Source organism: Lysobacter hankyongensis (genome assembly GCF_039543145.1).
Classification (GTDB): domain Bacteria; phylum Pseudomonadota; class Gammaproteobacteria; order Xanthomonadales; family Xanthomonadaceae; genus Lysobacter_I; species Lysobacter_I hankyongensis.
Genome location: NZ_BAABJE010000014.1, coordinates 230,219 through 345,561, shown reverse-complemented (window position 1 = coordinate 345,561; position 115,343 = coordinate 230,219). Strand labels below are relative to the sequence as shown.

General features: G+C 67.1%; 88 protein-coding genes (2 of these 88 running past the window's edge). 39 read left to right on the top strand and 49 right to left on the bottom strand.

Annotation, left to right across the window (positions count from 1 at the left end; translation table 11 throughout):
* From gyrA to pbpC, 4 genes are all read left to right on the top strand, one after another.
* Positions 1-2,072, top strand: partial view of a DNA gyrase subunit A gene (gyrA, locus tag ABD974_RS13490; RefSeq protein WP_345303855.1) — the 3' portion only. Its footprint begins 661 nt before the window's first position; 2,072 of the gene's 2,733 nt are visible here — the last part of the coding sequence; its start codon lies beyond the left edge, outside the window; it ends in the stop codon at positions 2,070-2,072.
* Between the two features lie 340 nt (positions 2,073-2,412).
* A complete protein-coding gene (locus ABD974_RS13485) occupies positions 2,413-7,320 on the top strand; it encodes an alpha-2-macroglobulin family protein (protein WP_345303854.1) in 4,908 nt (1,635 codons plus the stop codon).
* Between the two features lie 128 nt (positions 7,321-7,448).
* Entirely contained in the window at positions 7,449-7,742 is a 294-nt protein-coding gene (locus ABD974_RS13480) for a hypothetical protein (RefSeq protein ID WP_345303853.1), read from the top strand.
* 68 nt (positions 7,743-7,810) lie between these two features.
* Positions 7,811-10,195 carry a penicillin-binding protein 1C gene (pbpC, locus tag ABD974_RS13475; RefSeq protein WP_345303852.1) on the top strand — a complete coding sequence of 795 codons (2,385 nt, stop codon included), beginning with the start codon at positions 7,811-7,813 and terminating at the stop codon, positions 10,193-10,195.
* 212 nt (positions 10,196-10,407) lie between these two features.
* Here pbpC and ABD974_RS13470 read toward each other — a convergent pair whose 3' ends face one another.
* The gene (locus ABD974_RS13470; RefSeq protein WP_345303851.1) at positions 10,408-10,884 is read right to left on the bottom strand and encodes a peroxiredoxin; all 477 of its coding nucleotides are present in this window, start codon (positions 10,882-10,884) and stop codon (positions 10,408-10,410) included.
* 150 nt (positions 10,885-11,034) lie between these two features.
* Between ABD974_RS13470 and ABD974_RS13465 the strand changes: the two genes are divergently transcribed.
* Positions 11,035-11,511, top strand: coding sequence for an Hsp20/alpha crystallin family protein (locus ABD974_RS13465; RefSeq protein WP_345303850.1), 477 nt, complete (start codon positions 11,035-11,037; stop codon positions 11,509-11,511).
* A 141-nt stretch (positions 11,512-11,652) separates the two neighbouring features.
* The gene (locus ABD974_RS13460) at positions 11,653-12,558 is read left to right on the top strand and encodes a DnaJ C-terminal domain-containing protein (protein WP_345303849.1); all 906 of its coding nucleotides are present in this window, start codon (positions 11,653-11,655) and stop codon (positions 12,556-12,558) included.
* A 127-nt stretch (positions 12,559-12,685) separates the two neighbouring features.
* Here the strand turns inward: ABD974_RS13460 and pilH are convergent, their stop codons facing one another.
* The 9 genes from pilH to ABD974_RS13415 all read right to left on the bottom strand — a co-directional run bounded on the left by pilH (position 12,686) and on the right by ABD974_RS13415 (position 22,638).
* Complete coding sequence (gene pilH, locus ABD974_RS13455; protein WP_345303848.1) at positions 12,686-13,057, bottom strand: twitching motility response regulator PilH; 372 nt, start codon at positions 13,055-13,057, stop codon at positions 12,686-12,688.
* A 112-nt stretch (positions 13,058-13,169) separates the two neighbouring features.
* On the bottom strand, positions 13,170-14,165 hold the full coding sequence (locus ABD974_RS13450) for an oxidoreductase (RefSeq protein WP_345303847.1): 996 nt from the start codon (positions 14,163-14,165) through the stop codon (positions 13,170-13,172).
* A gap of 105 nt (positions 14,166-14,270) precedes the next feature.
* Positions 14,271-14,540 carry a hypothetical protein gene (locus ABD974_RS13445; RefSeq protein ID WP_345303846.1) on the bottom strand — a complete coding sequence of 90 codons (270 nt, stop codon included), beginning with the start codon at positions 14,538-14,540 and terminating at the stop codon, positions 14,271-14,273.
* 67 nt (positions 14,541-14,607) lie between these two features.
* Positions 14,608-15,201 carry an LOG family protein gene (locus tag ABD974_RS13440; RefSeq protein WP_345303845.1) on the bottom strand — a complete coding sequence of 198 codons (594 nt, stop codon included), beginning with the start codon at positions 15,199-15,201 and terminating at the stop codon, positions 14,608-14,610.
* A 22-nt stretch (positions 15,202-15,223) separates the two neighbouring features.
* Entirely contained in the window at positions 15,224-16,084 is an 861-nt protein-coding gene (locus ABD974_RS13435; protein ID WP_345303844.1) for a class I SAM-dependent methyltransferase, read from the bottom strand.
* A 96-nt stretch (positions 16,085-16,180) separates the two neighbouring features.
* Complete coding sequence (lpdA, locus tag ABD974_RS13430) at positions 16,181-17,623, bottom strand: dihydrolipoyl dehydrogenase (RefSeq protein ID WP_345303843.1); 1,443 nt, start codon at positions 17,621-17,623, stop codon at positions 16,181-16,183.
* 111 nt (positions 17,624-17,734) lie between these two features.
* The gene (locus ABD974_RS13425; RefSeq protein WP_345303842.1) at positions 17,735-18,532 is read right to left on the bottom strand and encodes a hypothetical protein; all 798 of its coding nucleotides are present in this window, start codon (positions 18,530-18,532) and stop codon (positions 17,735-17,737) included.
* 5 nt (positions 18,533-18,537) lie between these two features.
* Positions 18,538-19,743, bottom strand: coding sequence for a dihydrolipoyllysine-residue succinyltransferase (gene sucB, locus ABD974_RS13420; protein ID WP_345303841.1), 1,206 nt, complete (start codon positions 19,741-19,743; stop codon positions 18,538-18,540).
* A 66-nt stretch (positions 19,744-19,809) separates the two neighbouring features.
* Positions 19,810-22,638, bottom strand: a complete 2,829-nt coding sequence (locus tag ABD974_RS13415) for a 2-oxoglutarate dehydrogenase E1 component (RefSeq protein WP_345303840.1) — start codon at positions 22,636-22,638, stop codon at positions 19,810-19,812.
* A 353-nt stretch (positions 22,639-22,991) separates the two neighbouring features.
* Between ABD974_RS13415 and ABD974_RS13410 the strand changes: the two genes are divergently transcribed.
* Positions 22,992-24,536 carry a hypothetical protein gene (locus ABD974_RS13410; protein ID WP_345303839.1) on the top strand — a complete coding sequence of 515 codons (1,545 nt, stop codon included), beginning with the start codon at positions 22,992-22,994 and terminating at the stop codon, positions 24,534-24,536.
* A gap of 49 nt (positions 24,537-24,585) precedes the next feature.
* On the opposite strand, the gene ABD974_RS13405 is transcribed toward ABD974_RS13410, so the two are convergent.
* The 3 genes from ABD974_RS13405 to purB are packed head-to-tail and all read right to left on the bottom strand — an operon-like array spanning position 24,586 to position 28,109.
* A complete protein-coding gene (locus ABD974_RS13405) occupies positions 24,586-25,512 on the bottom strand; it encodes a GNAT family N-acetyltransferase (RefSeq protein ID WP_345303838.1) in 927 nt (308 codons plus the stop codon).
* Positions 25,499-26,740, bottom strand: coding sequence for a JmjC domain-containing protein (locus tag ABD974_RS13400; RefSeq protein WP_345303837.1), 1,242 nt, complete (start codon positions 26,738-26,740; stop codon positions 25,499-25,501). Before ABD974_RS13400 ends, ABD974_RS13405 begins: the two co-directional genes overlap by 14 nt.
* A 1-nt stretch (position 26,741) precedes the next feature.
* Positions 26,742-28,109: an adenylosuccinate lyase gene (gene purB, locus ABD974_RS13395; protein ID WP_345303836.1), complete on the bottom strand. Its 1,368-nt coding sequence runs from the start codon at positions 28,107-28,109 to the stop codon at positions 26,742-26,744.
* A gap of 94 nt (positions 28,110-28,203) precedes the next feature.
* Between purB and ABD974_RS13390 the strand changes: the two genes are divergently transcribed.
* A complete protein-coding gene (locus ABD974_RS13390; protein WP_425562693.1) occupies positions 28,204-29,649 on the top strand; it encodes a class II fumarate hydratase in 1,446 nt (481 codons plus the stop codon).
* A gap of 102 nt (positions 29,650-29,751) precedes the next feature.
* On the opposite strand, the gene ABD974_RS13385 is transcribed toward ABD974_RS13390, so the two are convergent.
* The 6 genes from ABD974_RS13385 to ABD974_RS13360 form a co-directional block, all read right to left on the bottom strand.
* A complete protein-coding gene (locus ABD974_RS13385) occupies positions 29,752-30,447 on the bottom strand; it encodes a YggN family protein (RefSeq protein WP_345303835.1) in 696 nt (231 codons plus the stop codon).
* Between the two features lie 59 nt (positions 30,448-30,506).
* Positions 30,507-31,346: a DUF4097 family beta strand repeat-containing protein gene (locus ABD974_RS13380; protein ID WP_345303834.1), complete on the bottom strand. Its 840-nt coding sequence runs from the start codon at positions 31,344-31,346 to the stop codon at positions 30,507-30,509.
* 226 nt (positions 31,347-31,572) lie between these two features.
* Complete coding sequence (locus ABD974_RS13375) at positions 31,573-32,601, bottom strand: ABC transporter permease (RefSeq protein WP_345303833.1); 1,029 nt, start codon at positions 32,599-32,601, stop codon at positions 31,573-31,575.
* Positions 32,598-33,458, bottom strand: a complete 861-nt coding sequence (locus ABD974_RS13370) for an ABC transporter ATP-binding protein (protein ID WP_345303832.1) — start codon at positions 33,456-33,458, stop codon at positions 32,598-32,600. The genes ABD974_RS13375 and ABD974_RS13370 overlap by 4 nt, the downstream gene beginning before the upstream one ends.
* Positions 33,455-33,841, bottom strand: coding sequence for a GntR family transcriptional regulator (locus tag ABD974_RS13365; RefSeq protein WP_345303831.1), 387 nt, complete (start codon positions 33,839-33,841; stop codon positions 33,455-33,457). The genes ABD974_RS13370 and ABD974_RS13365 overlap by 4 nt, the downstream gene beginning before the upstream one ends.
* 5 nt (positions 33,842-33,846) lie before the next feature.
* Positions 33,847-34,116 (bottom strand): hypothetical protein, encoded by a 270-nt coding sequence (locus tag ABD974_RS13360; RefSeq protein WP_345303830.1) that lies wholly within the window; start codon positions 34,114-34,116, stop codon positions 33,847-33,849.
* Positions 34,117-34,250: 134 nt separating this feature from the next.
* On the opposite strand from ABD974_RS13360, the gene ABD974_RS13355 reads away from it, so the two are divergent.
* The 7 genes from ABD974_RS13355 to ABD974_RS13325 all read left to right on the top strand — a co-directional run bounded on the left by ABD974_RS13355 (position 34,251) and on the right by ABD974_RS13325 (position 40,011).
* On the top strand, positions 34,251-34,832 hold the full coding sequence (locus tag ABD974_RS13355) for a glutathione peroxidase (RefSeq protein WP_345303829.1): 582 nt from the start codon (positions 34,251-34,253) through the stop codon (positions 34,830-34,832).
* Positions 34,833-34,944: 112 nt separating this feature from the next.
* A complete protein-coding gene (locus ABD974_RS13350) occupies positions 34,945-35,868 on the top strand; it encodes an FKBP-type peptidyl-prolyl cis-trans isomerase N-terminal domain-containing protein (protein WP_345303828.1) in 924 nt (307 codons plus the stop codon).
* Positions 35,869-35,944: 76 nt separating this feature from the next.
* Positions 35,945-36,652, top strand: a complete 708-nt coding sequence (locus ABD974_RS13345; RefSeq protein WP_345303827.1) for an FKBP-type peptidyl-prolyl cis-trans isomerase — start codon at positions 35,945-35,947, stop codon at positions 36,650-36,652.
* 106 nt (positions 36,653-36,758) lie between these two features.
* Positions 36,759-37,559 (top strand): BamJ family beta-barrel-assembly machinery protein, encoded by an 801-nt coding sequence (bamJ, locus tag ABD974_RS13340; RefSeq protein ID WP_345303826.1) that lies wholly within the window; start codon positions 36,759-36,761, stop codon positions 37,557-37,559.
* A 151-nt stretch (positions 37,560-37,710) separates the two neighbouring features.
* Complete coding sequence (locus ABD974_RS13335) at positions 37,711-39,057, top strand: UDP-glucose dehydrogenase family protein (RefSeq protein ID WP_345303825.1); 1,347 nt, start codon at positions 37,711-37,713, stop codon at positions 39,055-39,057.
* Positions 39,058-39,070: 13 nt separating this feature from the next.
* The gene (locus tag ABD974_RS13330) at positions 39,071-39,298 is read left to right on the top strand and encodes a SlyX family protein (RefSeq protein ID WP_345303824.1); all 228 of its coding nucleotides are present in this window, start codon (positions 39,071-39,073) and stop codon (positions 39,296-39,298) included.
* Between the two features lie 38 nt (positions 39,299-39,336).
* Positions 39,337-40,011: a DUF2058 domain-containing protein gene (locus ABD974_RS13325; RefSeq protein ID WP_345303823.1), complete on the top strand. Its 675-nt coding sequence runs from the start codon at positions 39,337-39,339 to the stop codon at positions 40,009-40,011.
* A gap of 233 nt (positions 40,012-40,244) precedes the next feature.
* Here the strand turns inward: ABD974_RS13325 and ABD974_RS13320 are convergent, their stop codons facing one another.
* The 5 genes from ABD974_RS13320 to ABD974_RS13300 are packed head-to-tail and all read right to left on the bottom strand — an operon-like array spanning position 40,245 to position 46,732.
* Positions 40,245-40,967 carry a hypothetical protein gene (locus ABD974_RS13320; protein WP_345303822.1) on the bottom strand — a complete coding sequence of 241 codons (723 nt, stop codon included), beginning with the start codon at positions 40,965-40,967 and terminating at the stop codon, positions 40,245-40,247.
* Positions 40,964-41,845, bottom strand: coding sequence for an alpha/beta fold hydrolase (locus ABD974_RS13315; protein ID WP_345303821.1), 882 nt, complete (start codon positions 41,843-41,845; stop codon positions 40,964-40,966). The genes ABD974_RS13320 and ABD974_RS13315 overlap by 4 nt, the downstream gene beginning before the upstream one ends.
* 38 nt (positions 41,846-41,883) lie before the next feature.
* Positions 41,884-44,670 (bottom strand): methionine synthase, encoded by a 2,787-nt coding sequence (gene metH, locus ABD974_RS13310; RefSeq protein ID WP_345303820.1) that lies wholly within the window; start codon positions 44,668-44,670, stop codon positions 41,884-41,886.
* Positions 44,667-45,806 carry a homocysteine S-methyltransferase family protein gene (locus tag ABD974_RS13305; protein WP_425562692.1) on the bottom strand — a complete coding sequence of 380 codons (1,140 nt, stop codon included), beginning with the start codon at positions 45,804-45,806 and terminating at the stop codon, positions 44,667-44,669. Before ABD974_RS13305 ends, metH begins: the two co-directional genes overlap by 4 nt.
* Positions 45,803-46,732, bottom strand: coding sequence for an ArsR/SmtB family transcription factor (locus ABD974_RS13300; RefSeq protein ID WP_425562691.1), 930 nt, complete (start codon positions 46,730-46,732; stop codon positions 45,803-45,805). Before ABD974_RS13300 ends, ABD974_RS13305 begins: the two co-directional genes overlap by 4 nt.
* 36 nt (positions 46,733-46,768) lie before the next feature.
* On the opposite strand from ABD974_RS13300, the gene ABD974_RS13295 reads away from it, so the two are divergent.
* Positions 46,769-48,040 (top strand): acyl-CoA dehydrogenase family protein, encoded by a 1,272-nt coding sequence (locus tag ABD974_RS13295; protein ID WP_425562690.1) that lies wholly within the window; start codon positions 46,769-46,771, stop codon positions 48,038-48,040.
* Between the two features lie 24 nt (positions 48,041-48,064).
* Positions 48,065-53,056: an NAD-glutamate dehydrogenase gene (locus ABD974_RS13290; RefSeq protein WP_425562689.1), complete on the top strand. Its 4,992-nt coding sequence runs from the start codon at positions 48,065-48,067 to the stop codon at positions 53,054-53,056.
* A 101-nt stretch (positions 53,057-53,157) separates the two neighbouring features.
* On the opposite strand, the gene ABD974_RS13285 is transcribed toward ABD974_RS13290, so the two are convergent.
* Positions 53,158-54,054 (bottom strand): lysozyme, encoded by an 897-nt coding sequence (locus tag ABD974_RS13285; RefSeq protein WP_345303818.1) that lies wholly within the window; start codon positions 54,052-54,054, stop codon positions 53,158-53,160.
* Between the two features lie 183 nt (positions 54,055-54,237).
* On the opposite strand from ABD974_RS13285, the gene ABD974_RS13280 reads away from it, so the two are divergent.
* The 4 genes from ABD974_RS13280 to ABD974_RS13265 all read left to right on the top strand — a co-directional run bounded on the left by ABD974_RS13280 (position 54,238) and on the right by ABD974_RS13265 (position 72,909).
* Positions 54,238-55,008: an NAD kinase gene (locus tag ABD974_RS13280; RefSeq protein ID WP_345303817.1), complete on the top strand. Its 771-nt coding sequence runs from the start codon at positions 54,238-54,240 to the stop codon at positions 55,006-55,008.
* Between the two features lie 410 nt (positions 55,009-55,418).
* Entirely contained in the window at positions 55,419-70,658 is a 15,240-nt protein-coding gene (locus ABD974_RS13275; protein WP_345303816.1) for a putative Ig domain-containing protein, read from the top strand.
* Positions 70,652-71,296: a GAD-like domain-containing protein gene (locus tag ABD974_RS13270; RefSeq protein WP_345303815.1), complete on the top strand. Its 645-nt coding sequence runs from the start codon at positions 70,652-70,654 to the stop codon at positions 71,294-71,296. The genes ABD974_RS13275 and ABD974_RS13270 overlap by 7 nt, the downstream gene beginning before the upstream one ends.
* Before the next feature lie 77 nt (positions 71,297-71,373).
* Positions 71,374-72,909 (top strand): B12-binding domain-containing radical SAM protein, encoded by a 1,536-nt coding sequence (locus ABD974_RS13265; RefSeq protein WP_345303814.1) that lies wholly within the window; start codon positions 71,374-71,376, stop codon positions 72,907-72,909.
* A gap of 4 nt (positions 72,910-72,913) precedes the next feature.
* On the opposite strand, the gene ABD974_RS13260 is transcribed toward ABD974_RS13265, so the two are convergent.
* Entirely contained in the window at positions 72,914-73,429 is a 516-nt protein-coding gene (locus ABD974_RS13260; RefSeq protein WP_345303813.1) for a hypothetical protein, read from the bottom strand.
* 79 nt (positions 73,430-73,508) lie between these two features.
* On the opposite strand from ABD974_RS13260, the gene ABD974_RS13255 reads away from it, so the two are divergent.
* Positions 73,509-74,459, top strand: coding sequence for a 5'-nucleotidase (locus ABD974_RS13255; RefSeq protein ID WP_345303812.1), 951 nt, complete (start codon positions 73,509-73,511; stop codon positions 74,457-74,459).
* 370 nt (positions 74,460-74,829) lie between these two features.
* On the opposite strand, the gene ABD974_RS13250 is transcribed toward ABD974_RS13255, so the two are convergent.
* From ABD974_RS13250 to ABD974_RS13195, 12 genes are all read right to left on the bottom strand, one after another.
* A complete protein-coding gene (locus ABD974_RS13250; RefSeq protein WP_345303811.1) occupies positions 74,830-75,996 on the bottom strand; it encodes a DUF4785 domain-containing protein in 1,167 nt (388 codons plus the stop codon).
* Between the two features lie 10 nt (positions 75,997-76,006).
* Complete coding sequence (locus ABD974_RS13245; protein ID WP_425562688.1) at positions 76,007-76,864, bottom strand: hypothetical protein; 858 nt, start codon at positions 76,862-76,864, stop codon at positions 76,007-76,009.
* A 255-nt stretch (positions 76,865-77,119) separates the two neighbouring features.
* Positions 77,120-77,806, bottom strand: coding sequence for a DUF2461 domain-containing protein (locus ABD974_RS13240; protein ID WP_345303810.1), 687 nt, complete (start codon positions 77,804-77,806; stop codon positions 77,120-77,122).
* Positions 77,803-79,245 (bottom strand): exodeoxyribonuclease I, encoded by a 1,443-nt coding sequence (gene sbcB / locus ABD974_RS13235; protein WP_345303809.1) that lies wholly within the window; start codon positions 79,243-79,245, stop codon positions 77,803-77,805. Before sbcB ends, ABD974_RS13240 begins: the two co-directional genes overlap by 4 nt.
* Before the next feature lie 3 nt (positions 79,246-79,248).
* The gene (locus ABD974_RS13230) at positions 79,249-80,616 is read right to left on the bottom strand and encodes an FAD-dependent oxidoreductase (protein ID WP_345303808.1); all 1,368 of its coding nucleotides are present in this window, start codon (positions 80,614-80,616) and stop codon (positions 79,249-79,251) included.
* Positions 80,613-81,869, bottom strand: a complete 1,257-nt coding sequence (kynU, locus tag ABD974_RS13225; RefSeq protein ID WP_345303807.1) for a kynureninase — start codon at positions 81,867-81,869, stop codon at positions 80,613-80,615. Before kynU ends, ABD974_RS13230 begins: the two co-directional genes overlap by 4 nt.
* Before the next feature lie 112 nt (positions 81,870-81,981).
* Positions 81,982-82,992, bottom strand: a complete 1,011-nt coding sequence (locus ABD974_RS13220) for an amidohydrolase family protein (RefSeq protein WP_345303806.1) — start codon at positions 82,990-82,992, stop codon at positions 81,982-81,984.
* Positions 82,993-83,009: 17 nt separating this feature from the next.
* Positions 83,010-83,537 (bottom strand): 3-hydroxyanthranilate 3,4-dioxygenase, encoded by a 528-nt coding sequence (locus tag ABD974_RS13215; RefSeq protein ID WP_345303805.1) that lies wholly within the window; start codon positions 83,535-83,537, stop codon positions 83,010-83,012.
* A 16-nt stretch (positions 83,538-83,553) separates the two neighbouring features.
* A complete protein-coding gene (locus ABD974_RS13210; RefSeq protein ID WP_345303804.1) occupies positions 83,554-84,507 on the bottom strand; it encodes a sodium-dependent bicarbonate transport family permease in 954 nt (317 codons plus the stop codon).
* Between the two features lies 1 nt (position 84,508).
* Entirely contained in the window at positions 84,509-84,946 is a 438-nt protein-coding gene (locus ABD974_RS13205; RefSeq protein ID WP_345303803.1) for a RidA family protein, read from the bottom strand.
* Complete coding sequence (can, locus tag ABD974_RS13200; RefSeq protein WP_345303802.1) at positions 84,946-85,611, bottom strand: carbonate dehydratase; 666 nt, start codon at positions 85,609-85,611, stop codon at positions 84,946-84,948. Before can ends, ABD974_RS13205 begins: the two co-directional genes overlap by 1 nt.
* 73 nt (positions 85,612-85,684) lie before the next feature.
* Complete coding sequence (locus ABD974_RS13195; protein ID WP_345303801.1) at positions 85,685-87,109, bottom strand: aldehyde dehydrogenase; 1,425 nt, start codon at positions 87,107-87,109, stop codon at positions 85,685-85,687.
* A 163-nt stretch (positions 87,110-87,272) separates the two neighbouring features.
* On the opposite strand from ABD974_RS13195, the gene ABD974_RS13190 reads away from it, so the two are divergent.
* Positions 87,273-87,716, top strand: coding sequence for a hypothetical protein (locus ABD974_RS13190; RefSeq protein ID WP_345303800.1), 444 nt, complete (start codon positions 87,273-87,275; stop codon positions 87,714-87,716).
* A 12-nt stretch (positions 87,717-87,728) separates the two neighbouring features.
* On the opposite strand, the gene nei is transcribed toward ABD974_RS13190, so the two are convergent.
* The 9 genes from nei to asnS form a co-directional block, all read right to left on the bottom strand.
* A complete protein-coding gene (gene nei / locus ABD974_RS13185) occupies positions 87,729-88,541 on the bottom strand; it encodes an endonuclease VIII (protein ID WP_345303799.1) in 813 nt (270 codons plus the stop codon).
* 16 nt (positions 88,542-88,557) lie between these two features.
* Positions 88,558-88,857, bottom strand: coding sequence for a PilZ domain-containing protein (locus tag ABD974_RS13180; RefSeq protein WP_345303798.1), 300 nt, complete (start codon positions 88,855-88,857; stop codon positions 88,558-88,560).
* 181 nt (positions 88,858-89,038) lie between these two features.
* Positions 89,039-89,320, bottom strand: coding sequence for a PilZ domain-containing protein (locus ABD974_RS13175; protein ID WP_345303797.1), 282 nt, complete (start codon positions 89,318-89,320; stop codon positions 89,039-89,041).
* A gap of 96 nt (positions 89,321-89,416) precedes the next feature.
* Positions 89,417-90,202 carry an SDR family oxidoreductase gene (locus ABD974_RS13170; protein WP_345303796.1) on the bottom strand — a complete coding sequence of 262 codons (786 nt, stop codon included), beginning with the start codon at positions 90,200-90,202 and terminating at the stop codon, positions 89,417-89,419.
* Between the two features lie 9 nt (positions 90,203-90,211).
* On the bottom strand, positions 90,212-90,877 hold the full coding sequence (locus ABD974_RS13165; protein ID WP_345303795.1) for an FMN-binding negative transcriptional regulator: 666 nt from the start codon (positions 90,875-90,877) through the stop codon (positions 90,212-90,214).
* A gap of 6 nt (positions 90,878-90,883) precedes the next feature.
* Positions 90,884-91,189: a hypothetical protein gene (locus ABD974_RS13160; protein ID WP_345303794.1), complete on the bottom strand. Its 306-nt coding sequence runs from the start codon at positions 91,187-91,189 to the stop codon at positions 90,884-90,886.
* Positions 91,186-91,491: a hypothetical protein gene (locus ABD974_RS13155; protein WP_345303793.1), complete on the bottom strand. Its 306-nt coding sequence runs from the start codon at positions 91,489-91,491 to the stop codon at positions 91,186-91,188. The genes ABD974_RS13160 and ABD974_RS13155 overlap by 4 nt, the downstream gene beginning before the upstream one ends.
* Before the next feature lie 64 nt (positions 91,492-91,555).
* A complete protein-coding gene (locus ABD974_RS13150) occupies positions 91,556-92,377 on the bottom strand; it encodes a TIR domain-containing protein (RefSeq protein ID WP_345303792.1) in 822 nt (273 codons plus the stop codon).
* Positions 92,378-92,426: 49 nt separating this feature from the next.
* Positions 92,427-93,836: an asparagine--tRNA ligase gene (gene asnS, locus ABD974_RS13145; protein ID WP_345303791.1), complete on the bottom strand. Its 1,410-nt coding sequence runs from the start codon at positions 93,834-93,836 to the stop codon at positions 92,427-92,429.
* 72 nt (positions 93,837-93,908) lie between these two features.
* On the opposite strand from asnS, the gene ABD974_RS13140 reads away from it, so the two are divergent.
* Positions 93,909-94,250 (top strand): HesB/IscA family protein, encoded by a 342-nt coding sequence (locus ABD974_RS13140; RefSeq protein ID WP_345303790.1) that lies wholly within the window; start codon positions 93,909-93,911, stop codon positions 94,248-94,250.
* Between the two features lie 65 nt (positions 94,251-94,315).
* Here the strand turns inward: ABD974_RS13140 and ABD974_RS13135 are convergent, their stop codons facing one another.
* On the bottom strand, positions 94,316-94,576 hold the full coding sequence (locus ABD974_RS13135) for a hypothetical protein (protein WP_345303789.1): 261 nt from the start codon (positions 94,574-94,576) through the stop codon (positions 94,316-94,318).
* A 225-nt stretch (positions 94,577-94,801) separates the two neighbouring features.
* Between ABD974_RS13135 and ABD974_RS13130 the strand changes: the two genes are divergently transcribed.
* A complete protein-coding gene (locus ABD974_RS13130; protein ID WP_345303788.1) occupies positions 94,802-96,577 on the top strand; it encodes a DUF885 domain-containing protein in 1,776 nt (591 codons plus the stop codon).
* Between the two features lie 76 nt (positions 96,578-96,653).
* On the opposite strand, the gene ABD974_RS13125 is transcribed toward ABD974_RS13130, so the two are convergent.
* On the bottom strand, positions 96,654-98,318 hold the full coding sequence (locus ABD974_RS13125) for a serine hydrolase (RefSeq protein ID WP_345303787.1): 1,665 nt from the start codon (positions 98,316-98,318) through the stop codon (positions 96,654-96,656).
* Between the two features lie 206 nt (positions 98,319-98,524).
* Here ABD974_RS13125 and rpsF point away from each other — a divergent pair, with 206 nt between their 5' ends.
* From rpsF to ABD974_RS13055, 14 genes are all read left to right on the top strand, one after another.
* Positions 98,525-98,947 carry a 30S ribosomal protein S6 gene (gene rpsF / locus ABD974_RS13120; protein WP_345303786.1) on the top strand — a complete coding sequence of 141 codons (423 nt, stop codon included), beginning with the start codon at positions 98,525-98,527 and terminating at the stop codon, positions 98,945-98,947.
* A gap of 11 nt (positions 98,948-98,958) precedes the next feature.
* Positions 98,959-99,189 (top strand): 30S ribosomal protein S18, encoded by a 231-nt coding sequence (gene rpsR, locus ABD974_RS13115; protein WP_055247656.1) that lies wholly within the window; start codon positions 98,959-98,961, stop codon positions 99,187-99,189.
* Between the two features lie 176 nt (positions 99,190-99,365).
* Positions 99,366-99,818: a 50S ribosomal protein L9 gene (gene rplI / locus ABD974_RS13110; RefSeq protein WP_345303785.1), complete on the top strand. Its 453-nt coding sequence runs from the start codon at positions 99,366-99,368 to the stop codon at positions 99,816-99,818.
* A gap of 226 nt (positions 99,819-100,044) precedes the next feature.
* Positions 100,045-101,460 (top strand): replicative DNA helicase, encoded by a 1,416-nt coding sequence (locus ABD974_RS13105; protein ID WP_345303784.1) that lies wholly within the window; start codon positions 100,045-100,047, stop codon positions 101,458-101,460.
* A gap of 712 nt (positions 101,461-102,172) precedes the next feature.
* Positions 102,173-103,120 (top strand): lipase family protein, encoded by a 948-nt coding sequence (locus ABD974_RS13100; RefSeq protein WP_345303783.1) that lies wholly within the window; start codon positions 102,173-102,175, stop codon positions 103,118-103,120.
* Positions 103,121-103,285: 165 nt separating this feature from the next.
* Entirely contained in the window at positions 103,286-104,848 is a 1,563-nt protein-coding gene (locus tag ABD974_RS13095) for an Ig-like domain-containing protein (protein WP_345303782.1), read from the top strand.
* Positions 104,849-104,962: 114 nt separating this feature from the next.
* Positions 104,963-106,171, top strand: coding sequence for an alanine racemase (gene alr / locus ABD974_RS13090; RefSeq protein ID WP_345303781.1), 1,209 nt, complete (start codon positions 104,963-104,965; stop codon positions 106,169-106,171).
* Positions 106,168-107,736 (top strand): cryptochrome/photolyase family protein, encoded by a 1,569-nt coding sequence (locus ABD974_RS13085; RefSeq protein ID WP_345303780.1) that lies wholly within the window; start codon positions 106,168-106,170, stop codon positions 107,734-107,736. The genes alr and ABD974_RS13085 overlap by 4 nt, the downstream gene beginning before the upstream one ends.
* 8 nt (positions 107,737-107,744) lie before the next feature.
* Positions 107,745-108,506, top strand: a complete 762-nt coding sequence (locus ABD974_RS13080; protein ID WP_345303779.1) for an SDR family NAD(P)-dependent oxidoreductase — start codon at positions 107,745-107,747, stop codon at positions 108,504-108,506.
* Complete coding sequence (locus tag ABD974_RS13075) at positions 108,506-109,933, top strand: cryptochrome/photolyase family protein (protein WP_345303778.1); 1,428 nt, start codon at positions 108,506-108,508, stop codon at positions 109,931-109,933. The genes ABD974_RS13080 and ABD974_RS13075 overlap by 1 nt, the downstream gene beginning before the upstream one ends.
* A 68-nt stretch (positions 109,934-110,001) precedes the next feature.
* Positions 110,002-111,465 carry a WS/DGAT/MGAT family O-acyltransferase gene (locus ABD974_RS13070; protein WP_345303777.1) on the top strand — a complete coding sequence of 488 codons (1,464 nt, stop codon included), beginning with the start codon at positions 110,002-110,004 and terminating at the stop codon, positions 111,463-111,465.
* 252 nt (positions 111,466-111,717) lie between these two features.
* Positions 111,718-113,427: a hypothetical protein gene (locus tag ABD974_RS13065; RefSeq protein WP_345303776.1), complete on the top strand. Its 1,710-nt coding sequence runs from the start codon at positions 111,718-111,720 to the stop codon at positions 113,425-113,427.
* A 183-nt stretch (positions 113,428-113,610) separates the two neighbouring features.
* Positions 113,611-114,297 carry a YiaD family glycine zipper/OmpA-like lipoprotein gene (locus tag ABD974_RS13060; protein ID WP_345303775.1) on the top strand — a complete coding sequence of 229 codons (687 nt, stop codon included), beginning with the start codon at positions 113,611-113,613 and terminating at the stop codon, positions 114,295-114,297.
* Positions 114,298-114,610: 313 nt separating this feature from the next.
* Positions 114,611-115,343 carry the 5' portion of a hypothetical protein gene (locus ABD974_RS13055; RefSeq protein WP_345303774.1) on the top strand. 407 nt of this gene lie beyond the right edge of the window, so only the first 733 of its 1,140 coding nucleotides appear in the window; the start codon lies at positions 114,611-114,613; the stop codon falls past the right edge of the window.

The following is a 115,343-nucleotide window of genomic DNA, read 5'->3' as shown; positions in this document are numbered from 1 at the left end:
GCATCATCAACGGCGTCGGCGGCATCCATGTCGCCTACCGCACCGGCCGCGGTCGCGTGCGCATGCGCGCCCGCGCCGAGATCGAAGTGGCGGACAACGGCCGCGAGGCCATCGTCGTCACCGAGATTCCCTACCAGGTCAACAAGGCGCGGCTGATCGAGAAGATCGCCGAGCTGGTGAAGGAAAAGAAGCTCGAAGGCATCAGCGAGCTGCGCGACGAGTCCGACAAGGACGGCATGCGCATCTACATCGAGGTCAAGCGCGGCGAGTCGGCGGAAGTCGTGCTCAACAATCTGTACGCGCAGACGCCGATGGAATCGGTGTTCGGCATCAACATGGTGGCGCTGGTCGACGGCCGCCCGCAGTTGCTGAATCTCAAGCAGATCCTCGAAGCCTTCGTCCGCCATCGCCGCGAGGTGGTCACCCGCCGCACGATCTTCGAACTGCGCAAGGCCCGCGCCCGCGCCCACATCCTGGAAGGCCTGACGGTCGCGCTCGCCAACATCGACGAGATGATCGAGCTGATCAAGACCTCGGCGAATCCGAACGAAGCGCGCGAACGCCTGCTGGCGCGACGCTGGAACGCCGGGCTGGTCGCCAGCCTGCTGGCCGCGGCCGGCAGCGATGCTTCCAAGCCCGAGGATCTGCCGTCGGGCGTCGGCCTGCTCGACGACGGTTATCAACTGACCGAAGTCCAGGCGAAGGAAATCCTGGAAATGCGCCTGCACCGCCTCACCGGGCTGGAGCAGGACAAGCTGACCGACGAATACAAGACGCTGCTCGAAACCATCCGCGGCCTGATCGAGATCCTCGAGAACCCGGACCGTCTGCGCGAAGTCATCCGCGACGAGTTGAAGGACATCAAGGACGAGTACGGCGATGCGCGTCGCAGCGAGATTCGCGCCAGCGAAGAGGATCTCGACATCCTCGATCTGATCGCGCCCGAGGACGTGGTGGTCACGCTGTCGCACGCCGGTTACGTCAAGCGCCAGCCGGTCACCGCCTACCGCGCGCAGAAGCGCGGCGGCCGGGGCCGCAACGCGGCCGCGACCAAGGACGAGGATTTCATCGACCAGCTGTGGCTGGTCAACACCCACGACACGCTGCTGACCTTCACCAGCAGCGGCCGCGTGTTCTGGCTGCCGGTGCATCAGTTGCCCGACGCCGGTCCCAACGCCCGCGGGCGTCCGATCATCAACTGGCTGGCGCTGGAACCGGGCGAGAAGATCCAGGCCGTGGTGCCGGTGCATCAGTACGACGAGCAGCACTTCGTGTTCTTCGCCACCCGCGACGGCACGGTGAAGAAGACGCCGCTGACCGAATTCGCGTACCGCTTGGCCCGCGGCAAGATCGCGATCAATCTGGACGAGGGCGATGCGCTCATCGGCGCCTCGCTGACCGACGGGGCGCGCGACATTCTGCTGTTCGCCTCGAACGGCCGCGTCGCGCGCTTCTCGGAAGCCCACGTGCGACCGATGGGGCGCACCGCGACCGGCGTGCGCGGCATGCGCCTGCAGGACGGCGAGACCGTCGTCAGCCTGATCGTCGCCGAAGCGGCGGGCGAGGTGCCGGACGAGGAGGCGCTGGCCGACGTCGCCAACGGCATCGAGATCGTCGAGGCCGAGACCGACGCGCCCGAGGCCGAGATCGTGGTGGCGCAGGATGACGGCAGCACCTTCTACATCCTCACCGCGACCGAGAACGGTTACGGCAAGCGCACGCCGCTGGCCGACCACCCGCGCAAGGGTCGCGGCACCCAGGGCGTGATCGGCATCCAGACCACCGCCCGCAACGGCCGGCTGGTCGGCGCGGTGCTGCTGCGCAGCGGCGACGAGGTCCTGCTGATTTCCGATGGCGGCACGCTGGTGCGCACCCGCGCCGCGGAAATCTCGCAGGTCGGCCGCAACACCCAGGGCGTCACCCTGATGCGGTTGTCGGAAGGCGAAAGCCTGCAGGCGCTGGAACGCCTGGATGGCTCGCTGGACGAAGACGAGAGCGCCGATCCGGTCACGCCGCCGGTCGTGGTCGCCGACACCCCGACGGCAGTGCCGCCGCCCGACGCGAATGCGTGATGCGCTGCAACATGTTTCACCCTCGACAGGCTGCCTCCGGGCGGCCTGTCGCGTTCTGGGCAGGTCCCGGCTTCGTGCAACGCGCGATGCCCGGGTCTAGCCCGGCGGTCCACGGTCGTTTTGCGGCCATCACAAACCAACAGCGATACGGAATTTCCTGCCCGGAGCGGCAAGGAGTCGCGGGTTGGAGTTGGTCTTCGTTAATGTTAAAAAAAAGTCAAAAAATTGTTCAAATAAAGTGATCCGGCGACCGGAAGTTTCGGTATAGTCGCCCGCAAATCCAGGAGGCCATATGTGTCGCTCGTCGCGGTTCGGGGTGTTGGGTCGGGTTTGCGGTCAGATGCGGAAGTGGGTGGCGGGCGCGGGGGTGGCGCTCGCGCTGGTGGCCCTGACGGGCTGCGGCAACAAGGAAACCGGGCAACTGCCCGAAGTGAGCGGCGAGGCCATCCAGGCCAAGCGCGATGAGGTCAAGGGGTTCGCCCTGGTCCGGGCCTATCCCGACCAGGACGGCGACGCGCTGGCGATCGCGCTGGAGTTCTCCCGGCCGCTGGTCGGCACGCAGGACTTCGATCAACTGATCGCGTTCGATACGCCGCCGAAAGAGAAGAGCGGCTGGAAGCTGGACGACAGCGGCAAGATCCTCCGCTATCCGTTCGTCGCGGCGAATACCGATTACACCCTCAAGATCTCGGCGAAGCTCGCCGCGGCCGACGGCAGCACCCTCGGCCGCGATGTCGAGCAGAAGGTCTACACCGGCGAACTGAAGCCGGCCGCCGGTTTCGCCTCGCAGGGCAGCGTGCTGCCGGCGCGCGAGAGCCGCGGCCTGCCGGTGGTGTCGGTGAACGTGCCCGAGGTCGACGTCGAATTCCTGCGCGTGCGCGAGAAGTCGCTGCCGCAGTTCTTCCACGAATACCAGCGCGGCGGCCGCCGCAGCGGTTGGGAGCTGGACAACGAATACGGCGACAACACGCCGCTGTCCAAGCTCGCCGAACCGGTCTACACCAACCGCTTCGTGCTCGGCGGCAAGCGCAACGAACGCGTCGTCACCTACCTGCCGATCCAGGACATCGAGGAACTGCAGGAGCCCGGCCTGTACTTCGCGGTGATGAAGCGCACCGGCCAGTTCAACGATCAGTTCGAGACCACGTTCTTCACGGTCAGCGACATCGGGCTGCACGTGCGCGCGTACAAGGACAAGCTGTTCGTCCACACCGCATCGCTGGAAGACGGCAGCGCCATCTCCGGGGTCGAACTGCAGGTGCTCGACGGCCCCGGCGAGACCATCCTCAAGGGCCAGACCGACCGCAACGGCAATGCGATGCTGCCCTACAAGCTGCAGGCGGCGCACGTGCTCGTCGCCCGTCGCGGCAAGGACGTCTCGCTGCTGCCGTTCAACCAGCCGGCGCTGGATCTGTCCGAATTCGCGGTGAGCGGCCGCGAACCGGCGTGGTTCGACGTGTTCGCCTGGGCCGGTCGCGATCTGTATCGCCCGGGCGAGGTCGTGCGCATCTCCGCGCTGCTCCGCGACAACGACGGCAAGCCGGTGCCGATGAAGGGCAACAAGGCGCAGCCGCTGTTCGTGCGCCTCAATCAGCCCAACGGCAAACCCTTCGTCGAAAGCCGCATCGAAGCCGGCCCGCAGGGCTACTACAGTTTCGAGAAGCTGATTCCGGCCGAAGCGCCGACCGGCCGCTGGCAGGTCGAATTCCGCACCGATCCGGCCAGCGCCGAAGCGGTGCAGGGCATGACCTTGCGGATCGAGGAATTCCTCCCCGAGCGCATGAAGCTCGACCTCGACACCGCCGACGCCGTGCTCAAGCCGGGCAAACCGATCTCGCTGAAGGCCACCGGTGCCTATCTCTACGGCGCGCCCGCGGCCGGCAACCGTTTCACCGCGAAGCTCGCGGTGGCGATCGAACAGCATCCGGTCGAGAGCATGCCCGGCTATTTCTTCGGCGACCCGACCGTGTCGCTGCCGAAGGAAGCCAATGATGTCATCGACACCACGCTCGGCGACGACGGCACCCTGGTCCAGGACATTCCGCTGCCCGGCGACGTGAAGGCGGTCTCGCCGGTCGCGGCGATCGTGTCCGGCAGCCTGTTCGAGAGCGGCGGACGCAGCGTGAACCGTTCGCTCAAGCGGGTGATGTGGCCGGCCGATGCGCTGGTCGGCGTGCGCCCGCTGTTCGACGACAAGGACGGCGCCGACAGTGATTCCGACGCGCGCTTCCAGCTGTTGCGCGTCGCCGCCGACGGCAAGCCGCGTCCGGCCAAGGGACTCAAGATCACGCTGGTGCGCGAGCATCGCGATTACCACTGGAACTACGACGACGGCGACGGCTGGGATTTCGATTTCACCTCGCGCTTCGAGAACGTCGAAACCCGTACCATCGATGCCGGCGCCACCGCCGTGAGTTTCGCCTTCCCCGTGGAGTGGGGCGCCTATCGCGTCGACGTGCTCGATCCGGCGACCGGTTTGACTACGCGCTATCCGTTCGAGGCCGGCTGGAGCTGGGACGACGAGAACCGCGGCCTCGACGCGCGCCCCGACAAGGTGAAGGTCGCGCTCGACAAGACCGGCTACAGCGCCGGCGACACCCTGAAGGTGACGCTCACGCCCCCGCATCCGGGCAAGGGCCTGCTGATGGTCGAAGCCGACCGCATGCTGTACGTGCAGGAAGTCGACGTGAAGCGCGGCAGCAGCTTCGAGATTCCGGTGACGAAGGACTGGGATCGCCACGATGTCTACGTGACCGCGCTGGTCTTCCGCGGCGGCAGCGCCGCGAACAAGATCACGCCGGCGCGCGCGGTGGGCGTCGCCCATGTGCCGATGAACCGTACGGCGCGGCGGGTCGAGGTGGGTCTGTCGCTGCCGAAACAGATGCGGCCCGAACAGACCCTGACGACCACGGTCGCGGTGCCGGGGCTCGCCGGGAAGGACGCGTTCGTCACCGTCTCGGCGGTGGACGTGGGCATCATCAACATCACGAAATTCCCGGTGCCCGATGCCAACAAACACTTCTTCGCCCAGCGCCGTCTCGGCGTGGACGCCTACGACGTCTACGGTCGCGTGATCGAAAGCCTGGACGGCGAGATCGGCCGCATCCGCTTCGGCGGCGACATGGCGCTGCAGCCTCTGGCGCAGGCGCGCAGGCCGACCTCGAAGGTGCAGACGGTCGATCTGTTCTCCGGCCCGGTGAAACTCGACGCGAAGGGTCAGGCGAAGATCGCGCTGAAGGTGCCGGACTTCAACGGCACGCTGCGCGTGTCCGCGCTGGCGTATTCGGCCGACCGCTACGGCAACGGCGACGCCGAGATCGTGGTGCGCGCGCCGATCGTCGCCGAAGCGAGCTATCCGCGCGTGCTTGCGCCGGGCGACCGCAGCAACGTGACCCTCGATCTCACCAACTTCACCGGCAAGCCCGGCGACTTCAAGGTGCAGGTCGAAGGCATCGGCCCGCTGTCGGTGGCGCAGGGTGCGCGTCAGGCGAAACTCGCCACCGGCGGCAAGACCACGCTGACCTTCCCGCTGTCCGCGGGTGAGGGTTACACCACCGCGAAGATCCGCGTGCGCGTGGACGGCAACGGTTTCAAGGTCGACCGACGCTTCGACGTACCGGTGCGCCCGGCATGGCCGAGCGTGCTCCGCACCCGAACGATCACGCTCAACGAACTCGGCGCCATCGCGATGGACGCCGGCTTCGCCGACGGCCTGATGCCGGGGTCGGTCAATGCGCAGATGACGGTGAGCGCGCTGCCGCCGATTCCCTTCGCCGGTGCGCTGCAGGGCGTGCTCGACTATCCCTACGGCTGCGCCGAGCAGACCACCAGCAAGGGCTACGCTGCGCTGGTGATGGATGCCGAGACCGCGAAGATGCTGGACGCCAAGGGCATCGATGCCGCCACCCGCAAGGCGCGCATGGACGGTGCGTTCGGGCGTCTCGCATCGATGCAGATGTCGAACGGTCACTTCTCGATGTGGGGCGACGACAGCTACGTCAATCCGTCGCTGACGCCTTACATCGTCGAGTTCCTGCTCGATGCGAAGGAAGCCGGGTTCGCGGTGCCTGACGCGATGCTGCAGAAGGCGCTGAAGCGGTTGAACGAGGATCTGCTGGCCGGCGGCAACGAGTTCTACGGCCAGAATCATCGCGATCACCTCAAGTTCGCCTATCAGGCGCATGCGGGCTATGCGCTGGCCCGCGTCAACCGCGCACCGCTGGGCACGCTGCGCGCGCTGTACGACAACGATCGCGCCAAGGCGAAGAACGGTCTGTCGCTGGTCCATCTCGGCCTCGCGCTGTCGCTGCAGGGCGACAAGGCGCGCGGCGGCAAGGCCATCGCCGCCGGTTTCGCCTACAACAAGCCCGGCGACCGTTACGAGTACCTCGGCGATTACAGCAGCCCGCTGCGCGACAGCGCGCTGATGATCGCGCTCACCCACGAGCGCGACCTCGCCAGGCCGGAGTACGACAGCAAGGTGATCGCGCTGGGCAAGGAACTGGACGTGCGCCGCGGCGAGCGCTGGTTCTATCTCAGCACCCAGGAGCAGGTGGCGCTGGCGCGCGTCGGCCGCGCGCTGCTGGCCGATCAGAAGAAGACGGTCTCGGGCGTGTGGAAGCTGGGCGATGTCAGCGATCCGGTGGCGGAGCGTCGCATGCAGGGTCGTCGCGTCGATTACACCGCGCTGACCCGCGGCTTCCGCTTCGAGCCGAAGGGCGCGGTGCCGCTGTACGCCAGCCTGGAAGTCGCCGGCGTGCCGCGCACGGCGCCGGCCGAGGACAAGTCGGTGATCGGGATCGAACGCAAGTGGTACACCACCGACGGCAAACCGTGGAAACCCGGTCCGATCGGCGAAGGCGAGGCGCTGATCGTGGCGCTGAGCATCACCGCCGACCGTTACATGCCCGACGCGATGCTGATCGATCTGCTGCCCGCCGGTCTGGAGATCGAGAACTTCAATCTCGGCGACGGCAAGCAGTGGGCCGACGTGGTGGTGGACGGCATCGAGATCTCCGACCGCGGCAGCGCCGCCGAGGTGATGCACGAGGAATATCGCGACGACCGCTTCGTGGCCGCGCTGAAACTCAACGCCGGCCAGCCCGCGCGGGTGTTCTATCTCGTCCGCGCGGTGACCCCGGGCACCTACACGGTGCCGCCGTCGCTGGTCGAGGACATGTACCGTCCGCAGCTGCGCGGCGTGGGCAAGTCGTTGCCGGCGACGATCACGGTGGTGCAGCCGAAATGAGCGCGGCGATGACATGGAAATGCGGCCGGCGGTTCGCTGCCGGCCTTCGGAGCGTGGCGATCGTGGCGATGGTGTCGCTGCCGGTCGCATCCGCGATCGCGCAGTCGCCGATCGGAAAGATCGACGATGTGGTGGTGCTGGAAGCGGGGCTGGGGCCGGAAAAAGACGGCTGCGCCCCCTTCCTGCCGACGACGCGCGACGTCCGCCGTTTTTTCGAGCGCAGCATCGTGATCAGCGCGCGTCAGCAGCACGATTTCTTCGATCACGGCCCCTGCCGTGCGCGGGGGACCTTGACCACCGCATTCGGCGCATGGACCTGGGAAATGCGCGATCTCGGCACGGGCGAGTTGCGATCGATCACCGATGACGTGTTTCTGGTCGGCGATCCGTCGCGACTGTCGCCGCTCGGCGTGGATGAGTAACGCCATCGTCCGGGCGGGTCTTCCGCGCCGGGTGGTTGTGGACACGATCGCCGCCGACGATACCCCTCATGCGTGAAGACATGCCTGCACGATCCTCGATGACGCGGATCCGCCGCCTGCTGCCCTGGTTGCGCTGGGGCTGCGTCGCGCTGCTGTCGTCGCTGCTGCTGCTCGATCTCGTGTTTCCGCCGCAGTTGCCGAAGGCCCGCGACACCAGCACGCTGGTGGTCGCGCGCGACGGCACGCCGCTGCGCGCGTTCGCCGATGCCGACGGCGTCTGGCGTTATCCGGCGACGCCCGAATCGGTTTCGCCGCTGTATCTCGAAGCGCTGCTGCACTACGAGGATCGCTGGTTCTGGCGGCATCCCGGCGTGAATCCGATCGCGCTGCTGCGTGCGGGCGGACAACTGCTGACCAGCGGCGAAGTGGTGTCCGGCGGTTCGACGCTGACGATGCAGGTCGCGCGCATCCTCGATGCGAAGCGCACGTCGCATACGCGGACGCCCTTCCGCAAGCTCCGGCAGATCCTGCGCGCGCTGCAGTTGGAGGCGCATCTCTCGAAGCGCGAGATCCTGATCCTCTATCTCGAACGCGCGCCGTACGGCGGCACGATCGAAGGCGTCGAGGCCGCGAGCTGGGCGTATCTGGGCAAGCCCGCGTCGCGGCTGTCGATGGCGGAGGCCGCGCTGCTCGCCGTGCTGCCGCAATCGCCGAGCCGGCGTCGCCCCGATCGTCATCCCGAGGCGGCGCAGGCCGCGCGCGACAAGGTGCTGGACCGCATGGCCGCGCTCGGCGTGTGGTCACGCGCCGAGGTGGACGATGCGCGGATCGAGCCGGTGGTGTCGCGCCAGTTGCAGTCGCCGATGACCGCCGCGCTGCTCGCGCAGCGTCTGCGCGCCGCGCATCCGAAGGCCGCGCGCATCGTTTCGACCATCGATCCGAACCTGCAGCGCACGCTGGAAGAGCGCGTCGCCGCGTATTTCTCGACGTTGCCGGAGCGCACCTCCGCGGCGCTGCTGGTGGTGGACAACGCGACGATGGAGGCGCGCGCCTACGTCGGTTCGCTGCGCTTCGGCGACGAAGCGCGGCTCGGCCACGTCGACATGGTCCAGGCCTGGCGTTCGCCCGGTTCCACGCTGAAACCGTTCCTGTACGGCATGGCGATCGACGATGGCCTGATCCACTCCGAAAGCCTGCTGATCGATGCACCGCAGAACTTCGGCGATTACCGCCCGGGCAATTTCGGCGAATCGTTCAATGGCCCGGTCGGCGCCGCGCAGGCGCTGCGGCTGTCGCTCAACGTCCCGGCGGTCGATCTGCTCGATCGCGTCGGCCCGCAGCGCTTCGCCGCGCGCATCGACCACGCCGGGCTCGCGCTCAAGTTTCCCGACGACGCCAAACCCAATCTCGCGCTGATCCTCGGCGGCACCGGCGCGCGGCTGGAAGACCTGGTCGGCGCGCATGCGGCCTTCAACCGCAACGGCATCGCCGGCCGCGTCCGCTACACGCCGCGGGACGCGGCGATCGACCGGCGCGTGCTGTCGCCGGGCGCGGCGTGGATCGTGCGCGAGATCCTCGAATCCAATCCGCGCCCCGGCGAGCTGGAACAGTACGACCGCGGCACGCGTCCGCGGGTGGCGTGGAAGACCGGCACCAGTTACGGATTCCGCGATGCCTGGGCGGTCGGCGGCACGCGGCGCTATACGGTCGGCGTCTGGGTCGGCCGTCCGGACGGCACGCCGCTGCCGGGGCAGTACGGCGCGATCACCGCGCTGCCGCTGCTGTTCGAAGTGGTCGATGCGCTGCCGGGCGGCAACCGCGACGCGGCGCGCGTGCCGCCGCCGGCGAACGTCGCGGAAATCGACATCTGCTGGCCGCTGGGCATCGCCGCCGAAGGCCTGCCTGCGTCGTTGTGCCAACGGCGACGCAAGGCCTGGACGCTCGACGGCGTGGTGCCGCCGACCTTCGCCGAGCGCGGCGCGCGGCTGTGGAATGCGGGGCGCGAACGTTTCGAGATCGATACCGACACTGGGCGACGGGTGTCGGCGGTGTGTTCGCTGCCGCACCGCGTCGAGCCGCGCGAGATCGCGCGCTGGCCGGCGCTGGCATCGCCGTGGCTATCGGCGGAGACGCGGCATGCGTCGATCTTGCCGCCGCTCGCCGACGACTGCATGGCCGACGGCCGCGACGCCGACGAGGAGTTGCGCATCGACGGCATGAACGACGGCGCCACGCTCGCGCGTGCGCCCGGCAGCGTACATGCGGTGCGATTGTCGCTGCGTGCGCTCGGCACCGAGCGCAACGTGCAGTGGCTGCTGGATGGGCGCTGGATCGGCGAGACCGCCGGACGCGCGACCCTGGTGCGGGACTTCGGCGAGCCCGGCGCGCATACGCTGACGGCGCTGGCCGACAGCGGCGCGTGGACGCGCATCGAGTTCCGCGTGCTGGAATGATCTTTGCAGGAGCGCTGGTATGCGCGACTGCGACCACCGATGCGTTCTGTCGCGCCTTGATCAGCCATACGGCCGTTGAAATCGGTGTTTCTGGCAGGTATGGCCAACGGCCGATCCACCGCATTTGCGTAGGAGGGCCTTCAGGCCCGAGCTTTTCTTTTTGTCCGAATCAAAAGCTCGGGCCTGAAGGCCCTCCTACGGAATGCAGGAAATTACAGCAGCGAGAGCATGTGCTCGGCGGACGACACCCGAAATTCGCCCGGCGCTTCCACTTCGAGCTTCTTCACTTCGCCGTTCTCCGCGTACAGCGCGAAACGCTTGCTGCGGATGCCCATGCCGTAGGCGGTCGCATCCATTTCCAGACCGAGCGCTTTCGCGAAGTCGCCGTTGCCGTCGGCGAGGATGATCATGCCGGCCGGCGCATTCTGGCTCGCGGCCCAGGCCTTCATCACGAACGGGTCGTTCACCGACATGCATGCGACATCGATGCCCTTGGCGCTGAAGGCTTCGAAGTGTTCGACGTAACCGGGCAGGTGCTTCTCGGAACAGGTCGGTGTGAACGCGCCGGGGACCGAGAACAGCACCATCTTCTTGCCTTCGAACAGACGGACGGTGTCGATGGTGTCGATGCCGTCGTTGATGCGCTTGATGTTGACTTCGGGAATGCGGTCGCCGATCTGGATGGTCATGCGGAACTCCTGTCTGCGGGTGGGGGAAACGGGAGGCCACAGTGTAGGACGAAACATGAACGATCGCCGGACGGCCCTTGAAAAACCGCGGTCCGCCGCACATCTGTCGTGCATGGCGGCATGGTGCCGCCGCATCCAACGGAGATTCCGATGAGCCTCATGCGCTATCAGCAGGCGTGGCCGGCCCAGGCCCGCATCCACGACGATCTGAAGCAGATCTTCGACCGTTTCCTCAATACCGGCGACAGCCCCGACGAGTCCGCCGTGGTCACCAGCCAGTGGGTGCCGCGCGTCGACATCAAGGAAGAAGCCGAACGTTTCGTCATCCTCGCCGATCTGCCCGGCGTCGATCCGCAGAACGTCGAAGTCCTGATGGACAAGGGCATCCTGAGCATCAAGGGCGAACGCCGCAGCGAAGTCGCGGAACAGTCCGAACGCTTCTCGCGCATCGAGCGACGCTACGGCAGCTTCCATCGCCGATTCGCGCTGCCCGATACCGCGGATGCCGACGGCATCACCGCCAGCGGTCGCAACGGCGTGCTCGAAATCGCGATTCCCAAGCGCGCCGAATCGACCCCGCGCAGGATCCAGGTGGGCATCGCGCAGGCCGCCGACACGCAGGCCTGATCGCCTCGTGCGGCGATGATCGCTCAGCCGCCGGCCCGTTTCGCAGGCGGGCCGGCCCACGCCATGTACGACTTCGCAGCCGCACACGCGGCTGCTTCGTTATAGTGGATCGCATCGACACGACTTTCGCGGAACCGCGCCATGCGTTTCAAGGATTACTACGAGATTCTCGGGGTCGAACCCGGTGCCGGCGAGGCGGAGATCAAGACCGCTTATCGTCGCCTCGCGCGCAAATATCATCCGGACGTGAGCAAGGAGCCGGGCGCCGAGGAGCAGTTCAAGTCCGTCAACGAAGCCTACGAGGCGCTGCGCGATCCGCAGAAGCGCGCCGCCTACGATCAGCTGCGCGCGCGCGGTTACCGTCCCGGCGATGAAGTACAGCCGCCTCCGGGCGGATTCGGCGGCGGTCCGGGCGGCTTCGATTTCGACGAAGTGTTCGCCGGCGGCGGCAACGGCGGTTTCAGCGATTTCTTCCAGGAGCTGTTCGGTCGTCGGCGCGGCGGCTTCGCCGGTGCCGGTCAACCTGGCCCGCGTCCGCGTGGCGATGGCGCCACCCGCGCGAAGTTCGCGGTGCCGCTGGAAGCGATTCATCGCGGCGATCCGGTGCGGGTTGCGGTCGGCGGGCGTTCGCTGGAGGTGCGCGTGCCCAAGGGCATCCGCCCGGGGCAGGCGATCCGGCTTGCGGGCCAGGCGCCCGGTGGCGGCGATCTGCTGCTGGAAGTCGAATACGCCGCGCACCCGCAATTCGAGGTCGACGGCCGCAACATCATCCACGCGTTGGCGGTCGCGCCCTGGGAAGCGGCGCTGGGCGCCACGATCAGCGTGCCGACCCTGGGCGGCGCGGTGGATCTGAAGATTCCCGCGGATTCGGAAGGCGGTCGCAAGCTGCGGTTGCGTGGACGCGGATTGCCCGGAACCGGCGGTGCGCCGGCGGGCGATCAGATCGTGGAACTCGAGATTCTCGCGCCGAAGGCGAATACCGAGGAAGAGCGCGAGGCCTATCGGCGCATGCGCGACGCGTTCGGGGACGACTGGCGTCGGGCGTGAGGCCCGGCGTCTGGAAGTGGTGGCGTTGTCGCCGGCCGCGCAGAACGATGGCTCGGCGATACGGGAAACGGGAGCCGGCAGGCGCCGGCGGCACAAGAAGATGGAGCCGGCAGGCGCCGGCTCGGGGCTATCCGAGGCCGGTGACGTACTTGGTGATGGTGTCCGACAGCTCGGTTTCGCTGAAGGGCTTGGTCAGATAGGCCTTGGCGCCCTGACGCATGCCCCACATGCGATCGGTGTCCTGATCCTTGGTGGTCACCAGCACGATCGGGATGTGCTTGGTCTTGGGCTCGCGGCAGATGGTGCGGGTGGCCTGGAACCCGTTGAGGTTCGGCATCACCACGTCCATCAGGATCAGGTCCGGAATCTCGCGCTTGGCGACTTCCACGCCGGCGGCGCCGTCTTCGGCGGTCAGCGCTTCATGCCCGAGTTTTTCGACGATGCGACGGATACCCATCAACTGCGACGGAGAGTCGTCGACGATCAGAATGCGAGCCATGCGGACCCCCAGATAAGACTGCGTTCAGTGTAGTCTGCCGCGCGCCGGCCCGAAAGCGGGACGGCCCCGAATTTTGATCCAGTGCACACGCATGCGGCGCCCGGACCTCGGCTCAGCCCAGGCGCACGACGGTCCGACCGAACGAGCCCCCCGCCAGCATGCCCGCGAACACCTCCGGCAGACCCTCCAGCCCGACTTCCCGGGTGCAGATCGTGTCGAGGTGCGCAGGTTTCCAGACCGTTGCCAGCCGTTTCCATACCTCATCACGCAAATCCCGGGCGGTTCCGGCCGAGGCCACGCCCAGCAGCGACACGCCGCGGATGATGAACGGCATGACCGTGGTCGGGAGGTCGGCGGTCGCGGCCAATCCGGCGCTGCCGACGTTGCCGTAGGGCCGGGTGCGCGCCAGCAGGCTGGCGAGCATCGGCCCGCCGACGTTGTCGAGGCCACCGCCGAAGCGGGCGGCTTCCAGCGGCCTGGCGTCGGCCAGCACATCGCGACCGAGGACCTGGGTCGCGCCCAGGGATTTCAGGTAATCCGCGTGTTCGGGCTTGCCGCTGATCGCATGCACCTCGTAGCCGGCGCGCGTATAGATGTCGACCGCCAGCGAACCCACACCGCCGGTGGCGCCGGTCACCGCCAGCGGCCCCAGCGCCGGCGTCTGCCGGTTGTCCTCCATCCGCAGCAGGGCCAGCGCGGCGGTGAAGCCCGCGGTGCCCAGGATCATGCTTTCGCGCAGGCTCAGCCCGGCGGGCAGGGGAATCGCCCATTTCGCCTCGATCCGCGCGTACTCGCCGTAGCCGCCATCGCGGGTCTCGCTGAGGCCGCAGCCGGTGACCAACACCGCGTCGCCTTCACTGAATGCCGGATCGGTCGACGACACCACGTGCCCGGCCACGTCGATGCCGCCCACCAGCGGGAAGAAGCGCAGGATCTTGCCCTCGCCGGTGCCGGCAAGCGCGTCCTTGTAGTTCACGGAGGAATACGCCGTCCTGATCACGATCTCGCCCGGGGCGAGATCGTCGATCGACATCTCCTCGATGCCGCTGCGGTAGCCGGCGCTGTCGTTGCGGATGCGGAATGCCCTGAAAGTGTTGGGTGTACTCATCGGAGGCGTTTTTCGGGTTGAAGTGCGGCCATGAGCATAGGGTACTTCAGATGAGGGAATCGCCCGAGTGCACGAGGCTGCCGACCTCGTGCGCTGCGCATGCGCTCATCTGCCCACAAGTGCCATCACCATGATGCCGAGGAAAGCCGTGACTCCAGGTATGGCGACGATCAACCACAACCGGGACACGCGGGATGCACCCGATGCGATGCGCAGTCCCGGCAGACCGGCGATGAACGCGCTTGCGAGGAGCGGCTCGCGAATCCCGCCGATTGCCAGAATCGCAAAACCGGCGGGCAGGCAGATGGCATAGACAAGCCCCCATTGCGAAAGCCAGTTGAGCGCTTTTTCTCCCGATCTCGTTTCGTCGTCCATCTTGGTCCTGAGGCGTTTCGGGGTGGCATGCATGTCATCCGGGAAAAGTCGCCGCCGGAACTGCTGATCAGCGCAGATCCTTTCGCCGCTTCTCGTCCATCCACTTGTCCGCCTGCGCGGGCGTGTAGCCGCGCATCCAGCCGAAGAGGGTGTCGATGTCTTCGCCGTGCCACAGGTCGTGGCGCTGTTCGGGGTGCAGGAAGCGTTCTTCGACCATGCGGTCGATCATGCCGATCAGCGGCGCGTAGAAGCCATCGACATCGAGGAAGGCGCATGGTTTCTGGCCCAGGCCGAGCTGGCGCCAGGTCAGCATCTCGAACATTTCGTCGAGCGTGCCGAAGCCGCCGGGCAGGGCGACGAAGGCGTCGGCGAGGTCGAACATCCGCGCCTTGCGCTCGTGCATGTTCGCGACCACTTCGAGCCGGGTCACGCCCTTGTGCGCGACTTCCCACTGCACCAGCTGCTCGGGAATCACGCCGATCACTTCGCCGCCGTGGTCGAGCACGGCGTCGGCGACGATGCCCATCAGCCCGACATTGCCGCCGCCGTAGACCAGTTGCAGGCCTTCGGCTGCGATGCGGGCGCCGAGCGCGCGGGCGCGGTCGCCGTAGACGGGTTTGTTGCCGGCGTTGGAGCCGCAGTAGACGCAGATCGATTTCATCGTGGAAAAAATGTCCTGTGGTTCAGTGTTCGGAACGCAGCAGCATCATGCCGCTGATGCGCTTCATCTTCGCGCGTCGCTTCGCCGGCGTGAGCGCCATCATGATCCGCCAGAATCCGATCCGCGGCATCGTGCGCTTCAGGCGGATCGATTCGTCCCAGTGCGAGCGGAATTCGAGTTCGCGCCAGCCGAAGGGCGCGAAGAAGCCGGTGTTCTCGCGCGGGCCGAACACGAAGGGCGCGTTGCCTGCGCGCAGCGTCGGCGACCAGGTCTTCTCCAGACGCCGTAGCAGGGCCGGCGAGGCCAGGTCGGCCACCCACCAGCGCGCCTTCGCGACATCGTGCAGATCGCGCGCCAGCGCGGCGACGTCCTCGGCCTGCAGATACAGCAGCAGACCTTCGGTGATGACCAGCACCGGGCCCTCGCGGCCGGCGTCGGCCAGCACTTCGCGACGCCTGTCGGCTTCGCGCAGATCGGCGGCGACGTATTCCAGGCGGCAGCGAGGCGTTTCGCCAGCCATCCGGTCGCGGAAGAAGTCGACCATGTCGGGCATGTCGACGTGGATCCAGCGCAGATCGGCGGGCAGATCCATGCGGTAGGGGCGGGCGTCGAGGCCGGCGGCGAGATTCAGCACCGTGCGCGCGCCTTCGCGCACGCCGCGGGTCACGATCTCGTCGATCACCGCGGTGCGGACTACCAGCGGCCAGCTCATCGTCTCGCCGTCGGGCAGTTCGCGGACGATGGCCTCGCCGCGCGCGCCACCCAGGCGACGCGCGTAGGGATCGCGGAACAGCGCGTCCGGACGTTCGCTTTCCATCGCGCGATAGATCGCGACCCACAGCGCGGTGTCGGAGACGTTGCGGATCGAATTGTGGTCGCTCATCGCTGCTCCCGTTCTCGTTGCAGTCAGTTCTCGTCGCTGCCTCGGCCCCAAATGCGAAACGGCGCACCGGGGTGCGCCGTTTCTGATCCCATCCGGTCAGTTGACCTTGTGGATCGAGCGTTTGTGCACCGCCATCGCCGCGTCGTGCACCGCTTCCGACAGACTCGGATGCGCGTGGCAGATGCGGGCGAGGTCGTCGGCCGAGCCGCTGAATTCCATGGTCAGCACGCCTTCGTGCACCAGCTCGGACACATTGGCGCCGACCAGATGCATGCCCAGCACGCGATCGGTCTCGGCATGCGCCAGCACCTTCACGAAGCCGGCCGGTTCGGCCATGGCCACCGCGCGCGCGACCGCGGCGAACGGGAAGCTGCCGGCCTTGTACGGAATGCCTTCGGCCTTCAGCTGTTCCTCGGTCTTGCCGACCCAGGCGATTTCCGGCTCGGTGTAGATCACCCACGGAATCGTGTCGAGGTTGACGTGGCCCGGCAGGCCGGCGATCAGTTCGGCCACCGCGATGCCTTCCTCGAAGCCCTTGTGCGCCAGCATCGGGCCGCGCACGCAGTCGCCGACCGCCCAGACGCCGTCGACGCCGGTGTGGCAGTGTTCGTCGACCACGATGCGGCCGCGCTCGTCGAGCTGCACGGCGCAGCCTTCGGCCAGCAGACCCTTGCTCGCGGCCTTGCGGCCCACCGCGACCAGCAGTTTGTCGAACACGACGTTCTGCTCGCCCGCGGCGTCGGTGTAGGTGACGTGGACTTCGGTCGTCTTGCCCTTCTTCTTGACCTCGGCCTTCGAAACCTTGGCGCCGAGCTTGATGTCGAGCCCCTGCTTCTTGAATTCGCGCGCCGCGATCTTCGCCGCTTCGCCGTCGGCGGCGGCGAGGAAATCCGGCATCGCTTCGAGCACGGTCACCTGCGCGCCGAGACGGTTCCACACGCTGCCGAGTTCGAGGCCGATCACGCCGGCGCCGATCACGCCGAAACGCTTCGGCACCTCGGTGAAGTCGAGCGCGCCGACGTTGTCGACGATGGCGTCGCCATCGAATTTCGCGAACGGCAGTTCGATCGAATCCGAGCCGGCGGCCAGGATCACGTTCGGCGCCTTCAGTTCGATCTCGCTGCCGTCGTGTTGCTTGACCTTGACGATGTTGCCGGCGTGCAGGGAGCCGAAGCCGTAGAACGCGGTGATCTTGTTGGCCTTGAACAGTTGGGCGATGCCGCCGGTGAACTGCTTCACGATCTTGTCCTTGCGGCCGACCATCGCCGCGACGTCGATCTTCGCGTCCTTGAAGCTGATGCCGTGGTCGCCGAACAGGTGGCCCATGTTCCAGAACTGGCGCGACGAGTCGAGCAGCGCCTTCGACGGCACGCAGCCGACGCGCAGGCAGGTGCCGCCGAGGGCGGGCTTGCCGTCCTTGCCGAGCGCGGCGTCGATGCAGGCGGTCTTCATGCCGAGCTGGGCGGCGCGGATCGCGGCGTGGTAGCCGGCCGGGCCGGCGCCGATGACGATTACGTCGAATTGTTGTTGCTCGCTCATCGTTTGTCTCTGCCAACGCGAATCGCAGTGCATCGCGTGGAATGGGGAGGGGCCAGGCCGGTCTGCGGGTCGGCGGTCAAGGTTGCGGGGCCACGTGCCGGAAGTCGACCGCTATTGAGCGGAAGATCCCTGTTCCAGGAACCGGTACATTTTCGGTGTCGCGCGTCGATGCTCGCCTGAGGCGAGATCGTCGAAGTGCTTGCGGCAGTAGATCTCCTGGCCGTTGTCGATTGCCACCGAAAGGATCTTGCGGGCATTTCGTTCGACCATTTCCATCAAGTGCCGTGCCGAATCCGGATTCTCGCGTTGCATGCGGTCGAAGGTCGATTCGATCCTGGCGATGATGGGGGCTTCGCGCACGCGCCACTCTGCGAGCGCCTCGTCCGCGTGGCCTGCCAGATGGGGATAGCGTGCGACGCACATTTCCCGACCGATTTCCGCGGACCTCATCGTCATGTAGTACATGCCCATGGCTTCGTCGAGGTTGTCGGCATCGTAGTAGCCCTCGCTGCTCGTCGATCCGAAGCTGTCGAACGCCTGCGAGCAGAACAGTTCGCCGGCGGCCTGGCGTCGCGCGGCGCCCAGCATGTCGCTTGCGGTTTGCTCCACCACGAGGACCGTTCGGTCGATCTGGGCTCGATTGTCCGATGGCAGGTCGGCGATGAAGGCATCGGCGGCCGTGTTGGCATCCGCATGTTCCGCGTTCCAGGCGTCCAGCTTGGCCTTCAGGGTCGGGGCGAGTTTTGGATAGGCTTCGCTGCAGTGGCGCACGACACTCGCCAACATCGCGCGCTGCACGATGGCGCTTACCGGCTTGTCCTGATCGGCGGCGGCCAAGGGCGCCGCCAGCAAGGCCGCCATCATCGTGCCGACCAATGCCAGCATGCCGCGTGTCGTGTGGCTGCGCATGCCGATCACATGCCCAACAGCATGCGGTGCGGGTTTTCCAGCTGGTTCTTGATGTCGACCAGGAACAGCACCGCGTCCTTGCCGTCGATGATGCGGTGGTCGTAGCTGAGCGCGATGTACATCATCGGCGCGGCGATCACCTGGCCGTTCTCGACGATCGCGCGTTCCTTGATCGCGTGCATGCCGAGGATCGCGGACTGCGGCGGGTTCACGATCGGCGTGGACATCAGCGAACCGAAGGTGCCGCCGTTGGTGATGGTGAAGGTGCCGCCCTGCAGGTCTTCCAGCTTCAGGCCGCCTTCGCGCGCCGCCTTGGCGTAGCCGGCGATGGCGCCTTCGATGTCGGCGAAGCCCATGCGCTCGACGTTGCGCAGCACCGGCGTGACCAGACCCTTCTCGGTGGCGACCGCGATGCTGATGTCGGCGTAGCCGTGGTAGATCACGTCGTTGCCGTCGACCGAGGCGTTGACGATCGGATGGCGCTGCAGCGCGTTCGCGGCGGCCTTGGCGAAGAAGCTCATGAAGCCGAGCTTGATGCCGTTGGCCTTCTCGAACTGCTCGCCCAGCTCCTTGCGCATCTGCATGACCTTGGCGAGGTTGACCTCGTTGAACGAGGTCAGCATCGCGATCGAGTTCTTCGACTGCATCAGGCGTTCGGCGATGCGGGCGCGCATGCGGGTCATCGGTACGCGTTCTTCAGGACGCGCGCCGCCGCCGACGCCGGCGGTCTTGCCGCTGGCGTAGTTGACGATGTCTTCCTTGGTGACCGCGCCGCGGCGGCCGGTGCCGGCCACGTCGGCGGGGTTCACGCCGCTGCTGGCGGCGGCGAAGCGCGCGCCCGGCGGCAGTTCGGAAGACGCGGCCGCCGGTGCCGGCGTGGTGCTGGCCGGCGCGGCGGCGTTGGCCTTCGCGGCCTCGGCCTTCGGCTGCATTTCCTGGGCGCCGGCCGCCGGGGCCGCGACGGCCGCGACCGCGCCTTCCTCGATCACCGCGATGACCTGCTGGCTGTTGACGGTCGCGCCTTCGGCGAACTTCAACTCCCTGATCACGCCGTCCACGGTCGAGGGCACTTCCAGCACGACCTTGTCGGTCTCGAGGTCGACGATGTTCTCGTCGCGCTTGACCGCGTCGCCGACCTTCTTGTGCCAGGTGGCGATGACGGCGTCGGAGACGGATTCGGGAAGAACGGGAACCTTGATTTCGGTGGCCATGGGCGGCGTCCTGACAGCGGTATTGAAAAGGTCACCGGCGCCCCGGGGCGCCGGCGGCAAACAGCGTCACTCGGCGGCGTGTTCGCCGTTGAGCGGATTGACCAGCGCGTCGGCGATCAGCTTCAGCTGCTCTTCGACGTGATCGTTGAAATGACCGGCGGCGGGCGAGGGCGAGCGGGCGCGACCGGCGTAGTGCAGGTTCTGCTTCTCCTGCAGGCAGAAGCGCAGGTGATGCTGGATCTGGTACCACGCGCCCTGGTTCTGCGGTTCTTCCTGGCACCACACGACCTGGGTCGCCTTCGGATAACGCTTGAGTTCAGCGATCAGGTGAGCGCGCGGGAAGGGATACAGCTGTTCGATCCGGATCAGCGCCACATCCTTCTGCTCGCGCTTCTGCAGGTCTTCCAGCAGGTCGTAGTAGACCTTGCCGCCGCAGACGACGACGCGCTTGACCGACTTCGGGTCGGCGCTCGCGTCCGGGATCAGATGCTGGAATTCGCCGTTCGCCAGTTCGTCGAGCGTGGACACCGCGAGCTTGTGGCGCAGCAGCGACTTCGGCGTCATCACCACCAGCGGCTTGCGCGTCTTCATGCGCATCTGCCGGCGGATCATGTGGAAGGCCTGCGCCGGGGTGGTCGGCGTGCAGACGATCATGTTCTCAAGGGCGCACAGCTGCAGGAAGCGTTCCAGGCGCGCCGAGCTGTGCTCGGGGCCCTGGCCTTCGTAGCCGTGCGGCAGGAACAGGGCGAGGCCGCAGAGCCGGCCCCACTTGGCTTCGCCCGACGACAGGAACTGGTCGATCACGACCTGCGCGCCGTTCGCGAAGTCGCCGAACTGCGCTTCCCAGATGTCGAGGGTCATGGGATCGGCGGTGGAATAACCGTATTCGAACGCCATCACCGCTTCTTCGCTGAGCAGCGAGTCGATGATCGTGGCGTCCTCCGGATTCTTGACCAGCTGCCGCAGCGGCATGTGATCCACGTCGGTCTTCTGGTCGTGGAGGATCGCGTGGCGGTGGAAGAACGTGCCGCGGCCGCAGTCCTGGCCGACCAGGCGCAGGCGGAAGCCGTCGTCGAGCAGCGTGGCGTAGGCGAGGTTCTCGGCAAAGCCCCAGTCGCCCGCGAGTTCGCCTGCCGACATCTTGCGGCGGTCCTCGTAGATCTTGGCCACGCGCGGATGCAGGGTGGCATCGGCCGGCAGGGTGTTGATCAGCGTCGCCAGTTCGTCCAGCCGCTTGCGCGGGACTTTGGTGTCGACGCCGTCGCCGAGCTTTGCCGCGAGCAGCGGGCGCCAGTCGATGGCATAGGCATCGGGATTGGCCGGCGCCAGTTCGGTGGTGACGATGCCGTCATCGAGTTTCTGGCGGTAGCCGTCGACCAGCGCCTGCGCGTCTTCGGCCTTCAGCGTGCCCTTCTCGGCCAGACGTTCCGCGTACAGCTCGCGGGTGGTCTTGCGCTTGCGGATGGTCTGGTACATCAGCGGCTGGGTGGCCGCCGGCTCGTCGGCTTCGTTGTGGCCGTGGCGGCGGTAGCAGACGAGGTCGATGACCACGTCCTTGCCGAACTGCTGGCGGAAATCGAAGGCGAGTTCGGCGCAGAACGCCACCGCTTCGGGATCGTCGCCGTTCACGTGCAGCACCGGCGCGCCGACCATCTTCGCGACATCGGTGCAGTACAGCGTGGAGCGCGCGTCCTGACGTTCGCTGGTGGTGAAGCCGACCTGGTTGTTGATGACGATGTGGATCGTGCCGCCGACCGCGAAACCGCGGGCCTGCGACATCTGCAGCAGTTCCATCACCACGCCCTGACCGGCGAACGCGGCGTCGCCGTGCATCAGGATCGGCACGACCTGGCGGCGGGCCTTGTCGCCGCGACGATGCTGGCGCGAGCGCACGCTGCCGGCGACGACCGGGTCGACGATTTCCAGATGCGAGGGATTGAAGGCGAGGGCGAGATGCACCGGGCCGCCGGGCGTCTGCACGTCGGCGCTGAAGCCCATGTGGTACTTCACGTCGCCGGCATGGGCGCGGTCGTCGTGCTCGAACTTGCCTTCGAATTCGTCGAAGAGTTTGCGCGGCGGCTTGCCGAGCGTATTGACCAGCACGTTGAGGCGGCCGCGATGGGCCATGCCCAGCACCACGTCCTTCACGCCGTCGCTGCCGGCGCGGCGGATCATCACGTCGAGCATCGGGATCAGCGCGTCGCCGCCTTCCAGCGAGAAGCGCTTCTGGCCGACGTACTTGGTGTGCAGGTAGCGTTCCAGGCCTTCGGCGGCGGTGAGGCGTTCGAGGATCCGGCGCTTGTCCTCGTCGCTGCGACGGAAATCGCCGCCGGCGGATTCCAGTCGCTCGTACATCCAGCGGCGCTGGTCGGCGTCGGTGATGTGCATGAACTCGGCGCCGATGCTGCCGGTGTAGGTCGCCTTCAACAGGCTGAGCAGATCGCGCAGCTTCATCCGGGGCTGCCCGGCGACGCCGCCGGTGCTGAATTCGTCGTTGAGGTCGGCGTCGCCCAGGCCGTGGAAGTCCAGGCCCAGGTCGGGCGCGCCGGGTTTCTCCATCATGCCCAGCGGGTCGAGGTCGGCGCCGAGATGGCCGCGCGAGCGATAGGCGGTGATCAGGCGGCCGATCGAGCGTTCGCGCTCGTCGCCGGGGCCGGAACCGCCGGCGACGACCACGCCGCGCGCGGCCTGGCGGCCGGCCTCGGCGATGGCTTCGATCACCGCCGAATGCGGCACATCGCGGGCGTCGCGGCCCTTGATGCCGTCGAAATAGGCTTTCCATTTCGGCCCGACGCTGTCGGGGGAGACCAGGTACTGCTCGTAGAGGTCCTCGATGTACGCGGCATTGGCGCCGAGCTGGGAGGACTGCGCGAACTGCTTCAGGAGACTGTCCACTCGGGGATCACACTCGAATGTCGGAAAGCGCGGAGGAGAAAGGGATAACCGCTTGATCCGCCGGGAAATCCAAGGGCGGGGCGGCGGGTCGGCGAAAGGACCGGAATTATAGCCGCAGGCTTCGCCGCAGCGCACCACTCGGGGCCGCGGCGCGGCCGCGGCGGCGCTTCGACAATGGTCGTAGGCCCGTCGTCGCCGGCCGGCTGCCGAACGCGTCGTCCGTGCATGGGCATCGTCTCCGGGTCGCGTTCCACGCGACTTTCCCGGTCGCCTTCTCGTGTCCGGGCGCGGACTGATAAGGTCCGGCGCGTCGACGGCACGTCGATGGCATTCGATCCGGGGGGAACACGAGCATGCGGGACACGGTACGGCGATACGGCAGGGGCCTGGCGTGGCCAGCGGCGGCGATGGCATTGGCGCTCATCGTGGCGGGGTGCGGGCGTTCGGTGAACGGGGTCGATCAGGCCGGCAAGACCCAACTGGCGCCCGATCTGTATGGGTGTCCCGATCTCAGCGGCACCTACGCCTTTCCCCCGCCGGGCGCGAAGGGCGTCTCGTATCGCGGATCGATGCTGGAGGAATTCCCGATCGAATGGGGCAACCGCGTGCCGGCTTCGCAGATCCGCGGGCTGACCATCCGGCGGGTCGAACCCGGCGCCTACGAATTCCGTTTCATGGTGGAAGACACGCGGGTCGTTCAGCATCTGGCGCTGATCCGCGAGTTCTACAAGCCGCGCTACCGCGAGCTTTACCACCTCCTCCAGGCGCCGCAGCGCGATGCCTTCATCGCCCGCGAGGGCGAAGCCGCCCACGCGAAGCGCGTGGCCGAGCTCGGGCCGCCGGCCGAGATCGTCCGCACCCTGCGCGCCGGCACCGACATGATCTGCCGCGACGGCTGGATCGAATTGCCCCGCGCCTACACGAAACCGATCCGGCTGACCCTGGGTGAGGACCGTTCGATCCTGGGCGAGTCGCGCGAAATCAGCACGGTCGGCATCACGGTCTGGTGCGGCGACGGCTGCAAGGATCTGCCGATCCCCACCGGGACCTACACCGGCACCCTGCGCTGGCCGCGCGACGACGCCCAGCGCCCCTGGCGGGTCCAGGATCTGGCCGCACGCTCGCTGCTGGAGCGGCCGATCGACGAGATCGAGGCCGAAGTCGCGCGGCGCGAGGCGGAGCAGGCGCGTTCGGATGCCGACCGTTTTCTCGCCGCGGACGACATCCGCGGCCGTCTCGAAGGCCTGGCGCCCGCGGGCACGGTGGTGGAGACGGTCGAGGTGCGCGGCGGCGAGGTCCATGTGCGCTACACCGCGCCGACCGCCGACGTCGATACCCTCTTGAACCGGGTGGCCGGTGTCGGAGGAAACGGTGCGGCCACCGGGCCGCAGCGGGTGCAGCGCATCGTCACCTCCGGGCGTTTCCATGTGCGCAGCGTCGAATTCGTGTTGACCGATTCGCCGATGGTCCTGCGCAGCGAGGCCACCGCCTCGATGGGCAATGCGAGCGGCGAAGATCCGGCCTCCGGCATGGCGGTGCTGTCGGCGGCGCCTTCGGCCGCCGTGGCGGGTTCGGCGCCGGCGAACGCGCCCGGGCCCGCGACGACCGCGAATGCGGCGGGCAGCCAGCTTCCGCCCGCGGGGTATGCCGACCCTCTCGCCATCCAGCGCCGTGTCGGCAGGTTGTTCCCGGCCGGTTGCAGGGTCGTCGATGTGCGCTACGGCGGCGAACGCGTGACCCTGACGGGGCAGGCCGAAACCCATCGCTGCGTCTCGGACGGGATGCGCGCGCTGGATGCCGCGCAGAGCCGTCCGGAGCTGCTGTCGATCGTCCGCGAGAGCAACGACAGCCACCGTTTCGAGATCCTGATCGTGCCGTCGGCGCTGACTGCGAAATGATCGCGGGCGCGCGGCGTCGGTTGCCGGAATTGCCCGGACAGCCGACGCCTCAGACTCCGAGGACGCGGTATTCGGTGACGATGCGCGAGCGTTCCCACACCGGCTGGAATGTGTCCGCGAGTTGACGCGCGCGACCGCCGGCGTCCACCGCGCCTTCGCCGTCGAAGCGGTTGCCGAGGGTGCGGAAGTAGTAGCCGCTGCCGTCGTTGACGATGAACGCCGAGGCATAGCCGCGGTCGGCCGGGTCGTTCGCTTCGCGGAAACCGAACACGCTGGGCAGGCGCTGGGCGAGGGCGATCAGCGGTGCGTGCGCGCGCTGCGGCGCGTCCGCGTCCTGCAGGAGGATGCGGACATCCACGCGTTGCCGGCGGGTGCCGAGCCTGCGCAGCGCGTCGAGGACTTCGGGCGCATCGAACAGGCCCGGATCCAGCGCGCGGCTGTAGATCGAGAGTTCGCGGCGGGTGCCGGCGATCACCGCGCAGGCGATGGCCACCGCCGCGTCGCGGGTGTCGATCGCGGTCGGCCCGCCGAGCTGACGGCGCATGGTCTGATGCTCGATGCCGGCTTCCATGAAGCGATCGCCGACCGGCACGAACCCGTGTTTGACGTAGAAGCCGACCGCCGAGACCTGGGCGTGCAGATGCAGCTCCGGCCAATGCCGCCGTTCCGCCTCGGCGATCAGCGCGAGCAGCAGGCCGTCGCCGACGCCGCGGCCGCGCCAGTCGGGCAGGACCGCCATCCGCCCGATCTTGTGCTCCGGCGTGAGCCTGCCCGTGCCGATGGGCGCACCGGCCGCGTCGCGCGCGATCACGTGCACGCACAGCGGGTCGAGTTCGTCCCATTCCAGCGCCAGCGGCACCTGCTGTTCCTGTACGAACACCGGCTCGCGCACTGCGCGCAGGTCGTCGACGCCGGTCGCGTAATCGATCGTTTCGACGCGGAATGGTCGATTTGACGGGCGATCAGTCGCGGTCATCGTCGTCCTCGTCGAAGCTGTCGGATTCGAGGTGGTAATGCCCTTCGCCGAGCAGCGCGATCACCAGCGCCTGCCCATCCGGCGACAGCGACGCGTAGGCATCGGCATCCAGCGCCTGCGCGGCGGCCAGCAGACTCGCGTCGGCCAGCGGCAGGGCGTGGATCTGTCCGGCGATGTAGAGCTTGCCGATGCGCTTGTGCTCGGTGCTGCGGCGCCAGGCCGCGCGCGTCCACGGATGGCGCGCCAGCACCGCGCCCTGCTGCAGGTCGAATTCGATTTCGATCCGCGAACGCGGCGGATCCGGGTCCAGCGGCACGCCGGCGCTGCGGTACAGGCTGATGAAACGGCCGAACCAGTCGCCCAGGCGTTCCGGATCGTTCATGCGCAACTTGTTCAGCGCTTCGACCGCGCGGGCCATCGCGGTCGCGTCGATCTCGCAGAGATCTTCCGGCGGCGCGAGGTCGGGATCGGAGTAACGCACGGATTCGTCGGCGTCGCAGGTCAGGGTATCGACGAAATCGCCCAGCAGTTCGGCGCTGGACGGCGCGCGCAGGCCCACCGAGATGGTCAGGCAGGCGTCCTCGGCGATGCCGTGGTGCGGCACACCCGGCGGCACGTACAGCATGTCGCCCGGCGCCAGCACCCAGTCCTGGTTGGGCCTGAAGTGCTTCAGCAGGCGCAGCGGCACGTCTTCGAGATAGGTCTCGTCGGGATTCGGCGCGGTATCGATCAGCCAGCGGCGATGGCCCTGGCCCTGCAGCAGGAACACGTCGTACTGGTCGATGTGGGCGCCGACCGAACCGCCCGGCGCCGCGAACGAGATCATGATGTCGTCCATGCGCCAGCGCGGCATGAAATCGAACGCGTCGAGCAGCGCGCGCACGTCGGGGTCCCACTTGTCCACGTCCTGCACCAGCAGGGTCCAGTCCTGGTGTGGCATGCCCGGAAATTCCTCTTCCGCGAACGGCCCGCTGCGGATGCTCCAGGCGTCGGCGGCGCGATCGTAGCGGGCGATGCGCGACAGCGCGGTGTCTTCGCAGGCCAGACCGGCGAGGTCTTCCGGCGTGAGCGGCGATTCGAAGTCCGGAAACGCGTTGCGGATCAGCAGCGGGCGCTTCTGCCAGTAATCGCGCAGGAAATCCGCCGGCGGCATGCCCAGCGGGCCGTTGCCGGCGGCGTCGATTTCGTAGGGCAGCGAAGCGTTGCGTGGGGGTGTGCGCTTGGCCATGTCAGATCTCCTTCGCCAGACGCGCCGCGAGGCCGGTGTAGCTGCCCGGGGTCATGTCGAGCAGGCGCTGTTTCGCATCGGCCGGCAGGTCGAGGCCTTCGATGAAGGCGCGCATCGAAGTCGCGTCGATGCCGTGGCCGCGGGTCAGCGCCTTCAGCTGTTCGTAGGGGTTCGGCAGGCCGTGACGGCGCATCACCGTCTGCACGGCTTCGGCCAGCACTTCCCAGGCGGCGTCGAGATCGGCGGCCAGGCGCTCGGGATTCGCGCTGAGTTTGTTCAGGCCGCGCAGCAGGGCGTCGTAGCCGATCAGCGCGTGGCCGAAGGCGGTGCCCAGCGCGCGCAGCACGGTGGAATCGGTGAGGTCGCGCTGCCAGCGGCTGATCGGCAGTTTCGCGGCGAAGTGTTCGAACAGCGCGTTGGCGATGCCGAAGTTGCCTTCGGCGTTCTCGAAATCGATGGGGTTGACCTTGTGCGGCATGGTCGAACTGCCGACTTCGCCGTCCTTCACCGCCTGTTTGAAGTAGCCCAGCGAGATGTAGCCCCAGATGTCGCGGCACAGGTCGACGCAGATGGTGTCGATGCGCTTCTGCGCGTCGCACAGCTCGGCGATGCCGTCGTGCGGCTCGATCTGGGTGGTGTAGGGCTGCCAGTCCAGCCCCAGCGATTCGACGAAGCGCTGCGAGAACGCGGGCCAGTCCACGTCCGGATAGGCGGCGACGTGGGCGTTGTAGTTGCCGACCGCACCGTTGATCTTGCCCGGCATCTGCGCGCCGGCCAGCAGTTCGCCCTGGCGCTGCAGGCGGGCGACGACGTTGGCGAGTTCCTTGCCGACCGTGCTCGGCGACGCGGTCTGGCCGTGGGTGCGCGACAGCATCGGCAGGGCGGCGTGCGCATGCGCCATGGCGCGCAGCGTCTGGATCAGATCGTCCAGCCGCGGCAGCAGCACCGTCTGCCGGGCCTCGCTCAGCATCAGCGCATAGCTGAGATTGTTGATGTCCTCGCTGGTGCAGGCGAAGTGGACGAATTCGAGCGCCGGGGCCAGTTCGGCATCGTCCTTCAGGCGCTCCTTGATGAGATATTCGACCGCCTTCACGTCGTGATTGGTGGTGCGCTCGATCGCCTTGACCCGCGCGGCGTCGCTCACGTCGAGGCCGTCGGCGAGGGTGCGCAGCCGGGCGACGGCGGCCTCGGAAAATGGCTTCAACTCGACGATGCCCGGCTCCGCGGCCAGCGCCAGCAGCCATTCGACCTCGACCTTCACCCGGGCCTTGATCAGGCCGTATTCCGAGAAGATCGGGCGCAGCGCATCGACCTTGCCGGCGTAGCGGCCATCGAGCGGAGAGAGGGCGAGAAGCTGGGCGTCGGACATGGCGTGGTCGCGGGTGGGGGCGGCGGCGGGAGCGCAATTGTAAACGCCCGGGGCGTATGCTCCCCGGCAGACTTCACCCGTGCAGGAGTGTCCCATGGCCCGACGCAGCGCCATCCCCGGCAACTCGCACGGGCGCGTGCCCGATCCCTACCGCACCGAACGCGACAGCATGGGCGAGCTGCGGGTGCCGGCCGACGCCCTGTGGGGCGCGCAGACCCAGCGCGCGGTGCACAACTTCCGCATTTCCGGCCGCCCGATGCCGCGCGGCTTCATCCGCGCCCTCGGCCTGATCAAGGCCGCCGCCGCCCAGACCAACGCCAATCTCGGCCTGCTGCCCAAGACCCGCGCCGCGGCCATCCGCAAGGCCGCGCTGGAAGTCGCCGAGGGCGCGCACGACGCGCATTTCCCGGTCGACATCTTCCAGACCGGCTCCGGCACCTCCAGCAACATGAACGCCAACGAGGTGATCGCCGCGCTGGTGATGCGCGCCGGCCGCGGCCGGGTGCATCCCAACGATGACGTGAACCTCGGCCAGAGCTCCAACGATGTCGTCCCCGCCGCGATCCGGGTGTCGGCGACGCTGGCCGCGACCGAAGATCTGCTGCCGGCGCTGAAGCATCTGCGCACCACCATCGACCGCCGCGCCCGCGAGGCGCGGAAGCTGGTGAAGACCGGCCGCACCCATCTGATGGACGCGATGCCGCTGACCTTCGCCCAGGAACTCGGCGCCTGGTCCTCGCAGCTGGATTCGGCGCGGATGCGGATCGACGACAGCCTCAAGCGCCTGCGCCGGCTGCCGATCGGCGGCACCGCGGTCGGTACCGGCATCAATACCGATCCCGGGTTCGGCAAGCGCGTCGCGCAGACGCTCTCGGTCCTCTCCGGCGTGCGTTTCGTCGGCGCCGACGACTGCTTCGAGGGCATCGCCGCGCAGGACGATGCGGTGGAACTGTCCGGCCAGCTGAGCACGCTGGCGGTGGCGCTGATGAAGATTGCCAACGATCTGCGCTGGATGAATTCCGGGCCGCTGGCCGGGCTGGGCGAGATCGAGCTGCCGGCGCTGCAGCCGGGGTCGTCGATCATGCCCGGCAAGGTCAATCCGGTGATTCCCGAAGCCGTGTGCATGGTCTGCGCGCAGGTCATGGGCCATCACGCGACCGTCACCATCGCCGGGCAGAGCGGCAATTTCCAGCTCAATGTGATGTTGCCGCTGATCGCCGCGGACCTGCTGGACGCCATTGGCCTGCTGGCGAACGCCATGCGCGCCCTGGCCGATGATGCCATCGCCGGCATGGTGTTCCGTGCCGACCGCATCGCCAATGCATTGGCGCGGAATCCCATTCTGGTGACCGCGCTCAATCCGGTGATCGGATACGAAAACGCCGCCGCGATCGCCAAGCAGGCGTATCGCGAACGGCGTCCGGTGTTCGATGTGGCGCTGGAAAAGAGCGGACTGGGCGCGGCGGAACTCAGGCGGCTGCTGGATCCTGCCGCACTGACCGAAGGCGGTCTGCACGCGGGCGCCGCAGGCGGCGGTTGAATCCGCCGCCCCGACTCGGAGGGGGTGTCCGGAGGGGTTGTCCGGATCGTGTTGTCAGGATCGTGTTGTCAGGATCAGACGGTCCGGATCAATCGCGTGCGGTCATTTCGCGTCGGTCGAGGCCGCTTCCGCTTCCGCCGCCGCGTTGCCGGCGTCCGCATCGCCAGCGATGTCGGCGTTGATCGTGGTGCCGGGAATGTCGACGTTGAAGTTGCCGTCCTTGCCGCATTCGTCGACATCGGTCTGGTCCATCTTCGCGTAGGGCTGGAAGGCGGGCAGGGCGGCGGCCAGGCGGTTCTGCGCGTCGAGCAGGGCCGGCAACCGCTCGCACAGTTTCGTCGCCGCCTGTTCGATGCCCTTGGCTTCGGCCTCGATCTTCTGTTCGATCTGATCGGTGTTGCCGGTGAACACGCCCTTCAGCGCCTCGCCGACGGCCTTGCCGGCCAGATCCGCGCCCTCGATGCCGATCCCGATGCCGGCTTCGGCGATGTTGACGATCTTGCCGCGGTATTCCAGCAGCAGCTTGCGCTGGGTCTCGTCGATCGGGACGGCCTTGCCGCCGACCAGGAGGTCGCCCTGCGGCGTGATCTCGGCATCGACCGACGATCCGTTGCGCGAGAGCGTGATGTTGCCGTTGGCGAGTTCCTGGCGGGCTTCGTCGGTCGCCTGCTTCACCGCCTTGCCGATCATCGTCTCGGGCGCATCGGCGACGTCGGCGGGGGTGGGGCTGTTGTCGGAGCAGGCCAACAGGGGCAGGCAGGTCAACAATGCGATGGCGGTGGTGCGGATGGCGTTCATGTCGAGCTCCGTTGCGCAGGGTTGTGAGGACTTCGATGAGGAAACGGGGCGGCCGTACGTCAGTCGTCGGACGGGACGCGGACCTGGCCGGCGACGCCATGATGGCCGACCGAGCCGCTGCCGACACTGTGCACGATGAGATCGCCGCGGACGTCGTTCACTGCCAGGCTGCCGGATCCGATGCTGTCCACCGACACGCTGCCGGCGACGCCCGAAAGTTCCGCATCGCCCGAACCGATCGATGCGATCCGCACGCGGCCGCCGGCATTATCGATGCGCAGATCGCCGGAATGGACGCTGCCGACGGTGGCGTCGCCGCGGACGACGCGCGCGTTCAGATCGCCGGAGCCCACCGACACCACGTGCAGCGCCCCGACATCGTGGACGACGATGTCGCCGGAGCCGACATCGGCGAAGACGGTGCCGCGGATGTGGTCCGCTTCGAGATCGCCGGAACCGACATCCGCCGCCAGCGATGCGACGCCGTCGACGCTGGCGTCGCCGGAGCCGAGCTTGACCTGCACGGCGATGGTCTCCGGAAGCGTCGCATCCAGCGCGAGGTAACCGTATTTCGCCCCCGACCAGGACACCGAGTGCATCGCGCCCTTGCGCTCGGCGACGACGATCAGTTTGTCGCCCTCGCGGCGCTGGCTCAGCACGAGATCGTCGAGCCGCTTCGCGTCGGACGCGCAGGCCTTGCCGCGGATGGCCGCGGTCCGGGCCTTGCCGCCGGCGACCGACAGTTCGTGCGGGCCGATGTCGAACACCAGCGTCTTCACGCCGGCCAGATCCAGGTCCAGATCGCGCGCGGCGGAATGCTCGCAGAGATCGGCGGCCCGGGACGACAACGGCAGCGTCGCCAGCAGGCAGAAGGAGGACAGGAGCGTCGCGATGCGCATGGGATTCTCTCCGGGAGTGTTCGTGTCGTGGGGCGGTAGCGGGGGAAGCGGAAGGGCGATCTGGCGTGTAGGCCGCGCGGCGGTGCCTCGCGTGGTGCCATGTTCGAACTGTCACCGTGCCGTCCGTGGCGATGCAGCGTGGGCTCCGGAGAACCCCGCCCGGCCATCCATGGCCGGGCCTTCAGCAGGCCGCGCGGCGGTGCCGCGCAGGCGGCCTGCTTCAGCCTCAGCCTTCGTCCCGCCAGCGGCGGAGGCGGATGGCGGCGGCGATCATGGCCACGCCGACCGCGATGCCGATCCACATGTCGAGCGAGCCGAACGCCGACCAACTGCTCAGCACGTCCAGTTCCGGCGAGATGCCATCGCCGCTGGTCACCGCCAGATCGCCGTCGACCGCCTTCACGAACCAAAGGCCGGGGATCAGGCTGCACAGTCCGCGCAGGGCGACCACGTACCACAGGTGTTCGTGCGGGAACTCGGCGCCGGTGACCCAGGCGAAGATCTGCCCGGTCATGCTCACCATCGCGCAGCCCAGCAGCGGAATCAGCACGGCCCACAGGAACGGGAAGCGGCGCGACCAGGCGGAGCAGAGCATCAGCCAGCCGATCGTGGGCACCGACCAGGCGATGTAGACCGGCATGACCCCGAAGATCTGGCCCAGCACATGCAGCGGACGCGCGCCGGTGATCAGGGTGCCGACGCCGGGAATGCCGTTCACCACCAGGGCGAGCGCCACGATCAGCCACATCACGATGCCGATCGCCACGCCGACGAGCAGGCCGACCACCGGACCGAGCACCAGCGCCCAGGCGACTTTCGACAGCACGACCTGCAGATCGGAGACCGGCAGCGATTTCCAGAACAGCACGCTGCGGTCGCGGCGCTCGTCGTACAGCGAGCCCAGGGCGTAGAAGAACACGACGAAGATGGTCACCAGCATCGCCAGCATGATGCCGTTGGCGAGGATGCCGTCGCTGAGGATGCCGAGGCCTCGTCCGGCGAGGTCTTCGCCGTCGATCTTGAAATGATCGCCGAAGTCGCCTTCGCGCTTGGCCTTCTGCACGAAGATCGTGACCCCGATCATGGCGATGACGGCGAAGACCGAGGCGATGATGCCGGTGATCGCGGGCGCCCACAGGAAACTGCGGTTTTCCCAGTATTCGCGCTTGATCAGCAGTTTCAGCTTGTGCGCGAAGCCGAAGGCGGAGCCGCTGTGCGGGCGGGCGGCGGCCGCGGGGGCGATGGAGGTGTTCATGCGTAGGTCCCCTTCATGGTGGCGACGAACAGGTCGGCGAGCCCCGGAATGCGGGTTTCGCCGAACGCGGCCAACTGGTTCAGCGGTACGCCGTCGAACATCATCACGGTCTTGCCGAACGGCAGCGCGCGTTCGTCGATCGGTTTCATCGCGCGGGCCTCGTCGACGCGATCCGCGTTGAGCATCACTTCGATATAGCGTTCGCCGAGGCTTTCCATCGTCGCGTCGAGCACGATCTTGCCGTCGCGGATGAACATCACGTCGGTCAGGATGTGTTCGATCTCCTCGACCTGGTGGGTGGTGATCACGATCGTCTTCTGCTCGTCGAAATAATCTTCCAGCAGGCGCTGGTAGAACTGTTTGCGGTACAGGATGTCGAGGCCGAGCGTCGGTTCGTCCAGCACCAGCAGTTTGGCGTCGATCGCCATGACCAGCGCCAGATGCAACTGCACGATCATGCCCTTGGACATTTCGCGCACGCGCAGATTGGGCTTGAGCTGGGTGTTGGCGAGGAAACGCTCGCATTTGGCGCGGTCGAAGCGCGGATGCACGCCAGCGACGAATTCGATCGCCTCGCTCACCCGGATCCAGCGCGGCAGCACCGCCACGTCGGCGATGAAGCAGACATCGTTCATCAGTTCGTCGCGCTCGGTGCGCGGGTCGCGGCCCAGCACCTTGAGCTCGCCGTCGAACGGGATCAGGCCGAGCACCGCCTTCAGCGCGGTGGTCTTGCCGGCGCCGTTGGGACCGATCAGGCCGATGATCTTGCCGGGGCCGATGTCGAAATCGGTGCTGTCGAGCGCGACCTTGTTCTTGTAGGCCTTGCGCAGGCCGCGGGCGGAGACGATGGCGTTCATGCGTCACCTCTGCGCGGGCCGGCCTTGTCGGCCATCGGCTGCATCAGTTCCTGCATGCTGAGGCCCAGGCGCTGGATGCGCTCCAGCACCAGCGGCCATTCTTCGCGCAGGAAACGGTCGCGCTCGCTGGAGAGCAGTTTCTTGGAGGCTTCTTCGGTGACGTACATGCCAAGTCCTCTGCGTTTCTCGACGAGTGCCTCGTCCGCCAGTTCCTGGTAGGCGCGCGAGACGGTGATGGGGTTCAGTTGGTATTCGGCGGCCACCTGGCGCACCGAGGGGAGGGGGTCGCCGGGCTTCAGCAGACCGTCGAGCATCATCGCGATGACCCGGTCCTTCAGCTGGCGATAGATCGGAGCGCCGTCGCTCCACTGGATGGCAGTCATGTGGGTCAGCTCCCGTTGCCGCTGCGCAGTCCCTGCGCGAAGGAGAAGAAGGGCAGCGCCATCGCTTCGCGGGCCTGGGCCCGGCGATTGCGCTTGTAGGCCTTGGCCGGAGATTGCGTCGTGCCGACGCGGGCCTCGGAGGGAAGGGGCGCGACGCCCTGTTCGGCGAAGGCGCCGGACGGAGGCGGAACGGGGGCGCTGGCGATGAGGCCAACGGTGAGGAGGCTCAGCGCGATGCCGAGGGCGCGTACGGAGTGCATGAGCTTGCGGGGCATGGTCAACTCCTGTTCGTGTTGACTGGTGTTGTATGCAACTATAACACCAAGACACGCCCGGTCAAGCCCCCGGGAAACCTTTCCGACCCAACTGAAGTCATACTCCGGCCTTTCCCTTGCCCGGAGACCTACCCATGCCCCGATTTCTGACGAAATCCCTGATCCTGCTGGGCTTGTGCGCCTTGTCTGCCTTGGCGTTGGCCGCGGGCGGGCTGCTGGACCACAGCTACCGGCCCCTCGCCGGCAAAACCCCCGTGAATCTCGGCAAGACCTACTCGGGACAGGTGCTGCTGGTGGTCAATACCGCCAGCAAATGCGGTTTCACGCCCCAGTTCGAGGCTCTCGAAGGCCTGCACGCACGCTACAAGGCCCGCGGTTTCTCCGTCCTGGGCTTCCCCTCGGGCGACTTCATGTCCCAGGAATACACCGACGAGAAGAAGATCCAGGAGTTCTGCACGCTCACCTACGGCGTGAAATTCCCGATGTTCCAGAAGGTGCACGTCACCGGCGACCAGACCACGCCGTTCTACAAGGCCTTGGCCGCGGCCACCGGCGAAAGCCCGAAGTGGAATTTCCACAAGTACCTCATCGGTCGCGACGGCAAGGTGGTGGCGACGTTCGGCAGCCGGACCAAGCCGGACGCACCGGAAGTGATCCAGGCCATCGAGGCTGCCCTGAAGGCGAAGCCGCAGCCGGCCGCAGCCCCGGGTCGCTGATGTCCGCGGCGACGATTGCCCGCATCCGCGCCGGCCGCGACAATAGGCGACCGGCATCGTGCGCACCGGGTTGGAGGCGCGCGATGGCGAAACCCGTTTTCTGGAGAGTTCGATGAGTGTCCGTGTGCGCGGCCTGGCCGCTTGGATGGCGGTGGCGGCGCTGTCGTGGTCGATGTGGGCGCAGGCGGAAGACAAGACCGCGCTGACCACCGACCGCGACAAGGTGAGCTACATGATCGGCGCCGATGTCGGGCGTTCGGTCGCCAGCGCAGGCCCCGATCTGGACATGGCCGCCTTCGAACGCGCGATCCGCAACGCATTCGCCGGCGGCGAGCCGCTGCTCTCCGACGAGGAATCCAAGGCCGTGGGCACGGCGCTGATGCAGCGCGTCGCCGAGCGCGGCGGCCGCCCGGTGCCGGGTCTGCCGCCGGGCATGCAGCCGCCCGCGGTGGCGAAGGACAAGGTCGGTTTCATGATCGGCGCCGATGTCGGGCGCTCGCTCGCGTCGATCCAGGACGAGATCGACATGCCGGTGTTCCTGCAGGCCGTGCGCACGATGATGTCGTCGTCGAAGCCGCTGCTGACGGATGCCGAGCTGGGCCAGATCCGCGACGCCTTCGCCAAGACCCGCGCATCGCAGGAGGCGCGCAGGAATGCGCAGGCCGGCGCCGCGTTCCTCGCGAAGAACCGCACCGAGCCGGGCGTCATCACCACCTCGTCCGGCCTGCAGTATCGCGTGCTCCGTCAGGGCAACGGACGCCGGCCGCGGATCAGCGAACGCGTCCGCGTGAATTACGAGGGCGCGTTGCTGTCGGGCAAGGTCTTCGACAGCAGCTATCAGCGCGGCCAGCCCGCGGTGTTCGCGTTGAACGAGCTCATCGCCGGCTGGACCGAAGGTCTGATGCTGATGCCCGTCGGCGCGAAGTATCGCCTCTGGATCCCGGGTCCGATCGCCTACGGCGAGCGCGGCAGCCCACCGCAGATCGGCCCCAACGAAACCCTGGTCTTCGACGTCGAACTGCTCGGCATGCCCTGACCGCCAAACGCCATCCTTCCCCCGCGGTCCGCCATGCCGGCGTTCCGTACGACCGCATTCCCATGGAGCTTCAACGATGAGATTCGCCCGTTCCCCGCTCGCCGCCGCAGTCATCGCCGCGTCCGCGTTCTTCCTCTCCGCGCAGGCCGCGGCCCAGAATGCCGCCCTGCCGACCGAGAAGGATCGCGTCAGCTACATGATCGGCGTCGATATCGGCAAATCGCTCAAGCCGCTGGCGGGCGAGATCGATGCCGCCGCGCTCAAGCGCGCGATCGACGATGTCCTCGGCGGCAAGACGCTGCTGCTCGACGAACAGGAACTCGCCGCGGTGGGGCAGGCGTTCTCGCAGAAGATCCAGGCCAAGCAGCAGGCCGATCAGAAGGCCGCGCTCGACCGCAACCTCGCCGCGGGCGCCGCTTTCCTCGCGCAGAACGGCAAGAAGCCCGGCGTGATCACCACCGCGTCGGGCCTGCAGTATCAGGTCGTCGCCGCCGGCAAGGGCGCGAAGCCCACCGCAGAGAACACCGTGAAGGTGCATTACACCGGCACGCTGCTGGACGGCACCAAATTCGACAGCTCCTTTGATCGCAACGAACCCGCCCAGTTCCTGCTCGGCGCGGTGATTCCGGGCTGGACCGAAGGCCTGCAACTGATGCCGCTCAACGCCAAATACCGGTTCTGGATTCCGGCCGCGCTCGCCTACGGCGATCAGGGCACGCCGGGCGGTCCGATCCCGCCGGGCAGCGTGCTGACCTTCGACGTCGAACTGCTCGAAATCCTCTGACATCCTTCCGCTTCGCGCACGACACCCGCCTTTCCCCGAACCCCATTCCCCCGACACCCTCTCGCAACGCCGTGGCGATGCGTACCCACCCCAGGAGTCCCTGTTGATGAAACTCTCGCGTAATCTGACCCTCGCCGCCGCTGTCGCCACCTGCGTGCTGGCGCTGGCCGCCTGCAAGCCGATCGAAAAGGACGCCGCCGCCGGCGACAAGGCCGATGCCAAGGCCGATGCCGCGGAAGGCGCCGCCGGCAAGATCGAAGGCCTGCCGACCGAAAAGCAGCAGATCAGCTACATGATCGGCATGGACATCGGCAAGTCGCTGAAGCCGATGAAGGACGAGGTCGACATGGCCACGCTGCAGCGCGCGATCAACGATGTGTTCGCCGACAAGAAGCCGCTGCTGAACGATGAGCAGGCGATGAAGGTGATGCAGGCCTTCGCCACCAAGATGCAGGCGAAGCAGCAGGAAGAAATGGCCAAGAAGCAGGCCGAGATGGAAGCGCAGGGCAAGAAGAACCTCGAAGCCGGCGCCAAGTTCCTCGCCGAGAACGGCAAGAAGCCGGGCGTGACCACCACCGCGTCGGGCCTGCAGTACCAGGTCGTGACCGAAGGCAAGGGCCCGAAGCCGAAGGCGACCGATTCGGTCAAGGTGCACTACACCGGCACGCTGCTGGACGGCACCAAGTTCGACAGCTCGATCGACCGCAAGGAGCCGGCGCAGTTCGTGCTGAACTCGGTGGTCCCGGGCTGGACCGAAGCGCTGCAGTTGATGCCGGTGGGCAGCAAGTACAAGCTGTGGATCCCGGCCAACCTCGGCTACGGCGAGCAGGGCACCCCGGGTGGCCCGATCCCGCCGAACGCCACCTTGGTGTTCGAGGTCGAGCTGATCGAGATCGTCAAGCAGTAAGCGTCGAGCACCGATCGTCGAGCACCGATCGTCGCGTCCGTTCGACGAGCCGCACGCGTCGCGTGCGATCACCCGATGCGCCGCCGTCCGCGGCGGCGCATCGATGCATTCCAGCAAGACCGGATAGTCCGGGAATACCAGCGAGGCCCGCATGCGCGTCACCATCTTCGGCACCGGCTACGTCGGCCTCGTGACCGGTACCTGCCTGGCCGAGGTCGGCCACCACGTGGTCTGCGTCGACATCGACACGGCCAAGATCGAAGGCCTGCGCAACGGCGTGATCCCGATCTACGAGCCGGGCCTCGAACCGATGGTCAAGGCGAATTTCGCCGAGGGCCGTCTCGAATTCACCACCGACGCCGCTGCCGCCATCGCGCACGGGGACGTGATCTTCATCGCCGTCGGCACGCCGCCCGACGAAGACGGCAGCGCCGACCTGCAGTACGTGCTGGCGGTCGCCAAGACCATCGGCACCCATCTGCAGCGCCCCGCGGTGGTCGTCGACAAATCCACCGTGCCGGTCGGCACCGCCGACAAGGTGCGCGCGACGATCGCGGCCGCGATGGCCGCGCGCGGCGCCGATGTCGCCTACGACGTGGTCTCGAACCCCGAATTCCTGAAGGAAGGCGCTGCGGTCGAGGACTGCATGCGTCCGGATCGCATCGTGATCGGCGCCGACAGCGCGGTCGCGATCGAGAAACTCAAGCGCCTGTACGCGCCGTTCAACCGCAACCACGAGCGCATCGTGGTGATGGACGTGCGCTCGGCCGAGCTGACCAAGTACGCCGCCAACGCGATGCTGGCGACCAAGATCAGCTTCATGAACGAGATCGCGAACATCGCCGAAAAAGTCGGCGCCGACGTGGAAATGGTGCGCCAGGGCATCGGCTCCGACCCGCGCATCGGCTGGCATTTCATCTATCCGGGCGCCGGCTACGGCGGCTCCTGTTTCCCGAAGGATGTCCAGGCGCTGGCGCGCACCGCGCAGCAGTACGGCTATCGCGCCGAGCTGCTGGATGCGGTGGAGTCGGTGAATCATCGCCAGAAGGAACATCTGTTCGAGCTGATCGTGCGCCACTACGGCGACGAAGCCGCGCTGCGCGGCAAGACCTTCGCGGTCTGGGGGCTCGCGTTCAAGCCGAACACCGACGACATGCGCGAAGCCTCCAGCCGCACGCTGCTGCGTCTGCTGTGGGAGGCGGGCGCCACCGTGCGCGCCTTCGATCCCGAGGCCGCGCACGAAGCGGGCCGCATCTTCGGCGAGCGCAGCGACCTGACCCTGTGCGAGCACGCATCCGACGCGCTGCAGGGCGCCGATGCGCTGGTCGTCGTGACCGAGTGGAAACAGTTCCGCAGCCCGGATTTCGCGAAGCTCAAGGTCGCGTTGAAGGACGCCGCGGTGTTCGACGGGCGCAATCTGTACGACCCGGCCGAGATCGAAGCCGCCGGGCTGGCCTATTACGGGATCGGGCGCGGGCGCTCGATTCAGTCGCGCTGAGCCGTCGACGCGCATGTCCGCCGACGAACAGCCCGCGCTGCACGATCGCATCGTCGAACTGGAGACGCGGCTCGCGTTCCAGGAGCATGCGATGACCGAGCTCAGCGATGCCCTGGCCGAGCTGCGCAACGAAGCCGCGCGCAGCGCCGACCTGCTGCGCCGCGTGCTCGAAGATCTGAAACTCCACCGCGGCGACGTGATGGCCGATCCGGCCAGCGAACCGCCGCCGCCGCATTACTGACCGCCCCGACCGACAGACCGTACCGACAGACCGATGCCATGAGCGATTCCCTGCGCGACCAGCTGCTCGGCCTCGGCTTCAAGCCGGCGCCCAAACCCGAGAAACCCAACGTCCCGCCGAAGCCGCGCCACGACGGCGCGCGTCCTGCCGGCGGCAAGCCCGCGCACGCCGGCAAGCCGGGCGGCCATCACAAGCCCGGCGATCGGCCCGGCGGCAAGCCGGACGGACGCGGCCCGCGCCCGCAGCGGCGGCCCGACGCGAATGCGCAGCGCAAGCCGCGCACCCAGGAAGAGATCGATCTGGCCAAGGCCTACGCCATCCGCGCGCAGCGCGAGAAGGAAGAGCGGATCGAAGCCGAGCGGGTGAAGCAGGAAGAAGCGCGGCTGCGCCGCGAGGCGAAGGCGAAGGTCGCCGAACTGGTGAAGGACAAGGGCCTCAACGATCCGGCCGCCGATGTCGCCCGTCATTTCAGCTACGGCAACAAGATCAAGCGCATCTACGTCAACGCAGCGCAGCTCAGGCAGCTCAACGCCGGCGAACTCGGCGTGGTCCAGCTCGACGGCCGCTATCTGCTGGTGACCGCTGCGCTGCTGGCCGAAGCCGAAGCGATCTTCCCGGCGGCCGTGGCGCTGAAGGTCGATCCGAACGCGACCGCCGAAGAGGATCCCTACGCGGATCCGAAATATCAGGTGCCGGACGATCTGGTGTGGTGAGTGTGTTGAGTACGCGTTGACGGTAAGGGTCGTCACCTCGCGTAATCGCCGTACTGTAGGAGCGCCGGCAGGCGCGACACCCGCGAAATTCGCTTTCAGGTGTCGTCGGCTATCTATCGGTCGGATCACGATCAACGGCGCTCGGCAGCGTTGCGGGCTTCGCGCCTTCCGGCGCTCCTACAGAAGCGCGATCTCGTGGGCCTTGCAGAATTGCTCGCGGCTTTAAGATATGGTCAGAACAACTCGTCCATCGGCGTCGCCAGCAGCGCTTCGGCGCTGTGCGCGAACGTGCGCAGGCTGGAGATGCCGAGGTCGCGGACCAGCCGGTGCGCGGCATGCGGCAGCGGCGAGTCGGCGATGTCGTGTGGCGCGAGGTTCTTGCCCGACACGCCCGGCAGCAGGTCGATGCCGGCCGCCGCGTAACAGTGCTGCACCATCGCCGAGCAGTACAGCGCGCCTTCCTTCGCCAGCAGATTGTCGCGCTGGCGCAGGCGGCTGCTGTGCATCGCGAACATGGTGCCGACGAGTTCGCTCAGCGAATAACGCGTGAGGCCCGAGAGCAGGTCGAGGCCGGCGGTGAGCACCTGTCGCGTCTGCGCGTCGTCAAGGCCGAAATCCAGCACCGCGATGTTGGGGAAATCGCCGGCGTCGAAATACCGCGACAGCCGGTTTTCCTGCACCCCGAGGCGCATCTGCCGATAGCGCAGGTCGAGATCGGATTCGATCACCCACCAGTGGCCGTCGCTGCGGCGCTCGCTGAACAGGAAGGCGTGCGACCACAGGCTGCGGTGGCCGTCGCGGGTCAGCGGCGACTGCGCCTTGCGGATCACCTTGCTCAGGACGTCGCCGCCCGCGCACAGGCCGATGCGTCCGGGCGCGGCATGTTTCAGCAGGAACGCCCGGTTGCCGTCGGTGCCGGCGTCGGCGGTGTCGATGTCGTCGCGATCGTCGCTCATGCGGTCTCTCTCATGCGGTCCGCCGGATGTCGCGGGGCGATGTCTCCGCGGGGCGCCGTCTCCGCCGGGCGATCGGCATGATCGCGCATCGCGTCGATGGCGTCGCGGATCAGCCGCGCCGTTTCGTCCGGCGTCTCCATCGGGAACAGATGGCTGCCGCCGGTCCAGTACAGCCGCGGGCCGACCAGCGCGCGGGTGGCACCCAGCCCGACGTGGCGCACCTCGCGCGAGCGGCGGCCGCCGATGAAGGCGACTGGTACCCGCAGCTTCGCGCCGGTGTCCGCGACCCGCGCGGTTGGCAGCGAGCGGTAGATCCGGTATTCGATCTCGCGGTCGAACAGCAGTTCGCGCTGGCCGCGGCCGTCGGAGATCGTGCAGTGCTCGGCGTAGTCGCGCAGCATCCGCGGGTCCCAGCGCGCGAACATGGTCTTGGCGGCGTAATGCGCGTGCACGGCGTCCACGTCGGGCCAGTGCTTCCGCCGCTGCAGGGTCTGGCGCAGCGGCATCACCAGCCGGTCCAGCCCGGTCGCGCGGCCGAAGCGCACCATCGCCGCGCTGACCCCGGCGATCACCGGCGAGTCCAGCAGCACGATGCCGGCGACGCGCGGGTGGAGGCGCTCGGCGGCGAGCACGCTGAGATAGCCGCCCAGCGAATGCCCCACCAGCCACAGCGGACCGCCGCGGTCGGGCAGGGCGTTGACGAATTCGACCAGTTCGTCGACCAGATACGGCCAGCCCACGGTCACCGGGCGCGACGGATCGTGGCCGAAGCGCAGCACGCCCGCGCTGTCGAAGTCGGGCCGCAGGCTTTCCAGCATCCGGCGATACACCGGGAGCGGGAACCCGTTGGCGTGGGAGAAGACGAGGGTGTCGGTCACGGGATTGCGGGGATGCATGCGCGGCCGGCGGCCGCGCGTCACTCGGGATCGTAATCCAGATTCGAGGCCAGCCAGCGTTCGGCCTGCGCCAGCGACACGCCCTTGCGCCGGGCGTAGTCCTCGGCCTGCTCCTTCGATACCCGGCCGACCACGAAATACTGGCTCTGCGGGTGGCTGAAGTAATAGCCGGAGACGGCCGCGGCCGGCAGCATCGCGAAGCTCTCGGTCAGCGACATGCCGGCACGGTCGGGTGCGTCCAGCAGGCGGAACAGGGTCGCCTTCTCGCTGTGCTCGGGACAGGCCGGATAGCCGGGCGCCGGACGGATGCCGCGGTAGGCCTCGTCGATCAGCGCGTCGTTGTCGAGCGTCTCGTCGTCGGCATAGCCCCAGAACTCGCGGCGCACGCGCTGGTGCAGGCGCTCGGCGAAGGCTTCGGCGAGACGGTCGGCCAGCGCCTTGAGCAGGATCGCGTTGTAGTCGTCGTGGTCGGCCTCGAAGCGCGCCACGTGCGGCTCGATGCCGAGACCCGCGGTCACCGCGAACGCACCGATCCAGTCCTGTTTTCCCGAGGTCGTCGGCGCGATGAAGTCGGCGAGGCAGAAGTCCGGGCGGTCGGCGGGCTTGTCGACCTGCTGGCGGAGGAAGTGGAGGGTTTCCTGGCGGCCATCGATGGCGAGGACGACATCGTCGCCGACGCTGTTCGCCGGCCAGATTCCGAACACGCCCTTCGCCGTGAGCCACTTCTCTTCGACGATCCGCGCGAGCATGGCGCGGGCGTCGCGGAACAGTTCCGTGGCCTGCGGGCCGACGATGTCGTCCTCGAGGATCGCGGGGTATTTGCCGGCCAGTTCCCAGGTGCTGAAGAACGGCGTCCAGTCGATGTACTCGACCAGTTCGGCCAGCGGGTAGTCGTCGAACACGGTGATGCCGGGCGTGCGCGGCGCCGGCGGCGCGTAGTCGTCCCAGCCGCCGTCGAAGCGCTGGCCGCGTGCCTTCTCCAGCGAGACCAGCCGTTTGGCGTCGCCGCGGTTGCGATGACGCTGGCGGATCTCGGCGTAGTCGCCGTCGTTGGCTGCGACGAAACCCTCGCGCAATTCCTTCGAGATCAGCGACTGGGCCACGCCGACCGCGCGCGAGGCGTCCTTCACCCACACCGTCGGCGAGGCGTAGTGCGGGTCGATCTTCAGCGCGGTGTGCGCGCGCGACGTGGTGGCGCCGCCGATCAGCAGCGGCATCGCGAAGCCCTGACGCTGCATTTCGCGCGCGACGTGGCTCATTTCCTCCAGCGACGGCGTGATCAGGCCGGACAGGCCGATGATGTCGGCGTTCTCTTCCTTCGCGCGGTCGAGGATGGTCTGCGCCGGCACCATCACGCCGAGGTCGATCACCTCGAAGTTGTTGCAGGCCAGGACCACGCCAACGATATTTTTGCCGATGTCGTGCACGTCGCCCTTGACCGTGGCCAGCACGATCTTGCCGTTGTTCTTGCCGGCATCGCCGGTGCGCAGTTTTTCCGCTTCGATATACGGCAGCAGATAGGCCACGGCCTTCTTCATCACCCGCGCCGATTTCACCACCTGCGGCAGGAACATCTTGCCGGCGCCGAACAGATCGCCGACCGCGTTCATGCCGTCCATCAGCGGGCCTTCGATCACGTCCAGCGGCCGCGTCGACTGCGCGCGCGCTTCCTCGGTGTCGATGTCGATGTACTGGTCGATGCCGTGCACCAGCGCGTGCGCCAGGCGTTCGCGCACCGGCTTCTCGCGCCAGCGCAGGTCCTCGACCTTCTTTTCGCCCTTCTTGCCCTTGAAGCGATCGGCGATCTCGAGCAGGCGTTCGGTGGAATCGGCGCGGCGGTTCAGCACCACGTCCTCGACCCGCTCGCGCAGGTCGGCGTCGAGATCGTCGTACAGCGGCAGCGCGCCGGCGTTGACGATGCCCATGTCCATGCCGGCGCGGATCGCGTGGTACAGGAACACCACGTGGATCGCCTGGCGCACGGCTTCGTTGCCGCGGAACGAGAACGAGACGTTGGAAACGCCGCCGGAAATGTGGCTCAGCGGAAAGCGCCGCTTCAGTTCGCGCGCGGCGTCGATGAAGGCGACCGCGTAATCGTTGTGTTCCTCGATGCCGGTGGCGATCGCGAACACGTTGGGGTCGAAGATGATGTCCTCGGGCGGGAAGCCGATCTTCTCCGTGAGCAGCGCGTAGGCGCGCGAACAGATCTCGACCTTGCGTTCGAAGGTGTCGGCCTGGCCCTGTTCGTCGAAGGCCATGACCACGACCGCGGCGCCGTAGCGGCGCACCAGCCGCGCCTGGCGCAGGAATTCGGCTTCGCCTTCCTTCATCGAGATCGAATTGACGATGCCCTTGCCCTGCAGGCACTTGAGCCCGGCTTCGATCACGTCGAACTTGGAACTGTCGACCATCACCGGGATGCGGGCGATGTCGGGTTCGGCGGAAATCAGGTTGATGAACTCCACCATCGCCTTCGCGGAGTCCAGCATGCCCTCGTCCATGTTGACGTCGAGCACCTGGGCGCCGTTCTCCACCTGCTGTCGGGCGACGGCGACGGCTTCGTCGTAGCGGCCTTCCAGGATCAGCTTCTTGAACTGCGCCGAGCCGGTGACGTTGGTGCGTTCGCCGACGTTGACGAAATTCGTCTCCGGCGTGATCACCAGCGGTTCCAGGCCGCTCAGCCGGGTGAAGCGCGGCAGCGCGTGCCCGGCGGTGTCGTCCGTCGTGTCGTCGCTGCCGCCGTCCGTGATGCTACCGTCGGTGATGATGTCGTCCATGATGATGTCGTCCGTGATCATCGTGTTCATGCCGCCCGGGCCTGGGAGGTGGGCAGGGCGCGCGGTGGCAGATCGGCGACGGCGTCGCCGATCGCGCGGATGTGGGCCGGGGTGGTGCCGCAGCAGCCGCCGACGATGTTCAGCAGGCCGGAGGCCGCGAATTCGCGCAGCACCGCGGCCATGTCCTCGGGCGTTTCGTCGTAGCCGCCGAACGCGTTCGGCAGGCCGGCGTTGGGATGGGTGCTGACATGGGTGTCCGCGACCTGCGCCAGCACGTCGACGTGTGCGCGCAGGTCCTTGGCGCCGAGCGCGCAGTTCAGGCCGATCGCCAGCGGTTTCGCATGGCGCAGCGAATACCAGAACGCCTCGGCGGTCTGGCCCGAGAGCGTGCGACCCGAGGCATCGGTGATCGTGCCGGAGATCATCACCGGCAGGCGGCCGCCGCGGGCTTCGAACACTTCCTCCACCGCGAACAGCGCGGCCTTGGCGTTGAGCGTGTCGAAGATGGTCTCGACCATGATCACGTCGGCGCCGCCGTCGATCAGGCCTTCGGTCGCTTCGCGGTAGGCCACGCGCAGTTCGTCGAAGGAAATCGCGCGGAAGCCCGGGCGGTTCACGTCCGGGCTGATCGAGGCGGTGCGGCTGGTCGGGCCGAGCACGCCGATCGCGAACCGCGGCTTCGAGGGATCGGCGGCTTCCGCGGCGTCGCAGGCGGTACGGGCGAGGCGCGCGCCGGTCTCGTTCAACTCGCGGGCCAGATGCTCCAGACCGTAGTCGGCCAGCGAGATCGTGGTCGAGTTGAAGGTGTTGGTTTCGATCAGATCCGCGCCGGCATCGAGATAGGCGGCATGGATGTCGCGGATGATGTCCGGCCGGGTGAGCGACAGCAGGTCGTTGTTGCCTTTCTGGTCGCGCGCGCAGCCGCAGCCCGGCCCGTGGGCATGGTCGGCTGTGGCGTCGGCCTCGGCATCGAAACCGGCGGCGAAGCGCTGGCCGCGGTAGTCGTCTTCGCCCAGCGCGTATTGCTGGATCATCGTGCCCATGGCGCCGTCGAGCAGCAGGATGCGCTGGCGCAGGGCGGCGTCGAGTCGTTCGGCGCGTTCGGGGTGCAGGAAAGGCAGGCTGTCCATGGCGGAATCGTCGATAGGTGTCGCGGCGGGAGTCACGGGCGGGTTCCGATCAGCGAGATCACTTCGAAATGCGGCGGACGCTTCTCGCGGGTCACGGTTTCCGAACTGGAGATCTCCAGCCCGGCCTTGTCCATGAATTTGCGCAGGTCCTTGTCGCTGAAGCCGAGGTTGACGTGGCCGTAGGCCTCGACCGCGGCGCGGTGTTCGTGCCGGGCGAGGCTGCTGAGCAGCAGGCGGCCGCCGGGGCGCAGCACGCGCGCGGCTTCGGCCACCGCCACCGCGGGCCGCGCCGCGTAGGTCAGGGCATGCATCAGCACCACGAGGTCGAAGTGGCCGTCCTCGAAGGGCAGGGCGTGCATGTCGCCCTCGCGCACCTCGACATGGCCGAAGCGGCGCAGGCGATCGCTGGCGGCGGCGACCACGCGGGCGCTGGCGTCGATGCAGATGTACTCCTGCGCGTGCGGCGCCAGCAGTTCGGCCAGCACGCCGTCGCCGGAGGCGATGTCCAGCACCTTGCCGGGGCTGAGCAGGGGCAGGGCCGAACGGGCCAGCGCCTCCCAGGTGCGGCCCGGCGAGTAGTGGCGTTCCATGTCGCCGGCCACGCTGTCCGCCCAGTTGGCGTCGGCGGCGCGGGCCGCGAGCACCCCCGGAATGCGCTCGGCGTCCTGGCGCAGCAGCGGGTCGTCGCTGCCTTCCCGCAGCGTGCGCCAGAGCGCGCGCTGGGCGGTGTCGAGAGCCTCGGCGTCGAACCGGTAATAGGCCGACACGCCGGCGCGGCGATCGCGGACCAGGCCGGCCTCCTTGAGGCGGGCCAGATGGGTCGAGACCCGCGGCTGGGCCAGCCGGGTGATCGAGGACAGTTCGGCCACGGTCAGCTCTTCGCCCTCCAGCAGCGCCAGCAGGCGTACCCGGGTGGCGTCCGCCAGGACTTTCAGTCGTGCCGACCAGGCTTCGAGATCCATTGTGCAGGCCTCATATCTCAATATCGCGATACAAAGATGATTGTCTGCCCGGCGCGGCGCGAGGTCAAGCGCCGCGGCCCGCACTGGGGTTTGTGCGATGGCCGCGGCTACAATATTGGTTTCGATTTCATAACCGAGGACGCGACCGTGGATTTCCGCTTCACCGAAGAGCAGTTGATGATTCAGGACGTCGCCCGCCGCATCGCGCAGGAGAAGATCGCGCCGAGCGCCGAGCATTTCGACCGCACGGGAGAATTTCCGGTCGACAACATGCGGACCCTCGGCGAAAACGGCCTCATGGGGATCGAGGTACCGGCCGAATACGGCGGCGCCGGCATGGACCCGATCAGCTACGTGCTGGCGATGATCGAAGTGGCCGCGGCCGACGCCGCGCACTCGACTATCATGTCGGTCAACAATTCGCTGTTCTGCAACGGCATCCTGAAGTTCGGCACCGAAGCGCAGAAGCAGCTGTACGTGCGCGCGATCGCCGAAGGCCGCGAGATCGGCGCCTTCGCCCTGACCGAGCCGCAGTCCGGCTCCGACGCCACCGCGATGCGCTGCAAGGCGGTGAAGCAGGCCGACGGCACGTACGTCGTCAACGGCAAGAAGAGCTGGATCACCTCCGGCCCGGTGGCCAAATACATCGTGCTGTTCGCGATGACCGATCCCGAGAAGGGCGCCCGCGGCATCACCGCCTTCATGATCGACACCGCGCGCGAAGGCTTCCATCGCGGCAAGACCGAGCCGAAGCTCGGCATCCGCGCCTCGGCCACCTGCGAGATCGAGTTCGCCGACTACGTGGTTCAGGCCGACGAAGTCCTGGGCACCGAAGGCGAGGGCTTCAAGATCGCGATGGGCGTGCTCGACGCCGGCCGCATCGGCATCGCGTCCCAGGCCATCGGCATCGCCCGCGCGGCGTACGAAGCGACGCTGACCTACGTGAAGGACCGCAAGGCCTTCGGCGCGCCGATCGGCACCTTCCAGATGACCCAGGCGAAGATCGCCGACATGAAGTGCAAGCTCGATGCGGCCACGCTGCTCACGCTGCGCGCGGCGTGGCAGAAGGGCGAGTTCGAGAACGGCGGCGCGCGCTTCGGCAACGAGGCCGCCATCGCCAAGCTCACCGCCTCGGAAGCCGCGATGTGGATCACCCACCAGGCGGTGCAGATCCACGGCGGCATGGGCTATTCGAAGGAAATGCCGCTGGAGCGTTACTTCCGCGACGCCAAGATCACCGAGATCTACGAAGGCACCAGCGAAATCCAGCGCCTCGTGATCGCCCGCAACGAAACCGGCCTGCGCTGACCGCGCATCCGACAGGACCCGTACATGACCAAGCAAGCACCTGCCGCGCGTCGCAAGAACGCCCGCAACACGGAACGTACCGAGATCCGGCCGCTCGAACCGATCTTCGACGCCATCCGCAAGCGCGCCGGCAAGCGCGGCCAGGACGATGCCAGCGCGTTCGCTTCGGCGTTCTACCATCGCATGGCCCAGGACGAACTGCCGCTGCACGGCGCCGAAGGCTGGGCCGCGCTCGCCAACGATTTCCTCGAGTTCGCGCGGGCGCGCAAGCCGGGGACGCCGAGCGTGCGGCTGTTCAATCCGTCGCTGGCGAAGCACGGTTGGGAATCGCCGCATACGGTGCTGCAGATCGTCAACGACGACATGCCGTTCCTGGTCGATTCGGTGAAGATGGCCCTGGCCGAACGCGGCATCGGCGTGCACGTGCTCGGGCACCCGCTGGTGCGGATCGTCCGCGACCGCGCCGGCAAGCTGGTCTCGGTCGGCGAGGGCGAGATCGAATCGATGATGCATCTGGAGATCGACCGCCAGTCCGCCGCCGGCAGCGCCGAGGTGGAAAAAGCGATCCGCGAGGTGCTGGCCGACGTGCGCGGCATCGTCGGCGACTGGCCGGCGATGCGCGCGAAGATGCTCGAAGTCACCGAAGACCTGGGCAAGCGCCGGATGCCGGTCGGCGACGCCGGCCGCAAGGAAGCGCAGGAATTCCTGCGCTGGGCCGCGAGCGATCACTTCACCTTCCTCGGCTATCGCGAATACCGGGTGAAGAAGCAGGGCGGCGAGGAAGTGCTGGCCGCCGATCCCGACACCGGCCTGGGCCTGCTGCGCGCCCGCGAAAGCACCCGCCCGCGCAAGCTGACCACGCTCGCCGCGCACTACATGCCACAGTCCGGCGCGGTCGATGCGCTGATCCTCACCAAGACCAACGCGCGCGCCACCGTGCATCGTCCCGGCTACATGGACTACATCGGCGTGCTGAGCTTCGACGCCGAAGGCCGTCCGATCGCCGAACAGCGCTTCATCGGTCTCTACACCTCCAGCGCCTACACCCGGCGCCCGTGGGAAATCCCGCTGGTGCGCGAGCGTCACGATTACGTGATGCAGAAGTCCGGCCTGCAGCCCACCGGCCACAGCGGCAAGGCGCTGCGCCACATCCTCGAAACCCTGCCGCGCGACGAGCTGTTCCAGTCGACCGAGGCCGAGCTGTACCAGCTCGCGTCGGGCATCCTCAATCTGCAGGAACGCGTGCGCAGCCGCCTGTTCCTGCGCCACGACCGCTACGGTCGTTTCTATTCGGTGCTGGCCTACATTCCGCGCGATCGCTACAACACCGAGATCCGCCTGCGCACCGAAGCGATGCTCAAGGCCGAACTGCACGCCGATCGCGTCGATTCCACCATCCAGCTCGGCGATTCGCCGCTGGCGCAGCTGCATATGCTGGTGCGTCCGCGCAAGGGCGAAGCGGTCGAGGTCGATGCCGCACAGATCGACGCCAAACTGGCGGCGATCGTGCGCAACTGGCAGGACGATCTGCGCGAGCAACTGGTCACGCGCCACGGCGAGGAGCGCGGTCTCGCGTTGGCCAGCCGTTACGGTCGCGCCTTGCCCGCCGGATACATCGAGAAGGTGTCCGCGGGCGTCGCCGCCGACGATGTCGAGCAACTGGCCGCGCTGTCGCCCGAACACGATCTGCGCCTGCGCCTGTGCCGCGATCTGGAAGGCGGCCTTCGCTTCAAGTTCTATCGCCTGAAGGACGATATCCCACTGTCCGATGCGCTGCCGATGATGGAGAACATGGGCCTGCGCGTGATTTCCGAACACCCGTATCGGGTCGAGGTGGGCGGTGTGAACGGCGACGCGCAGGTGGCCTACATCCAGGACTTCGAGGTCGAGGCGGCGCGCGCCGACATCGACGTCGAGGCACTCGACGACACCTTCGAGGACGCCTTCGGCCAGATCTGGCGCGGCACCGCCGAGAACGACGGCTTCAATCGCCTGATCCTCGCCGCGAACCTGTCGTGGCGCCAGGTCGCGATGCTGCGCGCCTACTGCAAGTATCTGATGCAGATCGGCGTGCCGTTCTCGCAGAACTACGTCGAAGAAACCTTCGCGCGCTATCCGATCCTGGCCCGGTTGATGACCGAGTTGTTCGAAGCGCGTTTCGATCCGGTGACCGGCAGCGAAAGCAAGACCGCCATCCAGGCCGGCGCGGTGGAATTCCGCGCCCAGCTGACCGCACTGGCCGGCGGCGATGCCGCGGTGCTGGCCGCGGTGGAGCCGGTGATCGCGGCCCGCGCGTCGAAGCGCGAAGCGCAGATCGAGGCGTCGCGCAATGCGATCACCGCGCTGCTGGATCGCGTGTCCAGCCTCGACGAAGACCGCATCCTGCGCAGCTTCGTCGGCGTGATCGAGGCCACGCTGCGCACCAACTACTACATCCGTTATCGCAGCGGTCGTTACCGCGACGGTCTGCGCGCCGACGGCGGTCCGGCCGATTACCTCAGCTTCAAGTTCGATTCCTCGAAGGTGCCCGATCTGCCGAAGCCGCGGCCGTACCGCGAAATCTTCGTCTGCGGCCCGCGCGTCGAAGGCGTGCATCTGCGCTTCGGCCCGGTCGCGCGCGGCGGTCTGCGCTGGTCGGATCGCCGCGAAGACTTCCGCACCGAAGTCCTCGGTCTGGTGAAGGCGCAGATGGTGAAGAACACGGTCATCGTGCCGGTCGGCTCGAAGGGCGGTTTCTTCTGCAAGCAGTTGCCCGATCCGTCGGTCGACCGCGATGCCTGGTTCAACGAAGGCGTGGCCTGCTACAAGCGCTTCATCAACGGCCTGCTCGACATCACCGACAACATCGTGAACGGCAAGATTGTGGCCCCGGACGAAGTGGTGCGCCACGACGGCGACGATCCCTATCTCGTGGTCGCGGCCGACAAGGGCACCGCCACGTTCTCGGACATCGCCAACGGCATCGCCAACGCCCACGGTTTCTGGCTCGACGACGCCTTCGCCTCGGGCGGTTCGGTCGGCTACGACCACAAGGGCATGGGCATCACCGCGCGCGGCGGCTGGGAGTCGGTCAAGCGCCACTTCCGCGCCCTCGGCCGCGATTCGCAGACCGAAGATTTCACCTGCGTCGGCGTCGGCGACATGTCCGGCGACGTGTTCGGCAACGGCATGCTGCTGTCGACGCACATCCGCCTGCTGGCGGCGTTCGATCACCGCCACATCTTCCTCGACCCGGATCCGGACGCGGCGATCTCGTTCCGCGAACGCGAACGCATGTTCAAGCTGCCGCGTTCGAGCTGGGACGATTACGACAAGGGCCTGATCAGCAAGGGCGGCGGCGTCTATCCGCGTTCGGCCAAATCCATTCCGCTGTCGCCGCAGATCAAGGCCGCGCTCGGCATCGCCGGCGACGCCGTGGCGATGAGCCCGATGGAACTGATGAACGCGATCCTGAAGGCGCCGGTCGACCTGCTGTGGAACGGCGGCATCGGCACCTACGTCAAGGCCGCGAGCGAAACCCATGCCGATGTCGGCGATCGCGCCAACAACGGCCTGCGCGTCAACGGCGGCGAACTGCGCTGCAAAATGGTGGGCGAGGGCGGCAACCTCGGCCTGACCCAGCTCGGCCGCATCGAGGCCGCGCTCCATGGCGTGCTGCTCAACACCGACTTCATCGACAACTCCGCCGGCGTCGACACCTCGGACCACGAGGTGAACATCAAGATCCTGCTCAACGGCGAAGTGCAGAAGAAAAAGCTGTCGATGCCCGAGCGCAACAAGCTGCTGGCGGCGATGACCGACGAGGTCGCGGCGCTGGTGCTCAACGACAACTACCGCCAGAACCAGGCGCTGAGCCTGATGCAGCGGATGAGCCTGTCGCGTCTCGGTTCCAAGCAGCATTTCATCCGCACCCTCGAATCGCAGGGGCTGCTCGATCGCCAGATCGAATTCCTGCCCAGCGACAGCGAGATCGCCGAGCGCAAGGCGCGCCGCATCGGCCTGACCCGGCCGGAGCTGTCGGTGCTGCTGTCGTATTCGAAGATCGTGCTGTTCCAGCAGTTGCTCGATTCCGACGTGCCGGAAGACCCGTACCTGTCGAAGGAACTGGTGCGCTACTTCCCGGCGCCGCTGCAGAAGAAATACGCGAAGTCGATGGAACAGCACCGGCTGAAGCGCGAGATCATCGCCACCGCGGTGACCAACTCGATGGTCAACCGCATGGGCGCGACCTTCACCCTGCGCATGACCGAAGACACCGGCCGTTCGCCGGGCGAAGTCGCGAAGGCGTTCACCATCACCCGCGAAACGCTCGACGCGCGCGAGCTGTGGGCGCAGATCGACGCGCTCGACGGCAAGCTGCCCGAGTCGGTGCAGGTCGATGCGCTGCAGACCATCTGGAATCTGCAGCGTTCGATGACGCGCTGGCTGCTGTCCCGCCCCGGCGCGATTCCGGCGATCACCACGGCGGTGGAGCGCTATCACGACGGCTTCCGCGAGATCCGCGCCGGTTCCGGCATCCTGCCGGCGGCGATGCGGCCGGCCTACGACGCGAGCTTCGCCGAGTGGAAGGAGAAGGGCTTGCCCGAAGCGCTGGCGAAGCAGCTGGCCGCGCTGCCGTACCTCGAATGGTGTTGCGACATCATCGAAGTGGCGCGCGCGCGCAGGCTCAAGCCGGTCGACGTGGCGCGGGCGCATTTCCGTCTCGGCGACGCGCTCAAGCTGCCGTGGCTGTACGCGCAGATCGATACGCTCGCGGTCGATGGCCGCTGGCACGCGGTCGCACGCGGCTCGCTGCGCGACGAACTCGCGACCCAGCAGCGGCTGCTCACGATGCAGGTCCTGGACACGCCCGGCGCGAACGCCGACGCCAAGGTCAAGGCCTGGATCGAGCGCGACGACGCCTCGCTGCGGTTCACGCTCGCGATGCTGGCCGAACTCGCCGCGCAGAAGTCGCTGGATTACCCGACCGCCTCGGTCGCGGTGCGCCGGTTGTCGATGCTGTCGGCGGAAGGCTGATCGCCGCAGCGCCACTGCAATCCGCACATCACTGCGATGCATCACGAACGGCCCCGGTTTTCCGGGGCCGTTCGCGTTTCGGGCCAAGCGCGGGTGCGGCCTCAGCCGCGCGCGAGCACTTGCAGGCGGTCGTAGGCGCCGTTGAACACGTTCTGGTCGCCGGGGAAGATGCCGGAGTCGGCGAATTGCCAGAAGGTGTAGTACGTCCACGCGTACGGCAGCGTGCCGACGCTGGTGGAGTAGCGGGCCACCCACAGCGGGCTGGTCGCGCTGTAGTTGCCCGCGGTGCCGACGCACTGCGTCCACCAGCTGGTGCTGGTGTAGATCACCGGATAGCGGCCGGTGCGGGTGCGATAGCGGTTGCTGAAGGACGTGATCCAGGCGGCCATGCCGCTCTTGCTCAGGCCGTAGCAGGTCGCGCCGTAGGGGTTGTATTCCAGATCGGCGACGCCCGGCAGGGTCTTGCCGTCGGCGGACCAGCCGCCGCCGTGGTTCACGAAGTAATCGGCCTGGGTGGCGCCGCTGGAACGGTCGGGCAGGGCGAAGTGGTAGGCGCCGCGGATCATGCCGACGTTGTACGAGCCGTTGTACTGCTGCGCGAAGTAGGGATTGGTGTAGCCGGTGCCTTCGGTCGCCTTGACGTAGGCGAAACGCGCGCCGTTGGCCCATGCGGTCGACCAGGCGACGTTGCCCTGCCAGCCGCTGACATCCATGCCCTTCACCGAAGCGGTGGCGGCGATGGCCAGTTTCGAGGAGATCGTCGGCATCGCGGACGTGCCTTCGCGCAGGCGGATCTGCGAGCCCATCGGATGGTCGTTGACGACGATGTGCGCCGCGAGCGGCGAGGGGATGCGTGTATCGAGTGTGTCGAGCCAGTCGGATTCCAGACCCGGCGCCGGTTCCATGCCTTCCATCGGGCGGGTGGTGTCGGCGGCATGCGCGGATGCGAGCGCGGCGGTGGCGAGCAGGGCGACGCAGAACGGTTTGACAACAGACATGAGTTCCTCCATGAATCGATGTGCCGGTCGACGCGCGGATGGCGCGCGGCCGGAAGGGGATGCCCGCGCGAAGGGCCGATGGTATCGTTGTCATTCGCGCGGGACGCCGACTATAGAGAGCGGATCGACCGCGGAACGTGACAGAAATCACGCCGCGTCAACGATCATGATTGGGAATCACGCATGTCGACATGTCCGAAGATCGCGTTCCTCGCCAGCCCCACGCCGGATGCACAGGCCGCGCTGGCGGCGATGACCGCGCGCCACGGGCAGAACGCGCCAGACGCCGCCGACGTGATCTGCGCGCTCGGCGGCGACGGCTTCATGCTGCAGACGCTGCACCGTCATGGCGGCCTGGGCCGGCCGGTCTACGGCATGAAGCTCGGCACCGTCGGTTTCCTGATGAACCAGTTCGAGCAGGACGGTCTGCTCGAACGCCTGGCCGCGGCCGAGCCCGCGAAGCTGCGTCCGCTGGAGATGCAGGCGCTCACCGAATCCGGGGCCAGCGTGACCTCGCTGGCGTACAACGAAGTCTCGCTGCTGCGCCAGACCCGGCAGGCGGCGCACATCGCGATCGAACTCAGCGGCCAGACCCGGCTGGACGAGCTGATCTGCGACGGCGTGATGGTGGCGACACCCGCCGGCAGCACCGCCTACAACTATTCCGCCGGCGGTCCGATCCTGCCGCTGGGCAGCGGCGTGATCGCATTGACGCCGATCGCGCCGTTCCGACCGCGACGCTGGCGCGGCGCGCTGCTCAAGGCCGAGACCGAAGTGCGCTTCCGCGTGCTCGATCCCTACAAGCGTCCGGTCAGCGCCACCGCCGATTCGCACGAAGTGCGCGACGTGGTCGAAGTCTCGATCCGCGAATCGCGCGACCGAACGGTGACCCTGCTGTTCGATCCCGAGCACAATCTCGAAGAACGCATCCTCAGCGAGCAGTTCGTCGCCTGAGCGATCCGTCCGGGCCGATCGGTCCGGTTCGCGTCTCCGCACGTCTTCGCTTCCTGATTCGATGTCCGCATCGATGCTTCGCCGGAAGGGCGATGCGCATGCATGCGCCTGGTGCCTGCAGCATCTTTCCGGCGCACGGCATTTCGGCAAGCGGAAAACGGCGACGAACAGGATCACGTGAATGAAAACTTTTTTCGCGCATCCGTTCATGGCGTGAAAATCGTTGTCGCATAAATCAATCGAAGCGGATTGCGCGCCGAGAAAGGATCACGAAAATCGGTATTTTTTCGCAGAAACAGACAAAAATCCTGGATTCGAAAATAATCGGAAATCGACCCTAAACTTGTCCGCGCCCACTGCGGAATGCATGCGAAACCCGGGCCACTGCGTCCGGAGAATCCGATGCATTCATGGGAATCGCGCAGATGGTCGCTGTCTACACGGGTAATGGGCTGGGTCTCTTCAACACGTCGCTGACGCAACTCGGCAATGCCGGTGGCGGTCGGATCGGGCAGGGCGCATCGAGCCAGTACGTCAATCTCGCGACCGGCAATCTGGTCGTGCAGGATCTCGACGAGAGTCTGCTGGTGCGCGGCTTCGGTGCCAGTCTGCTGCGCACCTACAACAGTCGCGGCACCGTCGCCGGCCAGGGCCAGGACGGCTGGATCACCGGCTACGAGCGCAGGCTCTCGCTCAATAACACCTTGAATACGGTGGGCAGCACGATGGTGTTGACGACCGGCGATGGCCAGACTGTCGCCTTCGCCTGGTCGGGCACCGCGAACCGCTATGTCTCCACCGCCGGCGACGGTGCGCACGACACCTTGACCTGGGACGGCGCGAGCGCGACCTGGACGCTGGTGGAAGGCGGTTCGCAGCGCGAGGAGCAGTTCGCGAATCATGCCGACCCCCTCCTGCAGGGGCGGCTGCTGCGGATCCGCGATCTGCGTTCCGACAACGGCGTGCCGGCGCAGTACGACGTCGTCTACGACGGCGCGGGCCGGGTGTCCGAAGTGCGCGCCGTGGATGGCGCCGGTGCCGCCGGCGATGCGATCGTGTTCGGCTACAACGGCGCCGGACAATTGGCGACGATCCACACCCGCGAGAACGGCGTCCTGCGTTCGCAGGTGAGCTACGGTTACGAATTCGCCGACGGTTCCGGCCGTCTGGCGTGGGTGCAGACCGATCTCACGCCGCAGAACGCGGGCGACAACACCTGGGATGCGACGGTTCCGGGCAACAACGACGGCAAGCGCTTCCGCACCGCTTACACCTACGTCAGTACGGTGGCGAGCGACCTGCGCATCGCCACGATCAACACCGGCGATGGCGTTTCCGTCGCCTATGCCTACGAGGCCGATGGCAGTGGTGGATATCGGGTCAAGTCGGTGACGCTCGGCGGCGGCGTGGATTCACCGGCACAGACCACGACCTTCACTTATCGCGGCAACGCGACCGATGTCGTCGACGGCAATGGTCGCACTTGGACCTACGAATACGACGCCGATCGCCAGCTGACGGCGGTGATCGATCCGGCGATCGACGGCCTGCGCAGGAAGACCGAATATCGCTACGACAGCGCCGGCAATCTGACCCGCATGTTCCAGGCGCCGTTCGCGGGTGCCGCGGCGCAGCTGGACACGACGTTCGAATACGACGTCAACGGCAACCGCACGCTGCAGCGCGACCTGCTCGGCAATACCGTGACCTGGACCCACAACGCCGCCAATCAGGTGCTGACGGAAAGTCGCTACACCGTCCCGGCGGTGCCCGGTCAAGGCAAGGCGACCTACACGCCGCCGTCCGGAGAGCTGTCCAGAAAATACGTGTACGACAGCCGCAATCGCCTGCGCTTCGAGATCGATGCGACCGGCGCGGTGCGCGAGCTGGTGTATGCCACCAGCGGCAACGGCGTCGGTCAGGTCGCCAGCGAGCGCCGCTATCTCGGCGAGGCCTATACGGGCCTGCTCGACGAAGCGTCGCTCAGCGCCTGGGCGACGAACGCGACCGCGATGCGCCGCGCGAACAGCGCGCTTACCGTGTACAACTACGACGGCAAGGGCCGGCTCTCGCAGGCCGTGAGCTATGCGGCGGTGTCCGCCGACGCCACCGGCAACGGTGTGCTGGATGCGGCGACGTCGATCGTCAACCACGTTTACGACGCCCAGGGCCTGCTGCGGCAGAAGATCACCGTGCACGGACCGTCGCGCACCCTCGCCGGCGCGCCGCCGGCCGGCAGCGAGGTGGTGGACTACGTCTACGACGGCATGGGCCGTTTGCTGAGCGTACTGAGCCGCGATGCGTCCACCGGCGCGATGCCGGATGCGATCGCCGATCCTTCGGGGCATGCCGCATGGCTTGCCGCCAACGACGCCGCCACCGTGCTGACCACCTATGCCTACGCCGATTCCGGCCGTCAGGTCTGGACCACGCTCGACAGCGGCCTGCTGCGTCTCGATCAGTACACCCGCACCGGCCAGGTCGGCATCGTCACCGAATTCGACACCGTCAATCCGGTCGCGAACCGCTACACCTACCATTACTACGACGGCAAGGGGCAGCTGCGCGGCAGCCGCGACGCCAGCGGCGGCATGCGCTATTTCTTCTACGACGACGCTGGCCGTCTGACCGGAACCGTCGACGAAACCGGCGCGGTGGTGCGCACCCGCTACGACGACATGGGACGTGCGGTGGAAACCGTCGCCTACGCCTCGCGCGTCGACACCACCGGCTGGCTCTCGCTGGTGAAGGGCGGCGCGACGACGGTCGTCAAGGACCGGCTGCTGTTCTCGCTCACCTCGCCCAAGCCGGGCGATGCCGATGTCTGGGTGCATCTGGATGCGGCCAACGATCGCAGCCTCCTGCGCAGCTACGACAGCGCCGGTCGTCTGGCCACGGAAACCGATGCCGCAGGTCTGGTGACCACGTACACCTACGACGGCGCCTCGCGCCTGATCGCGACGACCATCGCCAAACCCGGCGACAGCAGCGTCGTGCCCCGCAGGACCCGGATGTTCCACGACGCAGAGGGACGGTTGCTCGCAACGCTCGACGCCGCGGGATATCTGGTCGAGACCAAATACGACGCCGCAGGCCGCGCAGTCAGGACGCTCCGTTACGCCACCGCCGCGCCCGAGGCGCTCCGGCTCACCGGAACCCTGACGGAGTTGCGCCCCTCCGCGCCCGACGCTGCGGATCAGGTCACACGCCTGTTCTACAACGCGCGCAACCAGCAGATCGGCATGCTCGACGCGGAAGGCCATCTCACCGAGTTCGCCTACGACGAGGCCTACAACCTGCGCGAAGTGAAAAACTACGCCAAGCGGCTCACCGGTCTCAACGGCGAAGAAAGCCTGACGACCCTCCGCAATGCCGCGTTGCATCAGCCGCCGGCGGAGGCCTATCGCACCACCCGTCGCAGCTACAACGCGTTGGGGCAGTTGACGGTCGAGCTGAACCACGAAGGCACCGCCACGCGTTATCTCTACGACGATGCCGGCCGTCTGGTGAAGACGCAGTCGGCGCACGCCACCAGCGAAATCCGCGAAGGCAATCTCCGCTACGACGTGTTCGGCAATCTGATCGGCGAACTGTCGGGGCAGGGCTCCACCCATCTGCTGCCCGGCATGACCGAGGCGGAGATCGATGCGATCTACGCGCAGTACGGCGTGCGCCACAGCTACGACCTCGTCGGTCGCCGCATCGAAAGCATCGATGCCGCGGGCAACAAGACCTGGTATTTCCACGATGCCGCCGGCCGCGAAACCTTCGTGGTCCGCGGCATGCACGACGGCAACGACATCCAGAACGCGAAGGGCGAAGTCGTCGAGACCCGCTACAGCACGTTCGGCGAAGTCGTCGACAGCATCGCCTACACCGGCAGGATCACGCTTGCGGTCCCGGGCAGCCGGGCCAGCGCGCAGTCGGCGATCTCGGCGCTGACCTTCGGTGGTGCCGACAGCCGCGCGCAGTTCCGCTACGACACCCGCGGCCTGTTGAGCGAGCGGACCGATGCCGAGGGCTACCGCACGCTGTACGCCTACACCGCATTCGGCCAGCTGTGGACGCAGCAGGATCTCGAAGCGAACGGCACCGTCCGTCGCACCGTCACCCATACGTACGATACGCGCGGGCTGCTGACCGGCCAGACCGAGTCCGGCAACGCGCTCAGCCGCAGCATCGGCGCGATCCACGATGCCTTCGGTCGGGTCACGACCCGGATCGATGCGCGCAACAACACGATCACGCTGGCTTACGACCGCCTCGGGCGGCTGGTGTCGCAGACGGCGAACAATGTCAGCGGCCGCAACGAGGTCGTCGGAATGGCCTACGATGCGTTCGGGCGCACGATCGAGCTGACCGACGCGACCGGCCGGACCACCCGCTACGAATACAGCGACAACGCGCGCAGCATGGTCACGATCACGCCCGAGAACGTGCGCGTGACCACCCAGCACAACCGTTTCGGTCAGATCTTGACGGTCGCGCAGACGCTGCCGGACGGCAGCACCGCCACCACGACCACGACCTACGACAAGGACGGTCAGGTCGTCGATGTGATCGATCCGCTGGGACGCATCGACCATCGCGATTACGATGCGCGCGGGCTGCTCGTCGCCACGGTCGACGGTTCGCAGCGCCGGGTCGAGTATCGCTACGATGCCGCGGGCCGCATGCTGCGCCGGATCGAGGATCCGGCCGGCCTGGCGCTGACCACGACCACGACCTACGACGGTCAGGGTCGCGTCACCGACATCGTCGACGCGAGCGGGCGCGCGACGCGCCTGATCCACGATCGCAAGGGCAACCTCACCGACAGCATCGCCGATCCGAACGGCCTCGCCCTGCGCACGACCTGGACCTGGGACCGCGACGGCCGCCAGTTGACGATGACCGAAGGCGCAGGCACCGCCGCCGCGCGCACCGTGCGCTACGGCTACGATGCGCTGGGTCGGCGCACCACGGAGACCGTCGATCCCGATACGCTGAATCTCGTCACCACCTACGATTACGACGCGAACGACAACGTCACCCGCCGCACCGACGCCAGCGGTCGCGTGACCCGCTACAGCTACGATGCCGCGAACCGCCTGCGCTTCAGCGTCGATGGCGCGGGCGGCATCGCCGAACTCGCCTACGATGCTGCCGGTCGGACCACGATGACGCGCAGCTACGGTGCGCTGGCGAACATCGCCGGTTTGCCGGCGGCGCCGACCGAATCGGACGTCTCGAATCTGATCCTCGCGCAGTCACTGCGCAACGACGCGATGGACGAGACGGTCTACACCGTCCACGACCGCGACGGACGCGTCGCGTTGACCGTCGATGGCATGGGCGGCGTCATCGCCTTCGCGTACGACAGCGCGGGCCGCGCCGTCGTCGAACGCCGCCATGTGCAGAAGGCGACGCTGACGACCACGCTGCGCGACCGCCTGCGTGCGGGCACCGCGACCGTGGCCGATGTCGCCGTTGCGGCGGACGCGAAGGACATGCGGGTCCGCCAGGTTTACGACGCGGCCGGGCAGGCGGTGTTCACCGTCGATGCGGTCGGGGCGGTCGTGCGCACGCATTACGACGGTGCCGGTCGCATGGTCGCCCGCGTCCGTTACGCGACCACGGTGAACCCCGCGCTGGTCGGCGACAGCACGAGCACGACGCAGCTCGCGACGATGCTCGTCGACAACGCCGCCGATCAGGTCGAATACTTCGTTCACGATGCCGCCGGCCGTCTGCGCTACACGCTCACCGGTGCCGGCACGCTGGCCCAGACCACCTACGATCAGGCGGGCCGGGTGTCGCTGTCGCGCGCGTTCGCGGTCACGATGAGCGTGAACGCGGCCCTGCGCGCGAAACTGCTCGCGGGCACCGCGCTCGAGTCGGATTTCTCGACCTTCGTCGCCGCCAACATCGGCACCGCGCGCAGCGCGTACAGCGTGCACGATGCTGCGGGACGCGTGCGCTTCAGCGTGACCCGCGCCGCCACCGGCGTGGGAACGGTCGCCGAAACGCGCTACGACGCGGCCGGTCGCGTGGTGTCGACCCTGCAGTACGGGGCGATGGTCGCCTTCGATCCGACCGATACCGAGAACGAACTGACTGCCGCGCTGTCTTCCGTGGAATCACGCGCGACTCGTTTCGTGTACGACAGCGCGGGCCGCCAGCGCTTCGTGCTCGACGCCACCGGTGCGTTGACGGAAACCCGCTACGACGGCGCCGGCCGGGTCACGGACGCCATCGCCTACGGACAGCGCCCGCCCGTGGCGACGACCTCCCTGTCGGGTCTGTCCGCATGGGCGAACACCCAGTCCGCCGTCGATATCCGCCGGACAGTATCCGTCCATGATGCGGCCGGTCGCCTGTTCCAGGTCAAGGATGCGACCAACCACACCGAAACCTACGGATACGACGGTGCCGGCCGTTTGAGCACCTACAGCGACCGCAATTTCAAGATCTGGGCATACCAGTACGATGCCGCCGGCAACCGGATCTCCGAATCCGGCCCGCCGATGCAGATCGCGCGGGTCGCCGCCGACGGCAGCCTGTCGCTCGATACCCGATCGCTCACCACGCTCTACGCCTACGACGGCATCGGCAATCTGCTGTCCAAGACCGAAGACGCCGGCGCGCCGGTCGCGAGCGAGCGGCGAACCACCGAATACGAATACGACAGTCGCGGCCATCAGATCCGCACCGTCTTCGCCGACCCGGGCGCGGTCGACCCGTCGACCGGCGTGATCGCCCTCACCGGCACCCGCCCCGCGATCGAGATCGTCTACGACGCGCTCGGTCAGGCGGTGGTGCAGAAGGACACGCGCGGCCACTACAGTCATCGGGTTTACGACGCGCTGGGCCGATTGGTCCACGAGATCGATCAGGAACGCCAGGTCACCACGTACGCCTACAACACCTACGGCGAACAGACCCTCGTTCGCCGTCATGCCAACGCACTCGGCAACATCGCCGGCTGGAGCGAATCGCAGCCGATCTCGCTCGCGCAGATGCAGGCGGGCGGCACGCCCGCGGCGAGTGTCGACGATCGCAGCGTCATCACCCAGTACGACGCGCGCGGACTGAAGACGAAGGTCGAACTGTCCACGGTCGCCTACCTCACCGGCAGCGGCGTGAGCGCGACGGGTACGCCGACCACCACCTACGGCTACAACGCCTACGGCGACCAGGTGACGACATCGACGCTGCTCGAAGGCGTGCCCGGCAGCGGCAGCGAGCAGTGGGCGACGGCGTATCGTTACTACGACGCGCTCGGCCGCAACACGCTGACCGTGGACCCGCTGGGTTACGTCACCGAAACCGAGTACAACGCGACCGGCGAAGCGACGAAGACGGTCGAGTACGCGCGTGCGCTGACCCAGATGCCCGATGTCGCCGTGCGCCCGGGCGTGCCTGCGCCCGGCGATGCCACCATCGGCGCCGACCGCATCACCCGCTGGACCTACGATGCGGTCGGGCGCAAGGCGACCGAGACCTCGGTGCGCCAATACCGCCGGCCCGACGGCAGCACCGGCAGCCGCGACGTGACCTCGACCTTCGGCTACGACGGCGAAGGCCGCGTGACCTCGCTCGTCGACGAGACCGGCACCACCCTCACCACCTACGATGCGCTCGGCCGCGTCAAATCGGTGCAGGAACCGCTGCGCCGCGTCGTCGGACAGAGCATGGATGCGATGCTCGGCAGCAGCACGAGCCAGGATCTGAACTCACCGCTGCTGTACGAAGAGCGTTCGCCCTACACCACGATGGCGTACGACGCCTTCGGCAATGCGGTCGAAGTGCGGCGTTTCGCCAACGGCAGGCCCGAGGGCTCGACGCCGATTCCCGACGACGCCCGCGACCAGATCCAGCGGATGCGCTACGACTACCAGGGGCGGGCGGTGTGGATGCGCGACGGCGAGGGCGCGGTGGTCACCCGCAGCTTCGATGCCGCCGACAACGTCACCGGGGTGCGCTACACCCTGACCGGCAACGGCGGCCGCAGCGCGACCGTGCAGATCGTCAACACCTACGACAAGACCGGGCGCCAGAAGACCACGCTCACGACCCGCGATCTGCTGCTCAACGGCGTCGCCCAGGGCACCGTGGTCGATACCGGCGAGACCGTGACCTACAACGCCTTCGGCGAGATCGCCACGAAGACGATGCAGGGCCTCAGCGGCACGCTGCTTTACACCTATGATGCCGCCGGACGCATGACCGGCTCGAACGAGAGCGGCGCCATGCGCGAGTTCGGCTACAACCTCGCCGGGCACCAGGTCTACGCGAAGCAGCGCGCCTTTCTGTCGACCACGGGCGGCGTGGACACGGTGGTGGATGCGATCACGCGCACCCGCGTCGACAAGCTCGGCCGCACGCTGCAGGTGATCCTGCCGTCGCACACCGCCGAGGTCACGACCACCAGCACCCTGACCCAGACCGTCGACCGCTGGGGCAACGTGCTGCGGATCGTCGATACCCGCGGCTATCAGACGGATTACGAATACAACAGTCTCGATCAGCTGGTGCGCGAGATCCGGCCGCTGGTGAAGGTGGTGGGCGAGAACGGCGTCAGCGAATGGCGACGCCCGGAGAACCTGCGCTATTACGACGCGCTGGGCCGTCTGGTCGCGACCCGCGACGCCAACGGCAATCTGCGCACCACCGAGTACGACGCCACCGGGCGCATGGTGGCGTCGAAGGACGCGTACGGCAACGCGACCCGATTCGCTTACGACGCCTTCGGCAACCAGCGCGCGACACAGAACGCGCTCGGCTATCTAACGTTCAAGGAATACGACCGTGCGGGTCGGGTCGTGGCCATCGGCGACTACATGCCGATGGCCGACGGCGCGACCCGCGGCAAGTGGGCGATGCAGGTTTACACGCTGAACGAAAACGGCGATCGTATCCGTGTCACCAATCCCTACACGTTTGCATCGAAGTACGACTACGACAGCCGCGGCCAGCTGATCCGCAGCGAGACGCAGATGGGCGTGGTGATGGAGTACGCCTACGACGCCGCCGCGCGCAAGACGCTGGAGCGCAATGCGCTGTCGCTGGCGGCGAATGCGCCGACCTATGTCGATCGCGAGAGCGAAACCGTCCGCCTCGATGAGTCGAGCTGGAATTACGATGTCTTCGGTCGCCTGATCGATCACAACAATCTCAGCGGCCGCGACAGCGATTACGAATACAACGGCGAGTCCGGCCAGTTGCGCCGCGAGACCGGTGCGGGCGGACAGTCCCTCGGTCTGCCCATCGGCGCGCCCGCGGCCGATCGCAAGGTCAGCTACTTCGCCAACGGTCGCATCCGCGAAATCGTCGAAGGCGCGACGATCTACCGCTACGAATACGATGCGGCCGGCAACAAGACCCTGGAAGAGGTGACCACCACCGACACCTATGGCCTGCAGGTGCGTACCCGCACGCGCACGACCTACGACAGCCACAACCGGGTCGAGCGCGTCGTCCAGGACGATCTGAACGCCAACAAGCGCATTTTCGACCTGATCACCGAATACGACGCCAACGGCAACCGTCGTCACGTGCGCGCGGCCTCCGGTTTCGGGCCCAACGTCGACGGCATTCCGGTCGTCAACAGCGCGCCGGTGGTGGCCCGTCCCGTCGACGATCGCACCGTCCGCAAGGGCATGACGTCGGAGTTCCGCCTGCTGTTCAGCGACATCTTCCGCGATGCCGAGCAGAACGCGCTGACACTCGGCATCGCCCGCGGCGACGGCAGCGCATTGCCGTCCTGGCTGCAGGCGGCACACGATCCGGTGACCGGCGAGGTCGTGTTCGTCGCCAATCCGCCGGCGAACCTCACGGACCAGGACATCGTGGTGCGGTTGACCGCGACCGAGACCGGCAATCCCGGCAACACCGTGAGCACCACCTTCACGGTGCGGGTGCGCACCAATACCGCACCGGTTCGCATCGCATCCGGCGATATCGCGGTGCGCGCGAAGAGCGGGCAGCCGTGGGCCATGGATCTGGTCGCCACGCAGTATTTCCGCGATGCCGACGTGGGCGACGTGCTGAGTCTGCTCATCGAGAACGGTCTGCCGACGTGGGTCAGCGTCGATACCGGAACGCCTGGCGTGATCCGCCTCAGCGGCACACCGCAGGGATCGGCCACCTTCGTGCTGCGCCTGCGCGCCACCGATCAGTTGGGCGCGACCGCGGTCCAGCAGTTCAACATCACCCATGCGCCGAATTCGGCGCCGACCATCGTGGCGACGCCCGCGCCGGTGGATGCCATCCTCGGCCGCCAGTTCCAGTGGACCCGCGATCTGCCGCAGGTGTTTTCCGATGTCGACGGCGATCGACTGCAGGTCGCCGCCGAACTGGCCGACGGCACTGCCTTGCCCGCCTGGCTGTCGTTCCAGTATCTGCACGATCAGGCGACGCCGCAGATCCTGTTCGACGGCAACGTCCCGACGAGCGAAGTCGACGGGCGCGTCTACAACGTCCGGCTGACCGCCACCGATGTGGACGGCGCGGCCGTCACGACCATCCTTGCGGTCCGGGTGTTCGCCAATCGTGCGCCTGCGGCGACCGCGGGCATGCAGACGCTGTCCTTGCGGCAGCTCGACAATTTCAGTCAGACCTTCCCGATCACCGCGTTCTTCAACGACCCCGAGCAGGATGCGCTCGACCTGACCCTGCAGACGCCGGTGGGCTCGCCGTTGCCGGGCTGGCTGAAGATGACGGTCAACCACGCGGCGGGAACCGTCACCTTCTCCAGGATCGCCGGTACGATGCCGCCGGTCGGCACGTTCGCCTTCAGTGTGCGTGCCGCCGATGCCGCCGGCCTCTCCGGTACGAAAAACTTCTCGGTCACGGTCGCCGCCGACAGCGCCCCCGTGAGGACGGGCGTCCCGTTGCCGGATCAAGCGTTGCCGCGTGGCCAGACCTTCAGCTTCACGTTGCCGGCTGGCCTGTTCACCGATCCCGATGGCGATCCCGTGAGTCTGCGGCCGAGCCTGATCGAACAGGGCATCGAGGGGGATCCGGTCGGCTTTTACGTGAACTATCTGCCCTTGCCGGCGTGGATGAACTACGACGCCGCCACGCGGACCTTCAGCGGCGTGGCGCCTGCGAACCAGACCGTGCCGATCATGCTGCGGATCGTCGCCGAGGACGGGCGTGGACTGAATGCCGACGTGGACGATGAGTTCATCGGCGCGGCGAACGATCCCGCCGATGGCGATATCCGCATCACCTTCACGACATCGAGCAATCACGCGCCGGTCGCGCCGGCCGTGCAGACGCAGACGGGCACGCTCGGCACCTTTCTGTCGCGGACGCTTCCGGTGTTCACCGACGCCGACGGCGATTCCCTGACCTACAGCATCAGCGGCTTGCCGAGCGGACTGAACTTCGACGCCGCCACGCGCATCATCAGCGGGACGCCGACGACGACGGGCACCTGGACGGTCACCTACGGCGCCAGCGACGGCAACGGCGGTGCGGCCAGCGTCGCGTTCTCCTTCACGATCGGTACGTCGTCGGGCAACGGTGCGCCGTACGTGAACATCCCTCTGGAGGACCAGCTCGCCGAGACTGGAACCAATTTCGAATACCAGTTCCCCGTCGATGCGTTCCTCGATCCGGACAACAACGCACTGACCTATACGGCGACGCGGAATGGCGGTACGGGCGTCCTGCCTGCGTGGTTGACGTTCAACGGTATGAACCGGACATTCTCCGGCATGCCGACGGGCGCCGTGACCCAGACCTTCACGATTCGCGTGACCGCGACGGATCCCGCGGGCCTGTCCGTCTACAGTGAGTTCACGCTGACCAAGTTCGGCGGCGGTGGCTCGCTTGTCGACGAATCCGAAGGCGGGATCTACAGCTTCGACATGGGGGCCGCGGAAGCGCCCGACGACGGCAAGGGCGGCGATGGCGCCGGTGAGGCCGGGAGCGGTGGCGAGACCGGCGAGATCATCATTGCGCCGATCGGGGCCGCGACCACCAGCGTGCCGGTCCAGATCAAGGACGAATGGTTCCTCTACGACGCCGAAAACCGGTTGAAACTCGTCGGCGGCCGCCTGGTCGATCCGGGGACGGCGGGCGCTTACATCGGACTCGGGGCGAATCCGGCCGAATCCTACGGTTTGATGTACGACGCCGTGGGCCAGGTGGTCGGTCGGTTGCTCAAGACCAGCCAGCACGACATCGTGTATCGCACCACCTACGACCTGCGCGGTCGCAAGCAGTACGAGTTCCATGCCGAATATCTGGACCCGGTGAATTTCGAGTTCGGCGGCATCTCGAAGCTGTACACCTACGATGCGCTGAACCAACTGGACAGGACCTACAGCTTCTACCAGAACGGTACCGAAGTCGCTTCTCCGCTGGATGGCGAAGGCTACCCGCTGCATGCGCCGATGAGCGTCGCGGGCTGGCTGTCCGATGCCGAAATCTTCCATTACGACGCGGACGGTCGCCTCGCGGTGCATGTGACGCGCCGACGCGAGGGCGGACTGGCAGGCATCCACTGGCGCGAGCCGGGCACCTTCGACGAGAACGCCGAACGCACGGACATCAATCTGTTGGCGCCCGACAACTGGGTGCAATACACCGACGCGAACGAGAACAGCGGCTACGACGCGCTGGGGCGCGTGCGCATCTACCGTTACTGGTCGGCCACCATGAACGCCGCGATCCATACCTTCACCAGCAGCTACGAGGGCTGGGAGACGTATCAGGAGAAGACGGTCGCGGGCAGCAGCACCAACACCAGCTACAAGCCGACCACCAACACGCTGACCTACGATGCCTTCGGTCGCCTGACGAAACAGGTCGAGCACACCGAGTACCAGACCGCGATCGACGACCGCGTGCGCGCCTACAGCTACAACGGCGACGGCCGCGTGCAGACCCGCCGCGAGGGCACGATCCACAACAACGTGTTCACGCAGACACCGGATACGACCGGCGCCCGCGACAACTATCAGTTCGTGCATGCCGCCGGCCAGCAGCAGGCCGAACTGCGCGAAGGCGGTCAGATCCGCAACAACCATTACGTCTACAACACGCCGCAGATCCAGACCCTCAACGGCCGCGGCAACTACGCCGCGGGCGGCGGCACCACCGTGGCGCTGCAGGGCGAGACCCTGCAGTCGCTCGCGCAGCGCGTCTACGGCAACAGCAGCCTGTGGTACGTGCTGGCGGACGCCAACGGCCTGTCGAACCCGGATGCCCCGCTCACCGCGGGCACCCAGCTCAACACGCCGCAGGTGAACGTCAACGCCAACGACGCCGGCACCTTCAAGCCCTACAACCCGGCCGAAGCCATCGGCTCGACCACGCCGGGTCTGCCCTTCATCACGCCGCCGCCGAAGCAGAACTGCAACGTGCTGGCGACCATCCTGATCGTCGTGATCGCGGTGGTGGTGACGGTGTATACGGCGGGTGCGGCGGCGGGGGCGATGGGCGTGACCGGAACGACGGCGACCGGCGCAGCTGCGACCACGTCTGCAGTCGGGGCCAGCGCGCTGGCAGGAGGCGCTGCGGCCGGCGTGAGCACATTGGGCGTCGCGGTCGGCAGTTTCGCAGCATCCGCCGGCTTGGGTGCGACGTTGGCGATATCGGCAGGAATAGGTTCGTTCGTGGGGAGCGTCGCCAGTCAGGCGATCGGCAGTCTGACGGGGGTGAGCAGCTTCAGCTGGCGGACCGCGATCGCCAGCGGGCTCACGGCGGGCACCGTGTCATTCGCGGGATCGGCCGGGATGACCGGCGGCATCGCGGGCGCGCTGGGCGGCAGCGACTACGCCAGGGCTGCCGCGAGTGCGGTCGTCGGCAACGTCGCAGGCTATGCGGCCAACAGGGCGGCAGGCGTCCGGAATACGTCCTTCAGTTGGCGCAGCGTCGCTGCGAGTGCCGTCTCCGCGGTCGTCACCAGCGCGGTCGCCGATCGCTTCGGCCTTCAGCCCGATTTCGAGGCGGCGCGCTTCGACCCGATGGCGAATTTTGGTACCGATCTTGGCTCAGCATTGATCGGCGGTGTCATCGGGTTGCACACGCGTCGCGCGTTCGGCTTCGACGACAGGGTGGATTACCTCGGTCTTGCGGCGAACGCGATCGGTACCGCGACCGGCAACGCAGCGGTGAACGGGATCGAATACGCCAGGGAAACGCGGCGGATCGAGGCGTATCTGCGCAGCCTGGAGCCGCAGCGTCAGGCCAGCCTCTCGATGATGTCCCTGTCGTCCGATCAGTCCGACGCCGGTCTGTTGACGCTCGATGATCTGGTATCGGTACTGGAAGCCATTTCGGGGGCGCCGCGCGCAGAACCTTCTTCCGGCACCCGCGTATTCGACCGCGACGCGCTCGACAATGAGTTCTCGTCCGCATACGGCGCGGTCACTTACGAGGAATTCGACCGGCACGAGGCGCTGAAGGCGCTCTTGAGGAAGGCGGATTCGTTCCTGGACGGCGATATGCAGCTTGCGGCCGTATTCGACCCGGCGATGACGCTCAAGGACAGGTTGGCGGATGCGATCCGGATCAGCGGCGGATACTTCGATGTCGATGTGGGCATCAATCTCATGCAACAGATCAATTCCGGTGCAGACGCCGTCGATCTCACCTACGCGCGTGCGCAGTCGGAACAATATCTCGACAGCGTGGCCCGGGCAGGCGTGAGCAGGAGCGAGGTGATGGCTGCCATCGGGCCTGCGGGAATCCGCTTCTATTCCGATCAGGTCTACAACGCTACTCGGGAAAGACTGGTCGCACAGGAGGTCAACTCGTTGAGGGCTTCGGACAGTCTGCTTCCGGGCAATCTTCAGATCAAGGAGCAGGGATTGATGCGCCAGGTCGAAAGCGCCATCAATCGTGCTTCGATCGCCGGCCTGGTCGCGGACATTCCGGTCATGGCGCTGGGTATTGCGCTGAGGGTCGGGGCGACGAGAGCCGCCTCCAAAATGCTCGCAACGAATCATGTCGAAGCGGGCGGCGGTAGCCTGATCATCGACGGTGTCGCGCTGGATCAGGCGGCGCTGCAAGGGCTTGCGAAAGACTTGGGCAGCCAACTGCCGACGATGAAAGCGTCTTTGGCGGCCAATGGCGGCAAAAGCGCCGGCAAGCCGGTCGTTCTGGAAACAGTGAATGTGAAGCCCTTCACTCCGTTGGATGGCCCGGCTCTACAACACATGTCCGCATCGGAGAGACGCGCTTATCTCACCGAATACGCCAAACAATTGAATGCCCAGCAGGACGCCATCAACCGATTGAGCGTCGAGCAGTATCTGAAGGCGCGGCAGGCATATATCGATCTCGGGCGGAATCCCGCCGCCAAGAAGGCCCAGGAGCAGTTCGCCAGAGCGTTCGAGAAGGAAATGCGCAGCAAGATCTTCAAGGAGATGGTCAACGACGGCATGCCGGTGGCCCAGGCCAAGAAGGCTGCCACCGCTCGCGCTGCGGACATCAGATCGACCTTGGCTGCACTGCATGAGCCGGATATGGTGGCGGGAGGCTGGTTGAGCCCCTTGCCGGTGCGTATGGGTCTGTCGAATGTGAATTCCGCGATCGGCGCGAGCTGGAACGGGCGATTGGGAGCGATCGATCAGTGGGCGAGAACGGCGATGGCGAACGGATACGGATCGAGCAAGATGAATGTTAGACTTTCGATCAATGGCAAATGGTAGACGCGACCATGATGGATGAGTTTTTTTCTCTGTTCGTCGAAGAGTTCGGTGCGCCGAACTCGAGCCGTCCCGTGCCGGATGACAGATTCGCGAAGTACGGCGGCATTCTCCCGGAATGTCTCCTGTCTTTCTGGAGATCCTGCGGATTCGCCTGCTTTGGTGGCGGTCTGTTCTGGATGGTCGATCCCGAGGACCATGTCGGGCGTGCGCAGGACTGGACCCGTGGCATCCCCGATTGGGATGGAAAAGCGCTTCATGTCTTCGCGAGAACGGCATTCGGAGATCTGTATGCCTTCGAGCCGGAGAGCGGGCGTGTGTTGAGCGTGTACTGCATTTCCGGGTTGCTGATGACGGAACGCCGTTCGCCCGCGTCCAGGGCCGACGGCGAAAAGTCCGTTCGCTCCTTTTTCGCGATTTCGAATCCGGAAGATTTCGACTTCACCGACGAAGACGATGTTCCGTTGTTCTCCCGCGCGCTCGAAACGCTTGGCGCATTGAACGCCGATGAGGTCTACGGTTTCGAGCCGTTGCTGGCTTTGGGAGGGCGCGCGTCACTCGATCATCTTAGAAAGCTGAGAATGGACGTGCACCTGGATATCCTGAGGCAGTTCTCCACTCCGACCCTGCGCATGGTATAGGCCAGACGGCGAGACGGCAGCGCTCATCTGTCGTCCCGCCACCGCCGGTCCGGCCGGGCTGAAGATACAATCCCCGGATGACCGACATCCTCCTCTCCACCCTCAACGCCCGCTATTCGCATGCCTCGCTGGGGCTGCGGTATCTGCGGGCGAATCTGGGCGATCTGCGCGAGCGCTCGGAGATCGCGGAGTTCGTGATCGGGCAGAAGACCGAGGAGATCGTCGAGAAGATCCTCGCCAAGCGCCCGCGCATCCTCGGGCTCGGGGTCTACATCTGGAACGTGGAGGAGAGCACGCGGCTGGTGGCGCAGCTGAAGGCGGTCGCGCCGGAGCTGTCGATCGTGCTTGGCGGCCCGGAAGTGAGCTACGAGGTCGGTGAACAGCGGATCTGCGCGCTCGCCGATTACGTGATCACCGGCTGGGGCGACGTGACCTTCGCCGAAGTGGCGGGGCAATTGCTGGCCGGCGAGGCGCCGCATGCGCGGGTTATCCCGGGACGGCAGGCCGAGCTGAAGGATCTGGTGCTGCCCTACGACGAATACACCGACGAGGACGTGCGCCAGCGGCATCTCTACGTCGAGGCTTCGCGCGGCTGTCCCTTCAAGTGCGAGTTCTGCCTGTCGTCGCTGGACAAGACCGCCTGGCCGTTCGAGCTGACGCGTTTCCTCGCATCGCTGGACGCGCTGTACGCGCGCGGCGTGCGCCAGTTCAAGTTCGTCGATCGCACCTTCAATCTCAAGGTCGACACCTCGCTGGCGATCCTCGATTTCTTCCTCGGCAAGCTCGATGCCGCGCCCGAGGATCCGCCGTTCGTGCATTTCGAGCTGATTCCCGATCACCTGCCGGACCGGCTGAAGGGCGCCATCGCGAAATTCCCCGAAGGCACGCTGCAGTTCGAGATCGGCATCCAGACCTTCGATCCCGAGGTGCAGACCCGGATCTCGCGTCGCCAGAACGACGACAAGGCCGCCGCGAATCTGCAGTGGCTGCGCGCGCACTCGAAGGCGCATCTGCATGTGGATCTGATCGCCGGCCTGCCCGGCGAAAGCGTGGAGAGCTTCGCGCGCGGGTTCGACCGGCTGGTGGCGCTGGCGCCGCACGAGATCCAGTTCGGCATCCTCAAGCGACTGCGCGGCGCGCCGATCGCCCGCCACACGCAGGCGCACGATCTCCGTTTCAATCCCGATCCGCCGTACAACATCCTCTGCACCGACGTCATCGATTTCGCGACGATGCAGCGGCTCTCCCGCTTCTCGCGCTACTGGGACATGATCGCGAATTCCGGTCGATATCCGCGCACGTTGCCGCTGCTGCTGGCTGACGCGCCCTTTCGTCGGTTCCTGGCGTTCAGCGACTGGCTGTATGCCGGCATCGGACAGACCCACGCCATCGCCCACGAACGCATGGTCCATCTGCTGCAGAACTTCCTGACGAACGAGGGCGGCTTGGACGAAGGTGTCGCCAACCAGGCGCTCATCGACGATTACCGCGGACAGGGCGGGCGTTCGCGATTGTCCTTCGAGGACCCGGATGCGGCATTGCCGCTGCCCATGCCGAAGAAGAAGGGCCACACGCCGTCGCGCCAGGCCCGGCACCTGCAGGGACGCGCCTAGCGCTCTACTTCACGCTCCGCGATACGCGCCGCGGTGTCTGTCGTGGCCACAGCAGACCCTCGCCGCAGTACACGAGCACCGGCCACGGCACATCGGACAGCATGACGGCCTCGACCTCGTGGCTGCCTGCCTCCGGCGTCCAGTCGGGCGAGGTCGCGAACGCCATGTCCCACCCGCGCGGATCGGCGTGCAGCGTGACGATGCCGTGGGGCGCGGCCCCGTCGTCGTCCTCCTCGCGCAGGCGCAGCGTCGCCGGCATCCGACGGCCGCGGCGCGTTCCGGCGGCGGCATGGCGCAGGTGCGTCGCGGAGGTCCATGCCGCGAAGGCGACCAGTACCGAACAGCCGCCGACGAACAGGCACAGCACTTCGAGGGTCTGGTCGTCCGCGTGGCGAAAGCCGGCGAATGCCGCCACCGCGATCAGCAGCGAACCGGGCAGCAGGCCAGCGAGCATGCGGGATTCGCCGATGCTGCGGAGCCGTCGTTCCTGCTCGGCCAGCGTGGCGGGAGAGCGGGCCATGGCGACTTCCATGCGGACGTTGGCGCAGAGCGTATCGTACGTCGCACATCCCGAGGCACTCTTCCTGCACACTACCGGCATGAACGCTGTCGATGTCCCGCAACCCCTCGTCATCGCCATTTCGTCCCGGGCCCTGTTCGACCTGGAAGAAAGCCATGCGCTGTTCGAGCGCGAAGGCGTGGATGCGTTCGCCGCCTATCAGCGCAGCCGCGAGGACGAAGTGCTGGCGCCGGGCATCGCGTTCCCGCTGGTGCGCAAGCTGCTGGCGCTGAACGTCGCCGCGGACGAAGGTGCGGCGGCGGATCGGGTGCCGCGGGTGGAAGTGATCCTACTGTCGCGCAATTCGTCCGATACCGGCCTGCGCGTGTTCAATTCGATCCAGCACCACGGGCTGGAAATCCGGCGCGCGACGTTCACCTCCGGCGCACCGACCTGGCCCTACATCAAGCCGTTCGGCGCGCATCTGTTCCTCTCGGCGGATGCCGAGGCCGTGCGTCGCGCGCTGGAGCACGGCATCGCCGCGGCGACCTTGCTGCCGGCGCCGGCGGTCGTACCTTCGGGCGACGGCGTGTGGCGCGAACAGATCCGCATCGCCTTCGACGGCGACGCGGTGCTGTTCGGCGACGAGAGCGAGCGGGTCTCGCGCGAGGGCGGTCTGGAAGCCTTCGCCCGCCACGAGCGCGAACGCGCGCACGAGCCGCTGTCGGGCGGGCCGTTCCGGGCCTTCCTCGACGCCCTGCACCGGTTGCAGGTGGCTTATCCGATCGAAACCTGTCCGATCCGCACCGCGCTGGTGACCGCGCGTTCGGCGCCGGCCCACGAACGCGTGATCCGCACCCTGCGCGAGTGGGGGATCCGTCTCGACGAGGCGCTGTTTCTCGGCGGCCGGCCGAAGGGGCCGTTTCTGCAGGCGTTCGGTGCCGACATCTTTTTCGACGATTCGCCGCACAACATCGACTCCGCGCGCGAACACGTCGCTGCCGGGCATGTGCCGCACGGCGTCGTGAACCGGCCACCGTCGGACGACTGAGCGCCCGTTCGACATCTTCCGATGGCATCGGCAGCGCCGCCTGATCCGTCATCGGAGCCCTGTGGGAGCGACGGAAGTCGCGAGTGGCTGCGGGATTCCAACAGGTGAGTGGCAGATCCCTCTCCTCGGAAAGCGTCGCGACTTCCGTCGCTCCCACAGGGGTGTTGCTGGCTTCGATGCAGGCTCGGGTTCGTCCGGGTGTATTTGTACGAGAGGCGAGTGGGATGCTCTCCGGCCATTCAGCCGGCTCGCCAGGATCCCTGGCAGATGCCGAGGCCTGCGCAGCGCTACTCCTGCTTGCAGCGAGACGTCCGGAAACGACAAGGGGCCTTTCGGCCCCTTGTCGGTGTTGCTGCCTGCGAACCGTGCCTCAGCGGGCGCGGCCCGCGCTTTCGCGGCTTTCCAGCGGCGCCATGCGCGACTGGTCGTTCAGTTCGAGCTGACGCACTTCGAACGGCGCGCCGTAGCCCTGCGGCAGGTGGCTGCGATCGAACTGCAGCACCAGCATGCCGTTGCCGCGCTTCATCCACGCGGCGCTGTGCGCTTCCGACACCGGGCGCAGCACGCCGTCCGGCGCGGTGGCGAACAGCGTGCCACGGGCTTCGTAGCGGCCCGGCGAACCGGCCTGCACCGGCAGCGCCATGCGCATGGTCCTGGCGTTGAACGCGAACACGCCGTTGAAGCGGGCGGTCGGCGCCGACACCGCGAACGCGGTGCGCGCGTCGCGCTGGATGCCGCCGGCGTCGGCGAACACTTGCAGTTCCCACAGGCCCGGGGCGGTGCCGACGTTCGTGGGCAGCTTGACCTTGGCGGTCAGACCACCGGCGCCGTCCGCGGCCATCGCCACCGGCCAGCTGCGGCCGTCGGGTGCGACCAGCAGGGCTTCGGCCTGCAGTGCCGACGAACGCTTGCCGGCCTGGCTGAAGTCGACGTCGAAACGCAGGCTGGAGCCGGCGAGGGCGTGGTGACGGTCGGCGCCGGCGCGCAGCACGTCGGTGCTTTCCGGCTCGTACACGTGGACCAGATAGGTGCCCTGGGCCTTGGGGACGCGGACGGTGTAGGTGTCGGCGCCTTCCTGCATCCCGAGCTTGGCGATGACGGTGCCGCTCTGCACGTCCATGCCGGCCTTGGCCAACTGGGCGTCGGACGCGATCGACTGCAGCTTCGCGGCGCCGCGGCTGCCGTTGATCTGCAGTTCGTCGGTGCGCAGCCCGCGCGAGCCGGTGGTCGGGCTGATGCGGATCAGGCTGCCCGGTGCGGAGGTTTTCAGCTGGACGCCGCGATCGAGTTCGGCGGCGTCGACGGTCTCCCAGTATTCGCGGCTCTGCGCGACATGCGGCGCGGGTGCCTGCATGGCCTGCATGGGATCGAGCTTCCATGCGAAGGAGACCGGGGCGCGTTCGATGTTCGCGGACGGCGCGGGCAGGGCGACGACGCGCGAAGGCGCCTGGTCCTTGCCGCCGGCGGGACGCAGCGGCTGCGCGGCGACGGCGGAGAAGGAGACGAGTGCGAGGGCGATGGCGATGGAAAGTCTCATGGCGTTGTCCTCACTGGCCCGCATCGGTGCGGAGAATGTTGTTCAGGCCGAAGCAGGCCCGACGGCTCTGGTTGTGCGACAGCGGTTCGCCGCCGGCCATCCGCGAGGTGTCGTAGAACCAGACCGAACCGGCGCCGCTCTGGCTGCTGCAGTTGAGGAAGCCATCGGAGCAGCCGTCGAGCCAGTTCTGGGTGACTTCCAGACCGACATTCTGGGTGTAGCCGCCGCAGTAGCTGTCGCCGTCGAACGGCGAGGAATCGACATCGGTGCCGACCACGCTGCGGAAGGTCTTCGGCAGCGCCGGACGACCGCCGGTGCCGTAGAGATAGTTGGCGTTGTAGAACACCATCCAGCTCGTCTGCTGCTGACGCACGCCATCGTTCTGATAGCCGAGCAGCCAGCCCACCGCGGCTTCGAACACGGTGCCGTTCATCACCGCGTCCGCCAGCGGCGTACCGGTCGACGACGGTGCGAGCGCGTTCACGCGAACGGTCTTGTTGATGATGTTCGGATAACGGCTGTCGTAGGTCGGATTCGACAGGATCCAACGCATCACGTTGCCGCCGTTCGAATGGGTGATCACGATCAGGCGGGTGATGCCCTTGCTGTTGATGAAATTCGTGAGCTGACCGGCCAGGCAGCCGGCGGCGCGGCTGTCCCACCAGTACTGGCCGAAATCGCAGTTGATGACGACGTAATTCGCCGGATTCGGCAGGCCGCCGCGGACGGAGTCCACCATGGCCGGCTGCCAGTAGTCGTTGTAGGCGTTGGTCTGGGCGCCGGTGCCGTGGACGAACGCCACGCCGGTATTCGCGAACGCAAGCGGTGCCGCCAAGGCGAGCAGGAGCCCGCTGAGGTATCTACGCACGTTGATTGTCCCCTCGGTTGATTGTTTCTTGATCCATGAAAACGCGGCCGTGGGCCGCGCTTGTCCTTCGTTCGAGACGCGATGCTCCCGGATGCTGCAGAAGACGCGGGGGCGTCGTGTGCTCCAGCTCTGCCAGTCTGTGGGGGTTGGCATTGCGACCTAGCATACGGAAGCGTATTGACGCTGTCACCCCGCGCTGCACCAAATCCGCCCGCGCTGCGACGAGCGGTGAACGACCCGCGGGCAGCGCACGCGTCAGAACTCCAGATCGAGCGCCGCGCAGAGATAATCCATGAACGGGCCGAGCTGTTGCAGGTCCTTCGACAGCGTGGCCAGCAGGCGCGGGCCGGTCATCGCTGCGTCGTCGATCGTGCGCAGTGCGACGTGGTTCTTGCGGCGAAGATCGTCGATATGCGCGAAGTCCGCCGGATAGCCGCGGGGCGGCCGCACCAGCATTTCGCTGTCGTCGAGGTCGAAGCGCCTGCGGAACGCGGGCGCGTGCGCGGCTGCGGCCCAACTTCCGGGGTTGTCGACGATGAAGTGGCGCACGCGGCGCAGCGTTTCGGGTTCCGGATGCCACAGGCCGGCGCCGATGAAACAGTTGCCCGGCTGCAGATGGAGATAGAACGACGGCGCCTCGACTTCCCTGCTGCGCGCATGGAACAGCCGCGCGCCCTGCCATTCCTTGTACGGCGCCTTGTTGTTGGAGAAGCGGGTATCGCGATGGATGCGGAACAGCGAGCCGCCCACGGTCTTCGGGTCGGCGCGATAGTGTTCGCTCACTTCCAGCAGCGCAGGCTGCAGATCCGCGATCAGCGCGAGGAACGGCGCGCGCACATGCTGCTCGTAGTCCTGCTTGTGCGCATGGAACCACTCGCGATCGTTGTGGCGGGCGAGCGCGCGCAGGAATTTCAGGCTGCGGTCGGTGAAATACGCGGTCATGCGAGGTCGGTCTCCAGGGCATCGGCCCATGCCTGGGCTTGATCGAGCAGCGCCATCGCGCGGCCGTCGCCGGCGTGCGCGGCGCGCAGCGCGGCGAGTTCCGAGCGATGGCTGTCGAAGGTGAATTCGGACAGGCCGCGGTCTTCGCACAGGCGGCCACGACGATACGCGTTCCAGCGATCGCGTTCGGCCGGCGACAGCGTGTCCGGCCAGTTCCGCGCGCGATAGCGGAACAGCAACTCCGGCAGGCGCGCGTCCTGGAACGCGAAGTCGCGCTGCGCCAGCGCCGGCGGCGGCGTGCCGCGCACGTCGGGGAATTTGCGGCGATCGGCGTCCTGCAGGAAAGCGTCGTACAGCGAGGCATCGACGTCGCCGGGCTCGAAGTCGGCGCGGTCGGCGTAGATGCGGCGGATCTTTTCGGCCAGCGCCGGACCGGCTTCGCGCAGCCGCTCGGCACGTTCCTCGACCTGTGCCGGATCGATCCGCAGCCGCTCGAAATCCGCCTCGCGCAGATGCGCCCATTCGATCAGCATCGGACTGCGGTTGAGATGCACTTCCTTCAGCGGAATGCGCGCCTCGCCGGGCGGCAGATCCGCGGCAGGTGTGTACAGGCGGTCGGCGATCTCCCCGGCGTCCAGCGCCAGCAGCGCGTCCGGCGCTTCGTGCAGATCGAACACGATCACCCGGTTGTCGATCTTCGGATGCCGCGCCAGCGGCACCACCGCCGCCGCGCAGAGGCGTGCGGCCGGAAACCGCTGCGAGACGTGCAGCACCGGCGTCATCGCCACGGTGTCGAGCATGCGCGCGGCGAACTTCTTGTCGCGCAGCTTCATCGCATAGTCCCACAGCTTCGGCTGCGCGCGCTTGAGCTTGCGTGCCATGCCGATCAGCGCACGCACGTCCGACAACGCCTCGTGGGCGTCGCCTTCGCGCACGCCGTTGGCTTCGGCGAGATGCTCCAGCTTGAACGAGGGCGCGCCGTCCTCGCGCAGCGGCCAGACGATGCCCTCGGGGCGCAACGCATGGGCGAGCCGCATCACGTCGAGCAGATCCCAGCGCGAATTGCCGCCGCGCCACTCGCGCTCGTAGGGATCGAAGAAATTGCGGAACAGCCCGTGGCGCACGAACTCGTCGTCGAAGCGCAGCGAGTTGTAACCCAGCGTGCAGGTCTCGGGGACCGACATCGCCTCGAAGATGCGCGCGAAGGCTTCGGCCTCGGGCATGCCATCGCGCAGCGCGCGCTGCGGTGCGATGCCGGTAATCAGGCTGGCGGTGGGCGAGGGCAGCAGATCGTCGGCCGGCTTGACCATGAAGTCCCAGGGCTCGTCGACCGGATTCAGATCGGCATCGGTGCGGATCGCCGCGAACTGCGCGATCCGGGTCCGGCGCGGATCGGTGCCGAACGTTTCCAGGTCGTAGAACAGGAAGCTCGCGGCCATCGCTCAGCCCGCGTCCAGCGGCGTCAATCGCGCGCGCACTTCGGCGTCGAGCACGCCCCAATCCACATCATCGAGGCTGTCGCGGCCGGCGGTGGCCTCTACCAGCAGCGCACGCTGGATGCGCCCGCGCTCGAACGCGGTGGCGTAGGGAATGCGCATGAAGCTGACCATCGCGTAGCGCGGCACGAACACGCCGGGATGGCGCTCCGCGAGCTTGCGTTCCAGTGCGCGCTGCAGCAGGAAATCCGCGTCGTCGACGCGGTCGCTCATCTCGCGGTAATTCTCCAGCGCCATCTGCTGGATCGCGGCCGCGTTGGGTTTGCGCTCCGCCTCGAACGCGGCGAACGCGGTCGCGGTGTCCGGTTCGGCGCCGTCCGGAGCGCGGGCCAGGTGCGATGCCAGCGCCACGCAGTCCTCGAACGCGCAGTTCATGCCCTGGCCGTGGAACGGCACCATCGCGTGCGCGGCATCGCCCAGCAGCACCGCGCGACCGTCGAGATGCCAGCGGTCGAGATAGAGCGTGGCCAGCATGCCGGTCGGGTTGGCCTCGTAGTCGTGCACGAGGTTCGGGATCAGCGGCAGCGCGTCGGCGAAATCGCGGGCGTAGAGCGCCTGCGCGTCGAGGCCGCTGCGGATCGTCTCGAAACTGGTCGGGCCGGTGTTGGGCAGGAACAGGGTGACGGTGAAGGTGCGTTCGTCGTTGGGCAGCGCGATGCTCATGTAATCGCCGCGCGGCCAGATGTGCAGCGCGTTCGGTTCCATCCGGAAGCCGCCGTCGAACCCGGGCGGGATTTCCAGCTCCTTGTAGCCGTGCGGCATGATTTCGATGCGCTCGCCGAGATCGGTGGCCTGCTGCATCGCTGCGCGCAGGCTCGACCCGGCGCCGTCGCAACCGATCAGGGCGTGGAACCGGTGCGCGATATCCTCGCGCTCGCCGACGAAATGGGCGATGCCGGCGTCGAAATCGACGCGTTCCAGACGACGATCGAAATGCAGCCTGACGCCCGCGGCCTCCGCGGCATTCAGCAGCACGATGTTGAGGTCGCCGCGGCTGATCGACCAGATCACTTCGCTGTCGTCGCGACCGTAGCGCTGCAGTTGTTCGCGACCGTCGGCGAAGTGCACCATCCGTCCGCGCATCATCACCGCCTGTTTCAACACGTCGGCGTCGACCCCGGCGGTGCGCAGCGCGTCGAGTCCGCGTTCGGCCAGCGCGAGGTTGATCGAGCGCCCGCCGGCGTAGCCGTGCACGCGCGGATCGCCGCGGCGCTCGAACAGGTCCACCGTCCAGCCGCTCCGCGCCAGCAGGGTGGCGAGCAGCGGGCCGGCGAGACCGGCGCCGACGAGGGTGAGGTGCCTGGAATCCGTCATGCCTGCCATTCCTGTGTCGTGCGCACGAAGCGCACGACATCGTCGTGTGTGTTGTACAGCGGTGCCGGCGAAATGCGGATCACGTCGGGCTCGCGCCAGTCGCCGAGCACGCCGCGCGCGCCGAGGAATTCGAACAACGCCCGGCCACGCTCGCGACCGCCGACCACCCGCAGCGACAGCTGACAGCCGCGTTCGGCCGGCGATGCCGGCGTGACGATCTGCAGGGTGTCGGCGAGATGCGCGCGGATCAGGGCTTCGAGATGCCCGGTCAGCCGTTCGGATTTCGCCCGCAGCGCGGCCATGCCGGCCTGCGCGAACAGATCCAGCGATGCGCGCAGCGGCGCGAGGCCCAACACGGGCGGATTGCTCAACTGCCAGCCGTCGGCGCCGGGCGTGGGCACGAATTCCGGACCCATGCGGAAGCGCGTGGCCTGATCGTGTCCCCACCAGCCCGCGAAGCGCGGCCGGTCGCTGCGTGCGTGGCGTTCGTGCACGAAACAGCCGGCGACCGCGCCCGGACCCGCGTTCATGTATTTGTAGTGGCACCACACCGCGAAATCGGCGCCGCTGTCGTGCAGGCGCAGCGGCAGGTTGCCGACCGCATGCGCGAGATCGAAACCGACCATCGCGCCGGCGGCGTGGCCGAGGCGCGCGATCGCCTGCAGATCGAAGGCCTGACCGGTGCGGTACTGCACGCCGGGCCACAGCACCAGCGCCAGCCGGTCGCGATGCTCCGCGATGGCGCGTTCGATCGCGACCATCGAGAAGGTGTCGTCGGCGCGGTCCGGTTCCAGTTCGATCAGATGCCGTTCCGGCGACAGGCCGTGGAACTGCAGCTGCGATGCCATCGCATGGCGGTCGGACGGAAACGCGCCGGCTTCCATCAGGATCGCGTTGCGCTGCGTGTCGGGGCGGAAGAAGCTGACCATCATCAGGTGCAGGTTGGCGGTGAGCGAATTCATCGCCACCACTTCTTCCGGCATCGCGCCGACCACCTCGGCGAGGCCGTCGCGGACGAGCGCGTGATAGGGCATCCACGGCGCGGGTTCGAGGAAATGGCCTTCGACCGCGTCGCGCGCCCATTTGTCCATCACTTCGTCGACGTACGCGCGCGCGCCCTTCGGCTGCAGGCCGAGGGAATTGCCGCAGAAATACGCCATCTCGCGGCCGTCGTGGCGCGGAATGTGGAACTGCGCGCGGAAGTCGCGCAGCGGATCCTCCGCGTCCTGTTGTCGTGCCCAGTCGTCGGTCATCGATGTGTCGTTCACGCAATGCTCGCATAGGGTGCGCCCATGGCGCACCGTGCATGAAACCGCGGTGAGAGAGCCGGTGCGCCGAGAGCGCACCCTGTTGTGGTGTCCTGCATCACGAGAACCTCGCCAGCGGCAGCCCCAGCCATTCCAGCGCGGTGCCGTGATACAGACGCGCCTGTTCGGTTTCGGACAATTCGAGCGCGGCGATGCCGGCGCCGGGCTCCTGTTCGCCGAGGGGGAACGGATAATCCGTGCCGAGCATGATCCGGTCGGTGCCGCAGGTGTCGATCAGATAGCGCAGCGCGCGCGGGTCGGCCACCCAGGAATCGAAATACAGCCGCGACAGATATTCGCGCGGATTGCGGAAGTTGTCGGTGGCCACGAGGTCGGGGCGCATGTTGAAACCGTGTTCGATCCGGCCGATGGTGTACGGAAAGCTGCCGCCGCCATGGGCGAGGCAGACCTTCAGCTGCGGCAGCCGTTCGAGCACGCCGCCGAACACCAGGCAGCAGGCCGCGCGCGACTGTTCCGCGGGCATGCCCACCAGCCACGGCAACCAGTACTTCGGCATCGATTCGCTGCCCATCATGTCCCAGGGATGCACCAGGATCGCGGCGCCGAGTTCGGCCGCGGCCTGGAAGAAATCGAACAGTTCCGGCGCGTCGAGGTTCCAGTCGTTGATGTGCGAACCGATCTGCACGCCCTGCAGGCCGAGCTGGTCGATGCAGCGTTCGAGTTCCTGGATCGCCAGCCGCGGCGACTGCAGCGGCACCGTGCCGATGCCGGCGTAATGGCGCGGATCATCGCGCACCGCCTCGGCCATGTGATCGTTGAGCGCCTGGTGCAGATCGTGCGCGTGCTGCGGCTTCGCCCAATAACTGAACATCACCGGCACCGTGCTGATGACCTGCACCTGCACGCCGAAGCCGGCGAATTCCTCGATCCGGATCTTCGGGTCCCAGGTCTTGGGCCAGATCTCGCGGAAGAACCGGCCATCCTTGTAGATGCGCGAGCGCCCGTCGTCGCCGTGATGGATCACCGGGAAGCGGATGTCGCCGTACTTCGCCGCGAGATCGGGCCAGTCGCGGGGCAGGTAGTGGGCGTGGGTGTCGATCTTGAGCATGCGGCGTCCGATGGCGTTCAGGTCTGCGGGTCGTACTTCGCCGGCGCGGGGTTGAAATGGCCGCAGGCCTTGCAGGTGCGGTGGTCGTGCGAGCGGTAGAAGCGTTCGAACACCGCCGGGAAATCGGTTTCGATGTTCACCAGCGGGAAGAATTCCTCGTACAGCTTTTCGTTGCAGCGTTCGCAGTACCACTGCAGGCCGTCGAGTTCGTGCGGCAGCCGCCTGCGTTCGATCACCAGGCCGATGCCGCCGGCCATGCGCTGCGGCGAATGCGGCACGCGCGGCGGCAGGAAGAACGTTTCGCCGGCCCTGATCGGGATGTCGCGCGGCGCGCCATCCTCCTGGATGCGCAGCACCATTTCGCCCTCGAGCTGATGAAACCACTCCGGACCTTCGTCCCAGTGGTAGTCGGTGCGCGCGTTCGGGCCGCCGACCACCATCACGATGAATTCGCCGTCGACGATGCACTTGTTGCCGACCGGGGGCTTCAGCTCGTGCCGGTGCGCGTCGATCCAGGCCTGCAGGTTGATCGGGTTGGGCAGCATGCGTGCGTCTCCGGCGTTACTCGGCCAGCCGCTGCGCGATGGCCGCGTACAGCGGAATGCCGATGGCGAGATTGAAGGGGAAGGTCAGACCGAGCGCCGCGGTGATGCAGCGGCCGACATCGGCTTCGGGCAGGCCCGCGCGCACCGCCGCCGGCGCGGCGATGTAGGACGCGCTGGACAGCATGGCGCCGAACACGCCGGCGCTGCCCGCCGACAGGCCGCAGGCGTGCGCCAGCAGGACGCCGACGATGCCGTGCAGCAGCGGCACGACGGTGGCGAAGGCCGCGAGGCGCAGCCAGCCGCGACGCAGTTCGGCCAGGCGGTTCGCGGCGATCATGCCCATGTCGAGCATGAACAGCATCAGCACGCCCTGGAACAGCGCGAAATACATCGCATCCACTTTCTTGATGCCGTCGGGGCCGGAAATCGCGCCGATCGCCAGTCCGCCCAGCAGCAGGATCGCGGTCTTGCCGGTGAAGACTTCGCGCAGGGTGTGATGGCTGGCGGCGTCGCTCTGGGTGCTGCGGCCGAGCGCCAGGCCGATCAGCAGCGCGGGCACTTCCAGCGCCACCAGCAGCGCGACCAGCACGCCTTCCGGCGCGTGGCCGTTGCGCTCGGCGAACTGGTTGGCGGCGATGAAGGTGACCGCCGACACCGAGCCGTAGTGCGCGGCGATCGCGGCGGCTTCGCGGCGGATGTCGCGCAGGAACGCCCGCGCGAACCAGTACGCGCTGAAGGCGGTGGCGGCGCCCGCGGCGAGCGTCATCCCCAGCAGCAGCGCGAGCGTGCCCGGTTCCTGGCCGCGCAGGGCGACGCCACCCTTGAGGCCGATGGCCAGCAGCAGGAAGATCGAGAGATAGGTCTGGATCTGGTCGGGGATGACCAGATCGCTGCGCACGGCGCGCGCCAGCAGTCCGAGCGCGAACGCCAGGACCACCGCCGAGGTGAGATTGGTGAGCAGCAGTTCCACGTCAGTCGCCCCTGTCCTTCGGCGCGACGGCGATGCATTTGAGTTCGATCGCGATCGGCGTCGGCAGCGCGGTGATGCCGAGCGTGGTCCGGCACGGCGCGGTGGCCGCATCCGGGAAATACTCGGCCCAGATCGCGTTGTAGACCGGGAAATCGCGGGCCATGTCGGTGAGATACACGGTCACGTCGACCAGGTCTTCCCAGCGCGCGCCGCTGGCATCCAGCACCGCGCGCACGTTGGCGAAGACCGCGTGGGTCTGCGCGGCGATGTCGTAGGCGATCAGGCGGCCCTCGGCGTCGTGGACGTTGCCGGGGATGCCGTTGCTGGCGGGATCGCGCGGACCGATGCCGGAAAGGAACAGCAGTTCGCCGACCCGACGCGCATGCGGGTAGCGGCCGACGGCCTTCGGCGCGTGGGCGGCGTGGATGGCGTCGGTCATCAGCGGTCTTCCCGATCGGCACGGATGCGCGCCAGCGCGGCGGCATATTGCGCTTCGAGCTGGTCGCTCGCGGCGACATCGAGGCCGAGGTCGTGGACCAGACCGTCGCGCAGGGTGTAGACCCAGCCGTGGACGCTCAGCGTCTGTCCGCGCGCCCAGGCATCGCGGACGATCGTGGTCTGACAGACGTTCGCGACCTGTTCGAGCGCGTTGAGTTCGCACAAGCGATCGTGCTGCAGCGGTTCGCCTCCGGCGTCGGCGAGGACTGTCGCATGCTTCACCGCCACGTCGCCGACGTGGCGGATCCAGTTGTCGGCCAGCCCGACGCGGGCGCCGGTCAGCGCGGCATGCACGCCGCCGCAGCCGTAATGGCCGACGACGAGGATGTGTTCGACCTGGAGCACGTCGACCGCGAACTGGATCACCGACAGGCAGTTGAGATCGGTATGGACGACGACGTTCGCGATGTTGCGATGGACGAACACTTCGCCCGGCGCGAGGTCGACGACTTGGTTCGCGGGCACGCGCGAGTCCGAACAGCCGATCCACAGATATTTCGGCGCCTGTTGGCGGGAGAGGCGATCGAAGAAGGTGGGGTCTTCGCGGCTGACGCGTTCGGCCCAGGCCTGGTTGTTGCGCAGCAGCGCTTCCAGCGATGTACTCACGTGACGGTCCTGTCGGAAGGAAGGAGGGTGGCGACGCGGGATCGGTCGTCGTCCGGAAGGCGGTCGCGGCGTTTCATGTCGCGAGCCCGACGTTGCGCGATTCGGTGAAGAAGCGCATCGCGTCCTGCCCGCCCTCGCGGCCGAGGCCGGATTGGCCGATGCCGCCGAACGGCGTGCGCAGGTCGCGCATCAGCCAGGTGTTGATCCAGACCATGCCCACGCGCAGCTCCGCGGCCATGCGGTGCGCGCGCGACAGATGCGTGGTCCAGACCGACGCGGCCAGGCCGTAGTCCGACGCATTGGCCAGTGCGAGCGCTTCGTCGTCGTCATCGAAGGGTTGCAGGGTGACCACCGGCCCGAAGATCTCCTCGCGGTTGGTGGCGCAATCGGGGCCGAGGCCTTCGATCACGGTCGGCGCCACGAACCAGCCCGGCCGGTCCAGCGCGCGGCCGCCGCAGAGGATGCGGCCGCCTTCGTCGCGCGCGCGCTGCAGGGCGCCCACGACCTTGTCGAAATGCGCCTGCGACACCAGCGGGCCCATGCGCGCATCCGGGTCCATCGGATCGCCGACCCGCAGCGCCAGCGCGCGCTCGACCAGCGTGTCGCGAAATTCGGCGAAGATCGATCGTTCGACGAGCAGGCGCGAGCCGCAGAGGCAGATCTGGCCGCTGTTCTGGAACGCGGAACGGACGATCACGTCCATGTGCGCGCGCCAGTCGCTGTCGGCGAAGACGAGGGTGGGATTCTTGCCGCCGAGCTCGAGCGAGACTTTCTTCAGGCGTTCGGCGGCGAGCACCGCGATGCGCCTGCCGACCGCGGTGCTGCCGGTGAACGACACCGCCCTGATCGCCGGATCGACGACCAGCGCTTCGCCGATGGCGGGCCCGAGGCCGTGGACGACGTTGAGCACGCCCGCGGGCAGACCGATCTCGTTCGCCAGCCGGCCGAGCATGGTCGCGGTGGCCGGCGTGACCTCGGACGGTTTGGCGACCACGGTGTTGCCGGCGGCGAGCGCGGGCGCGATCTTCCAGGTGAACAGATACAGCGGCAGGTTCCACGGCGAGATCGTGGCCACCGCGCCCAGCGGCTGGCGCAGGGTGTAGTTGAGACCGGCCTGGCCGTGATGCGATTCGCTCGCGAACTGGGTCGCGGCGTGGGCGAAGAACCGCAGGTTCGAAATCGCGCGCGGAATTTCGGCGTCGCGGGCGAGGGCGTAGGGCTTGCCGCCGTCGAGCGCTTCGGCATGGGCGAAATCGTCGAGCCGCGCTTCCACCGCATCGGCCAGACGTTCCATCCAGCGCGCGCGTTCGGTCGCGGGCAGCGCGGACCAGGCCGGAAACGCGGCGTTCGCCGCGGCGATGGCGTCGGCGGCATCGGCGGCTTCGCCGGCCGCCACCTGCGCATAGGCGCGGCCGCTGGCCGGATCGAAGACATCGAGCGTCCGGCCGCTGCGCGCGGCACGTTCGGCACCGTCGATGACATGAAGGAACGTTCGCATGCGGCAAGCTTACCGAGATCGGGTGCCGGCTGTCCCTTGCGGCTGCTTCGCGCCGTTGGAACAGGGGCCTCCCGCGCGTTCCGGCGTCGATGCGCCGGCGTAGGGTGCGCGAAATCCGCGGCGTCGCCGCGGCCCTTTCCCTCATGGAAGCCCCGAGTCCCTCATGAAGAATCTCCGTTCGTTGTCGCTGCTGGCCGTACTCGCACTGTCCCCGTTCGTCGCCCAGGCCCATGGCGATGCCTGCGCCAAACCTTTCCAGAGCGCTGGCAACATCGCGCTCCCCGCCGGCTACAGCGGCGTCACCGCGCAGTTCGCGGTGCCGGTGGGGTATCGCCTGCAGATCGAACAGATCAGTGCCGGCCTGCGCCTGCCTGCGTCGACCGATACCGCCGATTTTCAGGTCGGTACGACGGTCGGCGGCGTGTACGCCGTCCACGATCTCCAGGTCGGTGTCGGTTACAGCAATCTCGACCGAAAGGCCTACGGCCCGGTCACCCTCTACGCCGACAAGGACACCACCGTGCGCATCTTCATTTCGCGGATCACGGCCGCGTATCCGGCCGGCAATGCGCGCTGGGCCGTCACCGGTTGCCTCTATCCGGCGTGACGGCGGGAGGCTTCACCTCTGGCAGCGCCGGCAGAGATACAGCCGGCGCGTGCCGACCTCCTGGCGCTCGATCGTGCCCCCGCACACCGGGCACGGCAGGCCTTCGCGGTCGAACACGAGGAAGCGGAAACCCTCGGGCGTGTCGGTGAGATAGTCCTCGCGCATGCCCTGTGCGGGCTCGATGCCGCGGGTGGCGTAACTGCGTCGCGGAATCGCCAGCAGTTCGCGCGCCAGCGCGCGAAGCTCGCCGGCGTCGAGATCCTGCGGCCTGCGTTCCGGCCGCAGTTTCGCCGCGAACAGCACTTCCGAGCGCAGATAGTTGCCCATCCCGGCCAGGAAGCCCTGGTCCAGCAGCAGCGCGCCCAGCGCGCGCCCGCGGAAGCGCGGGTCGCGCAGGCGCGCGGCGACGGTCGCCGGTTTCAATGCGGGATCGAGCACGTCCGGGCCGAGTTTGGCCAGAAACGGATGCGCGTGGATCTCGTCGCTGCGCCACATCGCCACGTCGGAGGCGGAGTACAGCAGGATCGCGCGGTCGTCGGTTTCCAGCGCGACCCGCAGCGAGCGTCCGCTGTCGGGGCGCTCGCCCGCGGCGGCGATCTTCCACACGCCGTACAACTGGTTGTGGCTGTAGAGCGTCCAGCCGTGATAGAAGCGCGTCAGCAGGGCCTTGCCGTGCGGCACGATGGCTTCGATCCGGCGTCCGATCAGATCGGCTTCATGGGACTTGAGCGCCGGAAACGCGAACCATGCGGACCGCAGCGGCGCGCCGACCACGGCATCGGCGAGACGGTCGGCGGCACGGCGGATTTCGGGGCCTTCGGGCATGGCGGGGCGGCAGGACTCAGGGCGGCGTGGGCGGGACGTTCTGCGGCTCGTGGTACTCGAAACCGATGTGACGTTCGGTGATGCGCGCGATGCGCGCCGAGACCGGCACGGCGGGGCCCGGACCCTGGAAGAAGAACAACTGCGCCACATTGCCTTCGCGCAACAGGCAGCCCGGCGGACGGAAAATGCCGCAGCCGCCCTCGGACAGGTCCAGCACGTCCGCGGCCCAAGCCAAGGCGTCGCAGATCACCATGACCCGCATCGCGAACGGGACCCGGTCCCCGGCGCGTCGTTCTTTCAGCAGTGCGTCTTCCATGCGATGGGTCCCCCGGTCCGTCCGCGACAGGCGGCGGATGCCGATGTCGTTGCGATGCCGATGCAGATGTCGATCGGGATAGGCTGCCGCAGCCGTTGCCGCGGGGCAACCGTTGCGTGCAACGGCGTCCCGATCGTGCATAACGCGACGCCCCGCAACGCGCATCCCCGAAGAGCCGCGATCAGGCCGGCAGCGGCTGCGGCTCCAGATATTCGAAACCGACGAACTGCGGGCTGGTCCAGACCACGCGCGCCTGCGCGCCGAAGACGTGGCGCTCGTCGATCATCAGGTACAGCCACACCTGCGTGCCGTCGGCCAGCGACCAGTCGTGGGGACGGGTGATGCAGCAGCCGCTGGCGGAGACATTGTCGATATTGCCCAGAAACCCTTCGGCATCGCGGGCGATCAGCACCGGACAATCGTATTCGTGGCGCGGCGCGCGACGACGTTCTTCAGGGGTCATGAGGGAGTGCCGGAGACTGCCTGCCGACAGCATAGCCGGCCGCGAGGCGCAGGCAAGGGGAGCGGTGAGGGCGCGATGCGCTGTCCCGCGGTGCCGTCAGATCGATTGCATGCGACCGCCGTCGACCGCGAGGCTGACGCCGTTGATGTAGCCGGCCGCCGGCGCGCACAGGAAGGCGATGGCCGCGGCCACTTCCTGCGGCTGGGCGAAGCGGGCGGCGGGGACGGTCTGGCGCATGCCGGCGGCCACCTCGTCCTCGGATTTGCCCGCGGCCCGCGCGCGGTCGTGCAGGATCTGCGCGAGGCGCGCGGTTTCGGTATAGCCGGGCAGCACGTTGTTGACGGTGATGCCGTCCGCGGCGACTTCCCGCGACAGCGTCTTGGCCCAGCCGGCGACCGCGCCGCGGATGGTGTTGGACACGCCGAGATTTGCGATGGGTTCGCGCACCGAGGTCGAGATCACGTTGACGATGCGGCCCCAGCCCGCGGCGCGCATGCCCGGCAGCACCGCCTGCACCAGCGCGTGGTTGGCGAGCAGGTGGCGACGGAAGGTATCGAGGAATGCGGTTTCCTCGGCAGCATGCACCGGACCGCCGGCCGGACCGGCGGTGTTGTTCACCAGCGCGTGCACGGGATGCCCGCCGACCAGCGCCTCGATCGCGGCGCGCAGGCCGTCGGTGTCGGCGACATCGGCCGCCAGCAGGCCATGGCGTTGAGCGCCGGCGCGGGGCAGGGCGTCGACCACCTCGCGCAGCGCTTCGGCGCGACGCGACAGCACGGTGACGTCGGCGCCGAGCAGCGCCAGCTCGTGCGCGGCGGCGCGGCCGATGCCTTCGGAAGCGCCGCAGACCAGCGCGTGTCTGCCGGAAAGGTCCAGGTCCATGGCGTGCCCTCAGTCGTGGTCGGTGTGGTGTGCGGGATCGTCTGCACGGTCGTCCGCGGGGTCGCGCAGGCGCATCAGCGCTGCGACCGCGCGGGCGCCGGCGTCGTCGCGACGAGCGAGGTCGTCGCGCACCGCGCGCCGGTTCTCCGGCGGATGGTTCTGGCTGAGCTTGAATTTCAGGTCGATGCGGCTGGGCACGAAGCGGAACCCGACGATGCCGCGCAGCTGGCTGCGGTGATCGTCGCGCGCCGGATCGAAACGCCAGTCGCGGCCGAGCGCGGTCTCGAAGCGCCGGCTCAGCCGATCGACGAGATCGCCCAGCGCGGCTTCGTCCTCGAACACATCGAACGTGCCGCGCAGATGCGCGACCGCATAGTTCCAGGTCGGCACCCGCGCCGCGGTCTCCTTGTCCGGATACACGCCGGGCGACACGTAGGCGTGCGGGCCGTGGACGATCATCAACACTTTGCCGACGTGCCCCGCCTGCGGATTCGGCCGCGCCCAGTGGCCTTCGATCAGGATCCGTTCGCCGTCGCGGGCGTAGAGCACCGGCAGATGGCTGGCGAAGGGCAGGCCATCGTCGCCGAGACTGACGAGGGTGACGAACGGATCCGCGGCGATCAGCGCATCCAGCGCGGCGAGGTCGGTCTCGACGAAGGCGCGGGGTTGGTACATCGGGCCTCAGGCACGCGCGCCGAGCGTCAGCACCATGCGGTCGCGCAGCGACGCATCGTCGTCCGCGTCCGGCGGCGCCACCTGCGACAGCGAAAAACCGCGTTCCAGCGCGTCTTCCTCGTCCAGTCCGTCCCAGGACACGAATTCGGCGTCCATCAGCGCGGCGCGGGCGCTGTCCTCGCTGTCGTAGGCGAGGGTGTTGCCGTCGCTGTCGAAGACTTCCGCGGTGCCGGCCTCGCGGACGCGCAGCCGCGCCCAGACGATCGTCAGGCCGAGGCTCGCGAGCCACCACTCGATGCGTGACTCGCTCATGGGTAGGCCACCGCCCACAGCCAGAGGATGCCGGCGCCGGCCAGCCCGAACAGGATCACGCTCAGCGACACGCGCGCCGGCGTCGCCAGCCCGCTGAGGTTGCGGTCTTGGGTGGCGCGGTAGCCGCCGTTGAGCAGCCACCACAGCGCGGACGGGTTCGCGAACGCGATCTGGCCCAGCTCCGCATGCGTCGCCGGATGGCGTTCGCGCAGATGGACCAGGGTCAGCGGCCAGAAGATGACCAGCGCGCAGAAGCCGGCGATGGCCAGCGACAGGCAGACGAGGGCGAAGAATAGAATCATCTAGTATGGGCTTCTGCGGATGAAATCCGTCATCAACAATGGGTTTTAGTGATTGCTTGCATCTTTAGATGTCGATTAGTTTGTTGAAATCAACATTGTAACCAACTGCTCGCATCTCTTTTGCTATATCAATTTGCCAGTTCCTGTCGCTCGTGTGCACGACGCCGTTTATGTCACTAGGCAGTTCTATGTTTCCAGATACTAACGGCACCACTCTTTCGCGTTTCAGCTTGGCAATGAGATAGCCATGTTCAAAAACAACATTTTGTCTGGCTCGGTTGTTTAAATTTCCGCTGTTGGCTTTATTTGTTGAGTTGCCGAGATCGTCCTCAGTGTAAATAACAATCGCAAAACCTACATTTGTATGGGATTCTATTTTTTCAATTATGGTTTTTCCTTGATTTGCTTGTTCATGCAGGATTACTGGCTTATATCCAAGCTTTTCTATGAATCGTGCGACTGTAATCTTTAGAGCTTCATTGTGGCCGTGGACGATAAAGATTCGATCGTTTTGCTCTTTTTTTTGATTCTTCTCGGCAATTGATTGTTCTGTTATGCTGTTTCCACCACTCATGTGCTCATCGTTAGTGATATCGAGTATCAAGGAATCGACAAAGGCAAGACAAGGATTGCCATCAAAACGCATGAATTCATTGAAGTCAGATTCGCCAACGTCTATTGCGTAAAAGGATCGGCTCAGTTTTTTGTCCAAGCCGTGTTTTTTTCCTGGGAGATTGATGTCAAGGAATTGATCTATCTCCCTGCGCCATGCTTTGAATCGTTCGCGTCCAAAATCAGATCCGCGTTGCGCGTAAGCGGATGCGACGTCATAAAGTAGTCGGCTTCGAAATTTTTCCAAGTTTTCAAGAAGGTTCTGCTTGTCCATATCGGAGCCTTTGACTAGCCTTGGTGCTAATGGTGAATCGCCAGATGTGTCAGAACTCCGCCGAGCCCGGTGCGCGCGGGAACGGGATCGCGTCGCGGATGTTGCTCAGGCCGCAGACGTAGACCACCAGGCGTTCGAAGCCCAGGCCGAAGCCGGCGTGCGGCACCGTGCCGTAGCGGCGGAAGTCGCGGTACCACTGGTAATGGGCCGGATCGAGGCCGAACTTCGCGATCCGCGCGTCCAGCACGTCCAGTCGTTCCTCACGCTGCGAACCGCCGATGATCTCGCCGATGCCCGGCGCCAGCACGTCCATCGCGGCGACGGTCCGGCCGTCGTCGTTGAGGCGCATGTAGAACGACTTGATGTGCTCGGGATAGTTGGTCACCACCACCGGGCGGCCGACGTGGGTTTCGGTCAGCCAGCGCTCGTGTTCGGTCTGCAGGTCCAGGCCCCATTCCACCGGGAAATCGAACTTCTGCTTCGACGCCTGCAGCAGGCGCACCGCCTCGGTGTACTCGATGCGTTCGAACGGCGCGTTCACGAACGCCTCCATCCGGGTGATCGCGTCCTTCTGCACGCGTTCGGCGATGAAGGCCATGTCGTCGGCGCGTTCGCTCAGCACCGCGCGGAACAGATACTTCAGGAACTGCTCGGCCAGGGCGGCGTCGGCGGCGAGATCGGCGAAGGCGATCTCCGGTTCGATCATCCAGAACTCGGCCAGATGGCGGGTGGTGTGGCTGTTCTCGGCGCGGAAGGTCGGGCCGAAGGTGTAGACCTTGCTCAGCGCGAGGCAATAGCCCTCGACGTTGAGCTGGCCGGACACGGTGAGGAACGCTTCCTTGCCGAAGAAGTCCTTCGAGAAGTCGATGCCGCCGGCCTCGGTGCGCGGCAGGTTCATCATGTCCAGCGTTGAGATGCGGAACATCTGCCCGGCGCCTTCGGCGTCGGAGGTCGAGATGATCGGGGTGTTGACCCAGTAGAAGCCGTTCTCGTGGAAGAACCGGTGGATGGCCTGGGCCAGGCAGTGGCGGATGCGGGTGACCGCGCCGAACAGGTTGGTGCGCGGGCGCAGATGCGCGACCTCGCGCAGGAATTCCAGCGAATGCGCCTTCGGCTGGATCGGGTAGGTCTCCGGGTCCTCGACCCAGCCGACCACTTCGAGCCCGGTAGCCTGGATTTCGTAGCTCTGGCCCTTGCCCTGCGAGGCGACCAGGGTGCCGGTGGCGATCACCGCGCAGCCGGCGGAGAGACGCTTCGCCTCGGTCTCGTAGTTCGGCAGCGCGTCGGTGGCCACCACCTGGATCGGCGCGAAGCAGGAGCCGTCGCTGACGTGGACGAAGCTGAGGGCGGCCGAATCGCGGCGGGTCCGCACCCAGCCCTTGACCGTGACTTCGGAGCCGACCAGCGACTGCGAACCGGCCGTCCCGGCCAACGCCTCTTTGACACTGATGAAAGCCATGCCTTGAATTCCCGCGCCGACGCGCCGATATGAGGTGAGCCCCCAAGTTTAACTGAGGCTACAATCCCGGACATGGCCATTTCCCTCGCACCCGCCGCCCTCGATCGCATCCGGGGCTACCTCGACGCCGCACCCGGCGCCCTCGGCCTGCGCTTCGGGGTCAAGCGCACCGGCTGCTCCGGCTGGAGCTACGTGGTCGATCTGGCCCGCGAGCCGCGCGACGGCGATGTCGTCAGCGAGCAGGACGGGGTGAAGGTGTTCGTGGACCCGGACAGCCTGACGCTGGTCGACGGCACCGAGATCGATTTCCTCAAGCAGGGACTGAACGAGCAGTTCGTGTTCCGCAACCCCAACGTCAAGGCCGAGTGCGGCTGCGGCGAGAGCTTCACGACCGACGCGGACAAGGCGGCCTGAGCCTTCATCCTCGGCACCGATTAACTCGGTGCCGAGGGGTTGTTCGCTTTCCTGAGTGAACCGGTTCAGGTGAACCGTTCTTTCGCCGGCAGATCGTGCATGAGGTTGATCTGGGATCCATCGGGGAAGCGCTGAGAGAACACAGTAAAAGATCCCCTTGCGCCTGAGGGTACGTTCCCAAGCACTTCGACATGCTGCCCGATTCGAAAATCCAGCAAAGCGAGCCGTTCTTTAATGGTTCCGGGTGCCGGCTTCAAGGACCAGGTGCTGGCTGTTTCCGTTCGCAGCAGAGCACATTCACCCAAGCTCTCGATCGTGCCGGTCATGCGTTCTAGTGACATCGGTCTACTCCGGTTATGTAGAGATTCTTCAAGCGCCATGAAGTTTCATGCATGACAAAATGTCATTTATATTCAACAACTTAAATGGCGCAGTCGGTATTCTTCTCCCCGCGCGGGCGTTTTGCAAGGGTCACGGCCTGACTTCCGTCCCATCCGGCTCGTCGCACCGGGGCGTTAGACTCGGGCCCATCACCCGTGCCGGAGTCGCCCATGTCCCGTCCTTCCCGTCGCCGGGCCGCCTGCGTTGCGCTGATGCTGCTTGCGGTCTCGCTGCTGGCCGGTTTCGCGCACGCCCAGTCGATCGACGAAGGCCAACGCCTTCATGACTTCTTCGCCCAAGAATGGGAGCGCGGCCTGCGCGAACGGCCGGAGGGCGCATCGTTCCAGGGCGATCTGCGCTTCAACGACCGATGGACCGACCAGAGTCTCGCCGCCATCGCCGGCCGCGAAGCCGCCGACCGCGAGGCGCTGGCGACGCTCAAGCGCTTCGACCGCAGCCGGTTGAGCCCCGCCGACCAGCTGAACTACGACACCGCGCTGTGGCTGCAGGAAACATCCGTGCAGCGGCAGGCGTTCCGCGAATACCTGCAGCCGATCGGCCACCAAGGCGGCGTCCAGACCGCCGATGGCGTCGCCGAGGCCCTGAATTTCGCCCGCGTCAAGGATTACCGCGACTGGCTCGCGCGGATGCGCGCACTGCCGGTCGCCGTGGACCAGACCATCGCCCTGCTGCGCGAAGGCGTGAAGGCCGGCAACCTGCCGCCGCGCGTGTTGATGCAGCGCGTGCCGCCGCAGATCGCCGCGCAGATCGTCGACGACCCCGCGAACAGCCCGTTCTACCGGCCGTTCGCGACATTCCCCGCCGGCGTGTCCGAGGCCGATCGCAGCGCGCTGCAGGCGGAAGCGAGGCAGGTCATCGCCGAGCGCATCGTGCCCGCTTATCGCAAGTTGCTCGCGTACTTCGAGCGGGACTATCTGCCGCGGACCCGCACCGGCATCGCGGTGTCCGACCAGCCCGGCGGCAAGGCCTATTACGACTTCCTCGCCGCCGACTACACCACCACCTCGCTGACCGCCGACGAGATCCACACCATCGGCCTGAAGGAAGTGGCGCGCATCCGCGCGGAGATGGAGAAGATCAAGGCCGAGGTCGGCTTCCAGGGCACGCTCGGCGAATTCTTCGCCTTCATGCGCACCGATCCGCGCTTCTTCGAGAAGGCGCCGGACGCCCTGCTGCAGCGCTATCGCGCGGTCGCCAAAAGGATCGATCCGGAACTGCTGAAGGTGTTCCGCATCATCCCGCGCCAACCCTACGGCGTGCGGCCGATTCCCGACAACATCGCCCCCGACACCACCACCGCGTATTACCAGCAGGGTGCGGCCGACGGCAGCCGCGCCGGGTTCTACTACGTCAATCTCTACAAGCCGGAATCGCGTCCGACCTGGGAAATGATCCCGCTGTCGCTGCACGAGGCGGTGCCCGGCCATCACTTCCAGTTCGCGCGCGGCCTCGAACTGCCCGACGCGCCGATGTTCCGTCGCACCGCGTATTTCGTGGCCTATGGCGAGGGCTGGGGCCTGTACGCCGAACAGCTCGGCTACGAAATGGGCCTGTACGAAGATCCCTACGACCGCATGGGCCAGCTCGCCTACGAAATGTGGCGCGCGGTGCGTCTGGTCGTGGACACCGGCATGCACGCCAAGGGCTGGAGCCGCGAGCGCGCCATCGCCTACTTCAAGGACAACGCGCCGAAGGCCGAGCTCGACATCGTCAACGAGATCGATCGCTACATCGGCACTCCGGGGCAGGCGCTGGCGTACAAGATCGGCCAGCTGAAAATCTCCGAACTGCGCGCCCGTGCCGCCGCGGCGCTGGGTCCGAAGTTCGACCTGCGCGACTTCAACGACGCGGTGCTCGAAACCGGTTCGGTGCCGCTGGAGACGCTGGAGCGCCACATCGACGCGTGGATCGCCGCAAGGCGTTGATGTCGTCGGCCGCATAGGGTGCGCCTCGGCGCACCGATCCGGGGTCGCGCGAAATGAATACGACGCGCCGGGGCGATCACCGCACCGGCGTCAGCACCAGATCCTGGAAATCGAAGCTGAAATCGGTGTTCGGCGAGATCGCTTCCATCCGCGCCTCCCGCGGCTTGCCGTCGGCGTCGAGCGCGAAGGTGACGAAGGCGTCGGCGTTGAGCCAGCGTTCGTCCCAGCGCACGAGGAAAGTGTCGTGCTGCCAGTGTTCGAGCGTGCCGACCAGCGATGCGGTGCGCGAGAAGCGCATCCGCAGACGGTTGCCTTCCTGCGCGATCGCGATGTCGCCGTACCACGGATCGCGCCACGTGCCCGCATACGCGCTCGGCGGCAGCGACGGCGTCGAGCGTTTCGCGCGCGCGGCTTCGTGCTTCGCCCAGCTGTCGTCGGCGTTCTGCCGCGATTTCGCCAGCGCCGCACCGTAGGCGGCGTTCCAGTCGGTCTTCGGCGCGTCGAGATAGGCGTCGAGCACGCGCAGCGTGATCGCGTTGAAGGCGCCGCCGAGTTCCGCGTTCGTCAGCACCACCACACCGAGCTTGCGGTCCGGGACCAGCGTGAGCCGCGACACCATCCCCGGCCAGCCGCCGGTGTGCCAGACCAGTTTCTGCCCGCGGTAGTCGGAGAGCATCCAGCCCTGGCCGTAGGCGAGGAAATTCGGTTTCGCCGGCAGCAGGGCGGGCAGCGAGGGCGTCGCTACCGGGATCGGCGTGATCGCCTGCCACATCTGCTGCTGGGTCTTTTCCTCGAACAACCGCAGCGTCTTGCCCTGCGCATCGACGTAAGCGCCGCCCGCCAACTGCACCCGCATCCACTTCGCCATGTCGTATGCGCTGGCATAGAGGCCGCCCGCGCCGGAGGCGTTGTGCCAGGTCAGCCGCGGCGCGGGCTGCAGATCCTTGAAGTCGGCGAGCGCGTAGCCGGTCGCGGCCCGGTCGCCGGGTTTGAGGGCATCGCTGTTGTAGCGGGTCTCGTCCATCCCCAGCGGCGTGAAGATGCGGCTTTGCAGGAAGGTCTCGAACGATTGTCCGCTGGCCTGTTCGACCACCAGTTGCGCCACCGCATACAGGATGTTGTCGTAGGCATAGCGGTCGCGGAACGAGCCCTTCAGCGGCACGTGGCGCAGGCGTTCGGCGACTTCGCGCGTGGTGTAGTCGGTGGTCGGCCAGTACAGAAGATCGCCCGCACCCAGGCTCAGGCCGCTGCGATGGGCCAGCAGATCGCGGATGCGCATCTCGCGGGTGACGTAAGGATCGGCCATCTGGAACCAGGGCAGGCGGTCGACGACGCGATCGTCCAGCGACAGCTTGCCTTCCTCGGCCAGCATGTTCAGCGCGGTGGCGGTGAAGGCCTTGGTGTTCGAGGCGATCGCGAACAGGGTGTGCCCGTCCACCAGGCCCTTGCCGATGTCCCGCTCGCCCCAGCCCTTCGCCATCACGATCTCGCCGTCCTTGACGATGGCCACCGCGATCCCCGGCACCTGGAAGGTCTTGCGGACGTCCTCGACGTAGGTGTCGAGGTCGGCCAGTTGCGTCGGCAGCGATGCGGCGGACGGGGCGGAGGCGGCCGGCGTGTCCGGCGCGGCGATGGCGATCGGCGTGCCGAGCAGGCCCAGGCCGACCCCGAGCCAGAGGGATGACCAACGGGACGGCCAACGGCGAGTGCGGGCAGGGGGCGGCGGCGGGCAACCGGGCATGGGGCGGGTCCGTGGTCGAAAGCGCGCACTATGCCCGGATCGGGCCGGGGTGCCGAGGTTTGCGGCCAAGTGATTGATCCGTCATACTGGCCGGCTCCCGAGGGCGTTGTCCGCCCGACGGAGACCTTGCCCCACCACCGCCAACGCGGCGACCGGGGGGCTTTCGGCAGGCAATCCCGCCGCCGATATCCACAAGGAATACCACCATGCGTCATTACGAAGTCGTCTTCATGGTCCATCCGGACCAGAGCGAGCAGGTGCCGGCGATGATCGAGCGCTACAAGTCGCTCGTCGAGACCGGCAGCGGCAAGATCCACCGTCTCGAAGACTGGGGCCGCCGTCAGCTCGCGTATCCCATCCAGAATCTGGTCAAGGCCCACTACGTGCTGATGAACATCGAGACCGATCTCGCTGTTCTCAACGAACTGGTCGACACCTTCCGCTTCAACGACGCCGTGCTGCGTCACCTCGTGATCAAGCGCGACGGCCCGGATACCGAGCAGTCCCTGATCATGAAGAACAAGGACGACAAGGACAAGGCCGAGAAGGGCGATCGCCGCCGCCGCGATGACGACGGTGCCATCGGCATCGCCGACAGCGAAGAAGCCGCCGAACCCGCCGAAGCCTGAGGAGCCCGACCATGTCCAAGTTTTTCCGCCGCCGCAAGTTCTGCAAGTTCACCGCCGAGGGCGTGAAGGAGATCGATTACAAGGATCTCAACACCCTGCGCCAGAACCTCACCGAGAACGGCAAGATCGTGCCCAGCCGCATCACCGGCACGAAGTCGAAGTACCAGCGCCAGCTCGCGACCGCCGTCAAGCGCGCGCGTTTCCTGGCCCTGATTCCGTACACCGACAACCACAACGTCTAATTGTCATCCCGAGTCCGGGCATGGCCCGGTCGAGGGATCTGCTTTTCGAGTGCTCGAACGATTTCCGAGATCGAAAAAACAGATTCCTCGCATTCGCTCGGAATGACAGTGCCCTGTCATTCGGACAGCCACCAGTTGCGGCGCGATCGCGTCGCTAACGAATACGGAATCTTCCAATGAAACTGATTCTCCTGCAGAAAGTCGTCAACCTCGGCAGCCTCGGCGACACCGTCAACGTGAAGCCGGGCTACGGCCGCAATTACCTCGTGCCGCAGGGCAAGGCCGTTCCGGCCACCGCCGCCAACGTCGCGATGTTCGAAGCCAAGCGTGCCGATTTCGAAGCCAAGGCCAAGGCCCTGTCGGACGACGCCGAGAGCCGCCGCAGCGCCCTCGACGGCGTCAGCGTCACCATCAAGGCCAACGCGTCGACCGAAGGCAAGCTGTACGGCTCGGTCGGCCCGCGCGACATCGCCGAGGCCCTCACCGCCGCCGGCCACAAGGTCGGCAAGTCGGAAGTGGTCATGGGCGAAGGCCCGCTGCGCCACATCGGCGAACACGAAGTCATGGTGCATCTGCACGCCGACGTCGAAGTGCCGGTCAAGATCGTGGTGGAGCCGGAAGCCGCGTAAGCCGCTTCCCGCCCCATCGCAGCACCGGAACGGGCGCCCCAGGGCGCCCGTTCTGCTTTGCGGCAGCGATCAGTCGCAGTCGGTGAGACGGACAGGGAGTGGACTTATCCACAGCTTGTTCCATCGCGGCTCCACAGCCGGGGTCATTACGATGACCGCATCACCCGTGCCCCTTCCCGCGTCCCCACCGATCGCCCCGACCGGCGATCCGGAGCATCCAGACCCGATGGCCTTCCGCCCCAACGCCTATGGCGACAACCGTCGCCGCGACAGCTTCAGCGACGCCCGCGTCGAGCAACTGCGCATTCCGCCGCAGTCGATCGAGGCGGAGCAGGCCGTACTCGGCGGCCTCATGCTGGCGCCCGACGCCTACGACCGCGTCGCCGACCGCCTGAACGAGGAAGACTTCTACCGTCGCGATCACCAGTTGATCTACCGCGCGATCCGGGAACTGGCGGAGAAGAGCAAACCCTACGACGCGGTGACCCTCGGCGAGTGGTTCGAATCCAACGGGTTCGCCGAACAGGTCGCCGGCGGCGCCTATCTCATCGAACTGGCCAGCACCACGCCGTCGGCCGCGAACATCGGCGCCTACGCCGAGATCGTGCGCGACAAATCGATCCTGCGGCAGCTGATCGAGGCCGGCACCGGCATCGTCAACGACGCCTTCCAGCCCGACGGCCGCGACAGCGACGAGATCCTGTCCCGCGCCGAGCAGGAAGTGTTCGCGATCTCCGAAGCGCGCGCCCAGGGCCGCACCGATTTCGTCGCGATCAACAAGGCCATGGCCGAGGCCTTCGACGTGCTGCAGACGCGCTACCAGAACGGCGGCGGCGTCACCGGTCTGCCGACCGGCTACACCGAATTCGACGAGATGACCGCCGGCCTGCAGCCGACCGACCTCGTGATCCTCGCCGCGCGTCCGGCGATGGGCAAGACCACGTTCGCACTGAACATCGCCGAACACGCCGCGATCAAGACCAAGAAGGCGGTCGCGGTGTTCTCGATGGAAATGTCGGCCTCGCAGCTTGCGCTGCGCCTGATCTCGGCCAACGGCCGCATCAACGCCACCCGCCTGCGTACCGGACAACTGGAAGACGAGGACTGGAGCCGGGTCAGCGGCGCGATCCGCATGATCAAGGAAACCAAGATTTTCATCGACGACACGCCCGGTCTGTCGCCCGAATCGCTGCGCGCGAAGGCGCGCCGGCTCAAGCGCGAACACGGTCTCGGCCTGATCGTCATCGATTACCTGCAGCTGATGGCGGTGCCGGGCAACACCGAGAACCGCGCGACCGAAATCTCCGAGATCTCGCGCTCGCTCAAGGGTCTCGCGAAAGAGCTCAACGTGCCGGTGATCGCGCTGTCGCAGCTCAACCGCTCGCTGGAAACCCGCGCCGACAAGCGCCCGGTGATGGCCGACCTGCGCGAATCCGGCGCGATCGAGCAGGACGCCGACATGATCGTCTTCATCTACCGCGACGATTACTACAACAAGGAAAATTCGCCGGACAAGGGGCTCGCCGAGATCATCATCGGCAAGCAGCGTTCGGGTCCGACGGGTTCGTTCAAGCTGAAGTTCTTCGGCGAGTACACGCGGTTCGACAATCTGGCGTTCGATTCGGTGGGGAGTTTCGAGTAATGCAGGTCCGAAGTAGGCTGGGCTGAGCGCAGCGAAGCCCAGCGTCTGCCAAGAATCGACGAACGAAGTGCTGGCCGCTTGCGATGTTCGTGATCTGCTGCTGCCATTGCGGCGATCATCGCAGTCACCGCCCCGCGGTGCTGGTTCGCCGTCCTCTCGCCATTGGCGAGTCATTTTTTGCATGTAATGCCTGGAACTTTTCCGCGCTGGAGCGCGGGTCACTTTCTTTGGCGCAAAGAAAGTAACACTGCGCCGCTTGCGGCGCGAACGGCGAAGCCGGCCCGAAGGGCGAGCACCGAAGGTGCGAGTCAAGAAACACTCAGGTCCAATTCAAATCTGCCGGCTGCGGCATGGCTGGGATTTTTCGACAAGGCATCCCTGCCTTGTCGAAAAACGGCAGACCTCCTGTCTGCCGCCCTCCGGGTCTCCGATTGCGGGAAGCGGCATCGTCGCTGGCCGATCGTCGGGACGAATTGCGCTGTTGTCGCCGGTGCTGTGAGTACGGCATGCGAAGCGCCACAGTTGAAAGCCGTCTCGTCTGCATGGAGTTGCCGCATGTACCCGGGGCGCCGTTGAGTCTTTGGGCATTTGACCGCCGCCGCGGGGCGGGTGCAGACTCCGGAAGCCCCGCAACGGGGCAGGGCATTCGCCCGCGAAACAAGGGGCGATCCGACCGCAACGCATCTGCAGCTCGACGCCAAGGGAGGCGCGCATGGACGTATTCGATCAGATCGGCCGCAATTACGACTGGTATCCGAACACCGCGATCGCGCTGTGCGCGATGTCCTACGACGACATGGGCGCGATTCCGCGTGAAGTCGCGACGCAGACCGGGTTGCAGGTGGTCTGGGGGCCGGCGGAGCTGGCGGGCTGGGATGGCATCTCCTACAGCCGTGCGTTCGTCGCCGGCAACGCCGCGACCGGCGAATATTTCGTGGTCATCCGCGGCACCAATTTCGAGAGCTTGAGCAGTTGGCTGAAACAGGATTTCGATCTGGACAAGGCCGTGCCCTTCGGCGAGTTGCCGGGCGCGCCGCCGCGGGTGCCGGCCGATGCGCTGATCGCGAAGGGCAGTTTCAACGGCATGGCCGACCTGATCCGCCTGCGCGATCCGAACACCCGCACCTCGATGGTGGAATTCCTGTCGACGCTGAAGCCGCGATTCCTGTACGTCACCGGGCACAGCCTCGGCGGCACGCTCACGCCGACGCTGTTCGCCTATCTCAACGCGATGCTGTACGGCGGCGGGCCGGTCACCAACATGGCGCTGTGGTCGTTCGCCGGGCTGACGCCGGGCGGCACCGGCTTCAACGCCTACTTCAACACCGTGCTGCCGAATGCGCAGGGGTTCCAGTGGCGCATCCACAACAGCCTCGACATCGCGCCGTTCTGCTGGTGGTCGTTCGCGGGCATCCAGCAGGTCTACGTGCCCTACGGTCTGCACTGGGATTTCATCGACAAGGATCTGGTCGCGGATCTCTTCCACGATGCGGCGAAGGCGGGCATCGGCTACGCGCATCCGCAGGCGGGTCTGCAACTGCCCGGTGCCTTCGTCCACGGCATCATCGATGGCGACATCTGGGCCGCGCAGGCGCTGCAGCAGCATCATCCGGCGACGTACCAGGGCCTGGTGGCGAACCGGTTCCCCAACCGCGGCTGAGGTGTCGCGGGCCCCGCGCCGGCCTGCGCGGACGATGCAGGGACGCGTCGTTCTCAATCCGTGAGAGGGTACAAGTGCATGATTTCCTTCCGGTTCCGGCGGGTTCCGGCAGGACGCCTCCCGCCGTGTTCCGGGACTTTGGAATCCCTACGGACAGGAGATCGCATGAACATTCGAAACACCCCGCGACGCGCGTGGCGCGCCGCGGTCGTAATGGCCGCGCTCGCGTCGACCGTCGCCATCGCGCCGGCATCGGCCGAAGGCACGCTGGTGCCGGCCCCGCAGCGCGTGGACATGGTCCACGACGACAGCCGCGGCATCGTCTACATCACCCAGGGCGGCGAAGTGCTGCGCTACCGCATCGCGACCGGCGAGTTCCTGTCGCCGATCGTGCTCGGCGGCGCACTGAAGGGCCTGGATCTCTCGAACGACAACGCCACTCTCGCGGTCGCCGACGACGTGTCGGACAGCGCCAACGCCTGGGTGCACCTCGTGTCGCTGGACGACCTGAGCGTCGCGAAGGCGTCGTTCGCCAAGCAGAGCACCTACGAAAGCGGCACCTTCTCGGTGCGTTACGCCGCCGACGGCAAGCTCTACGCCACCAACGATTTCTGGGGCTCGGGTTGGGTCGGCCTGCGTCGTTACGATCCGGCGACGCAGGCCTGGACGACGCTGGCGTCGGTGCAGCAGGCGACCATGCTGTCGCCCAGCGGCGACGGCGACAGCATCGCGTTCGCGGAGTCGAATATCTCCGACGGTCGCTGGGGCCTGATCGACGTGCCCAGCGGCGGCATCGTGCGGCGTCAGGGCTATACCGACGGTACGTCCTGGTTCAATTTCGAGATCGGCAGCGACCGGCTCGGCAGCCAGTTCGCGATTCCGACCTACGGCGGCACCTTCGTCTACGACGACGCGTTCCGGAAGGTTGCGACCCTGGGACAGTACGCGGGGCCGCAGCCGATCGGCGTGGCCTACCACCCGGTGGAACGCACCGCGTATTTCCCGTGGTCGGGCGGCGGCTCGGTGCGGGTGTACGACATGAACACCTTCAGCCAGATCGCGAGCCACGATTTCGAGGACAGCTTCGCCAGCACCGGCAATCACGCCTTCGTGCAGGGGCGCACGCGGTTGTCGCGCGACGGTTCGCTGCTGATGGTCTCGGTGACCGGCGGCGTGCGCTATCTGCAGACCTACGCGCCGCTGGCGGCGGCGCCGGTCTCGGCGAACGCGGTGGCCGGGGTGCCGGTCTCGATTCCGCTGCAGGGTTCGATCGGCAACGGCGGCGCGCTGGAATACGCGATCGTGCGCGCAGCGACGCACGGCAGCGTGTCGCTGACCGGCGCGGTCGCGAGCTACGTCGCGCAGCCGGGTTACGCGGGCGGCGACAGCTTCCGCTACCGCGTCCGCTACGGCAGTGCGGTGCGCGAGGCCGAGGTGCAGATCGCGGTGACCGTGCCGAACGCCGCGCCGCAGGCCTCCAACGACACCGCGTTCGCGCGTCGCACCGCGATCCTGATCCCGGTGCTGGCCAACGACAGCGACCCGGACGGCGACCCGCTGACGATCACCGGCGTCACCGCGCCGCGCGTTGGCACGGCGACGATCGAGGCCGGCAAGATCCGCTTCACGCCGCCGCGCAGCTGGTCGGGTTCGGTGAACTTCGTCTACACCGTGTCCGACGGTCGCGGCGGCACCGCCTCCGCGACGGTCACCGTCTATCGCTTCTGATCCGCACCAAGCCCGATGCCGCCGGCGCCTGCCGGCGGCATCGTTCGGCGGCATCGCTCGGTGGCGTGGCCGCGCTGCGCATGAAAAAACGCAGGCCGCGCTCTACACTGGCGCATGGCCGTACCGACCTCATATTCCGCCGCTTCCGCGGCCTCCGACGACATCGACGCGCTGCGCCATCGCCATGCCGAGGCCAGCGACCGTCCGACTCGCATCCGGGTCGATCTCGACGCGCTCACCCACAATCTGCACGCGCTGCGCGCGAAGGCCGGCGCGCCGGTGATGGGCATCGTCAAGGCCAATGCCTACGGCCACGGTCTGGTGACGGTCGCGCGGCATCTGCAGGCGCAGGGCGTCGAACAACTCGGCGTCGCCTTCCTCGAAGAGGGCATCGCCCTGCGTCAGGCCGGCGTGCGCGTGCCGATCCTCGTCCTTGGCGGCATCTTCGGGCCGCAGGTCGCGCAGTTCATCGTCCACGATCTCGAGATCACGGTGTCGTCGCTGGACAAGCTGCGCCAGGTCGAGGCTGCGGCCGAAGCGTTGGGCCACAGGGCCACGATCCATCTCAAGCTCGACACCGGCATGGAACGCATCGGCGTGCACAGCTACAACGCCGGTCCCTTCATCGAAGCCGCGGTCGCGTCGTCGTGGTGCGTGGTGAAGGGCGTGTATTCGCACCTGGCCTGCGCCGACGACCCCGCATCGCCGATGACCGCGGTCCAGCTCGAACGTTTTCTCGACGCCTGCACGCATTTCGAACGCATCGGCGCGCCGATGCCGCTGCGCCATCTCGCGAATTCCGGCGGCGTGCTGCATTTCCCGGAGACCTGCCTCGACATGGTGCGCCCCGGGATCGCGCTGTACGGCGTGCTCCCCGATCCCGCGTCGCGGCGCACGGTCGACCTGAGGCCCGCGCTGTCGCTGGTCTCGCAGGTGGTGTACTTCAAGGTGGTCAAGGCCGGCCACAGCGTCAGTTACGGCGCGACGTGGACGGCGCCGCGCGATACCCGCGTGGTCACCGTGCCTATCGGTTACGGCGACGGCTATCCGCGCGCGCTGTCGTCGCGCGGCGACGTGCTGATCCGCGGACAGCGCCATCCCATCGTCGGAAGGATCTGCATGGACCAGTTCATGGTCGACATCGGCCCGCAGGGCACCGCGTACAACGAAGACGACGTGGTGCTGATCGGCCGCCAGGGCGATGCCGGCATCGACTGCGAGTCGGTCGCGATCGCCGCCGGCACCATTCCTTACGAAATCCTGGTCGGCCTCAACGACCGCATTCCGCGCGAATACCGCGGCGGCGGGCTGTCGGATCGATGACCGCCGCGGTGCGCGATCTGGTGGTGGTGCTCGGCGATCAGCTCGACGCCGCGTCCGCGGTGTTCGACGATTTCGATCCCGCGCGCGATGCGGTGTGGATGGCGGAAGTCGCGCATGAGGCGACGCAGGTCTGGAGCACGAAGGCGCGGATCGCGATGTTCCTCACGGCGATGCGTCATTTCCGCGATGCCCTGCTCGCCCGCGGATTCCGGGTCGAATACCGCGCGCTCGACGCCCACGACCACGCGTCGCTGGAGGATGCGCTCGCCGCCGATCTCGCACGGCTGAAACCGACGCGCGTGCTCGCGGTGAAGCCCGGCGAATGGCGGCTCGCGCAGTCGCTGCCGCAGGTGTGCCGCGCGGCCGGCGTGGATTGGGTCGAGCGCCAGGATCTGCATTTCTACGCCACGCCCGAAGACTTCGCCGAATGGGCCAAGGGCAGGAAGGAACTGCGTCTGGAGTTCTTCTACCGCTGGCTGCGCAAGCGCGAAGACGTGCTGATGGACGATGGACAGCCGGTCGGCGGGCGCTGGAATTTCGACAGCGAGAATCGCGAGACCTTCGGCAAGAAGGGCCCCGGACGTTTGCCTGCGCCGCGCGCGTTCGGGATCGACGCCACGACCCGCGCCGTCGTCGATCTGGTGAACGCGCGTTTCGCCGAACACCCGGGCCGGCTCGACGCGTTCGATTGGCCGCTGACCGCGGCGCAGGCGGAAGACGCGCTGCAGGACTTCATCGACCACCGCCTGCCGCTGTTCGGCCGTTACCAGGACGCGATCTGGGCGGGCGAGCCGTGGCTGTACCACTCGCGGCTGTCGGCGGCGATGAATCTCAAGCTGCTGTCGCCGCGTCGCGCGGTCGACGCGGCGCTGGCGGCGTGGCGCGAGGGCCGGGCGCCGATCGAAGCGGTGGAAGGCTTCGTCCGTCAGATTCTCGGCTGGCGCGAATACGTGCGCGGTGTGTACTGGCTGCGGATGCCCGGGTTCCTCGACGACAACGCCCTCGGCGCCGACCAGCCGCTGCCGGCGCTGTTCTGGACCGGCGAGACGCGGATGGCGTGCATGCGCGACGCGCTGCGGCAGACGCTGGATCTCGGCTACGCGCACCATATCCAGCGATTGATGGTGACCGGCCTGTTCGCGCTGCTGCTGGGCGTGCGCCCGCGCGAGATCCACGCCTGGTATCTCGCGGTCTATGTCGACGCGGTGGAGTGGGTGGAATTGCCGAACGTGCTGGGCATGAGCCAGTACGCCGACGGCGGGCGGATGGTCTCGAAGCCGTATGCCGCGTCGGGCAAATACATCCAGCGCATGTCCAATCACTGCGCCGGGTGTCCGTTCGATCCGGCCGAGCCGCTGGGCCCGAAGGCCTGTCCGTTCACCACGCTGTACTGGGATTTCCTCGATCGCCACGCCGCGCGTTTCCGCGATCACCCGCGCGCGGGCATGCAGTGGCGCAATCTGGACCGTCTGGCGCCCGAGCGGCTGGACGCGATTCGGGCCCGCGCCGCGGCCCTGCGTCGCGCGCTGGCGGAAACTGCAACCATTCCGCCGTCGGACCCGTAGAGCAGGGCATGAACACATCTCCCGACGTTTCCCAAACCTGTCTCATCACCGGCGCCTCCGGCGGCGTCGCCACGGCCCTGGCCGCCATGCTGCGCGCGGAGGGCTGGCGCCTGGCGCTGGTCGGCCGCGACCGCGGTCGCCTCGCACCCGCCGAAAGCGATGTCGCCATCGAGGCCGACGTGTCCACCGAAGCCGGCGCCCGCGATGCCTTCGAGACCGCCAAGGCCGCTTTCGGCCAGGCCCCGGATGCGGTCGTCAACTGCGCCGGCGCTGTGCTGATCGCGCCGATCGGCCGCACCAGCGAGGCGCAGTACCGCGACTGCCTCTCGGCCAATCTCGATACCGCGTTCTTCGTGTCCAGGGCCTATGTCGCCGCGCTGCAGGCGGAAAAGCGCGGCGGCGCCCTCGTGTTCTTCAGTTCGGTGGCGGCCGGCGTGGGCGTGGGCAACCATCCCGCCATCGCCGCGGCCAAGGGCGGCGTGGAAGCGCTGACCCGCGCGCTCGCGGCCGATGCGTCCAGCCTCGGCCTGCGGGTGAACGCGATCGCGCCGGGCCTGATGGACACGCCCGCCACCGCGAAATTCGTGTCCAGCGATCTGGCGCGCCGGGCGGTGTCGGCGCAGTATCCGCTGGGCCGGCACGGCACCGCGGACGATGCCGCGGCGCTGGCCGCGTTCCTGGTGTCGCCGCGGGCCGGCTGGATCAGCGGCCAGATCATCGCGGTCGACGGCGGCTTCCTGGGCGTGAGGCCCGCAGTCAAGGTGAGTTGATGGCCAACGCGATCGTCTGGTTCCGCAACGACCTGCGGCTCGCCGATCATCCGGCGCTGCAGGCCGCGCTCGACGGCGGCTATGCGCCGATCCCGGTCTACATCCACGCACCGGAAGAGGAAGGCGACTGGGCCCCCGGTGCCGCGGTGCTCGCATGGCGACACCGGTCGCTGGCGGCGCTGGACGCCGAACTGCGGCGTCGCGGTTCGCGCCTGCGCATCTTCCATGCCCCGAGCCTGCAGACCCTGCAGACGCTCGCCGCCGCCTGCGATGCGGAAGCGGTGTTCTGGAACCGCCGTTACGAACCGGCGATCGAGAAGCGCGACACCGCGGTCAAGGCCGCGCTCCGGCGCCAGGGGCTGCGTGCGGAAAGCTTCAACGGCGCGCTGTTGATCGAGCCGTGGAAGCTGCTCAACAAACAAGGCGATCCCTACAAGGTGTTCACGCCGTTCTGGCGCAGCGCCGCGGCGCAGCTGTCGCTGCCGTCGCTGCGCGACGCCCCGGCGACGCTGCCGCGGGTCGACGACGGCCCGCATGGTTTGCCGCTGGACGCTCTGGGACTGGCGCCGGCGCTGGGCTGGGACGCGGGCTTCTGGGAACGCTTCGAACCCGGCGAAACCGGGGCGCAGGCCGCGCTGCAGGCGTTCGCCGCGGGCGCGGTCGGCGAGTATCTCGACGAACGCGATCGCCCGGACCATGCCGGCACCTCGCGTCTGTCGCCGCATCTGCATCACGGCGAGATCGCGCCCTGGCGCATCGCCGCCACGCTGCGGGCGCTGCCACCCAGCGCGCCGCAGGCGCAGATCGACGGTTACGTCCGCCAGCTCGGCTGGCGCGAGTTCGCGTATCACCTGCTGCATCACTTCCCGCATACGCCCGAGCAGAACCTCAATCCGCGCTTCGCGGATTTCCCGTGGGCGCGGGTGGACGAACGCCTGCGCGAGGCCTGGCGCCACGGTCGCACCGGCGTGCCGATCGTCGACGCCGGCATGCGCGAGCTGTGGCACACCGGCTGGATGCACAACCGCGTGCGCATGATCGTCGGCAGTTATCTGTGCAAACACATCCGTTACCACTGGCGCGAAGGCGCGCGCTGGTTCTGGGACACGCTGGTGGATGCCGACCTTGCCAACAACACCCTCGGCTGGCAGTGGATCGGCGGCACCGGCGCCGACGCCGCGCCGTATTTCCGGATCTTCAACCCGGTGACGCAGTCGGAGAAATTCGATCCGGACGCCGCGTATCTTGGCCGCTGGCTGCCGGAACTGGCGCGGCTGCCGAAAGATCTGCGCCACGCCCCGTGGACCCAGCCGTCCACGCTGGCGCGGCTGGCGCCGGACTACCCGCGCCGGCCGGTGGTCGATCTCGCGCAGGGCCGCGAAGCCGCGCTGGCGGCGTACAAGCGCGTTGGCGGGGACCGCGAATGAGGCGACGCGGCTCGCGTTGACCGCGGCCCGGGCCCGTGATTCACTCCCGGGCAGGTAGGGAGGACACCATGGCCGACGAGACATCCGCAAAAAAGCCCGCGTTCAAGCGCCCGCGCCGCGAATCGATGTCGCGGGTCGACACCGCCTGGCTGCGGATGGAACGGCCGACCAATCCGATGATGATCACCGGCGTGCTGATGTTCGACGAGCCGATCTCGCTCGCGAAACTCAGGAAGGTGATCGAGAAACGCTTCCTCGCCTATACCCGCTTCCGGATGAAGCCGGTGGAGACGCCCGGCGGCATGTCGTGGCAGGACGACGAGGATTTCGATCTCGACTGGCACGTGCGGCTGTCGGCGCTGCCCGGCCGCGCCGACCAGAAGGCGCTGGAGCGCTTCGTCAGCAATCTCGCGTCCAGCCCGCTCGACAAGACCAAGCCGCTCTGGCAGTTCCATCTGGTCGAGAAATATCACGGCGGCTCCGCGCTGGTGTCGCGCATCCATCACAGCTATGCCGACGGCATCGCCCTCGTGCAGGTGCTGCTGTCGCTCACCGACACCAGCGCCCATCCCGAGAAGGGCGCGCCGCTGGCAGAGGCCTGGCTGAAACAGGACGGCGCCAAGGTCGCCCGCCGCGTCGGCGCGGTCGAGCGCTACGCCAAACTCGGCACGAAGATGCTCGAAAAGGGCATGGACATGTATCGCGACCCGACCCTCGCCGGCGTGCTGGCGAAAGAGGGCGGCGACATCGCCCGCGAACTGGTCCAGGCGCTCGCGCTGCCGGACGACCCGCCTTCGCTGCTGCGCGGCAAACTCGGCGTGAGCAAACGCGTGGCCTGGGCGCCGCCGCTCGATCTGGAGGAAGTCAAGGCGGTGGGCCGCGCCTGCGACTGCACCGTCAACGATGTGCTGATGGCCACCGCCGCGGGCGCGCTGCGCGATTACATGATCGAACGCGGCGAGCACGTCGAAGGCATGACCCTGCGTGCGACCGTGCCGGTGAACCTGCGTCCGCTCGAACACGCGCGCAAGCTGGGCAATCACTTCGGCCTCGTCTTCCTCGATCTGCCGGTGGGCATCAGCAATCCGATCCGCCGCCTGGAACATGTCGCCGAGTGCATGCACCAGCTGAAGAATTCGCGGCAGGCGATCGTCGCCTACGGCCTGTTGGCGGCGTTGGGCATGGCGCCGGCGGCGGTGCAGGAACTCGCGCTCGACCTGTTCAGCCGCAAGGCGACGACCGTGGCCACCAATGTCCCCGGCCCGCAGCAACCGCTGTATCTGGCCGGCGGCAAGATCCGCGAAATGATGTTCTGGGTGCCGCAGACCGGCTCCATCGGCATCGGCATGTCGATCCTGAGCTACAACGGCAAGGTCCACTTCGGCCTGATCTCCGACGCCAAGCTGGTGCCCGATCCCGACGGCGTCATCCGCCGTTTCGCCGTCGAATTCGAGAAGCTGCTGTACCTCACCCTGATGGGCAACTGGGAACAGCCGATGGATTCGGTGGCGGCGGAAGCGTTGTTGAGCTGAATCGCCGATCCGATTCGGCGGTACCGATCCGGGCAAGGGAGTGCGTCCGGCCGGACCTTCATCGAGAAGTCTTCCGCCGATCGACACGCGATCGATGCCTCGTCCGCCGTCGTCCGCTGCCCGGTCTCATTCGTTGCGCCGGCCGCGCGTATGCTGGGCGCCTGATCGCCGATGACGGCGCGCGTTGCCGGGCCGGGTGCGTGCGGGGCAGGTGGAGCCGATTCCACCGATCACGATGGACAAGGAGCGGACATGAGTATCGGTTCACAACGATGGATGCGCGCGCTGATCGCCGCGGGCGGTCTCTGGCTGGCGCTGTTCGCGGCATCGGCGCAGGCCCAGGTGTGGAGCCTGAGCAAGCCTCAGCGCCAAGCGTATCTGCGCTATTACGCGCCGATCATCCTGCATCGCGCCGACGAGAACAACGGCAAGATCGGCCGCGATTGGATCAGCAATTTCGATTTCGACCGGGACGGGAATTTTTCCAACAATCGCAACAATTGGATGCAGACTCCGCAGTACATCCAGGCGGGTGGAAATCCCAACAGTGCGTATGCGAACTGGCGGATCCGGCCCACGCTCTACACCGCCCTGATCGAGTACATGGAAGGCGGCAGCAAATCGCTGGTCCTGCTGTATCACGTCTATCACGCATCGGACAAGAACGGCGATGCGATCCACGACTGGGAACGCATCGAGATCCACGTCCGCGGCGTCGCCGGCACCCCCGGAACACTCGGCGAATACGTGAGCAATACCGCGACCACGCTGCATACCGAGCACATCGTCCGGGTGTATTCGGATTACACCGATCTGAACTTCATGCAGACCGCGACCGGTCGGCATCTGATGGTCTGGCAGGCCGACGAGAACGGCGGCTGGCCCAACGAGCGCGAACACGAAATCCACTACGTGCAGAATCCCTACAGCTGGATTTCCGGCCGCGTGGCGATGGGCAGCGCGAAGGCGGAAGTCGACATCACCGACGATGACGACAAGAAGAACGTCCACTACGTGTTCGTGCCCGAGGACTCGTCCGCCGCCGTCGCGGGCTGGAATGCGCGACCGCTGGCCTATGCCACCGCCGCCAGCCAGTACAGCGGCCGCGACAGCGGAGACGGCGTGAACTGGTCGGGCGTCCCGAGGGTTACCTACGAACTGCAGGATCTTGCCGATCTGCACCGTTCGAGCTGGCAGGGTGCGTATTGGCAGCAGAACTGGACCGCGGACGTCACCGACGACATCCTGCTGGAGAGCCCGATCCTCGACGAATCGGGCGGCGTGGAAGTGCCTGCGGGTCTGCACAGGTTTTATCTCGGCTCGCGCGATGCCTACAAATCCAGCCAGACCGACGGACGCGAAGGCTTCGCGCACAAGAAGTGGTTCTGGGGCAGCTATTCGGCCGAACGCAATTCCGAGATCACGTACTCGTCGGACGATTGCGGCGGTTTCGCGGGGCTGTGCCTCGACAGTTTCGGCTGGAGCCGGGGTGCGGTGAGCGGTCGTTACGACTCGCACGGCAATTACTGGTGGCAACACGATTATTTCGCCCACACCGGCCAGATCAACAGCAGCGAGCATTACGAGGCCGGTCAATGGCTAGGCGCGAACTGGTACCGGGCCGAATACGGCGGTTTCGACGGCCGCTGGGTGCAGTTGTTCGACGATCGACCCAACGATCAGCCGATCGCGCCGCTCGTGTTGCGCCTCTATCTGCCGGATGATCGCTGCACGGATGAACTTTGGGTCACTGCGACGGCCGTGGGCGGGCAGGTGCCCTACAGCTTCTCGTGGACCGACGCCATCGCGTATTCGCCCGCGAACTACACGCCCAATAGCGCCATCGTGCCGTCTTACGCCTTGGCGCTGGTGACGCTGACGAGTGCGGATGGTCAGGTCCGTTCGCAATACGTCTACCACGAGCCCGATTGCGGCGGTGGTTTGGGCGGTGTGCTGCAGTAGCAGGTTCCATCGCGTCCCCTCTCCAGCCATCGGCGACGGGGACGCGATGCATTGATCCGCCTCGCCTGAATCGCGTATTCCGCACGATCGCCTCGCAGCCCGCCCGGACAGCGGGCTGTCAGCTTGCGCGGCCTAGGGTGGGCGCGTTCACCGGCCCCCCGGCCGGCATCCGAGGAGTTCATCATGCGCATCGCATCCAAAGCCCCCATCGCTCTCGCCGTCGCCGCCAGCCTGCTCATCGGCGGCTGCGCCACCTACACCGGACAGACCAACGCGCCCGACGATCCCAACCGCACCCAGCGCGGCGCGCTGATCGGCGCCGCGGTCGGCGCGGTCGCCGGCCTGCTCAGCGGCGACGACGCCACCGAACGTCGCCAGCGCGCGCTGGTCGGTGCCGGTGTCGGCGCGGTCGCCGGCGGCGCCGTCGGCGTCTACCAGGACCGCCAGGAAGCCGAACTGCGCCGCCGCACCGCGGGCACCGGCATCGAGGTCAGCCGCGACGGCGACGTCATCAAGCTCAACCTGCCCGACGGCGTGACCTTCGATTTCGGCAAGTCCAACCTCAAGCCGCAGTTCTATCCGGCGCTGGATCAGGTCGCGGCGACCATGGCCGAATACAACCAGACCATCGTCGAGGTCAGCGGCCACACCGACAGCGTCGGCAGCGACGCAGCCAATCAGACGCTCTCGGTGCAGCGTGCGAATTCGGTCTCGAACTATCTCGTCGGCAAGGGCCTGGTCCGCGAACGCTTCGAAGTGGTCGGCATGGGCGAACGTTTCCCGGTCGCCAGCAACGATACCGACAGCGGCCGCGCACTGAACCGTCGCGTCGAGATCCGCGTGGTGCCGTTGACGCAACAGGGCGGTTGATACCCGGCGCAATCACAACGAACGAGGGTCACCGCAGGGTGGCCCTTGTTTTTTCTGGTGCCGGTGATGTCCGGTCGCGGGGCGGGTAGAGGTCGATTCGTCCAGGCTTGCAGAACGTATTGCGCGTGTCCTCGCGTGGCGATAGGGTATGGGTCGGCGCCCGCCCGACCTGCACGCGAGTCAAACAAGGCTGTCCCTTCAAACCGATGTGAATCCATGACCCCGTCGCCGGACATGCGCCGTCGTGGGTCGGCCCTCAAACGCGTGTGCAATTCCGCCGACCCGATGGCCGCTCCGGCGTGTGGAGCGTTTCATGGCAATCAAAGATCTCGTTTTCTCACTTCGGCAGCCCCTGGCGGAATCGGCCGGGCAGGCCATCGGCCCAAGTCGAACCTATGAACTCATCGCGGCAGCCTTCGGTTTCCGCTCCTACGCCGCGCTGCGGGCAACCCATGTGTTCGCCGCATCGGGCCCGACTCGTGAACCGTCGGCCGACGCCGTAAGCTCGCGCGCGAGCGGCATGGGACTTCCAGTCGAACGGTGTCCCGTGATCGCGTCGACGGTCTGTGACGCGTTGAGGGCGGCGCGGATCGTCGTGATCTCCATGACGGACCTTGGCATGGGGTTGGACGCGCTTGCGGAGGCATGGGCGCCCGACTGGGAAGAGGCGGAGCCCTGGTGGATTCCCATCGATGAGAGTCGTCGCGATTGGGACGATGATGACAATCCGGTGGATTGGATCGACGACGAAGTGCTGCTGGAATCGTTGAATGATCGCGCTGAAGCGAGCGATCCGATGGTGCTTTACCGACTCGCGCAGTTGCACTGGTTGGCATGCTGCGGAAGCGAGGGCAGTCCGCACTGGTATGCCGAGCGCGCAAAGGGCGAAACGCTCGGCTCGGCCCAACAGGGCTGGGCCGAGCAGCATGCGCGGTATCTCGCCTATCGGCAGCGGCTCCGCGAGGCGGCGGTGGCCGGGCATCGGGAAGCGGCGCTGCGTTACACGGAGGAGTTCGACGACCCGCTCTTCTTCGAGCAGCCGCACG

Bases quoted from the DNA above. Each gene is read 5' to 3' on its own strand.
- ABD974_RS13240 (WP_345303810.1), bottom strand. From the start codon at position 77,806: ATGACCGCGTATTTCACCGACCGCAGCCTGAAATTCCTGCGCGCGCTC.
- ABD974_RS13425 (WP_345303842.1), bottom strand. From the start codon at position 18,532: ATGCGCAGCCACACGACACGCGGCATGCTGGCATTGGTCGGCACGATG.
- ABD974_RS13170 (WP_345303796.1), bottom strand. From the start codon at position 90,202: ATGGACCTGGACCTTTCCGGCAGACACGCGCTGGTCTGCGGCGCTTCC.
- ABD974_RS13460 (WP_345303849.1), top strand. From the start codon at position 11,653: ATGCGTTTCAAGGATTACTACGAGATTCTCGGGGTCGAACCCGGTGCC.
- ABD974_RS13325 (WP_345303823.1), top strand. From the start codon at position 39,337: ATGAGCGATTCCCTGCGCGACCAGCTGCTCGGCCTCGGCTTCAAGCCG.
- ABD974_RS13380 (WP_345303834.1), bottom strand. From the start codon at position 31,346: ATGCGCATCGCGACGCTCCTGTCCTCCTTCTGCCTGCTGGCGACGCTG.
- ABD974_RS13435 (WP_345303844.1), bottom strand. From the start codon at position 16,084: ATGAGCGACCACAATTCGATCCGCAACGTCTCCGACACCGCGCTGTGG.
- ABD974_RS13385 (WP_345303835.1), bottom strand. From the start codon at position 30,447: ATGAACGCCATCCGCACCACCGCCATCGCATTGTTGACCTGCCTGCCC.
- ABD974_RS13440 (WP_345303845.1), bottom strand. From the start codon at position 15,201: ATGAAATCGATCTGCGTCTACTGCGGCTCCAACGCCGGCAACAAACCC.
- ABD974_RS13205 (WP_345303803.1), bottom strand. From the start codon at position 84,946: ATGACCGACGCCATCCACGCCGCCCACGCGCCGAAGGCCGTCGGCCGC.
- ABD974_RS13175 (WP_345303797.1), bottom strand. From the start codon at position 89,320: ATGACCCCTGAAGAACGTCGTCGCGCGCCGCGCCACGAATACGATTGT.
- ABD974_RS13100 (WP_345303783.1), top strand. From the start codon at position 102,173: ATGGACGTATTCGATCAGATCGGCCGCAATTACGACTGGTATCCGAAC.
- ABD974_RS13165 (WP_345303795.1), bottom strand. From the start codon at position 90,877: ATGTACCAACCCCGCGCCTTCGTCGAGACCGACCTCGCCGCGCTGGAT.
- kynU (WP_345303807.1), bottom strand. From the start codon at position 81,869: ATGACCGACGACTGGGCACGACAACAGGACGCGGAGGATCCGCTGCGC.
- ABD974_RS13465 (WP_345303850.1), top strand. From the start codon at position 11,035: ATGAGCCTCATGCGCTATCAGCAGGCGTGGCCGGCCCAGGCCCGCATC.
- pilH (WP_345303848.1), bottom strand. From the start codon at position 13,057: ATGGCTCGCATTCTGATCGTCGACGACTCTCCGTCGCAGTTGATGGGT.
- ABD974_RS13410 (WP_345303839.1), top strand. From the start codon at position 22,992: ATGCGGGACACGGTACGGCGATACGGCAGGGGCCTGGCGTGGCCAGCG.
- ABD974_RS13275 (WP_345303816.1), top strand. From the start codon at position 55,419: ATGGGAATCGCGCAGATGGTCGCTGTCTACACGGGTAATGGGCTGGGT.
- ABD974_RS13095 (WP_345303782.1), top strand. From the start codon at position 103,286: ATGAACATTCGAAACACCCCGCGACGCGCGTGGCGCGCCGCGGTCGTA.
- ABD974_RS13125 (WP_345303787.1), bottom strand. From the start codon at position 98,318: ATGCCCGGTTGCCCGCCGCCGCCCCCTGCCCGCACTCGCCGTTGGCCG.
- ABD974_RS13250 (WP_345303811.1), bottom strand. From the start codon at position 75,996: ATGAGACTTTCCATCGCCATCGCCCTCGCACTCGTCTCCTTCTCCGCC.
- ABD974_RS13290 (WP_425562689.1), top strand. From the start codon at position 48,065: ATGACCAAGCAAGCACCTGCCGCGCGTCGCAAGAACGCCCGCAACACG.
- ABD974_RS13320 (WP_345303822.1), bottom strand. From the start codon at position 40,967: ATGAGCGACGATCGCGACGACATCGACACCGCCGACGCCGGCACCGAC.
- ABD974_RS13230 (WP_345303808.1), bottom strand. From the start codon at position 80,616: ATGACGGATTCCAGGCACCTCACCCTCGTCGGCGCCGGTCTCGCCGGC.
- ABD974_RS13085 (WP_345303780.1), top strand. From the start codon at position 106,168: ATGACCGCCGCGGTGCGCGATCTGGTGGTGGTGCTCGGCGATCAGCTC.
- ABD974_RS13365 (WP_345303831.1), bottom strand. From the start codon at position 33,841: ATGACTGCCATCCAGTGGAGCGACGGCGCTCCGATCTATCGCCAGCTG.
- ABD974_RS13390 (WP_425562693.1), top strand. From the start codon at position 28,204: ATGGCCCGACGCAGCGCCATCCCCGGCAACTCGCACGGGCGCGTGCCC.
- rpsR (WP_055247656.1), top strand. From the start codon at position 98,959: ATGTCCAAGTTTTTCCGCCGCCGCAAGTTCTGCAAGTTCACCGCCGAG.
- ABD974_RS13280 (WP_345303817.1), top strand. From the start codon at position 54,238: ATGTCGACATGTCCGAAGATCGCGTTCCTCGCCAGCCCCACGCCGGAT.
- sucB (WP_345303841.1), bottom strand. From the start codon at position 19,743: ATGGCCACCGAAATCAAGGTTCCCGTTCTTCCCGAATCCGTCTCCGAC.
- ABD974_RS13130 (WP_345303788.1), top strand. From the start codon at position 94,802: ATGTCCCGTCCTTCCCGTCGCCGGGCCGCCTGCGTTGCGCTGATGCTG.
- ABD974_RS13330 (WP_345303824.1), top strand. From the start codon at position 39,071: ATGTCCGCCGACGAACAGCCCGCGCTGCACGATCGCATCGTCGAACTG.
- rplI (WP_345303785.1), top strand. From the start codon at position 99,366: ATGAAACTGATTCTCCTGCAGAAAGTCGTCAACCTCGGCAGCCTCGGC.
- pbpC (WP_345303852.1), top strand. From the start codon at position 7,811: ATGCGTGAAGACATGCCTGCACGATCCTCGATGACGCGGATCCGCCGC.
- ABD974_RS13445 (WP_345303846.1), bottom strand. From the start codon at position 14,540: ATGGACGACGAAACGAGATCGGGAGAAAAAGCGCTCAACTGGCTTTCG.
- ABD974_RS13140 (WP_345303790.1), top strand. From the start codon at position 93,909: ATGGCCATTTCCCTCGCACCCGCCGCCCTCGATCGCATCCGGGGCTAC.
- ABD974_RS13485 (WP_345303854.1), top strand. From the start codon at position 2,413: ATGCGGAAGTGGGTGGCGGGCGCGGGGGTGGCGCTCGCGCTGGTGGCC.
- ABD974_RS13135 (WP_345303789.1), bottom strand. From the start codon at position 94,576: ATGACCGGCACGATCGAGAGCTTGGGTGAATGTGCTCTGCTGCGAACG.
- ABD974_RS13355 (WP_345303829.1), top strand. From the start codon at position 34,251: ATGCCCCGATTTCTGACGAAATCCCTGATCCTGCTGGGCTTGTGCGCC.
- ABD974_RS13070 (WP_345303777.1), top strand. From the start codon at position 110,002: ATGGCCGACGAGACATCCGCAAAAAAGCCCGCGTTCAAGCGCCCGCGC.
- ABD974_RS13450 (WP_345303847.1), bottom strand. From the start codon at position 14,165: ATGAGTACACCCAACACTTTCAGGGCATTCCGCATCCGCAACGACAGC.
- rpsF (WP_345303786.1), top strand. From the start codon at position 98,525: ATGCGTCATTACGAAGTCGTCTTCATGGTCCATCCGGACCAGAGCGAG.
- ABD974_RS13105 (WP_345303784.1), top strand. From the start codon at position 100,045: ATGGCCTTCCGCCCCAACGCCTATGGCGACAACCGTCGCCGCGACAGC.
- ABD974_RS13075 (WP_345303778.1), top strand. From the start codon at position 108,506: ATGGCCAACGCGATCGTCTGGTTCCGCAACGACCTGCGGCTCGCCGAT.
- ABD974_RS13260 (WP_345303813.1), bottom strand. From the start codon at position 73,429: ATGGCCCGCTCTCCCGCCACGCTGGCCGAGCAGGAACGACGGCTCCGC.
- alr (WP_345303781.1), top strand. From the start codon at position 104,963: ATGGCCGTACCGACCTCATATTCCGCCGCTTCCGCGGCCTCCGACGAC.
- ABD974_RS13255 (WP_345303812.1), top strand. From the start codon at position 73,509: ATGAACGCTGTCGATGTCCCGCAACCCCTCGTCATCGCCATTTCGTCC.
- ABD974_RS13350 (WP_345303828.1), top strand. From the start codon at position 34,945: ATGAGTGTCCGTGTGCGCGGCCTGGCCGCTTGGATGGCGGTGGCGGCG.
- ABD974_RS13335 (WP_345303825.1), top strand. From the start codon at position 37,711: ATGCGCGTCACCATCTTCGGCACCGGCTACGTCGGCCTCGTGACCGGT.
- ABD974_RS13150 (WP_345303792.1), bottom strand. From the start codon at position 92,377: ATGGACAAGCAGAACCTTCTTGAAAACTTGGAAAAATTTCGAAGCCGA.
- ABD974_RS13360 (WP_345303830.1), bottom strand. From the start codon at position 34,116: ATGCCCCGCAAGCTCATGCACTCCGTACGCGCCCTCGGCATCGCGCTG.
- ABD974_RS13220 (WP_345303806.1), bottom strand. From the start codon at position 82,992: ATGCTCAAGATCGACACCCACGCCCACTACCTGCCCCGCGACTGGCCC.
- ABD974_RS13060 (WP_345303775.1), top strand. From the start codon at position 113,611: ATGCGCATCGCATCCAAAGCCCCCATCGCTCTCGCCGTCGCCGCCAGC.
- ABD974_RS13405 (WP_345303838.1), bottom strand. From the start codon at position 25,512: ATGACCGCGACTGATCGCCCGTCAAATCGACCATTCCGCGTCGAAACG.
- ABD974_RS13285 (WP_345303818.1), bottom strand. From the start codon at position 54,054: ATGTCTGTTGTCAAACCGTTCTGCGTCGCCCTGCTCGCCACCGCCGCG.
- ABD974_RS13400 (WP_345303837.1), bottom strand. From the start codon at position 26,740: ATGGCCAAGCGCACACCCCCACGCAACGCTTCGCTGCCCTACGAAATC.
- ABD974_RS13375 (WP_345303833.1), bottom strand. From the start codon at position 32,601: ATGAACACCTCCATCGCCCCCGCGGCCGCCGCCCGCCCGCACAGCGGC.
- ABD974_RS13215 (WP_345303805.1), bottom strand. From the start codon at position 83,537: ATGCTGCCCAACCCGATCAACCTGCAGGCCTGGATCGACGCGCACCGG.
- ABD974_RS13265 (WP_345303814.1), top strand. From the start codon at position 71,374: ATGACCGACATCCTCCTCTCCACCCTCAACGCCCGCTATTCGCATGCC.
- ABD974_RS13370 (WP_345303832.1), bottom strand. From the start codon at position 33,458: ATGAACGCCATCGTCTCCGCCCGCGGCCTGCGCAAGGCCTACAAGAAC.
- sbcB (WP_345303809.1), bottom strand. From the start codon at position 79,245: ATGGCCGCGAGCTTCCTGTTCTACGACCTGGAAACGTTCGGCACCGAT.
- ABD974_RS13065 (WP_345303776.1), top strand. From the start codon at position 111,718: ATGAGTATCGGTTCACAACGATGGATGCGCGCGCTGATCGCCGCGGGC.
- ABD974_RS13295 (WP_425562690.1), top strand. From the start codon at position 46,769: ATGATTGTCTGCCCGGCGCGGCGCGAGGTCAAGCGCCGCGGCCCGCAC.
- ABD974_RS13300 (WP_425562691.1), bottom strand. From the start codon at position 46,732: ATGGATCTCGAAGCCTGGTCGGCACGACTGAAAGTCCTGGCGGACGCC.
- nei (WP_345303799.1), bottom strand. From the start codon at position 88,541: ATGCCCGAAGGCCCCGAAATCCGCCGTGCCGCCGACCGTCTCGCCGAT.
- metH (WP_345303820.1), bottom strand. From the start codon at position 44,670: ATGAACACGATGATCACGGACGACATCATCATGGACGACATCATCACC.
- ABD974_RS13345 (WP_345303827.1), top strand. From the start codon at position 35,945: ATGAGATTCGCCCGTTCCCCGCTCGCCGCCGCAGTCATCGCCGCGTCC.
- bamJ (WP_345303826.1), top strand. From the start codon at position 36,759: ATGAAACTCTCGCGTAATCTGACCCTCGCCGCCGCTGTCGCCACCTGC.
- ABD974_RS13190 (WP_345303800.1), top strand. From the start codon at position 87,273: ATGAAGAATCTCCGTTCGTTGTCGCTGCTGGCCGTACTCGCACTGTCC.
- asnS (WP_345303791.1), bottom strand. From the start codon at position 93,836: ATGGCTTTCATCAGTGTCAAAGAGGCGTTGGCCGGGACGGCCGGTTCG.
- ABD974_RS13155 (WP_345303793.1), bottom strand. From the start codon at position 91,491: ATGATTCTATTCTTCGCCCTCGTCTGCCTGTCGCTGGCCATCGCCGGC.
- ABD974_RS13160 (WP_345303794.1), bottom strand. From the start codon at position 91,189: ATGAGCGAGTCACGCATCGAGTGGTGGCTCGCGAGCCTCGGCCTGACG.
- ABD974_RS13270 (WP_345303815.1), top strand. From the start codon at position 70,652: ATGGTAGACGCGACCATGATGGATGAGTTTTTTTCTCTGTTCGTCGAA.
- ABD974_RS13195 (WP_345303801.1), bottom strand. From the start codon at position 87,109: ATGCGAACGTTCCTTCATGTCATCGACGGTGCCGAACGTGCCGCGCGC.
- ABD974_RS13080 (WP_345303779.1), top strand. From the start codon at position 107,745: ATGAACACATCTCCCGACGTTTCCCAAACCTGTCTCATCACCGGCGCC.
- lpdA (WP_345303843.1), bottom strand. From the start codon at position 17,623: ATGAGCGAGCAACAACAATTCGACGTAATCGTCATCGGCGCCGGCCCG.
- ABD974_RS13470 (WP_345303851.1), bottom strand. From the start codon at position 10,884: ATGACCATCCAGATCGGCGACCGCATTCCCGAAGTCAACATCAAGCGC.
- ABD974_RS13180 (WP_345303798.1), bottom strand. From the start codon at position 88,857: ATGGAAGACGCACTGCTGAAAGAACGACGCGCCGGGGACCGGGTCCCG.
- purB (WP_345303836.1), bottom strand. From the start codon at position 28,109: ATGTCCGACGCCCAGCTTCTCGCCCTCTCTCCGCTCGATGGCCGCTAC.